Genomic DNA, 107,037 nt, shown 5'->3' with positions numbered 1-107,037 from the left:
AATAAATGCTTTTGCCATGCACTGGCGTAATAATCTGTTTATACCAGCCTGGTGTTCTCTTCCGTGATGATTTTAATAACCAATTTTTTCACGATAGCATGGGTAATGAATCGATATGCCTCGTCAGTATCAAAGATGAATACTTGTCCAGCACTGACCTGTACGGTTTGCCCCAAACCTTTCAGGTATTCACGGTCGGTGTCTTGCCGGTAGTAGTCAATTTCCTGTAGCTGGGTTTTCGGCGCGTATTCGATTTTTTGTGTGCCCTGTAAAAAGTAATGCACCTCAATGCAACGGCGATGGCCGATAAACAGGGCATCCGTTGTGCTGTCGATTCTGACGTCGTAGTTCAGCGTCTCTCCCTGCGAGTAAACCACACCGGGAGAGAGGCTATCGAGCTTTCCTATCACCTCTGCGCAACGCTGCCAGTGATTTTTCGTATGCGTATGTTGTTGCAACTGTTCTACGTTATCGATAATCCTCATTTTCTTTCCTTACGCATGAATCGACCGTTAACAGCCTGTGCTCAACGACATCACAGGTAATTATTTTAGTAAACTTTTTACTAAATAAAATAGAGGAATTCGATTTACTTTAACTCGATCACGAAATAGAGAAAATTGACGGGCTGTGAGGAAGGGAGGATTTGCCCGACGACACTATCGGGCAAAGCGAACACTAGCGGGTTGTACCGCGCAGTTTCAGCTGGCTCGGGACATAGACCTGAAGCGGCAACACGCGGCCATCGCGCGCTTTTTCAATCAGCAGGTTAACACCCTGAATGCCCATCATCTCAGAGTGGATACGCACGGTGGAGAGTGGGGGAAAGGTAAAACGCGCGGTAGGGATATCGTTGACGCTGATGAGCGAAATTTGCTCCGGAATCCGGACCCCATTTTCATGAATTGCCCGTAATACGCCGATAGCGATAGAGTCAGAAGCAACAAACAAGGCTGACGGATAATCTTGTTTTGCCAGCATTTTTTTGGCTAGCTCATAGCCAGATGCGCTGGAGAAACCGCCCCGGTAGATATCCATTTCTGAAACGACACCTTTCTGCTGCCCGTATTTCACAAAGGCAACTTCGCGGATATCCGCTTCTCCTGGCACGTCCTGACCACCAATGAAACCGATGCGTGTCGCACCCTGTTTGATGAAAAAGTCGACGATCTCCTGGCTAATGCGTACCAGATCGGTATCAACGAAATCGTAACCGCCGCCCGGAGGTTGAAAATCAATAAAACAGATATTGTCCGTTAGCGCTGTGGCGGTCTGGCGTATTGCATCGCTGGCCTTCCCAACCACAAGGACACCCGTCAGTTTTTTGATGCTGGGTGGAACATGATGTTCATAGCAGTTGGTGAGCTCAATACCCAACTTTTCACACTGTGTTTCAATACCGTGGCGGATAGACAGATAGTAGGGATCGTTGATCTCCAGTTTCTGCTGGTAACTGTAAAGTGCGAGAATATGGTGCTGACTGGCAACACTCACCTGCATTTTGTGGGAAGAACTGCTCCTGTACTCCAGCTTTTCTGCAATCTCCAGAATACGATGCCGGGTTTCCTCTTTCACATTCAGGTTTGGATCGTCATTCAGAACGCGGGATACCGTTGCCAGAGAAACGCCAGCTTCCGCTGCTATATCTTTAAGTGTTGCCATATTTGCCTTTCATTCCACCATTCGACCGCATGGGCTGTTCATTGTAAATGAAGCCCCATGAGATGCATCTGTTTTTAGTAAATTCTTCGCGCTTTATCTTCCACGAAAATTCGGCTATTTTTTAGTAAAATTTTACCGTGGAGAGAGAAATGGATACCGTTGCCTTTGCCGATTTTGCCCGGATGGAAATACGTGTTGGAAAAGTAGCGCAAGTGAAGCGCCACGAAAATGCCGATAAACTCTATATCGTGCAGGTTGATGTCGGCGACAAAACGCTGCAAACGGTAACCAGTCTGGTGCCGTATTACCGCGAAGAGGAGTTGATGGGGAAAACGGTGGTGGTGTTGTGCAATCTGCAAAAGGCCAAAATGCGCGGTGAAACCTCAGAATGCATGTTGCTGTGTGCCGAAACTGATGATGGCAGTGAAAGCGTGCTGTTGGCGCCTGAACGCGTCATGCCGGCGGGGGTAAGGATTGTTTAAGTTAGGCTAATTGCCGGATGGCGGCTACGCCTTATCCGGCCTACAAAAGGGTGTCTTTTATAGGCCGGGTAAGGTTGTTACACCTGCTCCACGCTCACCCGTAATGCGGCCAGGGCTTTGCGGGTTGATCGTAATACCAGTTCGCATTGCTCGATCGTTAACGTCAACGGCGGTTCGATACGGATCGTCTTCGCGTTATTCAGTGTTCCGGCGACCAGCACTCGCTGACGGAACATTTCACTGGCAAAGCTGTAGCCAATCTCATTATCGACAAACTCAATCGCCATCAGCATGCCTTTACCGCGAACGTCGTGTACCAGATCCGGATATTCCCGCGCCAGATGACGGAAACCATCCAGCAACATATCGCCTTTCTGCTCTGCCTGAGCGGGTAAATTTTGCTCCAGCAGGACGTTAATGGTCGCCAGCGCTGCCGCGCATGAGAGCGGGTTGCCACCGAACGTGGTGGTATGCAGGAAAGGGTTGTCGAACAGGACGGAGAACACTTCTTCGGTGGCAATGGTCGCGCCAATTGGCATCACGCCACCTCCGAGCGCCTTGGCCAGACACAGAATGTCAGGTTGCACGTTTTCATGTTCGCAGGCGAACATCTTGCCGGTGCGCCCCATGCCAGTTTGCACTTCGTCGAGGATCATCAGCGCGCCAAACTCATCGCAAAGTTTACGTACCGCAGTTAAATACCCTTGCGGCGGCAGGATCACGCCTCCTTCCCCCTGGATTGGCTCCAGAATCACGGCGGCAACATCGTCGCCGGTCTTTTTACATTCGCTCAGGACGGTGCGCATGGCATCAATATCGCCAAAAGGAACATGGCGGAAGCCCGGCAGCAGCGGCATAAACGGTTTGCGGAAGGTTGATTTAGCTGTAGCGGATAGCGACCCCAGCGATTTACCGTGGAAGGCTCCGCTGGTGGCAATAAATGTAAATTTACCGCGCGGCGATTGATACGCTTTCGCCAGTTTTAGCGCCGCTTCAACCGACTCGGTCCCGCTGTTACTGAAGAAACTGTATTTCAGCTTTCCGGGAGCCAGTGCAGCAAGCGTTTTTGCCAGCATGGCCCGTAATGGGTCAAGTAATTCCTGGCTGTGCAGAGGTTGTTTCGCGAGTTGATTCTGTACGGCGGAGACCACTACTGGATTACGGTGCCCCACGTTGAAAATTCCAAAACCTCCCAGGCAATCGACAAACTCCTGTCCCTGGGTGTCGACAAGCGTATTCAGGCTTCCCGCTTGCCACTCTACGGCTCCGTAATCCCCGCCGGCAGTTACAGATTTTCGATACTCTAAGAACCCCGGATTGACATGCTCTTTGAAGTAATCAATCACCTCTCGGTTTAGTGCTTTCATTTCCTCATGATCAAGCGTTCGCTTCTCGATGAGATTCAGTGCGTGTGCGCTGCAGGCCAGAGCCGATGCGCTGGAAGGTAACCTGTTCAAAATATGCTCCCGGAGCTCGCGTATCACATGATACTGAATTAAGTATTGCAGGGATTGCGCCATCCCGACGCGCTTAACGAAAATCGGGATAAACACCAGGGAAGATCTTGCTTGTGCAACATTTAATCTCAAACATTAACATTTGCTGGCATTTTGCCCAGGTTTACGCGCGTAAAACCGACGGGAAAAACGCGTCATTGCGCTAAAAGTGGGCGAAAATTGCACTGTTGCGGTGCGCAGAGTGAAGGTGTGCTGAATAGTTACGTAATGAAAGTATTTTAAATCAATGAATTAGAAAACATACAAATTTTGAGGTTTAATCGCAAATTGCGATCTAAATCAAATTTAACAACTAAAGTTAAAAAGATTAGCGCCGAAATAACATAAGCCGAAAGAGTTAACAACCAGATAACCTGCACAGGACGCAACCATGTCTTCTCATCCCTACGTTAGTCAGCAAAATACACCGCTGGATGATGATATCACCCTCATGTCGACCACCGATTTACAAAGCTATATCACCCATGCGAACGATACCTTTGTCCAGGTCAGCGGCTATCAGCTGAATGAATTGCTTGCTCAGCCGCACAACCTGGTTCGTCACCCGGACATGCCGAAAGCGGCGTTTGCGGATATGTGGTACACCCTGAAACAAGGGGAACCGTGGAGCGGTATTGTGAAAAACCGGCGGAAGAATGGCGATCACTACTGGGTGAGGGCCAATGCGGTGCCGATGGTGCGGGAAGGGCGCGTAACCGGGTATATGTCGATCCGTACCCGGGCGACGGAAGCGGAAATTGCGGCGGTCGAACCTTTATATAAAGCACTCAATGAAGGCCGTTGTCATCGGCGCGTCCATAAGGGGCTGGTGGTACGTAAAGGCTGGTTGGGTAAACTCCCGTCGCTTCCGGTTCGCTGGCGGGTACGCAGTGTCATGGCTTTCATGTTTGTCATCCTGGCAACTGCGCTACAGCAGATGGGGGCTGAATGGCCGCAACTGTTGGTGAGCGCACTGGTGATGCTGCTGGCGACGGTTATTTTCGAATGGCAGATTGTGCGCCCAATCGAGAATGTTGCCCAGCAGGCACTGAAAGTAGCGACTGGCGAGCGCAACAGCGTGACCCATCTTAACCGTAGCGATGAACTGGGTCTGATGCTACGGGCGGTGGGGCAGTTAGGGTTAATGTGCCGCTGGCTTATTCATGACGTGTCGAGTCAGGTCAGCTGTGTGCGTAACGACAGTGAAACGCTGGCGAAAGGCAGTGATGATTTAAACAAGCATACACAGCAGACGGTAGAGAATGTGCAGGAAACGGTCACCACCATGAATCAGATGGCGGCATCGGTGAAGCAAAACTCTGCGACGGCAGCGGCGGCTGACAAGCTGTCTATTGCTGCCAGCAGCGCGGCGACACAGGGCGGTGAGGCGATGGATACGGTCATTAAAACAATGGACGATATTGCCAACAGCACCCAACGGATCGGCACTATCACGACCCTGATTAACGATATCGCTTTCCAGACAAATATTCTGGCGCTGAATGCGGCGGTTGAAGCGGCCAGGGCGGGCGAACAAGGAAAAGGATTTGCGGTAGTGGCTGGAGAGGTACGTCATCTTGCCAGTCGTAGTGCAAGCGCAGCAAATGACATCCGTAAACTGATTGATGCCAGCGCCGACAAGGTGCAGTCCGGCTCCGATCAGGTTCATGCCGCAGGGCGGACAATGGATGATATTGTGGCGCAGGTCCAGAATGTGACGCAGTTGATTGCGCAAATCAGCCATTCAACGCTGGAGCAGTCAGATGGGCTTTCCAGCCTGACCCGTGCCGTAAATGAGTTGAGCAATATTACGCAGAAAAATGCCGAACTGGTCGAAGAGAGCGCGCAGATTTCAGCAATGGTAAAACATCGTGCCGGTCGCCTGGAAGATGCGGTGACCGTGCTGCATTAATTCTCACCCCATCCCATTTTCCCGCCAAACGCTTATCGTCCCCGGTAGGCGTTTTTTGTAATAATTTTGTTAATTATATATTAAATAATACCACTTTGGTATTACGGTCCTATTTTCATTATTCCATTTTGACGGCGAGCGCCCTGTTTTTAAATATTGTTAAATATCGCTTATATAACGATCGGTCTTGCTTGATTCATCGTCAAAAACTATTTAGCAACATTGGTGTAAATTAAAAAACGATCAATATCATAAAGTTAGGTGATTGCTGACCGATAAGGATATCTGTCTGAAGAAAACCGTCTCCAGGGAGAAAATATGTTCTTGCATAACGTAAAGATTCGCTCGAAGTTATTTATCGCGTTTGGTTTGTTTATTGTACTGATGATGGTGAGTTCGGGCCTTTCGCTGTTGAGTCTGGATCGTAGTAACAGTGGGATGCAGAACATCATTACCAATGACTATCCGATTACGGTAAAAGCCAATCTGCTCATTGATAATTTTCAGGAGTTTGTCAGTACTCAACAATTGATGTTATTGGATGAGGAAGGTAAATGGACCCAGGCGTCCCAGAAAAAGCTCGATACCATCAGCCAGCAAATTTCTGCTCTGCTGGATGCGCTGAGTGCAGCGCCTCTCAATGATGCATCCAAAAAAATTATTGCGGATATCCGCGATGTGCGTGAGCAGTATCTGGCTTCCCGATTCCGCATTCTGCAGGCGCTGCAGAATCACGATCGCTCCGGTGCAATGCACGAGATGATGACCCGCACGGTGAATGTGCAGCAGGCGTATAAAGCAAAAGTGCAGGAGTTGATCGCCATTGAAGATGCCCAGATGCAGAAGGCGGGCGCTCAGGTGGAATATGATTTCCACACCAATCGCGCACTGTTGATTACTCTGGCGCTGATCAGCATTGCTGCCGGTTGTGTGATGGGTTGGTATATTGTGCGCTCAATTACCCGACCCCTTAATGAAGCCGTGCAGTTTGCCGAGGCGATTGCGCAGGGCGATCTCACTCGCAACATCAGTATGGAACAGAAGGATGAGACCGGTGTGCTGCTGCAAGCGCTGATGGCAATGAAAACCCGACTGTTAGAGATTGTCGAGGAAGTGCAAAACGGCTCCGAGAATATCTCTGCGGCGGCGGCGCAGATTGTCGCGGGTAATCAGGATTTGGCTGCGCGTACCGAAGAACAGGCAAGCTCGGTAGAACAGACCGCGGCGTCGATGGAACAAATTACCGCGACGGTCAAAACGACGGCAGACCATACCCATGAAGCGACGAAGCTGTCTACGGGAGCGGCGACGGTCGTGAAAAACAACGGTGAGATGATGAATCAGGTGACGCAGAAAATACGCGTGATTAATGAAACCTCTAACCGTATGTCAGAAATTATCAACCTGATCGATTCGATTGCTTTTCAAACTAATATTTTGGCGCTGAATGCGGCTGTCGAAGCGGCGCGCGCCGGTGAGCACGGGCGTGGTTTCGCGGTAGTTGCCGGAGAAGTGCGTCAACTGGCGCAAAAAAGCGCATCGTCTGCCAGTGAGATCCGCAATCTGATTGAAGACTCCACCAGTCAAACCCGGGAAGGACTGGCGCTGGTTGAAAAAGCCAACGCGTTGATCACTGGAATGGTCACTAACGTTGAAGAAATGGATGTGATATTGCGGGAAATCGGTCAGGCCAGCCGCGAGCAGACGGAAGGTATTTCGCAGATTAACAGTGCGATTGGCCTGATCGACACCACCACGCAACAGAACTCCTGTCTGGTAGAGGAGTCCGTTGCGGCAGCGGCGTCATTAAACGAACAGGCATTACACTTAAAAGAGATGATTAAAGTGTTCCGCGTGCGTAAAGAGGACGCGCAGCCTGCTTAATCAAGCTGGGTGATGTCCAGCGATGCGCGATCGATAATTCCGATGATCTTCTTGATTTGCGCTTCGCTGGTGTCACCGTGATTGACCCGCAGATCCAGCACGGCTTTAAAATTCTCCAGTGCTCTTTTCATCTGTGGATTCTTGCGTAATTCAAAGCCGACACAGCGTGCTTTAATACGTTCGTGGATATGTTCCAGATGTTCCTGGTTCTCTTCCAGCCATTGCAGGCCTTGCTCCGTGATTGTGATTTGCTTACGTCCACCTTCCTCGTCACGGATGGCGATAAGCGACTGATCCTGCAAGAAATCCAGTGTCGGGTAAATCACGCCCGGGCTTGGGGTGTAATTACCCTGCGTCAATGTTTCAATGGCTTTGATTAGCTCATAACCGTGACTGGCATCGCGGGTCAAAATATCCAGAATCACCAGACGTAATTCGCCGTGACCGAAGAAGCGCTGACGTCGACCGCCACCACCACCGCGACCGTGGCGGTGTCCGCAGCCATGCTCATGGTGGTGCTCTTTGTTACAGCCTTCGTGACGACGTTCTTCACCTTTGCAGCAACCTTCGTGGTGTTCGCTGTGGTGACCTTCGTGGCGATGTCCTTCGCCTTTACAGCAGCCTTCGTGCTGGTGTTCTGCATGTTTGCAGCACCCTTCATGATGATCTTGCATCATTCATCTCCTGATGTTGTTTAGATATATCTAATTTATATCTAAACTTTTTCTGTTTGCAAGTCTGTGCAGAAATATTAATTTAATTTATTGATTTGTATGTATTTATTTTTTATTGCGGCGTTTTGGAGGCTCTGTCCAGACCCTATCAAAAAAGTTCTTGCAATATTCTCAATTAGCAATCATTATCATTTGGAATTTATTTAGATATATCTAATCTCTGTCACGAAGGCGAAAAAATGACAAATAACACTTCACGCTATCCACAGCGCGTTCGCAATGAGCTGCGCTTCCGTGAACTGACTGTCCTGCGGGTTGAACGTATCAGCGCGGGTTTTCAGCGCATTGTACTGGGCGGTGACGCACTGGATGGTTTTAGCTCACAGGGTTTTGACGACCATACCAAGGTCTTTTTCCCGGAACCGGGAAGTCACTTTGTGCCACCCGTCGTGACGGATGAGGGGATTGTCTGGCCAGAGGGTGTACGCCCGGTATCCCGTGATTACACGCCGTTGTATGACCCGGCACGCCATGAACTGGCGCTGGATTTTTATATCCACGATGGCGGCGTGGCGAGTACGTGGGCGATGAATGCGCGTGAAGGTGACAAATTGACGATTGGCGGACCGCGTGGCTCGCTGGTGATACCAGAAGACTATGCGTACCAGGTTTACTTGTGTGATGAATCTGGAATGCCAGCGCTACGTCGCCGGCTGGAGGCGATCGGTCGTTTAGCGGTACGTCCAAATGTGACGGCGCTGGTCAGCGTACGCGATGCAGCGTATCAGGATTATTTCGCTCATCTCGACGGTTTTACAATTCAGTGGTTTGTCGGCCATGACGAACAGGCAGTGAATGAGCAGCTTTCACAGTTGACCGTGCCTGCACAGGATTATTTCATCTGGATAACTGGCGAAGGAAAAGTGGTGAAAAACCTGAGCGCCCGCTTTGCTACTGAGGCTTTCGATCAGCAGTTGGTACGCGCCGCGGCTTACTGGCATCAACGTCGGAACGTTAATTAATAATGTGACGGTGAAACGCCAAACGCCTGGCGGAATGCATAACTAAACGCTGCGGTGCTTGAATATCCTACATCGAGCGCCACGGCGGTTACGCTTTTATTTTTCTTCAGCATGAGTACTGACTCCAGAATTCGCATTTTTTGCTTCCAGACGCTGAAGGGTAATCCGGTTTCTTTTTTGAAATGACGCGAAAAGGTGCGGGCAGACATACCCAAATGTTGTGCCCAATACTCTACTGAATGTTCCAGCGCCGGAGACGCTTGTATTGTTCGGCATACATTGGTTAATTCGCGATCCTGCGGCCAGGGTAATACAAAGGCGACCTCTGGTAATTGCAGAATAATGTCCACCAGCACACTGACCAGTTTGCCTTCTTTTGACTGGCTATCATAATGGCCTGAAATTGAATTCGTGGCGTAATGAATAAACTCTCTGGCGAAATCACTGATCGCCACGACTTTACACTCATGGATACTTTCTTCGAGAAAGCCCGGTTTAATATCCAGATTCTCTAAATGCACATCATCCAGCGCCCAAACGGCATGCTCAGTATTATTGGGGATCCAGATGCCGTAATGCGCGGGGATTATCCAGCACTTGCCGGCGACATCAATGCGCATACTGCCTTTGCGGGCAAAATGAAACTGCATAAAAGCATGTGAGTGCTGCGGAACATGGTGGTTGGCTTCAAGGACATAAGAGCGAAAGTAAACGTCCTGCGGCAACTCGGTCATGGAGTCGTCGGGGAAGGAGTTCCACTGTTTTGGGGGGAAAGTATCCATACTCAAAGAAGTGATTCTCCCGGTTAGGTGGCCGCTGCTCGATAGATCTTGTCCGCAAATCATAATACATACATTCTTTTTTCCATAATAATCTTGCGTAAGAATTAATAGCCCACCTTTGGTAAATACCATGAACACGCTTTGTTCAGACGCTGTCATCGTCAATGAAACAAATGATAACTGGACCCGAATGGGAAAAGAGCTGCTCCAGCAAGCAGATATTCAGATTAATGGTTCCCGCCCCTGGGATATTCAACTTCATCATGCCGGTTTCTTTAAACGGGTGCTGCAACAAGGCTCCTTAGGGCTTGGCGAAAGCTATATGGAAGGCTGGTGGGACTGCGAACGCCTCGATGTTCTGTTCTGTAAAATCCTGAAAGCAAAACTCGACCAGCAAATGCCGGGAAATCTGAAGGATATATTGCGTATTGCCAGCGCCCGCCTGTTTAATTTGCAGTCTCGCAGTCGTGCGTGGATTGTCGGTAAAGAACACTACGATATTGGCAACGATCTCTTTGCGCTCATGTTGGATCCCCACATGCAATATTCCTGTGGCTACTGGAAAGAGGCTACCACTTTAGAAGATGCGCAAAACGCCAAATTAAAAATGATTTGCGAGAAGCTGCAACTGAAACCGGGCATGCGTTTACTGGACATTGGTTGCGGTTGGGGCGGACTGGCCGAATATGCGGCGCGCCATTATGGCGTGGCGGTAGAAGGCGTCACTATCTCGAAAGAGCAGCAAAAAATGGCGCAGCAGCGCTGTGAAGGCCTGGATGTGACCATCCTGCTTCAGGATTATCGTGACCTCGACAAGCACTACGATCGTATTGTCTCCGTGGGGATGTTCGAGCATGTGGGGCCAAAAAATTACGATACCTATTTCAGTATTGCTGACCGCTGTTTGAAGTCGGACGGATTGTTCCTGCTGCATACCATTGGCAGCAATAAAAAAGGGATGAGCGTTGATCCGTGGATCAATAAATATATTTTCCCGAATGGCTGCTTACCGGCGATTTCGCATATTGCTGAAGCGAGCGAGTCGCGATTCGTGATGGAAGACTGGCATAACTTTGGCAGTGACTATGATAAAACGCTGATGGCCTGGCATGCACGGTTTAATCAGGCGTGGCCAGAGCTGTCATCGCGTTATTCCGCGACCTTCAGAAGGATGTTCAATTATTACCTGTGCGCTTGTGCCGGTGCGTTCCGCGCCAGAGATATTGAGCTGTGGCAAGTATTGTTTAGTCGGGGCGTAGAAGGCGGTATTCGCGTCTATCGCTAATATGCAGCCGGATGGCGGCGTAAACGCCTTATCAGGCCTACAAAGGTTTGCACTCGTAGGCCTGATAAGCGCAGTGCATCAGGCAGTTCTTTGCCGGATGGCGGCGCAAACGCCTTATCCGGCCTACAAAGGTTTGCACTCGTAGGCCTGATAAGCGCAGCGCATCAGGCATTTCTTCGCCGGATGGCGGCGTAAACGCCTTATCCGGCCTACAAAGGTTTGCATTCGTAGGCCTGATAAGCGCAGCGCATCAGGCATTTCTTCGCCGGATGGCGGCCTACAAAGGTTTGCACTCGTAGGCCTGATAAGCGAAGCGCATCAGGCATTTCTTTGCCGGATGGCGGCGTGAACGCCTTATCCGGCCTACAAAGGTTTGCACTCGTAGGCCTGATAAACGCAGTGCATCAGGCATTTCTTTGCCGAATGGCGGCGTACAAAGGCTTGCACTCGTAGGCCTGATAAGCGAAGCGCATCAGGCACTTATGGCTTATCCCAACTCACTCTCTGCCAGTGCTTTAAATACCATTGCGACGGCGTGTGCACCGGGGTCCATATTGCCCAGCAGGCTTTCACCGCTGAGATACGATGCGCGACCCGCGTTGGCTTTGCTCGACAGACAGGTACGCTCTGCGCCTGCCTGTGCGGCGTCAAAAGCGGCTTGCAGGTTTTGCGGTTGTGCCAGCAGAGATGTCAGCGCGGGTTGCAGCGCATCAATCATCGTACGGTCACCCTCGTCTGCACCGCCGTAGAACTTCATCTGCGCCAGCCCTGTGTTCAGGGCTTCGGCAACATCAGCCCCTTGCTCCAGCTTCTGCCCGGCGGCGGTAAAGAAGATGGACATCAGTACGCCGCTGGACCCGCCCATCACCACGGTCAGGCGTTCGCCGATCAGGGCGAACAGCGTGGCGAGGTTATTCAGTGGAAGCTGCTCACGATGCAGCAGGTCAGCGATTTCACGTGCACCAGCGGCAAAAGTTGAACCTGTATCACCATCACCTACTTTGGCATCCAGCGCGTTGAGGTGTGCTTCCAGATCGGAAAGCGTTCCGGTGACCTGCTCAATAATCCCGGCGACCAGCGTGTTGGCTGAAGGCTGGAATTCGACACGCGCGCTGCGCTGCGATGATGGCACACAGTTGATTTCGCGTGGTGGGACAGGCGTCGGCCAACTGCTGGTTTCTACTTCGGTTAACAGCGCTTTTTCGATGCTCTCTTCCAGTACGATGGCGGTCAGCGAGAAACCTTTCATATCCAGGGCGGTGACCAGCGAGGCCGGGCCAATCAGCCAGTCGATACGCGGATGCAGTGGGCTGTTTGCCAGTTCCCGAGTGATGATAGCCATTTCAGCAACGGACACGCCGCCCAGATTATTAATCATCACCGCCAGACGGCCAGTTTCAGGCAGTGCCGCCATCAGTTTATCGACCATCAGAGTCACCACCTGCGCACTGTTTTGGGTAGCAATAACCGAGGCGCCAGGCTCGCCGTGAATGCCCATGCCCAGTTCGGCATGGCCCGCATGATGGCGTGGTGCGGCGTCGGTTTCCTGCGGCAAATGGCAACTGGAAATGGCGACGCCCAGGCTGAAGGTGTTACTTGCTGCATACTGCGCTTCACGCAGGACGGTAGCGAGGTTGTAGCCGCGTTCAGCGAAATAGCCTGCCACTTTATGAACCAGGATAGTGCCCGCAATCCCGCGAGGATGCTTGTTATCTGGCAGGGAGATATCGTCGCCGACAATCAGCATTTCGACGTTATAGCCAAGGCGGCGTGCTTTTTCGGCGGCGAGGCCGAAGTTAAGACGATCACCGGTGTAATTTTTAACGATCAACAGACAGCCTGCATCGCCAGTTACCGCCTGGATTGCGGTCAGCACTGCATCTACGCTCGGGGACGCAAACACGTCGCCACAGACTGCCGCGGTCAACATCCCTTTGCCGATAAAGCCAACGTGGGCGGGTTCGTGTCCTGAGCCACCACCGGAGATCACTGCCACGTTATCTTTGTTGAGATCGCGACGAACCACGATGCGAATAGCCGGATCGCTTTCCAGACGCGCCAGATTGTTCCACGGACTGGTGATAATCGTACCGTCGATGACGTCGTTAACGAGTTGGGTACGCTGATTAAAAAAGAATTGAGACATAACGGCTCCTCGAGGTTGAGTGTAAGACAAACCCCCGAATGCATTGTCATGGTGCGGAGGCGATGGGGAGATTCTGGCGGAGTCAGCGTGGAAAAAAACAGCGGCAAAATGAGTTTCATTACGGAACGTAATTGTTATTTTTTGTTCCGTAATGGAACGTATTTGTGAGAGGAATGATCACAATGCGAGCCCGCTCGACTTTTTTATCGCCTTTTCAATGTTGGCCACACGGCACAGTAAACGTTTTTTTACTGCTTTTAACGGTGTCAGAGAGAGGCAAAGGGAATTCGATTTTCGCGTTCTGCAAGGATTTGCCGGCAAATGAACGGATCGGGATCGCAAACCTTAGTATTTTTATGGTTAATCGTTTCAATATGGAACGCATGTCATTTTTATCTGTTTCATATCAGAACAAAAAGACGAATGATTTTTTTGTTCCCGCCTCGCCATACAGTTATTGCATCGCTCCGGTACCTCCCGTTTTTGCCGTTCGCAACAGGCTAAACAGGTTAACGCCAGGGCTCACCATGTAAAAACATGTACTTATTTGAGGATGAAAGGAATGCTAAAAGTTATTCAATCTCCAGCCAAATATCTCCAGGGTCCTGACGCTTCTACCTTATTTGGTCAATACGCTAAAAATCTGGCAGACAGCTTTTTCGTGATTGCAGATGACTTCGTCATGAAACTGGCGGGAGACAAAGTACTCAATGGCCTGCACAGCCACGGTATTAGCTGCCACGCGGAACGCTTCAATGGCGAATGCAGCCATGTTGAAATTAATCGCCTGATTGCCATTCTGAAGCAGCACGGTTGCCGTGGTGTGGTTGGGATTGGCGGTGGGAAAACGCTGGATACCGCCAAAGCGATTGGCTACTACCAGAAACTGCCGGTGGTGGTGATTCCAACTATCGCCTCAACGGATGCGCCAACCAGTGCGCTGTCTGTTATCTACACCGAAGCCGGTGAGTTCGAAGAATATCTGATCTACCCGAAAAACCCGGATATGGTTGTCATGGATACAGCAATTATCGCCAAAGCGCCGGTACGTCTGCTGGTGGCCGGGATGGGCGATGCGCTCTCGACCTGGTTTGAAGCAAAAGCGTGTTTTGATGCCAGAGCGACCAGCATGGCGGGGGGGCAGTCCACGGCGGCGGCCCTGAGCCTGGCACGCTTGTGCTATGATACGCTGCTGGCAGAAGGTGAAAAGGCTCGCCTGGCTGCACAGGCTGGCGTGGTGACCGATGCTTTGGAGCGTATCGTGGAAGCGAACACCTATCTCAGCGGCATTGGCTTTGAAAGCAGTGGCCTCGCGGGGGCACACGCCATCCATAACGGCTTCACCATTCTGGAAGAGTGTCACCATTTGTACCACGGTGAAAAAGTGGCGTTTGGTACGCTGGCGCAACTGGTGCTGCAGAACAGCCCGATGGAAGAGATCGAAACGGTGCTGAATTTCTGCCAGAAAGTGGATCTGCCGGTAACGCTGGCGCAAATGGGCGTGAAAGACGGCATCGACGCTAAGATTATGGCTGTTGCGAAAGCCACCTGCGCGGAAGGTGAAACCATTCACAATATGCCGTTCCCGGTGACGCCTGAAAGCGTCCATGCCGCTATTCTGACGGCAGACCTGCTGGGACAGCAGTGGCTGGCGCGTTAATCAGACGTCGGTAAGCCTTTTATTCAGTATCTTCTCCCCCTCTGACAGTCTCTGCCGGAGGGGTTGTCTATGGTAAAACAGCGGAAATGGATATGACGGCGCACACTCATGGCATCGGGAAGGAAGTTTCTTCGGTCATTGCTCAGTCATGGCATCGTTGCAGCAAGTTTATGCAGCGGGAAACCTGGCAGGCACCGCATCAGGCGCAGGGACTGACTTTTGCGTCGATTTGCCGCCGCAAGACTGCACTGCTGACGATTGGACAGGCCGCACTGGAAGATGCCTGGGAGTTTATGGATGGACGTCCCTGTGCGCTGCTGATTCTGGATGAATCGGCTTGTATTCTCAGCCGGTGCGGCGATCCGCAGACGGTGGAACAACTGGCGGAACTTGGCTTTCGTGACGGTAGCTACTGTGCGGAGAGCATTATCGGCAGTTGTGCGCTATCGCTGGCGACGATGCCAGGGCAGCCAACAAAAACCTCAGGCGATCAGCATTTTAAGCAGGCGCTGCATCCGTGGTCGTTCTGCTCTACCCCGGTCTTTGATAACCATGGGCGGCTGTTTGGCTCCATTTCCCTGTGCTGCCTGGTGGAGCATGAGTCCGTTTCCGATCTCTCCCTGACGCTGGCGATTGCCAGAGAAGTCGGCAACTCTTTGCTGACCGACAGCCTGTTGGCCGAATCTAACCGCCATCTTAATCAGATGTATGGGCTGTTAGAGAGCATGGATGATGGCGTAATGGCATGGAACGAGCAGGGCGTTCTGCAGTTTCTTAATGCCCGTGCCGCTTTGCTTTTACATCTGGATGCACAGGCCAGCCAGGGTAAAAACATTAATGACCTGGTTAATCTGCCCACCTTGCTGCGCCGGGCGATCAAACATGCTCGCGGCCTGAATCACGTCGAAGTGACTTTCGAAAGCCAGCACCAGTTTGTTGATGCTGTTATTACTCTGAAACCTATCGTTGAAGAACAGGGCAACAGCTTTATTCTGCTGCTTCATCCCGTTGAACAAATGCGTCAGTTGATGACCAGCCAGCTCGGGAAAGTCAGCCACACCTTTGAACAGATGTCGACGGATGACCCGGAAACCCGTCGACTGATCCATTTTGGTCGCCAGGCGGCGAGAGGGAGTTTCCCTATTCTGTTGTGCGGTGAAGAGGGGGTGGGTAAAGAGCTATTGAGTCAGGCTATTCACAATGAAAGTGAACGTGCCAGCGGGCCTTATATCGCCGTTAACTGCCAACTGTATGCCAACAGCGTGCTGGGGCAGGATTTTATGGGCAGTGCGCCAACCGATGATGAAAACGGTCGGCTGAGCCGCCTTGAGCTGGCGAACGGCGGTACGCTGTTTCTGGAAAAAATTGAGTATCTGGCACCCGAGTTGCAATCCGCGTTGTTGCAGGTTATCAAGCAGGGCGTATTGACTCGCCTTGATGCCCGCCGCCTGATCCCAGTTGATGTGAAAGTGATTGCCACTACTACGGTTGATCTCGCCAACCTGGTGGAGCAAAACCGCTTTAGCCGCCAACTGTATTACGCGTTACACTCCTTTGAAATTGTTATTCCACCGCTGCGGGCACGGCGTAACAGCATTCCGGCGCTGATTCATACACGCTTAAATAGCCTGAAAAAACGCTTTTCATCCAGTCTGAAGCTGGACGATGACGCGCTGGCACAACTGGTTGCCTATTCGTGGCCGGGCAATGATTTTGAGCTCAACAGCATTATCGAAAATATCGCTATCAGTAGCGACAATGGCCATATTCGCCTGAGTAATCTGCCGGATTATCTGTTTGCGGAACGCCCAGGCCTGGAGACTGCATCATCGCTGCTGCCAGCCAGCCTGACGTTTACCGCCATCGAAAAAGAAGCAATTATCCATGCCGCCCGCGTCACCAGCGGACGTGTGCAGGAAATGTCGCAACTGCTGAATATTGGCCGCACCACCTTGTGGCGCAAGATGAAACAGTACGACATCGATGCCAGCCAGTTTAAGCGCAAACATCTGGAGTAGTTTCTTCGATCCTCGCCATCGAGAAGAGGGCGTCGGACAGACGATTGATGTAACGCTTAAGCTCATCACGCAGCGTCAACGTTCTGTCCATGGCGATGAGGAGTCGCTCCAGCCGACGCGCCAGCGTGCGCGCAATATGCAACTGTGCCGATGCGAGGTTTTTCCCCGGAACAACAAACGCTTTTAGCGGACCGCTTTGCGTCATATTGCGATCAATAAGCTGCTCCAACGCCTGAATATCCTCGGGGCTAATCGTCTGTGTTAAGCGAGCAAGTCCCTTCTCATCACTGGCAAGTTCCGCGCCAAGCACAAACAGCGTCTTCTGGATGGTATGTAAATCCTGGCGAAGCGCTGTCAGGCGCGTGCTGGCGTAGCAGACGCCAAGCTGGGAAATCAGTTCGTCCACGGTGCCATAGGCATTCACGCGGATATCGTCTTTGTCGATACGGCTGCCGCCAAACAGCGCGGTCGTGCCCTTATCACCAGTGCGGGTATAGATACGGTACATTTATTTTATCTCGCTGAAAGGAAGCACTTTGACCAGTTGACCAGCATTGGCGCCAAGCGTGCGGATCTGCGCCATTCCGGCGGTGATATGACCACGAACCAGCGCTCGATCCTCGGGCAACTGGGCGTGGGTTAACGCAATATCACCCGTGGCGTTGAGACCAAGACCGACACGCAGCGTTGAGCTTTTGGCCGCAAGTTTGCTCAAGGCCAGCGCACAGTCATTCTCGTCGCAACAGACAGTCCGGCATGGGACGCCTTGCTCTTCCAGCCCCCAGCACAGCTCATCAAGCGCGCGGGTATCCTGCCAGCGTGGGTGATAAAACAGATGTACGCTCGGTGATGAAAGTGACATTGCGCCCCCTTTGGATTAGAAAGCCTGACGAAAGATTTCAGCGATCTCTTTCTCGTTCCCTTTACGCGGGTTCGAGAACGCGTTGCCATCTTTCAGCGCCATTTCCGCCATGTAAGGGAAATCGGCTTCTTTGACGCCCAGCTCCTGCAAATGCTGTGGAATACCAATATCGGCGGAAAGACGGGCGATGGCGCGAATGGCCAGCTCAGCGGCATCCATGGTTGACAGCCCGTCGGTGTTCTCGCCCATGAACTCAGCGATATCAGCAAATTTCTCCGGGTTGGCGATGAGGTTATAACGGGCTACGTGTGGCAGCAGTACCGCATTTGCCACGCCGTGTGGCATGTCGTACAGACCACCGAGCTGGTGTGCCATCGCATGAACATAGCCGAGGTTGGCGTTGTTGAAAGCCATACCGGCCAGCAGAGAGGCATAGGCCATATTTTCACGGGCTTTCAGGTTGCTGCCCAGCGCGACGGCCTGGCGCAAGTTACGGGCAATCAGACGGATCGCCTGGATAGCGGCGGCATCGGTGACCGGGTTAGCATCTTTGGAAATGTAAGCTTCCACGGCGTGAGTCAGGGCGTCCATCCCGGTCGCGGCGGTAAGTGGTGCTGGTTTACCGAGCATCAGCAGCGGGTCATTAATGGAAACCGACGGCAGGTTACGCCAGCTGACAATCACAAACTTCACTTTGGTTTTGGTATTGGTCAGCACGCAGTGGCGGGTGACTTCGCTGGCGGTACCCGCGGTGGTATTGACCGCAACGATTGGCGGCAGCGGATTGGTCAGCGTTTCAATTCCGGCGTAACTGTAGAGATCGCCTTCGTGCGTGGCCGCGATACCGATACCTTTACCGCAGTCATGCGGGCTACCGCCGCCAACGGTAACGATGATATCGCACTGCTCTTTACGAAATACCTCCAGACCGTCGCGCACGTTGGTGTCTTTAGGGTTCGGCTCTACGCCGTCAAATACGACCACCTCAATCCCGGCTTCACGCAGATGTACCAGCGTTTTATCTACTGCACCGTCTTTTATCGCCCGCAGACCTTTATCGGTGACCAGCAGCGCTTTTTTACCGCCTAACAGTTTGCAACGTTCGCCGACAACGGAAATAGCATTTGGGCCAAAAAAGTTAACATTCGGCACAAGGTAATCAAACATACGATAGCTCATAATATACCTTCTTAGATTTAAATTATAATTCAGAGAAACAATTCAGTGCGGTCTCGGCCAATAATCTATCTTGTTCTACAGTGCCGCCACTAACACCTACGGCACCGATTAATTGTCCGTCGAATATAACAGGTAAACCGCCACCGAAAATAACGATTCGCTGCTGATTGGTGAGCTGTAAACCATATAGAGAAGCACCAGGTTGTACTGCATCGGTAATTTCATGTGTGCCCTGCCGCAGACAGCAGGCGGTCCAGGCTTTATTGATAGAAATATCACAACTGGTGACAAACGCCTCGTCCATACGCTGCATCAGTAGCGTGTTTCCGCCGCGGTCAACCACGGAAAAGACTACTGGAACGTTGATTTTAAGCGCTTTTTCCTCGACGGCAGTCGCCATTTTCTTTGCGGCCGCCAGCGTAATGGTGGCGATTTGTTGGCTCTTATTCACAGTATCTCCTGACAAGGTTGTAGGGCTGAGGTCGCAAAAAATATCGCGCTACAGCTATTTTTTCTCATTGGGTTTTCTGTATTTTCTCGCGGCGCGTTATTAAGTCAATAGTGTGGATTTTTCTAAAATATTAATTTTATTTCCTGTGTTTGGCATTTATTGATAATGATCATTTAAGCGCGTCACAATTCTTCGTGGATATTCCCGCGGACCGTTTCAATATGAAACGCTGACATTTAAATATGTATCAAATTGGAACGTAATTAATTTTATTTTTTTATCGGCCTGCTCATTTAAAGTTCGGCTATTGCTGATAAAGGCGATTGCTGGGGTGGTAGAGCACCAGCGATACAGCCTGGCGTCCCTATTCTTTATCTTTTGAGTCCATAAACTATGAGAAGATCAAAACGATTCGAAGTCCTTGCAAAGCGTCCTGTAAATCAGGATGGGCTTATTGGCGAATGGCCGGAAGAAGGGCTGATCGCCATGGAAAGTCCCTACGATCCGGCCTCTTCTGTGAAGGTGGAGAAGGGTCGTATTGTTGAACTGGACGGCAAGAGCCGCGCACAGTTCGACATGATTGACCGCTTTATTGCCGACTACGCGATAAACGTGGCTGAAACCGAGCGCGCCATGCAGCTCGACGCTTTGGCGATCGCCAGAATGCTGGTAGATATCCACGTCAGTCGCGAAGAGATCATTGCCATTACCACCGCTATCACCCCGGCGAAAGCAGTGGAGGTGATGGCGAAAATGAACGTGGTAGAGATGATGATGGCGCTGCAAAAAATGCGCGCCCGACGCACGCCCTCCAACCAGTGTCACGTGACCAACCTGAAAGATAATCCGGTGCAGATTGCCGCCGATGCCGCTGAAGCGGGGATTCGTGGTTTTTCAGAACAGGAAACGACGGTCGGGATTGCCCGCTATGCGCCGTTTAACGCCCTGGCGCTGTTGGTCGGTTCTCAGTGCGGTCGTCCTGGCGTGCTGACACAATGTTCCGTTGAAGAGGCTACTGAGCTGGAGCTGGGAATGCGCGGGTTAACCAGCTACGCCGAAACGGTGTCGGTCTACGGAACGGAATCGGTATTCACTGACGGCGACGATACGCCGTGGTCAAAAGCGTTTCTCGCCTCGGCCTATGCGTCCCGCGGGCTGAAGATGCGCTATACCTCCGGTACCGGTTCGGAAGCCTTGATGGGCTATTCCGAGAGTAAATCGATGTTGTACCTGGAATCCCGCTGCATTTTCATTACCAAGGGCGCGGGTGTGCAGGGGCTGCAAAACGGGGCGGTCAGTTGTATCGGGATGACGGGCGCAGTGCCGTCGGGTATTCGCGCGGTGCTGGCGGAAAACCTGATTGCGTCGATGCTCGACCTTGAAGTGGCCTCGGCCAATGACCAGACCTTCTCACACTCCGATATTCGCCGTACCGCCCGCACCCTGATGCAGATGCTGCCCGGCACCGACTTTATCTTCTCTGGCTATAGCGCCGTCCCCAACTACGACAACATGTTTGCCGGTTCTAACTTCGATGCTGAAGACTTCGATGATTACAACATACTGCAACGTGACCTGATGGTTGACGGTGGCCTGCGCCCGGTAACCGAAGAAGAAACCATCGCCATCCGTAACAAAGCGGCGCGGGCTATTCAGGCGGTATTCCGCGAACTGGGGCTGCCGACAATCAGTGATGAGGAAGTGGAGGCTGCCACCTATGCTCACGGCAGCAAAGACATGCCTGCGCGCAATGTGGTGGAAGATCTGGCGGCAGTGGAAGAGATGATGAAGCGCAACATTACCGGGCTGGATATCGTCGGGGCGCTAAGCGGTAGCGGATTCGAAGATATCGCCAGCAATATTCTCAATATGTTGAGACAGCGTGTGACCGGTGATTACCTGCAAACATCGGCCATTCTGGATCGCCAGTTCGACGTGGTCAGCGCCGTGAACGACATCAATGATTATCAGGGACCCGGCACCGGCTATCGCATCAGTGCCGAACGCTGGGCGGAAATTAAAAATATTGCGGGCGTGGTTCAGCCCAGCTCGATTGAATAAGGCGGTACACCGTGGAATGCACAACTGAACGTAAGCCCGTTTTTACCTTGCAGGTCAGTGAAGGCGAGGCGGCAAAAGCAGACGCTCGCGCTGACGAAGTGGTGATTGGCGTCGGACCGGCCTTTGGCAAGCACCAGCATAAAACCCTGATTGATATGCCGCACAACGCGATTCTGAAAGAGCTGGTGGCGGGGATTGAAGAAGAGGGACTGCATGCGCGAGTGGTGAGAATTCTGCGCACCTCGGATGTCTCTTTTATGGCGTGGGATGCGGCGAACCTCAGTGGCTCCGGCATCGGGATTGGTATTCAGTCAAAGGGAACCACGGTTATCCATCAGCGTGATTTGCTGCCCCTGAGTAACCTTGAACTCTTCTCTCAGGCCCCGCTGCTGACGCTGGAAACGTATCGTCAGATTGGAAAGAACGCTGCGCGCTATGCACGCAAAGAGTCGCCCTCGCCGGTTCCGGTGGTCAATGACCAGATGGTGCGCCCCAAATTTATGGCCAAAGCCGCGTTGTTTCACATTAAAGAAACCAAGCATGTGGTGCAGGATGCTGCGCCTGTCACGCTGCATATTGCACTAGTAAGGGAATGACCATGAACGACAACATCATGACCGCGCAGGATTATCCTTTAGCTACCCGCTGCCCGGAGAAAATCCTGACCCCCACCGGGAAACCGTTAACCGATATCACCCTTGAGAATGTGCTGGCGGGACATGTAGGGCCGCAGGATGTGCGTATTTCCCAGCAAACGCTGGAGTATCAGGCGCAGATTGCCGAACAGATGCACCGTCACGCCGTGGCGCGCAACTTCCGTCGGGCGGCGGAACTGATTGCTATCCCGGATACCCGCATTCTGGAAATCTACAACGCACTACGTCCGTTTCGCTCTTCATTCGCGGAGCTACAGGCGATCGCTGATGAGCTGGAACATACCTGGCACGCGACGGTAAACGCCGGATTTGTGCGCGAGTCGGCAGAGGTGTATCAGCAGAGAAATAAGCTGCGTAAAGGCAGCCAGTGACGGAGGGAATATGCCGTTAATTGCAGGGATTGATATCGGCAACGCCACCACGGAAGTGGCGTTGGCGCAGCATGGCCGGTTTATCGCCAGCGGGATTGTCGCGACCACGGGCATGAAAGGAACGCGGGACAATATTGCCGGGGTGGTCGCCTCCCTGCAGCAGGCGCTGGAAAAAACGCCATGGTCGCTTAAAGATGTGGCGAAAATCTGTATCAATGAGGCCGCACCGGTCATTGGTGATGTGGCGATGGAAACGATCACGGAAACCATCATTACTGAATCGACGATGATTGGTCATAACCCGCAAACCCCTGGCGGGGTCGGTGTGGGGATGGGGACTACGATCGCCGTGGAGCAACTGGCATCGCTGAACGAGCCACAGTTTGCACAGGGCTGGATCCCATTGGTGGGAGAGGAAATGGATTTCCTCGAAGCCGTTTGGCTCATCAACAAAGCGTTGGATCGCGGCGTAAACGTGGTGGCGGCGATCCTGAAAAAAGATGATGGCGTGCTGGTGAACAATCGTCTGCGGCGAACTATGCCGGTGGTTGATGAAGTCACGCTGCTGGAAAAAGTGCCGGAGGGGGTGTTGGCGGCGGTCGAAGTCGCGGCCGCGGGCCAGGTTGTTCGTGCGCTGTCTAACCCCTACGGCATCGCCACGTTCTTTGCCCTGACGCCGGAGGAAACGCAAACCATCGTCCCTATTGCCAGGGCGCTGATTGGTAACCGCTCCGCCGTGGTGCTGAAAACGCCGCAGGGTGATGTGCGCTCAAGGGTGATCCCGGCGGGTAAGATTTTTATCCGCGGAGAAAGGCGCGACGGCGAGGCTGACGTGGCGCAAGGGGCGCAGGCTATTATGCAGGCGATGAGCGCCTGTGCGCCTGTACGTGACATTCGCGGTGAAGCGGGGACACATGCAGGCGGTATGCTGGAACGCGTGCGTAAGGTGATGGCTTCGCTGTCCGGGCATGATATGAACGCGGTGCATATTCAGGATTTGCTGGCAGTTGATACGTTTATTCCTCGTAAGGTGCAGGGCGGCATCGCCGGGGAGTGTTCGATGGAAAATGCTGTCGGTATTGCGGCGATGGTGAAATCCGATCGTTTACAAATGCAGGCCATTGCCAGCGAGCTGAGCGCGCGATTAAACACCGCTGTTGAAGTGGGGGGGGTAGAGGCCAATATGGCCGTGACTGGCGCGTTAACGACGCCTGGATGTGCTGCGCCGCTGGCGATCCTCGATTTAGGCGCTGGTTCCACTGATGCAGCCATCATCAATAGCGAAGGTGCAGTAAAGGCGGTACATCTGGCCGGCGCGGGGAATATGGTCAGCCTGTTGATTCAGACGGAGCTGGGTCTGAGCGATCCGTTTCTGGCCGAGGAAATAAAAAAATACCCGCTGGCGAAAGTAGAGAGCCTGTTCAGTATTCGTCATGAGAACGGTGCGGTGGAGTTTTTCCGCGAACCACTCAGCCCGTCGGTGTTTGCCAAAGTGGTGTATCTGAAAGACGGCGAGCTGATCCCCGTGGATAACCAGACTTCGCTGGAAAAAATTCGTCTGGTGCGACGTCAAGCTAAGGAGAAGGTCTTCGTGACCAACTGCCTGCGTGCATTGCGCCAGGTGTCACCTGGCGGCTCCATCCGTGATATCACTTTTGTCGTGCTGGTGGGGGGCTCATCGCTGGATTTTGAAATTCCGCAGATGATCACCGACGCGTTGGCGCATTACGGTGTCGTCGCGGGACAGGGCAATATCCGGGGGACCGAAGGGCCGCGTAATGCGGTGGCTACTGGCCTGGTTTTAGCCGGGGAAGCAAAAAAATAGCGCAGAAAACAGTCGCCGCAAGCGTTTAGCTGAGGGGTAAATCAAATAAAGGCAACGTTCTCTTTGATATCCCGACTGAGTTGGGTACATAGTATAAATGTGTCTCTCACGTGGTTAATTTTAAGGATAAGAGCATGCCAACAGCAATTGAGAAAGCATTGGATTTTATTGGTGGTATGAACACCTCAGTGTCAGTACCCCATTCAATGGACGAAAGTACCGCTAAGGGAATCTTAAAGTATTTGCATGACTTAGGTGTGCCAGCGAGTCCGGAAGTTGTGATGGCACGGGGTGAGCAGGAGGGATGGAATCCCGAGTTCACGAAAAAAGTGGCCGGATGGGCAGAAAAAGTTGCCTCCGGTAACCGTATCCTTATCAAGAATCCAGAGTATTTTTCGACCTATATGCAGGAGCAGCTCAAAGAACTCGTGTGAGCTGACTATCGAATAAAACGCTAACGGACGTTTCCATCTTCGGGATGGCAGCGTCCAAAAGCGCTGCCCCGACTCTGATTAATCCCGATAGCCAACCTGGTGCGTTTAAAACGCGTGGCTAACTCTATATCTTAAGAATAACCACGTTTTTATTATCTGGTTCACCTCTGACGATCTCCATTTCATTAAATACGCCATTTCGTTTTGTCTTTCTGGGCACAATAAAAATATGAACATAGTCAGGCCAGCGGTGCCTGGGAAATCGTTGTGATCGCAGCGCAACCTACTCTGGGCGCGTCTGCTCACCAACACGAAGTGTGTTTTTATACTTTCCCGACTGGAATCATCGTTTTTTTATGAATGTGTCACTATAGCTAAAAGCCTCAATGACGAATATCTCATTATTCAGCCATTCGTTACCCCAGGAATATATCTATGTCTGCTAAAACGCTGTATGAAAAATTAGTTGAATCGCATACCGTTCGGGAACTTGATAACGAAGGACATGTTTTACTTTATATCGATCGTTCGATACTCAATGAATATACCAGTCCACAAGCATTTAGCGGGTTAAGGGAACAGGGACGGCCGGTGCGGCATCCGGAAGCCTTTCTGCTGAATGTTGATCATGTTAATCCCACCCGACCACAGCGCGATATGCTGATGACGGATCCCGGCGGCCAGCTGCAGGTTGATTATTTTCGGGAAAATGCCGCTGATTTTGGTATCACGTTATTTGATGTGCTGGACCCACGACAAGGGATAGAACATGTCGTTGCCCACGAGCAAGGGCTGGTCATGCCCGGAATGGTGATTGCGGCTGGCGACAGCCATACCACCACTTACGGTGCGTTCGGCGCTCTGGGATTTGGTATCGGTACGTCGGAAATCGAACACCTGCTGGCTACTCAGACGCTGGTGTATCGTAAGCTGAAAACCTTGCGTGTCAGCGTTAAGGGTGAATTACCTTTTGGTTGTTCTGCAAAAGATATCGTTCTTGCATTACTCGAACGTACTGGCGCAGATGGTGCGACAGGATATGCCATCGAATTCGACGGTGAAACAATCAGTGCCCTGAGTGTTGAGGGGCGAATGACGCTTTGCAATATGGCTGTGGAGGCAGGGGCTCGCGGTGCGATTATTGCGCCGGATGCAAAGGTTTTTGACTATATCTACGGGAAGCCGCAAATGCCCGCAGGTGAACTCTGGCAACTGGCATTGCTGGAGTGGTCGCAGTTGAAAAGTGATGCAGATGCGGTTTTTGATAAGACCGTGACGATCGACTGTCTCGATCTTGAGCCTAAAGTGACCTGGGGGATCAGCCCGGATCAAACCTGTGCGATCACCGGCTATGTTCCATCCCCGGAACATGAAACGCATCCACTTAAACGTCTCGCGCTTGAGAAAGCTCTCCAGTATATGGATCTGCTGCCCGGTACGCCGGTGAGTGACATTCGTATTTCGCACGCTTTTATTGGCTCATGCACGAATGGCCGCATTGAAGATCTGCGGGCCGTCGCGAAAGTCGTGGCAGGACGCAAAATTGCCAGCCATGTGCGCGGGATTATTGTGCCCGGTTCAACGCAGGTCCGGTGCCAGGCGGAAGACGAGGGGCTGGCGAAAATCTTCATTGACGCTGGTTTTGAATGGCGTCAGTCGGGTTGCTCAATGTGCCTTGCGATGAACGAGGACGTGCTGGCAGCAGGCGATCGCTGCGCATCGGGTACGAACCGTAATTTCCCTGGGCGGCAGGGTGCAGGGGCAAGAACGCATTTAATGAGCCCGGCGATGGTCGCGGCAGCAGCGGTAGCAGGGCATCTGGTCGATGTTCGGACATTACTTCAGGCGGGGGAATGAGATGGATACGTTTAAGCAAATTAGCGGGCGAATTGCGCCAATGCTGGAACCGAACATCGACACCGATGTGATTATGCCGAAGCAGTTCCTGAAAGGGATCGATCGTCAGGGGTTGAATAAAGGGGTGTTTTTCGATCGTCGTTTCCTGGGCAATGGTCAGCCTAATCCTGATTTTATTCTCAATATGCCGGGCTGGCAGGACGCGACGTTTTTGCTGGTCGGCCCCAACTTTGGCTGCGGATCGAGCCGCGAACATGCCGTTTGGGGATTAAAACAGTTGGGCATCCGGGCGCTGTTAGGTTCCACTTTCGCCGGGATTTTTGATGATAACTGCCAGCGCAACGGGATCCTGACAATCTCTTTGGATGACGCGTCTCTGGCTCGTCTGGCACGGTTAGCTGCGAAGGCTGACAGCAATCTGATCACGGTTTCTCTTGAACGCTGCGAGATTGTGACAGCAGATGAAACACTTCCTTTTGTCATTAGTGAACTCAAACGAGAGATGTTGGCCGCTGGCGAAGATGCGATTGCCTGGACACTGCAATATCTGCCAGAGATCGAAAATTTTGAGGCGCAGCATTATGCGCGGCGCCCATGGTTAAAGCGTCCGGTATCCGCACGTGGCTAAGAAAAGAGATGGCGATGAGACGGGGCAAAGTCGGGCAAGCAAAGAAGGCAGGAGACAGTGATGAGTACAGTTATTGAATGCGGCGCTTCTCCGTTCATTCCTGGGTTTGCATTAAAGGATGTACGGCTGCCAAATGGTTTAACCATCCGGGTCGCCATCGGAGGAAACGGTTCACCGTTGGTGCTCTTACATGGCCATCCGCAGAACCACATCACATGGCGTAAAGTCGCGCCGGAATTGGCGAAAAGCCACACGGTGATTTTGCCGGATTTGCGGGGCTATGGAGACAGCGACAAACCAGTGAGTGATCCGGCGCATCGTACTTATTCAAAGCGTATGATGGCGCAGGATATTGTCATGCTGATGGAGATTCTGGGTTATCCGCGGTTCGCTTTTGTCGGGCATGATCGTGGAGGACGGGTTGGACATCGGCTGGCCCTTGATTATCCTGACAGTGTGACGTGTTGCACGTTCATCGACATAGCCCCGACAGCTACAATGTACGCATTAACCAATAAGGCGTTTGCCACGCGCTATTTTTGGTGGTTTTTCCTGATCCAACCTTTTCCATTACCGGAAACAATGATCGCGCACGATCCGGCATTTTTTCTGCGTAAGCATATTGCAGGTCAGTTGAAAACTGCGGGGGCGACATCAGAAGATGCGTTCAATGAATACCTGCGCTGTTACCAAAATCCAGAGATGATCCATGCGGTCTGCGAAGATTATCGTGCCGCGGCATCGATTGATCTTGAAGACGATGCTGTGGATGCGTCTGCGCGTATTGAGTGTCCGCTACTGTTGCTATGGGGGGCTCAGGGTACGGTAGGGCAGTTGTATGATGTGGTGGACACCTGGAGAGAAAAAGCGATGCGCGTGCAGGGAGAAGCATTGCCTTGCGGGCATTCTCCGCAAGAGGAGATCCCAGAGATCTTCATGCAGAAACTGCAGTCATTTTTGCGATCGGTGTTATAACATTGTCATTTTCCGTCATCTCGCTGCGATGTTATGAAAACGACGCCTGTAGGTAAAAAGCATCGCCAGCCCCTTGAGGGCTGGCCTTCTGTTGAAGATCTTTTCGTTTTTGTCACCGTTGCCCGCAACGGTGGATTTGCCCGGGCTGCGCTGGAGCTGGGGCTATCCCCCTCCTATATCAGCAAACGCATCGCTATCCTTGAAAAATGCCTCAACGTCCGGCTTTTTTTCCGTAATAACAGAGTGATGCGTCTCACACCGGAAGGCGAAAATGCGCTGGATGGGGCGATGCAGGTCGTCAGTGAAATGGATGGCTTTGTCAGTCGTCTGGATAATCAACGTGGCGTGCTGGCAGGTAATATCACCCTCAACTGCTCATTTGGTTTTGGGCATAAATATGTCGCAGAGGCGCTGTCGTCATTTATGATCGCCTACCCTGATATCACGGTAAAACTCACGCTAACGGATCGTGAAGTGGATCTTGTGGAGGAGGGCGTCGATATTGAGATTCGTGTTGGGGATGACATCAATGAATTGTATATCGCACGGCAGTTGGCCACTAATCGCCGGATCCTTTGTGCTTCCCCTGAGTATCTCGAACGCCACGGTAAACCGGAGTCTGTGAGTGCACTTGTGCAACATGATTGCCTGATAATTCAGGAAAAAAACTCGGCATTTGGCAACTGGATATTAACGGATGGCGGGCAGCAGACACATTGCCGGCTAAACGGTTTTCATTCTTCCAACAGTGGCAGCGTGGTGCTCATTTGGGCACTGAAAGGTCATGGCATTACATTGCGGTCGGAATGGGATGTTGCGCAGTATCTTGAACGCGGTGAACTGGTTCACGTGTTGCCCCAGTGGTATCAGGAAGCGAATATCTGGGCTGTATATACCCGGCGTTCATCAAGCTCTGATCGTATCAAAACCTGCATCGATTTCCTCACTGAACATCTTGCGCAATGCTTGCCAGGCGGCAAAGCACCGGACGTGTTGTGAGCAGTAGGCGCCAACTGTAGTGGCGCCGATTGCTCTTACTTACGTTTACTGTTGGGTGTTCTTTTTGCCAGCACCCAGTGGCTTTTAGGACTTTGCGTTGGTGGCGCGGTTTTGTTGTCCGCGATAGTGGCAAAGTTATCTTTTACCCCACCACGTGGCCCGACCTCCACATAGATACCTCCGTTGTTACCGGAGTTCTCACCTGGTTTTAGCGTCATATTTTACCTCCTGATTTTTGGGCGACGATTATCGGAGGTTGAGGGGAAGATTAATATCGGCCAGATGGCATTAGCTGAAATGCATAAACACTGGGAGGGTAACTTATGAGAGGAATAATCGGTACTAAAAAGGACCTGCAATTTCTCGCAAGCCCTTGAAATTTGGTGGCCCCTGCTGGACTTGAACCAGCGACCAAGCGATTATGAGTCGCCTGCTCTAACCACTGAGCTAAGGGGCCGTGGCGGTGGATTATAAAGTAACTCCGCGTTGCAATCCAGACATAAGCGTACGGATGCTGTTTTTATAAACAATGTATTTTCAGTCCGTTATACTTGTTCCCTGATGTATTGTGTGGAGTGAATATGGTTAAGGACATACTGGCGCCGGGGCTGCGGGTGGTTTTCTGCGGCATCAATCCGGGGCTGTCTTCTGCGGGGACCGGCTTCCCATTCGCGCATCCGGCTAACCGCTTCTGGAAGGTTATCCATCAGGCGGGATTTACCGAACGCCAGCTAAAGCCGGAAGAGGCGCAACACCTACTGGATTTCCGCTGTGGCGTCACCAAATTCGTCGACAGGCCAACGGTGCAAGCCAATGAGGTAAAGCTACAGGAGATGCGTAGCGGTGGCCGTAAGCTCATCGAGAAGATGGAAGAGTTCCAACCCGCAGCGCTCGCAATCCTCGGGAAACAGGCATTTGAGCAGGGGTTCAGTCAACGTGGCGCGCAGTGGGGGAAACAGACACTGACGATTGGTGCGACGCAGATTTGGGTATTGCCGAACCCCAGTGGGTTAAGCCGTATTACGCTGGATAAGTTAGTGGAGGCGTATCGGGAAGTGGATGTGGCGTTAAAGGCGCGCGGCTTGTAGGGTGGATAAGTGAAGCTGCCATCCGGAAGAACCCGCGCAAATTGCCGGATGGCGGCGTAAACGCCTTATCCGGCCTACGGGTAGCCCGGCCAAGCGTAGCGCCGCCGGGAATGCTTAGATTGACAGGCGAAAAAAAAGCTCCCATGAGGGAGCTTTTTCACGTTTTAAACCTTGAGATTAATCGTCGAGGAAGCTGCGCAGTACTTCAGAACGGCTCGGGTGACGCAGTTTACGCAACGCCTTCGCTTCGATCTGACGGATACGTTCGCGGGTAACGTCGAACTGTTTACCGACTTCTTCCAGCGTGTGGTCGGTGTTCATATCGATACCGAAACGCATACGCAGAACTTTCGCTTCACGCGCTGTAAGTCCAGCCAGAACGTCGTGCGTTGCAGCACGCAGGCTCTCGGTGGTGGCAGAGTCCAGCGGCAGCTCGAGGGTGGTATCCTCGATGAAATCACCCAGATGCGAATCTTCATCGTCGCCGATCGGCGTTTCCATGGAGATAGGCTCTTTCGCGATCTTCAGCACTTTACGGATCTTGTCTTCCGGCATCAGCATACGTTCAGCCAGTTCTTCCGGCGTTGGTTCGCGACCCATCTCTTGCAGCATCTGGCGGGAGATACGGTTGAGCTTGTTGATGGTCTCAATCATATGTACCGGGATACGGATGGTACGCGCCTGATCCGCGATCGAACGGGTGATCGCCTGACGGATCCACCAGGTTGCATAGGTGGAGAACTTGTAACCACGACGGTATTCAAACTTATCAACCGCTTTCATCAGACCGATGTTGCCTTCCTGAATCAGATCCAGGAACTGCAGACCACGGTTGGTGTATTTCTTCGCGATGGAGATAACCAGACGTAAGTTTGCTTCAACCATCTCTTTTTTCGCACGGCGGGCTTTCGCTTCACCGATGGACATACGACGGTTGATGTCTTTAACCTGCTCGATGGTCAGGCCGGTTTCTTCTTCAATTTGCTGCAGTTTCTGCAGGCCGCGGTGAACATCATCTGCCACATCGTGCAGTTTTTCAGACCACGGTTTGTTCATCGCGATTGCCGCGTTGAACCAGGTTTCGCTGGTTTCGTTGCCAGTGAACAGAGTGATGAAGTTCTTCTTCGGCATTTTGCACTGCTCAACGCAGAGCTTCATGATCAGACGTTCCTGAGTACGCACGCGGTCCATCATGACGCGCATGCTGTTGACCAGGTAGTCGAACTGTTTTGGCACCAGGCGGAACTGCTTGAATACTTCAGAAAGCTTCTGAATTTCTTCCTGCGCGGCTGCATGGCTGCGGCCTTTCGCTTTGATAGTGTCGCGGGTGATTTCGTACTGAGTACGCAGTTCACCGAATTTCTCGCGCGCTAATTCAGGGTCGATGCTGTTGTCGTCGTCGCTGCTGTCGTCGTCGCCGTCTTCTTCATCTTCGTCTTCGTCATCATCCATCTCTTCCTGAGAAAGTTCAGAGCCGACGTGGGTCGCGGTTGGCGCCATGTCTTCTTCTGCGTTCGGATCGACAAAGCCGGTTATCAGATCGGAAAGGCGTGCTTCTTCAGCTTCTACGCGATCGTATTGCTCAAGCAGATAGGTGATGGCTTCCGGGTATTCGGCAACGGAGCATTGAACCTGGTTAATCCCGTCTTCGATGCGCTTAGCGATGTCAATTTCGCCTTCACGGGTTAACAGTTCAACGGTACCCATTTCACGCATGTACATGCGGACCGGGTCAGTTGTACGACCGATTTCGGACTCAACGCTGGACAGAACCTGGGCAGCCGCTTCTTCCGCGTCTTCATCGGTGCTGTTGGAGGTTTCAGCAAGCAGCAGATCATCGGCATCCGGTGCTTCTTCCATCACCTGAATACCCATGTCATTGATCATTTGGATGATGTCTTCGATTTGATCTGAATCGACGATATCTTCCGGCAGATGGTCATTGACCTCGGCATAGGTCAGATAGCCTTGCTCCTTACCACGTTGGACAAGAAGCTTCAGCTGTGACTGCGGGTTTTGCTCCATAAGACGGTATCCACACTTAATTCGTTTGATTGGTGTTGGGCGGTAAAACCGCCAACGGCAAAACGAGGGCATACTTATATTTTGCCGCTGCCTCTCCGTGCGGCTGTCGGGGGCTTCCCGATCGATATTCGGCAGTTAAGCCGTTAAATACTTTTGTCTTTCAGCTATTTCTTGGCCAGTTCCTGGTTCAGCGTCCAGAGTTCCCGGCGTTCTTCGCTGCTTAAACCGTGTGTGCGCTCACGAGCTATCAACTCTTCCTGGCGCAGTTCAAGCATCGAATCAAACATATGGTTGAGTGAGTCGGTGAAGGTTTTTTCTGCGATATCTTTATCTGCTATATCGTCCCACATCGACAGTTTTTCAAGGGTCGCAGCATCATTTGTACCGCGATAGTGCTCTAAAAGTTGTCCGGTGGTCAGACCTGGCTGAGACAGACAAGTGTTGACCAGTTCTCTGAATAAGCCAAGTCCAGGTAGCTTATTTTGATCCAGAGCGCCTAACGACGGAACCAGCGGGGCCAAATCCGGGTTTTGCACCAGTAACCCTATAAGTATACGCATGGTCGTACGTTTTAGCTGTGGAACAGGGCGGGAAGCCCCATTTTCTGCCAGTTTTGGCATTAAACGTTCAAGCTGGCTGTCATCCAGGATGCCGAGCTTGTTCCCTAACTCCTGTCGCAGATAAATGCGTAACGTTTCGCCCGGTACCTGAGTAATCAGCGGCAATGCTAGCGTGCTGAGCTGTGCGCGTCCGTCCGGGGTACTCAAATCGACCTGCGGTAACAGGCTGTTAAATAAAAACGCGGAGAGCGGCAGCGCCTGCTCCATCCGGGCTTCAAAGGCCTCTTTCCCTTCTTTACGCACCAGCGTATCGGGGTCTTCACCGTCAGGTAAAAACATAAAACGTAGCTGGCGGCCGTCTGTCATATAAGGCAGTGCGGTTTCCAGCGCGCGCCATGCTGCATCGCGCCCGGCGCGGTCGCCGTCGTAGCAGCAGATGACGTTGTTCGTTGCACGGAACAACAGCTGAATGTGATCGGCGGTGGTTGACGTCCCAAGGGATGCCACGGCGTAGTTAATGCCGTACTGTGCCAGGGCGACCACATCCATATAGCCTTCGACCACTAACAGACGCTGCGGATCGGCGTTATCCTGTTGGGCTTCATAAAGGCCATACAACTGACGGCCTTTATGGAAAATATCGGTTTCCGGGGAGTTCAGGTACTTCGGCAGGGCATCGCCCAGCACACGTCCACCAAAACCAATGACCCGACCACGTTTATCACGAATGGGGAACATCACCCGTTCGCGGAAGCGATCGTAACTGCGTCCCTGATCGTTGGTGACCAACATCCCCGCATCGACCAGCGATTTGCGATTCTCAGCATTGCCGCCAAACCGTTTCAGGACGTTGTCCCAACCAGGGGGCGCAAAACCAATGGCAAAACGGGTGATAACGTCGCTACTTAATCCTCGCTTTTCCAGGTACTGGCGCGCAGGGGTAGCGGCGGGTTGCATCAAAGACTGTTGATAAAAAGTGTTCAGGCCGTCCATCAATTGATAAAGACTTTGCCGTTGATGGCGCTCTATCTGACTGGGGCCACTGCCTGCTTCATAGGGCACTTCTAAGTTGTGCATTGCGGCCAGTTCTTCGACGGTTTCCACGAACTCGAGCTTGTCGTAGTTCATGAGAAAGTCGACGGCGTTGCCGTGTGCACCACACCCAAAGCAGTGATAAAACTGTTTTTCACCGTTTACGGTGAAAGAGGGGGTTTTTTCGTTATGGAACGGACAGCACGCGTGATAATTTTTGCCCTGCTTTTTCAGCTTTACCCGCGCGTCGATGAGATCGACGATGTCGGTTCTTGCCAGCAGGTCATTGATAAAAACGCGAGGAATTCGTCCAGCCATAAGCCCCTGTTTTTTGATGACTCATATACACAAAATCATTCAGGATGCATCAAGGCGGCAAGGAAGCGAATCCTCAGGAGCGTACAGCAGTACGTGACTGGGGTGAGCGACTGCAGCCAACACTGAGGCAGCTTGAATGATGACGTGTATAAACGAAAATAAGCCGCGCATTCCTTCCGGAAGCACGGCCTTACAACTACAACTCGGTCTGAATTGAGAGCGTTGGCTCTCAATGGATTAGTACAGACGAGTACGGCGTGCGTTTTCGCGAGCCAGTTTCTTCGCGTGACGTTTCACAGCAGAAGCTTTAGCGCGCTTACGTTCGGTAGTCGGTTTTTCATAGAACTCACGACGACGAACTTCCGCCAGAACACCTGCTTTTTCGCATGAACGCTTGAAGCGACGCAGTGCTACGTCGAACGGCTCGTTTTCACGTACTTTAATTACCGGCATGTAACTCTCACCTTTAATAAATTCGGTTTGCCGCTGGCATCAACGCCAGCTTATTTCAAAATGGTGCGGAATTTTACTGCAATTGCTGCTGCTTTGTAAAGCACCGACGCGATTTTGAAAGGGACTTTTATAAGGACAAGGAGTATACACGAGCGGAACTCCTGGGGCGAACAAAGTTTTACATCAACCCGCATTGGTCCTACACTGCGCGGTAATAGAGCGAGGTAAAACAAGTCATGCGTGTATTGGGCATTGAAACATCCTGCGATGAAACCGGCATCGCCATTTACGACGATGAAAAAGGTCTTTTAGCCAACCAATTGTATAGTCAGGTGAAATTACATGCTGACTACGGCGGCGTGGTGCCAGAACTGGCTTCGCGCGATCATGTGCGTAAGACCGTACCGCTGATCCAGGCCGCGCTGAAAGAGGCGGGACTGACGGCCAAAGAGATTGACGCGGTAGCCTATACCGCAGGTCCTGGTCTGGTTGGTGCGCTGTTGGTCGGCGCAACTGTGGGGCGTTCGCTGGCATTTGCCTGGGGCGTTCCAGCAATTCCAGTACACCACATGGAAGGCCATCTGTTAGCCCCAATGCTGGAAGAAAATCCGCCTGCATTCCCGTTTGTCGCGCTGCTGGTCTCCGGCGGTCATACACAGCTGATTAGCGTCACCGGAATTGGCCAGTATGAACTGCTGGGCGAATCGATTGATGATGCGGCAGGTGAAGCATTCGATAAAACAGCCAAGCTGCTGGGGCTGGATTATCCTGGCGGTCCAATGCTGTCAAAATTGGCATCACAGGGCGTCGAAAAGCGTTTTGTCTTCCCGCGTCCAATGACTGACCGCCCGGGGCTGGATTTCAGCTTCTCTGGTCTGAAAACGTTTGCTGCAAATACCATTCGTAATAACGAAAATGACGATCAGACCCGCGCAGATATCGCCCGAGCCTTTGAAGATGCGGTGGTCGATACGCTGATGATCAAGTGCAAGCGCGCACTGGATCAAACCGGTTTTAAACGTCTGGTGATGGCGGGGGGCGTCAGTGCGAACCGTACGCTGCGTGCAAAACTGGCCGAGATGATGCAAAAACGCCGTGGCGAAGTGTTCTACGCGCGTCCGGAATTTTGCACCGACAACGGGGCAATGATCGCCTATGCCGGCATGGTGCGTTTTAAAGCGGGCGCGACAGCCGATCTTGGCGTGACGGTGCGTCCACGCTGGCCGCTGGCGGAATTACCGGCAGCATAAGCACACAATAATCGTAGGCCCGGTAAGCATAGCGCCACCGGGCAATACGCTACATCCGCAGCATTCCCTTCTCTTCCAGAAACGCGATAATTGTTTCCAGACCCTCTCCGGATTTTAAGTTGCTGAACGTCCATGGCCGCTCGCCGCGCATGCGCAGGGTATCGCGTTCCATAACCTCCAGCGAGGCACCGACGTAGGGCGCCAGATCGGTTTTGTTGATCACCAGAAAATCAGACTTTGTGATCCCCGGACCACCTTTGCGCGGGATCTTTTCGCCCTCGGCAACGTCGATCACGTAGATCGTCAGATCGGCCAGTTCCGGACTAAAGGTGGCGCTCAGGTTATCGCCGCCGCTTTCCACGAAGATCAGATCCAGATTACCGAATTTGTCGCTCAGTGCTTCTACTGCCGCCAGGTTCATTGACGCATCTTCACGTATTGCGGTATGTGGACAGCCGCCGGTTTCCACGCCGACAATCCGTTCAGGCTCCAGTGCGCCAGCCTCGGTGAGAATGCGCTGATCTTCTTTGGTGTAGATATCGTTGGTCACGACGGCAAGTTGCCAGGTGTGGCGCATGGCTTTGCATAGTGCCTCCAGTAGCGCGGTTTTTCCGGAACCCACCGGGCCGCCTACGCCCACGCGCAGGGGATGTTTGTGTGTATTCATGTTTTCTCCTCAGGAGCGGAATAGTCGGGAATATTGCGTTTCGTGCCGGGCAGAGGCGATGGCGGCCAGTGGCGTAGAGGAGCCGAGACCAATGTCTGGGCAAGCCAGTGCCTGTGCCAGACCCTGCGCATAGCGATCGCAAAGCGAGATAATCAAGCGCTGCGCCGCCTGCTGACCAAAGGGAACCAGTTTGACGCCGGCCATCACCGCACTTTCAATCCAGCTGTAGCCGAAGCTTAACGCCAGCTCTGTCAGCGGGATTTTCCAGCGTACGCCCAGCCAGGCCATGCCGCAGAGCTGGCTTTCACTAAAGAGCGCACGCCATTGCGGGGAACAATCGGGCTCCCAGTCGGTGACCAGGCGCGTAAAAGCGGCGCCCCGACTGCGTTCTTCATCCCGCAGTTCGCGGGTTTCCCGGCAGGCCAATAACCATGCCGTCCAGCGATGTGCCGCCGTACGATCGTCCTGCTCGCAGGCACGATAAAGTCTCGCCAGTAGCGGCAGGTCGACGGTAAAAAAGTTCTGTTCCATCTGCTGGATTTGCCAGTCAGAGAAGTCATCGACGCTTGTCACCCAGCCGATTTCGACCGCCCACTCCAGGCCCTGGGACCAGGTAAACGCCCCGACCGGTAAACTGCCGCTGGCGAGTTGCATCAGGCGCAGTTGTTGGGTGTTATGCATCAGTGCGCATGACCGTGATGATGGCCGTGTGACTCGCTGGCATAAGCGCCTGCTTCCGGTTCAAACGGCAACTGGGCGAACGTGACCTCAAGGTTTAACTGGCGCAGCATATCGTCCAGCACATGATCGTGGTGGTAGCGCAATTCAGTGGGCAGGATTTGCAGAGGAACGTGGCGGTTGCCGAGGTGATAACAGGCTTTAGCGAGCAGGAAAGGATCGGCGCAGCGCACGACAGAAAGCGACTCCGGCGCGGCGATGACTTCGATGACTTCGCTGCCTTCGTCGTTGGTCAGCAGATCGCCGCCGCGCAACAGTAAGCCTCGCGGTAGCATCAGCCCGGCTTCGCGGCCGTCGTTCAACGCGACTCTGGCGCGACTTTTTACCCGAATATCAATGGGCAGCGTGACGCTTGCAGTGACAGGATGGGCGTGGTTAAGGCGTTGGGTCAGGTAGATCATCATCACTCCTTAAAACAGGAAATAGCGTTGCGCCATCGGCAACACATCTGCCGGTTCGCTGGTGATAAGTTCGCCATCAATACGCACCTCGTAGGTTTGGGCATCGACGGTGATATTGGGCTGTAGGCTGTTGTGGATCATGTCGGCTTTTTTCACCGTCCGGCACCCCTTAACGACAGCGATGGCACTTTGCAGATTGAGCTGTAGCGGGAGGCTTAGCGCATCAGCAGCCTGAGAGATAAATGTCAGACGACTGTGATGCCGCGCCGCGCCAAGCGCGCCAAACATCATGCGGTAATGCACCGGCTGCGGAGTCGGGATCGAGGCGTTGATATCGCCCATCGGCGCGCAGGCAATCATCCCGCCCTTAACGATCGTTGCCGGTTTTACGCCAAAGAATGCCGGTGACCACAGCACCAGGTCAGCCAGTTTGCCAACCTCAATGGAACCGACTTCGTGGGCGATACCGTGGGTTAGCGCCGGATTGATGGTGTATTTGGCGATATAGCGTTTAACGCGTTGGTTATCGTTATCGCCGGTTTCTTCCGCCAACGGACCGCGCTGGACCTTCATGCGATGCGCCACTTGCCAGGTACGCAGGATCACTTCACCCACACGCCCCATGGCCTGAGAATCAGATGAGGTCAGGGAAAATGCGCCAATATCGTGCAGCACATCTTCGGCGGCGATTGTTTCCCGACGAATACGCGATTCGGCAAAAGCCACGTCCTCAGCGATATCCGGGTCGAGGTGGTGGCAGACCATTAACATATCGAGGTGCTCGTCGATGGTGTTGACGGTGTAAGGCAGCGTTGGGTTGGTAGAAGAGGGCAGTATATTAGCGTGTGCGCAGGCGGTGATGATGTCTGGCGCATGGCCACCCCCCGCCCCTTCGGTGTGGAAGGTATGAATAGTGCGATCGCCAATTGCCGCCAGCGTATCTTCGACGAAGCCAGACTCATTCAACGTGTCACTGTGCAACGCGACCTGAATGTCCATTTCATCAGCGACGGTCAGTGCGCAGTCGATAGCTGCCGGGGTGGCACCCCAGTCTTCGTGGATCTTCAGGCCAATTGCACCCGCAGCGACTTGTTCGCGTAACGTGTCGGGATTCGATCCATTGCCCTTGCCCAACAGACCGATATTGACCGGCAGCGCATCAGCCGCCTGGAGCATACGGGCGATATACCATGGACCTGGCGTACAGGTGGTGGCATGGGTTCCTGCCGCCGGTCCCGTGCCGCCGCCGATCATTGTCGTCACGCCAGATACCAGTGCTTCTTGCGCCTGCTGCGGGCAGATCCAGTGAATATGGGTGTCCACACCGCCAGCGGTGACGATCTTACCTTCTCCGGCGATCGCTTCTGTGCCAACGCCGACAGGGATCGTGACGTCAGGTTGAATGTCCGGGTTACCTGCTTTACCAATGGCGAAGATCCTGCCGTTCTTGATGCCAATATCCGCTTTAACGATCCCCCAGTGATCGACGATCAGCGCGTTGGTTATCACCAGATCCACACACGCTTGCGCGCGCATTTGACCCTGACCCATACCGTCGCGGATCACTTTTCCGCCGCCGAATTTGATCTCTTCGCCGTAGGTGGTGAAGTCTTTTTCTACTTCGATCCACAGTTCCGTATCTGCCAGCCGTACTTTATCGCCGGTTGTCGGGCCAAACATGTCAACGTAAGCCTGCCGGGACAGTTCACTCATTGTCTGCCTCCAGTGCACCCATGACTTCACCGCGAAAGCCCACGATCCGCTGTGCACCGGCCACACGCACCAGTTCGACTTCCCGCTTTTGTCCGGGTTCGAAACGTACTGCGGTACCCGCAGCAATATTCAGGCGAAAACCACGTGCGGACTGACGGTTAAAATGTAGCGCCGGATTGACTTCGTAAAAGTGATAGTGCGATCCCACCTGGATGGGGCGGTCGCCATGATTTTCCACTACGATCGTGCGGGTTGTCCGGCCCGGATTGATCGCGATAGTTCCCGTTGAGATCTGATATTCACCAGGGATCATTGCTGCTCCTTAAACGATCGGGGTATGGACGGTGACCAGTTTAGAACCGTCCGGAAACGTGGCTTCTACCTGAATATCCGGGATCATCTCCGGAACGCCTTCCATCACTTGATCGCGGGTGAGAACGTGGCGACCATCTTCCATCAGCGAGGCAACAGTTTTGCCATCGCGCGCCCCTTCCATGATGAAAGCGCTAATCAGCGCCACCGATTCCGGGTAGTTCAGCTTTAGCCCGCGGGCCAGGCGACGCTCTGCCACCAACGCAGCGGTGAACAGCAACAGCTTGTCTTTTTCTCGGGGGGTCAGTTCCATAATGGTTCTCTTAGGTTTGCCAGATTCGCGGGAGTACGGGAGATTTCTGCGTAAGCAGTGGGCGTAGGAATTGCCAGATATCGCGCATCACGCGCTGAACGACCAGGTTGTCATCTGCCAGAAAACGTAGCGTAAGCAACGCGTCGTTAAGCGTGGCACCGGCGTAATTTCCCAATGGTGTGAGCCGTTCGCGTACACCTTCCAGCATATTTTCGTTCGCCGGGTAGCACAGCAGCGTGCCGACCCAGGGATGCCGGGCAATGCTGCTCAAGTCTCCACCTTGCAACTTCAGGCGTTCTATCAGGAGCGGTTGTCCGTCCCGCCATACTTCCAGACGGTTCTGTAGCGTGCCGTGACCGAACGTTTCCTGCAGTACCGGTCGTCCGAGACACAAGAGATCCCAGGCAAACAGATGACTTTCATGTGTCAGGTGAAAGACTGACTGGAGAGTGGCATTGGCGCCGGGAAAAAGGATTGTGTCCTGCGGTAGCCACTCCAGCGTGGCGTGTGGGGCGAGGGTAAAATGCTGGCGTAGCTGCGCCTGCGGTCCACGGCTACGATAGAACTTGCCCGCACCGGGCATGGTTATTAAGGCATGGCTGTGTTCGCTGAGTGAAACGGAAATATGCAACTCGTCACCGCCGACAATGCCGCCGGGAGGATGAAGTAAATAGAGATGACAGACGTCGTTTTCCGGGTAAAACGGGCGCTGGACCGTTAACGGGCCGTGATGACGCGACGAGGCAAGCACCGTTTTGTGTGTGGTGCGGGTGAACTGCAGATCCAGTTCGGCCTGCCAGCCTCGTGTATGTGTCTCGTGCGCAACCGTATCCAGAGCGTTTCCCTTATCGGCATGAGGGTATTTGCATACAAAAAAGTATGCCTCAGCGCAGTGGGAAAAGGGTCATATGAGAAGCTTATGGAAAAAAGGGGCGACAATACGCCGCCCCAATGGGGTTTACAGTAAAACGAGGGGCATCCAGACCAGGCCGGTTATCACCAGCAGCACGAGGAAGATCAGGCCGAAAATGGCACCTAATCGCCAGTAATCTACAGTCGGTAAATAGCCGCTACCGTAGTAGATAGGGCTTGGGCCGGTTGCATAGGGGGTCAGAATGCTGCCCAGGCCAATCGCCGCCCCCACCATCAGGCAAAAGACTGGTAGTGGGATAGCGGGCATCGCCAGCGCGGCGGCAATCATCATCGGTGCCAGTGCCGAGGTGTATGCCGTGGCGCTGGCAAAGAAGTAGCGCAGCAGATAAAACACCACGATCAGTGCCACCATCACCATCATTGGCGAGTAACCGCTTAGCCCGTTTGCCAGCAGTTTGCCAAACCAGGTGATAAAGCCTGTGTTATTGAGTCCAGTGGCGAGCGTTATCAGCGAGGCCAGCCAGAAAAAGACGTTCCACGCGGCTTTATTACTGACGATGTCATCCCAGCTGATGATGCGCAGCACCAGCATGAGTGCCACCACGCTGTAACCGACCATTGCAGCATCGATATAGTCACCACCGAAGATCCACAGCACCAGCGCGCCAACCATCAGCGCCAGCATCTTTTTCTCACGTGCGCACAGCGGTCCCATTGTTTTTAGCTCGGTGTCTGCCCAGCGCGGTACCTGGTCGCCGGATTTCAGCACCGGTGGGTACAACACGTACGCCAGCCAGGGCACGATCAATACCAGCAAAATGCTTAGCGGCAGCATCCCTAAGAACCAGTCGCCCCAGCTTAGCGCCGTGTGAGATGCGCCTTTCATCAGACCGATTAGCAGCAGGTTTGGTGCCATCGCCGTTAAGAAAATAGCGCTGGTAACGCAATCAGCGACAATCCCCATCCACATAATGTAAGAGCCGATAGAGCGGGCGCTGGGATCATTGGGCTGTGAGTTATATAGCGGCGGCAGGTTGCGGATGATTGGATAGATAATCCCGGCACCACGCGCAGAGTTAGAGGGCGTGACAGGAGCAAGGATCAGCTCAGAGAACATCACCGCGTAGCCGAGAAACAACGTACGGTGCCCCATCTTTTTCACTAACATCAGCGCAATACGTCGACCCAGTCCGGTTTTCTCATAGCCGGTGCCAAACATAAAGGCCGCGAAAATCAGCCAGATAACCGAGTTAGAAAAACCCGATACCGCCCATGACAGCGATTTGGCAGTAAATTTAAAACCGTCCTGCGCGAGTTGTTCAGGGCTGAACAGGATCCACGGCGACAGTACCGCGATAATCGAAATACCTATCATCGCGACTACCGCACCCGGTACAGGTTCCAGAATGAGCCCGACAATCGCACCGGTAAAGACGGCAAAATAGAGCCAGGTGTGGCTCTCAAGACCGGTGGGAACGGGCAGAACAGCAATAATGGCGATAACCACCAGCGGAGCCAGGTATCGCCACCAACCAGCTAAAGGTGCCATTGTTGTATCCCTGCGAAAGGGGGAGGGGCGCAGCGCCCCTCCGGAAGGGTTATTTGATGTAGTGCACGTGCTCGCAGATTTCTTCCACGATCGGGTCGCGGCGTTCAGCGAACAACTTTTTGTTTTCAGCGATCAGGTTATTGCCGTGGGTGTCGATGGAAACAATCAGCGGGCCGAACTCTTTTACCCGGCATACCCACAGGGATTCCGGCATGCCTAACTCCGTCCAGTGCACTTCTTCGATCTCTTCAACCTGGGTTGCCGCGACGACTGCGCAGCCAGCCGGGAAGATCACGTGCAGCGCTTTGAACTGCTTGCAGCCTTCTTCCGTCAACGGCCCCATACCGCCCTTACCGACCACCAGTTTCACACCTGTTTGCTCAATGAACTCTTTCTCAAAGGCTTCCATACGCATGCTGGTGGTTGGGCCAACGGAAACCATCTCCCATTTTTCACCGTTCTTACGTACGATTGGACCTGCATGGAAAATGGCTTTGCCGCTCAGGTCATACGGTATCGGGCGCTTAAGTTCGATCAGGCGGCGGTGGCACACGTCGCGACAAGTCACCAGCGTACCGGTCAGGTAAATCACATCGCCAACGCGGATGTCTTCCAGATCTTCGGCTTTGATCGGGGTTGTCAGGATCTTTTTCATAACGCGCTCCGGGTGTGAGACAGATTTTCGAAGGAGAGGTCAGCATGAACCAGCAGCGTGCCGCGACGGTGCGCCCAGCAGCCAGTGGAGACGGCAACGCCGATGGTGGAGGGATGGCGCGCGGCAGATTCGATATGTACGCCCATGACGGAGCTATTCCCGGTCAACCCTTGTGGGCCAATGCCCAGGCGGTTAAGTCCTTCTTCCAGGCGCAGTTCCAGTTCTGCCGCTTTCGGGTTCGGATGACGTGACCCGATAGGACGCAGTACCGCTTTTCGTGACAGCACGGCCGCGGTTTCTACAGAGGTAGCAATACCGACACCGACCAGCACCGGCGGGCAGGCGTTGACCGCCAGCGTTGAGATATTTTCGAAGACAAATTTCACTACGCCTTCGTAGCCTTCAGAAGGCATTAACACTTTGGAGCGTCCCGGTAGCGTGCAGCCGCCGCCCGCCATGTAGACTTCGATTTCTGCATCGTCGCCGTCAGGGATGATATCCCAGGTGACCCACGGCACACCGGTACCGGTATTTTTACCGGTATTCACTTCGTCAAAAATCTCGACCGCGTTATGACGCAGCGGCGCTTTGACGGTCGCGTCTTCAACGGCTTGTTTCAAAATGCTTTGCAGTTCGCCTAGTAGCGGAAAGCGGGATCCGACTTTTACAAAGAACATGATTTCGCCGGTGTCCTGACAGGCCGGGCGATTCAGGTCGATAGCCTTCTGCATGTTGTCAAACATGGTGTGGTAAATGATTTTACCCATCGGCGAGGTTTCGCCTTCGCGTAGCTGTTTTAATTTATCTACGACGTCGTCAGGCATGCGGGTAGAAATCATGGCGGTAAAATTCGCGACAATGTTTGTCAGCGTGTTTATCGCATTTTGGTTATTTTGCTTGCTCATTATGCTAACTCCAGTTCTTTTATTTATCTGGAAATAAATTCTCCGGCACAAACTACCACTAAAAATGTGGTTTTATATTATTTGCCACTGTGAATATCCAATTAACAGTTCGTGAATGATGTCCCGATAAGGCAATAAAAATTGCGCAAAGGCAGGGTTTAATTCGCATCAGAGAATTACACTGCGGTTAACAACATCACGGATATACTGAACATGCTGAACACTTATCCCCTGGCGAAAGACCTGCAGGTGCTGGTTGAGATTGTTCATAGTGGCAGCTTTAGCGCAGCAGCCGCGACGCTTGGACAAACGCCTGCGTTTGTGACAAAACGCATTCAGATCCTCGAATCTACGCTGAACACGACACTGCTTAGCCGCTCTGCGCGCGGCGTGGCACTCACGGAAAGCGGGCAACGCTGTTATGAACATGCGCTGGAGATCCTTGCCCGTTATCAGCATCTGGTGGATGACGTCACACAAATCAAAACGCGTCCGGAAGGGATGATTCGTATCGGCTGTAGCTTTGGATTTGGGCGTAGTTATATTGCCCCGGCAATTACCGAATTGATGCACAGCTATCCTGAATTACAGGTGCATTTTGAGCTTTACGATCGGCAAATTGATTTAGCTCAGGATAATATCGATCTGGATATTCGAATTAATGATGACATTCCTGATTATTATATTGCACATTTGTTAACGAAAAATAAAAGAATATTGTGTGCCGCGCCGATATATTTACAAAAATATGGCCAGCCGATGACGTTACAGGAATTAAGTCATCACGATTGCCTGGTAACGAAAGAGCGCGATATGACCCACGGGGTATGGGAGCTCGACAACGGTCAGGAGAAAAAAACGGTTAAGGTGGCAGGGCACCTTTCGTCCAACAGCGGTGAGATCGTGCTGCAGTGGGCGCTGCAAGGAAAGGGGATTATGTTACGCTCCGAATGGGATGTGCAGCCGTTCCTGCGCAGCGGCGAGCTGGTTCGCGTACTGCCAGGCTACGCGCAGAGCGCCAACATTTGGGCGGTTTATAAGGAGCCGCTGTATCGCAGCGTGAAGTTGCGTGTGTGCGTGGAGTTTCTGGCAACGTGGTGTCAGCACAGATTGGGTAAGCCTGTTGAGGGGTATCAGATTCCACAAGCCGGATAAGACGCGTTCGCGTCGCCATCCGGCAAGAAAATCACTCAGGGTCTTTTTCGCGCTTTTTCTTTAGTTTGGTCCAGATTTTTGTCTCCTGACGACGCCACAGACGCTGGATATTGTCATGGTGACGCAGCAGAATTAAGCATGACAGCATGGAGACCGGAAAGGTGAACTGAGGGTTGAACCACCAGACGTAGAACGGCGCAATCAGTGCGCTGACGATAGCGCCTAATGATGAGTAGCCGCTCAGTAGGACGGTTAGCAGCCAGGTACCAGCCATTACGCCAGTAAGATCCCAACCAATCGGCGCAATCGCGCCAAAGGCGGTGGCTACGCCTTTTCCACCTTTAAAACCGAAAAATATCGGCCAAATATGCCCCAGGCAGGCCGCGATGGCGATCAATCCTAACCAGAAGGGGCTGACGCCTAGCGCGTATGCCCCCCAGACGGGTAACATACCTTTCAGGACGTCGAAAATCAGCACGGCGACGGCGGCTCCTTTGCCTCCAATTCGCAGCACGTTTGTCGCGCCCGGATTCCCAGAGCCGCTTGTACGCGGGTCCGGCAATCCAGCGAGGCGGCATACCAGAATGGCACTGGAAATTGAGCCGCAGAGGTACGCGAAGATGATCATTCCAGGCGCGATTGCACTCATAAGCTGTTCCGTTTTGAAAATGTCGTGTAAAACGCTACTTCTGTGGATAATACGCATATTTCGCCGGAAGTGGTATCCGGGTTAGCCAAAAAGCAGGCAGGTCGTGATGGATATTGTATTTATAGAGCAACTTTCAGTAATCACCACTATCGGTGTTTATGACTGGGAACAAACTATCGAACAAAAACTGGTGTTCGATATCGAAATGGCATGGGATAACCGTAAATCTGCCAAAAGTGATGATGTCGCTGATTGCCTGAGCTATGCTGATATTGCTCAAACAGTTGTTAATCATGTGGAAGGTGGGCGTTTTGCGCTGGTAGAACGTGTGGCGGAAGAGGTGGCGGATCTCCTGCTCAGCCGCTTTAATTCTCCATGGGTGCGCATCAAGCTGAGCAAACCTGGTGCGGTGGCCCGTGCGGCAAACGTCGGGGTTATCATCGAACGTAGCAATAATCTGAAAGAAAATAATTAACTTAATAATATCTAAACCAAACAGGTATAAAAGAGTCCTGACGTCGGCTCTTTTTTGCCGTGCTTTTTCTCTTTCGTTAGGGGTTTATTGATGAGTGATATGCACTCGCTGCTGGTAGCGGCAATTTTGGGTGTGGTCGAAGGGCTGACGGAGTTCCTCCCCGTTTCCAGTACCGGCCATATGATAATTGTCGGCCACCTGTTAGGTTTTGAGGGCGATACCGCAAAAACGTTTGAAGTCGTGATCCAACTGGGTTCCATTCTGGCTGTAGTGGTGATGTTCTGGCGACGTCTGTTTGGTTTAATTGGCATTCACTTTGGCAAGACCCCGCATGAAGGCTCTGGTAAGGGGCGACTGACCCTCGGACATATCTTGTTGGGGATGGTTCCTGCTGTTGTTCTGGGTCTGGTCTTCCACGACACCATCAAGTCACTGTTTAACCCGATCAACGTGATGTATGCGCTGGTGGTGGGGGGCGTGCTGCTGATTGTCGCAGAGTGTCTCAAACCAAAAGAACCGCGTGCGCCGGGTCTGGATGATATGACTTACCGCCAGGCGTTTATGATTGGCTGTTTCCAGTGTTTGGCGTTGTGGCCCGGCTTTTCCCGTTCCGGAGCGACTATCTCTGGCGGTATGCTGATGGGGGTGAGCCGTTATGCAGCATCTGAATTTTCATTCCTGCTGGCGGTACCGATGATGATGGGCGCGACGGCGCTGGATCTCTACAAAAGTTGGTCGTTCCTGACCGCATCAGATATTCCGATGTTTGCTGTCGGCTTCGTGACGGCATTTGTTGTGGCGTTGGTGGCGATCAAAACCTTCCTGCAACTGATTAAACGGATCTCGTTTATTCCGTTTGCGATTTATCGTTTTGTGGTCGCCGCCGCCGTTTACGTGGTGTTCTTCTGATGACTTTCCGTGGTGCCGGATGGCGGCGTTCCGCCTTATCCGGCCTACGGGTTATATCCGTTTCGAACCTGTAGGCCGGATAAGCGCAGCGCATCCGGCAATGCATTTCCTACGCTTTTGGGCAACGCTGTTCCTTCCAACTGGCCACTGCTGCAATGCGACGTCGGGTCAGTTCCTCGCGAATTGCCGGACCTTTAAAACCTGCCTCGACAACCTCTTTTGTGGGTACCGCTTGTGCAACCTGCCAGGCCTCGCGCAGCAATCTGCCCTGCGGATAATCTGTTGCTTCAAAACCAGTTCGACCACGAACGTCGGCCTCGCTGGTCAGAGCGATTTGTTCCACTCGTTGTGGTTTACGCCAGGCGTCAATGGAATCAAACAGCTTCACGATGGTTTTGGGCTGCAGGATCGGGAAGGTATGAATCAGATCGTGAAATTCGGCTACCAGTTTGGCTAAGTCGCGGATGTCATTGGGCACGCGCATGCGTTGGCACAGTTGTTCTACCAACTTAACGCCTGCCGGACCGTGACCATGGTGGCGCGGCCAGAGTGCTTTGGGTGTCAATCCTTTACCGAGATCGTGACACAGCGTGGCGAAACGCACGTCGACCTCCGGGCTTAACATAGCCGCCATCGACAGCGTCATTAGTGTGTGAATGCCGGTGTCGATTTCCGGATGCCATTGTGCGGGGGCTGGAACGCCAAACAGGGCATCTACTTCCGGGAACAGCACGCGCAGGGCATCGCAATCGCGCAGGACCTGGAAAAATACCTGCGGATTGCGGGTGGTTAAGGCGCTTTCTGTCTCTTTCCACACACGTTCTGGCGTCAGGTGTTCCAGCTCTCCAGCGGCGGCCATGTTGCGCATCAGCATCATGGTTTCATCAGCAACACGAAAGCCAAGGTGTGCATAGCGGGCAGCAAAACGCGCCACGCGCAGGACGCGCAGCGGATCTTCACTAAAAGCAGGGGATACATGGCGCAACAAACGATTTTCCAGATCGCCACGGCCGTTATACGGATCGATAATCTCTCCGTCGTCGTCACGGGCTAACGCGTTGATCGTCAGGTCGCGGCGCTGAAGATCGGCTTCCAGCGAAACGTCCGGCGCGGCATAACAGGTGAACCCGGTGTAACCTGAGCCCGATTTTCGTTCGGTGCGTGCCAGCGCATACTCTTCCCGGGTGCGTGGGTGGAGAAACACGGGGAAATCGCGACCTACCTGCTGATAGCCCGCGTCAAGCATCTCCTGCGGCGTGGCGCCGACAACGACCCAATCTTTATCTTTAATCGGTAGCCCTAATAACGCATCCCGAACAGCACCACCGACCAGATAAATCTTCACACCACGTTCCTTTTGAAAAACAGTATTCCTTAATCATATGTCAGTGTGAGGGAGAAGGCGATTCAGTTCATCCAGCGATCTTTGCGCTTCCGGCTCGGGATCATGTGTGGCAGAACCAAACCGAGAAGCAGGCCGAGTCCGAGCACGCCGCCACCATACATGAACCATTGCATGATGATAGTACGTTGCTTGTCATCAAGCTGAAGGTTAGCGGCGCTGACTTTCTTTTGCGCCACAATAAGCTCGTTCTTCAGCTTCTGGTTTTCTTCCTTCAACCCGTCGATCACGCTGTCGCTTTGCGATACTTTTTGCTGCATATCGGCGGTGCGTTGATTCCAGGTGGTATCGATATTATTGAGCTTATCGGTCAGTGTCTTAACCTGGTTTTCAAGATCGGGTACGCGGGTACGCAGGCTTGGCGTACTGTTCAGTTCTTTAAGTGGGATCCACGCGGTACGTCCAGTGCTGTCTTTCACCTGGGCGTAGTTGGTGTTGGCGTCAGTCTGTAAAAGCGTGACTTCCTCGCCGGCGTTAACCGTGCCCACGAGGCGATAATTATCTCCCGGACCGCTGCGGACCCAGGTGTTCAGTTCATCAGAGACATAGCGCTTCTCTTCGGCATGAGAGACTGCAGTGGCGCTAAGTGCGAGTAAAGTTAATCCAATCAGGCGTAATTTTGGCATCAGGCTGTCGTTATTGTCATAGAAAGTGGAACGATAGTAGTGGCATCAGTGTCTCTACGCAAAGCATTCGACATCAATCGGAATCATCTGTGTCCTTTTTGCCACCACTCGAAACTTTTACGCCCGTCAAATTGCACGTTGCATGGCAATTTGGCGCAAAATACTATCTACTGACAATAAAGAATGCACTTAGTTCGCAGTCTGTTTTCTCAACTGTGACATAACCCATAAGTACAAGACCATGGCCCAGGAAATCGAATTAAAGTTTATCGTCAATAGTGATGCTGTAGATGCGCTACGTGAACGTCTGAATACATTGGGGGGAGAGCATCACGCCCCCAGCCAGTTGCTGAATATTTACTACGAAACCCCGGATGCCTGGTTGCGAGGCCATGATATGGGGCTGCGTATTCGCGGGGAGAATGGTCGTTATGAAATGACCATGAAAATTGCCGGACGGGTAACGGGCGGTCTGCATCAGCGACCAGAATATAATGTCGCCTTGAGCGCGCCGGAACTGGATCTCACCCAGTTTCCTGCTGAGGTTTGGCCCAATGGTGAACTCCCAGCCGATCTTGCCTCTCAGGTGCAACCGTTGTTCAGCACCGACTTTTACCGCGAGAAATGGTTGGTTGATGTCGACGGCAGCCGGATTGAAATCGCTCTCGATCTGGGGGAGGTGAAGGCCGGCGAGTTTGCAGAACCCCTCTGTGAGCTTGAACTTGAGTTGTTGAGCGGCGATACCCGTGCGGTACTGAAGCTGGCAAGTCAGTTGGTGTCGCAAACCGGTTTACGCCAGGGCAGTCTGAGCAAGGCGGCTCGTGGTTATCATCTGGCGCAGGGGAACGCACCGCGTGAAATCAAACCGACGGGTATTCTGAAAGTCCCTGCGAAAGCGAACATTGAACAAGGGCTGGAAGCGGCGCTGGAACAGGCATTGTCACAATGGCAGTATCACGAAGAGTTGTGGGTGCGCGGCGTCAAAGGTGCGAAAGCTGGCGTGTTGGCTGCAATAGGGTTGGTTCGCCACGTCCTGATGCTCTTTGGTGGTCATGTTCCACGTAAAGCGAGCGCTCACTTACGTGATTTGCTCACTCAGTCGGAAGCGACTATTGCTGCGGATGTTTCTGCCGTTTCGGCGGTTTATAGTACGCAAACGGCAATGGCTAAACTGGCACTGACCGAATGGCTGGTAACCAAAGGGTGGCAAACGTTCCTTGATGCAAAAGCACAGGCTAAAATTACCGACTCCTTTAAGCGTTTTTCTGACACCCATCTTTCACGCCATGCCGCTGAACTGAAAACGGCTTTTGCTCAACCGCTGGGCGATCAGTACACCGATCAACTCCCTCGTCTGACGCGAAATATTGATAGCATTCTGATGCTGGCGGGTTACTACGATGAGAATGTCGCATCAGAATGGATTGCCAACTGGCAGGGGCTGCGTCATGCCATCGAAACCCGCCAACATATTGAAATTGAACACTTCCGCAACGAAGCGATCTCTCAGGAACCGTTCTGGCTACACAGCGGTAAACGATAACCAGGATCGAGGCCGGGATGCCTGATGGCGCTGCGCTTATCAGGCCTACGCGATGGGTGTAAGTGTCATGTAGGCCGGATAAAGCGAAACGCCGCCATCCGGCACCATTCAAAGGATAACCCGTAGATGAAGCAGCTCTCTTCACCGTTACAGCAGTACTGGCCGACCGTTGTTGAGCGGCTGCCAGCAGCAATATCTGAGTCCTCACTTAGTGTGCAGGCGAAGTCAGTGCTTACATTCAGTGATTTTGTTCGCGACAGTGTGATTGCCCATCCTGAGTGGCTGGTGGAGCTGGAAAGCGCCGCGCCACAGGCTGATGAATGGCAACACTATGTCACCTGGTTACAGCAAGCGTTGAACGACGTCAGTGATGAAGCGACGTTGATGCGTGAACTTCGCCTGTTCCGCCGTCGCATCATGGTGCGCATTGCCTGGGCGCAGACGCTGTCGCTGGTGGCTGAAGAGAGTATTTTGCAACAGCTAAGTCACCTGGCGGAGACGCTGATCATTGCCGCACGTGATTGGCTGTATGACGCCTGTTGCCGTGAGTGGGGAACGCCCTGTAATCAGGATGGCACCCCACAACCGCTGCTGATTTTAGGGATGGGAAAACTCGGTGGCGGCGAGCTGAATTTTTCTTCCGATATCGATCTGATTTTCGCCTGGCCGGAACATGGTTCTACGCAGGGTGGGCGGCGTGAACTGGATAACGCGCAGTTCTTTACCCGTATGGGGCAGCGACTCATCAAGGTGTTGGATCAGCCAACCATGGACGGGTTTGTTTATCGGGTAGACATGCGCTTACGTCCGTTTGGCGACAGCGGTCCGTTGGTGCTGAGCTTCTCCGCGCTGGAGGATTATTATCAGGAGCAAGGGCGCGACTGGGAACGCTATGCAATGGTGAAAGCACGTATTATGGGCGATGCCGACGGTACTTATGTCAGCGAGCTTCGCGCCATGCTACGACCGTTTGTCTTCCGTCGCTACATCGATTTCAGTGTGATCCAGTCCCTGCGTAATATGAAAGGAATGATTGCCCGTGAAGTTCGCCGTCGTGGTCTGAAGGACAACATTAAGCTCGGCGCGGGCGGTATTCGTGAAATTGAATTTATCGTTCAGGTATTCCAGCTGATCCGCGGCGGGCGTGAGCCTTCTCTGCAATCCCGTTCGCTTTTACCCACACTAAGCGCCATCAATGCGCTGCATTTGCTGTCTGATACCGATGCGGAACAACTACGGACGGCCTATCTCTATTTACGCCGCCTGGAAAATCTGCTGCAGAGTATCAATGACGAACAGACCCAAACGCTGCCGGGCGATGAGCTGAACCGGGCAAGACTGGCGTGGGGGATGCGTGTCGATGACTGGCAGCAACTGACTGATGTGCTGGCGGCGCACATGAGTAATGTGCGCCGGGTGTTTAATGAGTTAATTGGTGATGACGACAGTGAAACTCAGGAAGAGTCGCTGTCGGAACAGTGGCGCGAGCTGTGGCAGGATGCGTTGCAGGAAGATGATACTACGCCAGTGCTGATGCATCTGGCGGATGATGATCGCCGCCGTGTGCTGACACTGATCGCTGATTTCCGTAAAGAGCTGGATAAGCGCACGATAGGCCCGCGGGGGCGTCAGGTGCTGGATCATTTGATGCCGCATCTGCTGAGCGATGTCTGTTCCCGCGATGATGCCTCCGTGCCGTTGTCGCGTATTACTCCGCTGCTGGTGGGCATTGTCACCCGCACGACTTATCTGGAACTGCTGAGCGAATTCCCAGGGGCGCTTAAACACCTGATTTCGCTGTGCGCTGCCTCACCCATGGTGGCCAGCCAACTGGCACGCTATCCGCTGTTGCTCGATGAACTGCTGGACCCCAACACGTTGTACCAACCCACGGCGACTGACGCCTATCGTGATGAGTTGCGCCAGTATTTGCTACGCGTACCGGAAGATGACGAAGAGCAGCAACTGGAAGCCCTGCGTCAGTTTAAGCAAACGCAGTTGCTGCGTATTGCGGCGGCTGATATCGCCGGGACGCTGCCGGTGATGAAGGTAAGCGATCATCTGACCTGGCTGGCGGAAGCCATTATTGATGCCGTAGTTCAGCAGGCGTGGACGCAAATGGTCGCCCGCTACGGGCAGCCAACGCATCTTGGCGATCGCGAAGGCCGCGGTTTTGCCGTTGTTGGCTACGGCAAACTGGGCGGTTGGGAGCTGGGCTATAGCTCCGATCTCGACTTGATCTTCCTGCATGATTGCCCGATGGATGTGATGACGGACGGCGAACGTGAGATTGACGGGCGGCAGTTCTATCTGCGCCTGTCGCAGCGCATTATGCATCTTTTCAGTACCCGCACCTCATCTGGCATTTTGTATGAAGTGGATGCACGGCTGCGTCCGTCCGGTGCGGCGGGAATGCTGGTGACCTCAACAGATGCTTTCGCTGACTACCAGCGTAACGAAGCCTGGACGTGGGAGCATCAGGCGCTGGTGCGGGCTCGTGTGGTGTACGGCGACCCGCAACTGACCTCTCAGTTTGATGTGGTGCGGCGCGATATCATGACGCTCGCCCGTGATGGAAAAACATTGCAGACAGACGTGCGCGAAATGCGTGAGAAAATGCGTGCCCATCTGGGCAATAAGCATCGCGATCGTTTTGATATCAAAGCAGATGAAGGCGGTATCACCGACATTGAGTTTATTACGCAATATCTGGTGCTGCGCTATGCCCACGAAAAACCCAAGCTGACGCGCTGGTCGGATAACGTGCGCATTCTGGAATTACTGGCGCAAAACGACATTATGGACGAACAGGAAGCGCTGGCGCTTACCCGCGCTTACACAACGCTGCGCGATGAACTTCACCATCTTGCCCTGCAGGAACTTCCGGGCCATGTCGCGCCGGAGAGCTTCAGTGCTGAACGTACGCTGGTGCGTGACAGCTGGCAGAAGTGGCTGGTTGCCGAGTGAAGTGTGCTATTATCGCGCGCAAATTTTAAGACCCTCAGAGAATCTCTCAGGAGACAGGAATGAAAGTAACGCTGCCAGAGTTTGAACGTGCAGGAGTCATGGTTGTCGGTGATGTGATGCTGGATCGCTACTGGTACGGCCCTACCAGCCGTATCTCCCCGGAAGCGCCGGTCCCGGTGGTAAAAGTGGATACCATTGAAGAACGTCCTGGTGGCGCAGCAAACGTGGCGATGAACATTGCCTCTCTGGGAGCGAATTCGCGTCTGGTGGGGCTGACGGGCATTGACGATGCGGCGCGTGCACTCAGTAAAACGCTGGCGGACGTAAACGTAAAATGTGACTTCGTTTCCGTGCCGACGCATCCGACGATAACCAAGCTGCGCGTGCTTTCCCGCAACCAGCAGCTGATTCGCCTGGATTTCGAAGAAGGCTTTGAAGGTGTGGATCCGCAGCCACTGCATGAGCGTATCAATCAGGCGCTGGGATCTATCGGCGCGCTGGTGCTGTCGGACTACGCCAAAGGTGCGCTGGCAAGCGTTCAGCAAATGATTGCACTGGCACGTAAAGCAGGGGTTCCGGTACTTATCGATCCGAAAGGGACCGATTTTGAACGCTACCGCGGCGCAACGCTGCTGACGCCGAACCTGTCTGAGTTTGAAGCGGTTGCGGGTAAGTGCAAGAGCGAAGATGAGCTGGTTGAACGCGGCATGAAGGTGATTGCGGATTTCGGCCTTTCTGCACTGTTAATCACGCGCTCCGAACAGGGCATGACGCTGCTGCAACCGGGCAAAGCGCCATTGCACATGCCGACCCAGGCGCAGGAAGTGTATGACGTGACCGGTGCGGGCGATACGGTTATCGGCGTACTGGCAGCGACGCTTGCCGCGGGTAATTCGCTGGAAGAGGCGTGCTATTTTGCTAACGCGGCAGCAGGTGTTGTTGTCGGTAAGCTGGGGACCTCTACGGTTTCACCGATCGAGCTGGAAAATGCCGTGCGCGGTCGCGCTGATACCGGCTTTGGCGTGATGAGTGAAGATGAGCTGAAGCAGGCTGTCGCCAGCGCCCGCAAACGTGGTGAGAAAGTGGTGATGACCAACGGCGTGTTCGACATCCTGCATGCGGGTCATGTCTCCTATCTGGCAAATGCGCGCAAGCTGGGTGACCGTCTGATCGTCGCGGTTAACAGCGATGCGTCCACCAAACGTCTGAAAGGTGAAACGCGCCCGGTCAACCCGCTTGAACAGCGTATGATCGTGCTGGGGGCGCTGGAGTCTGTCGACTGGGTCGTCTCTTTTGAAGAGGATACGCCGCAGCGTCTGATTGCCGGTGTTCTGCCGGATCTGCTGGTCAAAGGTGGCGATTACAAGCCGGACGAGATTGCCGGCAGCAAAGAGGTGTGGGCCAACGGCGGAGAAGTATTGGTACTCAACTTCGAAGATGGTTGTTCAACGACCAATATCATCAAAAAGATCCAGAAAGACAGCGATAAATAACAATTACCGGAAACGCGTCGAACCTTCCGTTTAGCGCGCTTTCCTTGCTTGACGATGCTGTTTGCTCGACCCGGAGTACCGGAAGAAAGATCAGAGGAGGAGGTGTATTCCTCCTCTGATAGACCTCATTTGACTCTCTCACAGATTTCGTAGAAAAGTGTGAAGCAGGGCCCTTATTTTGCGCACATAATGTACAGAACAGCTTCGCGTATAGGGAAATACTGAAATCAGAAAAAGCATATGGCCTTAACAGATATTCAATAACTGGAGGGTATGCTCATGAACAGCAATATGTATTCACTGAACAATTTCGATTTCCTGGCCCGGAGTTTTGCCAGAATGCAGGCTGAGGGCCGACCCGTTGATATCCAGGCTGTCACTGGAAATATGGATGAGGAACATCGCAGCTGGTTTTGCAAACGCTATGCACTTTACTGCCAGCAGGCAACAGAGGCGAAAAAATTAGAACTGGAACACTAACATATTAACGGGCCTTACGGCCCGTTGTCGTTTTTATACTTGTGGATCGACTGGCGGGATTGCGGGCGCAGGCTTAACTTCAACCGTTTTTTCACGCGCTTCAAGCTCCGTCAGGCGTTGCTCAAGCAGCGCCAGTTTTTCACGGGTACGCAGTAAAACCTGGGTTTGTACGTCAAACTCTTCGCGGCTTACCAGATCCAGACGTGTCAGCTGCGATTGCAGCGTTTGGCGAATTTTCTTCTCAACGTCTTCGCCAAACTCCCGGATCCCTTTCGGCATCGACTCGTGAACCTGACGAGCAATCTGCTCAATTTTTTTCGGGTCAATCATTATGGTTTCCCTGAACTGGTACGTGTTGCTGCCTATTGTAGTGCGAACTGCCCCAGGCATAAACCAGAATTGTGTGAAGCTAAGTCGAGTAAAGGCGTTGATGAAGGTAATCAATAGCGTTATAGTTAACCCGCTTATTCTCAGGGCGGGGCGAAATTCCCCACCGGCGGTAAATCAACGAATGTTGAAAGCCCGCGAGCGCTTTTTGTTACGGCAAAAAGGTCAGCAGATCCGGTGTAATTCCGGGGCCGACGGTTAGAGTCCGGATGGGAGAGAGTAACGATCCAGTCGGGCATGGACCCGCTCACGTTATTTTTTTGCCGCTTTGACGGCACTCCTAAGACTGCCCTGATTCTGGTAACCATAATTTTAGTGAGGTTTTTTTACCATGAATCAGACGCTACTTTCCTCTTTTGGTACGCCTTTCGAACGTGTTGAACATGCGCTTGCTGCGCTGCGTGAAGGACGCGGTGTGATGGTGCTTGACGATGAAGACCGTGAAAACGAAGGTGATATGATTTTCCCGGCAGAAACCATGACTGTTGAACAGATGGCGCTGACCATCCGTCACGGTAGCGGTATTGTTTGCCTGTGCATCACTGAAGACCGACGCAAACAGCTCGATCTGCCGATGATGGTGGAAAATAACACCAGCGCTTACGGTACGGGTTTTACCGTGACCATTGAAGCGGCAGAAGGTGTGACTACCGGTGTTTCCGCAGCAGACCGTGTCACTACCGTTCGCGCGGCGATTAAAGATGGCGCTAAACCTTCCGATCTGAACCGCCCGGGCCACGTTTTCCCGCTGCGTGCTCAGGCTGGTGGTGTGTTAACTCGCGGTGGCCACACCGAAGCCACCATCGATCTGGTGACGCTGGCGGGTTTTAAACCGGCTGGTGTGCTGTGCGAATTGACTAATGATGATGGCACCATGGCGCGCGCGCCGGAGTGCATTGCATTTGCCGGCAAGCACAATATGGCTGTAGTCACTATCGAAGATTTAGTGGCTTATCGTCAGGCGCACGAGCGCAAAGCCAGCTAATAGCGTATTCCCACGCTTGTTGTGGTAGAAAAAAACCGAAGTCAGTTTTCTGGCTTCGGTTTTTTGTTGTTATGGCCGGAGAATTTAGCTTTAGTTAGATAGGATGCTCTGGTACTACGTATCAACACTAAATAATAGTTCTTAATATATTTTTCTTATACTAATACGTTGTCATAATTAAATGGTATAGCCCGTGAATGTCTAAATAAATATCACGTTCCGTGAGAAAATTATTAATTATCAGTGGGTAACATTTTTATTATTATGTGAATGACAATGAGGAACGTTGTTCTGGATAATGAGTTTTTATTTGGCCGTATGAATCTGATGATATTGTTTCCTTTTTAATGCAGGTTTTTTGATTAGCTTTATCCGTTACGTTATATGATCGAAATCATATATTTGTTTTCATGTTATGCCACTATAGAGGTAGGTCAGAATATAGTTATGTAAAATTTTAACGTTAAATGTTTAATGATGTTAAATTTTAAGGGTAAAAGAATGTTTATTGCCTGGTATTGGATTGTATTAATTGCACTCGTTGCTATCGGTTATTATTGCCATATGAAACGTTATTGCAGAGCGTTCCGGCAAGACAGAGATGCATTACTTGAGGCGCGCAACAAACTGTTTCGCCATACGGGCGAAGGTGGTACCACCGTCAAGGACCACGAATAGCAGCCCTGCCACCATGAATGAGGCGGATGTTCTGAGTCACAGAGCAGCATCCGCCATCGGCTTCACCCGATGCCCATAGATTGCAGGATAACCAGGCTGAGGCCCATTACCGACATTCCACACAGTACGCCATAACTGGGATTATTATTGGGGTCGATCTCTTTTGCCAGCGGCATCAGTTCATCAACGGATAATGCGACCATAATTCCGGCGACCGCGGCCATAATTGCCGCCATTACCACGGGCGAAATCAAACTGCCCAGAATTAACCATGCCAGTACCCCACCTAATATTTCTGCCATTCCTGAGATCCCTGCCCAGAATATAGCGGTACGTTTGGAACCTGTGGCAGCATAAACGGGCCCGGCAACGGCTAAACCTTCAGGTATATTATGTAATGCAACGGCCAGTGCGATACCAAAACCCAACTCCAGGTTGCTGCTGGCAGTAACAAAAGTCGCGATCCCTTCCGGAAAGTTGTGCAGGCTGATACCCAGCGTTAATAAAATCGCAGTACGTTTAATGGAACCGGGTAACGGCTGTGTGGTTTTTTGGACTAAATCCTGAGGGTGAGCGTGCGGCAGCAAACGATCCAGGCCAAAGTAGCCCAACAAACCAACGATAAACATCCCGTAACCCAGCACCGGCGACATTCCCTCTGCTGCCAGTGCGGCTGGCAACATTTCCATCAGGGAAATCAGCAGCATGATACCTGCGGCAAAACCCAGAGAAAACGCGAGAACGCGGTTAGAGGGTTTTTGTCCCAGCACGCCAATAAATGCACCGATAAATGTGGCGGCGCCTGCCAGTAAGGTCAGAAGTAAAGGTACTGACATCGACAAATAAAACTCCTTATCAATCTGCTGTTCGGGGCGGATCGTCAAAATAACTGATGATCTTCATCATGGTTATCTGAGTTCTTCATCAACCGAAAAAGCGTATTGTGGTGATATCAAAATGACTCCCTCAGTAAGGATATCATCATGTCTTCAACTCGTATGCCAGCATTGTTTTTGGGACACGGCAGCCCAATGAATGTTCTGGAAGATAACGTTTATACCCGCGCCTGGCAGCAACTGGGGGAAACGTTGCCACGCCCGAAAGCGATTGTTGTGGTCTCGGCACATTGGTTCACTCGTGGGACAGGTGTGACGGCGATGGAAGCACCAAAAACGATCCACGATTTTGGTGGTTTCCCGCAAGCACTGTATGACACGCATTATCCGGCCCCTGGGTCTCCTGAACTGGCTCAGCATCTGGTGGATCTGCTTTCTCCAGTGCCAGTCACGTTGGATAAAGAGGCGTGGGGATTTGACCACGGCTCATGGGGCGTGCTGATCAAGATGTACCCGAACGCGGATATCCCGATGGTGCAGTTGAGTGTCGATAGCACTAAACCTGCGGCCTGGCATTTTGAAATAGGCCGTAAGCTGGCAGCATTGCGCGATGAAGGCATTATGCTGGTGGCCAGTGGCAACGTGGTACATAACCTGCGTACAGCACGCTGGCACGGTGAAAATACACCATACCCGTGGGCGACCTCATTCAATGATTATGTGAAAGCCAACCTGACCTGGCAGGGACCGGTTGAACAGCATCCGCTGGTGAATTATCTCGAGCATGAAGGCGGATCGTTGTCGAACCCAACACCGGATCACTTCCTGCCGCTGCTGTATGTTTTAGGCGCATGGGATGGTAAAGAACCTGTAACAATCCCGGTCGATGGCATTGAGATGGGTAGCCTGAGTATGTTGTCGGTGCAGGTGGGGTAGTATTTTACCGGATGGTATCGAACGTAGGCCCGGTCAGCGTGAGCGCCACCGGGCACAACAGATTTATTCGACAAAAATATGCGGATAGAAGCGTGAGAGATCCTGGGTGATCAACGCTCTGTCTTCACGAATGCCGATCCCGGCCGGTTGATCGTTAATCAGCCAGCTGCCGATCAGCATATAGCTGTCGCCAAATTTTGGTAGCTGATGGAACTGCTGTACGATCATACCTTCTTCACCGTATGGCCCTTCCACGGCTTCGATCGTTTTACCGTTTTCAATGATGGAAACGTTAGCCCCTTCACGCGAGAAGATCGGTTTCACGACAAATTTATCCATCTGCGGATAGTCGTCTTCGGCGAAATATGCCGGTAGCAGATTCGGGTGATCCGGGAACATTTCCCACAGCAGCGGCAGCAGTGCTTTGTTGGAGATAATGCTCTTCCATGCCGGTTCCAGCCAGCGAACGCCAGCGTCTTCCAGCTTGGTGGAGAACATTTCACGCAGCATAAACTCCCACGGATACAGCTTGAACAGGTTGGCGATCACCTGGTCCTGCATGTCCGTGAACTGACCTTTTTCACCGAGCCCGATATCTTCGACATAGAGAAATTCAGTGGCAATTTCAGCCTCAGCCGCGCAATCCTGCAAATACTGGATCGTTCCACGATCTTCGACCGTATCGCGACAGCAGGTCAGGTGCAGCAACTGAAAACCGTACTGCTCGCGCAGCTCAGTGAAACGTTCGATCAGTTTTTCCTGCAGGCTGTTGAACTGATCGCTGCCTTCCGGCAGGTTGCCCGCATTAAGCTGATCTTCCAGCCAGATCCACTGGAAAAAAGCAGCTTCATACAATGAGGTTGGCGTATCTGCGTTGTTTTCCAGCAGCTTGGGTTCACCCGTGCCATCCCACGCCAGATCGAGACGGGAATAAAGCGACGGTTGCTGTGTCTGCCAGGACTGGCGAACAAAGCCCCAGGTATGCTTTGGAATGCGAAACTTGGTCATCAGCTCATCGCTGTTGATGACCCTTTCAACCACTTTAAGGCACATCTGATGCAGCTCTGCGGTGACCTCTTCCAGTTTTTCAACCTGGGCCAGCGTGAGCTTGTAGTAGGCATCTTCACACCAGTACGGCTCGCCGTACATGGTGTGAAAGTTGAAACCGTATTCGGTAGCTTTGTCGCGCCAGTCCGGGCGCTCAACAATACTGACTCTTTCCATAGGGATCAGCCACCCATCGAACGTGTCGTGGTGCCGCTGGCGCTACGTTGCATGGTGCTCTGTTTTGCCACCGACTCACCAAATCCACCGCGCGTAACGGTAGACGTTGTGGCAGGTTTTGGTGCCATCGCGGTTTTCGGAACGGTCATGGTGCGGCCCGGTGTGGCGGCACCGTAGTTTTTACCGCCGGCATCCGTGTATTTGCCATATGCCGGGCTTGCCGGATTTTTCGAGCTGAACAGCGGTTGTTGCGCGCCCATGCCGCCGCCCATCATCCGACCCATCATGTAACCCGCCATCAGCGGCATCCAGAAGCTGCCACTGCTTTGATTCTGCGCTTGAGCCTGGCCTTCGCCCGTAGGTGCCATTCCTGCCTGGGCAGGTGCCTGCTGGCACTGACCTTCACCGAACTCGGCAATACAGTCTTCGCGCGTGGCGTATTTTGGCGCCGTGCGTTCAGCTTCTTTCAGTGCGTTGTTGAATGCGGTAGTACATTCAGCGCTTTTACCTGGATTCGCCGCAGAGCAGTCGTCCGCATTCTGGTAAAGCGAAACTGTTTCGTCACTTTTTTCACAGCCTGCCAGCATAAAAACAGCGGTCACAGCCAGTGCGACAGGAGTCAGATGGCGTGCGCTCCAGCTTTTGCGGAACGACGCGTGATGTATAGATTTTGTCCGTTTCATTTATGTCTTCCAGGACCCAGTGGTAAATACTGCTCAGAATAGAGGATGGCTGGTCGAAATTGAAGCGGGAAGAGGCGAGAATGCGGAAGAAGGGGCGGATCTTTACGTTGTCTTACGTTCAGACGGGGCCGAAGCCCCGTCATCAACATCAATTACGGAACGGGTTGTTGCCGTTACTGCTGCTGGTTGTATGTGCTGCTGCCGGTTTGACCGCCGGTGCCGCACTGTTCGCGGTATATCCGTCTGCCGCGGCGTCTTGCTGGGTGTTTTCCGGCGCAACGGCGTCAGGTGCGGTGGAAATAGGTTTGCCCAGCGTATTGTTCAGCGCCACCAGATCCTGCTCGTTAAGCGTACCGAGCGCAGACTTGATGTTTAACTGGTTGATAAGATAAGTATAACGCGCATTTGCCAACTGCTGCTTAGCGTTGTACAGCGTGGTGGTGGCATCCAACACGTCTACGATGGTACGTGTACCGACAGAATAACCCGCTTCCATCGCGTCCAGGGAGCTTTGCGCAGAGACAACGGCTTGTTTGTACGCATTAATGCTACTGATAGACGCATTAATGTTGTTGAATGACGAACGAACGGTCTGCACTACGCTGCGGTGCGCGCTTTCCAGTTGCTCGCTGGCACCAACAAAGTTGTACTGCGCTTGTTTAACCTGCGAGTTAACCATCCCGCCCTGGTACAGCGGCAGCGAGAAGTTCAGACCAATTTTGTTCTGGCCCTGGTTGCTGTCGTCATACTGAGAGTTGTTAGTTTTAGAACCACTGTAAGAGGTATCAGATACACCGGTAGAGGCGGTTAAACCCAGCGTCGGCAGATGACCATCCTGCGCCAGACGAATTTGCTCACGCGCCAGATCCTGACTTAAACGTGCCTGCAATAACGTCAGGTTGCGGTTTTCTGCTTCTTTCAGCAGTGAATTCACCGCCTGCGGTTTGTTGGTTTTAAAACCATCAACATTTAGCGAGGCCAGTTCCGGGTAGTAATTGCCGGTGACCTGACGCAGCTGTTCAACGGCGTTGTCCAGGTTGTTACGCGCGGTAACTTCGTTCGCCAACACGGTATCGTACTGTGAACGGGCGTTCTGTACGTCAGTAATGGCAACCAGGCCAACGTTAAAACGCTGGGTCGTCTGATCTAACTGACGATAAACGGCGTCTTTTTGTGCCTGGGTATAAGAGAGCACGTCAATCGCGTTCAATACGTTAAAATAGGCCGTGGCGGTATTCAGGATCAGCGTTTGCTGATCGGTCTGATAAGTCACATCCTGGATGCCTGCTGATTTTTCTTGCAGCGTCAGGGCACGCCATTTTGACATATCGAACAGAGTCTGAGTCAGGCTTAACGAAGCACTGGTCGCGTTGGAGTTGACGCCATTGGCATCACGAAAACCATTGCTGTAGGTGTAATCGGCACCTAAGCCCAGTTGCGGCAGTAAAGGACTACGCGCTTCGTTAATTTTTTCGAATGCAGCATCGCGATCGGCGGCGGATTTACGCAATTCCGGGTTGCTCAGGCGTGCTTGCTGATAAACCTGCATCAGGTTTTCTGCCTGGCTCAGAGTACTGAACCCCGACAGGCTCAGGCCGATAAGGATGGGGAGCAATTTCTTCATTTGCATTCCTTGTTGTGAAGCAGTATTTAGCGCTGATCAAATTGTAAAAATAATTGCTGATTCTAGCAGAATCCGCCACTTCAAAAAGTTGGCGTTACGTGCCATACGGCGTTAATTTGCATCAATTTAACACAAGGGCGCTCAAACAGCAGTCAAACGACCTTGAAATTCACACTTTAATCACTATTGGTACCAGGACAGCACAATGCGTAAACCAGACAACTTGCCAATGACATTCACTAAAAATGATGTAGAAATTATTGCACGAGAAACACTATACCGCGGTTTTTTTTCACTGGATCTTTATCGCTTCCGTCATCGCCTGTTTAACGGTGGTATGAGCGGTGAAGTGAAGCGTGAAATTTTTGAGCGCGGACACGCGGCAGTCTTGCTACCCTTTGACCCTGAGCGGGATGAAGTTGTGCTGGTTGAACAGATCCGTATCGCGGCCTATGACACCAGCGAAACGCCGTATCTGCTGGAAATGGTAGCTGGAATGATCGAAGAAGGTGAAACCGTTGAAGATGTGGCCCGCCGTGAAGCAATGGAAGAAGCCGGATTGGATGTGAAGCGGACTAAGCCCGTGCTGAGCTATCTGGCAAGCCCGGGCGGCACCAGTGAACGCCTGTCGATTTTGGTAGGTGAAGTGGACGCTTCGACCGCAAATGGTATCCATGGTCTGGCGGATGAAAACGAAGATATTCGTGTTCATGTGGTGAGTCGGGAACAGGCTTATCAATGGGTAGAAGAGGGGATAATCGACAACGCGGCTTCTGTCATCGCCTTGCAATGGTTACAGCTGCACTATCAAGAGTTAAAAACTGAGTGGAAAAAATGAAGCGTTATACACCTGACTTCCCTGAAATGATGCGCCTGTGCGAAACCAATTTTTCGCAGTTGCGCCGCCTGTTGCCACGCAATGATGCAGCCGGTGAAACAGTGAGCTATCAGGTTGCAAACGCACAATATCGATTAACGATTGTTGAATCGACCCGATACACTACGCTTGTCGCGATCGAACAGACGGCACCAGCGGTTACCTACTGGAGTCTGCCGTCGCTGACTGTGCGCCTGTATCATGATGCGAGGGTGGCTGAAGTGTGTTCAAGTCAGCAGATCTTTCGCTTCAAAGCGCGGTATGATTATCCAAATAAAAAGTTGCATCAACGCGACGAAAAGCATCAAATTAATCAGTTTTTGGCCGACTGGTTACGGTACTGTTTAGCACATGGAGCGATGGCGATTCCGGTTTATTAGCGTCGTGAAACCTAAGGACACCATTTGGAAAGCCTGTTAACCCTTCCTTTGGCTGGTGAGGCCAGAGTCAGGATCTTACAAATTACAGACACTCACCTGTTTGCCGAAAAGCATGAAACCTTGCTGGGTGTGAACACCTGGGATAGCTACCAGTGCGTACTGGATGCAATACATGCAGAGTCGCCAGAGTACGATCTCATCGTCGCGACTGGGGATTTGGCGCAGGATCAATCCGCTGCGGCTTATCAGCATTTTGCTGAGGGCATCGCAAGTTTTCGTGCGCCCTGCGTTTGGTTACCCGGTAATCACGATTTTCAGCCAGCGATGTACAGCGCGCTTCAGGATGCGGGTATTTCCCCCGCCAAACGCATCTTCATCGGTGAACAGTGGCAAATTTTGTTGCTGGACAGCCAGGTTTTTGGCGTCCCTCACGGTGAGTTAAGCGAATTTCAGCTTGAATGGCTGGAGCGTAAACTTGCTGATGCGCCTGAACGTAATACGTTGCTGCTTCTGCATCATCATCCTTTGCCTGCGGGCTGCAGTTGGCTCGATCAACACAGTCTGCGTAATGCGGCTGAGCTCGACAACGTGCTGGTGAACTATCCGCGCGTGAAGTATCTGCTCTGTGGGCATATTCACCAGGAGCTGGATCTCGACTGGAACGGCCGCCGACTGCTGGCGACGCCATCAACATGCGTGCAATTTAAGCCGCATTGCGCCAATTTCACGTTAGATACGATAAGCCCCGGCTGGCGTACGCTGGAACTCTTTGCAGACGGTACGTTACAGACCCAGGTGTGTCGTCTACAGGGAAATCGGTTTCACCCTGATACCGCTTCAGAAGGCTACTGATGTCTACGCTTCTCTATCTTCATGGATTCAATAGTTCTCCTCGTTCGGCGAAGGCATGTCTGCTAAAAAACTGGCTGGCGGATCACCATCCGCACGTTGAGATGATTGTGCCGCAGTTACCTCCGTATCCAGCCCAGGCGGCAGAGATGCTGGAGTCTATTATCCTTGAGCATGGCGGCGAGTCGCTGGGGATTGTCGGCTCCTCATTAGGAGGCTACTACGCCACCTGGCTGTCGCAATGTTTTATGCTGCCAGCGGTGGTCGTGAACCCTGCCGTGCGGCCTTACGAACTGCTGGTCGACTATCTCGGTCAAAACGAGAACCCCTACACGGGGCAGCAATATGTGCTAGAGTCACGCCATATTTACGATCTTAAAGTCATGCAGATTGACCCGCTGGAAGCGCCGGATTTGATTTGGCTGCTTCAACAAACGGGCGATGAAGTGTTGGACTACCGCCAGGCGGTGGCGTATTACGCCTCCTGCCGTCAGACAGTTATTGAGGGCGGAAACCACGCATTCACGGGCTTCGAAGATTATTTCAACCCGATTGTCGATTTCCTTGGACTGCACAGTTTCTGACGATCAATTCGAATTGCTAATTTAAACCATGACGCAAACTTATAACGCTGATGCCATTGAGGTACTCACTGGGCTTGAGCCGGTACGCCGTCGCCCTGGGATGTACACTGACACGACCCGTCCTAATCACCTTGGACAGGAAGTGATTGATAACAGTGTGGATGAAGCACTGGCTGGCCACGCGAAACGCGTGGATGTGATCTTACATGCCGATCAATCGCTGGAAGTCATTGACGACGGACGCGGTATGCCGGTGGATATTCACCCAGAAGAAGGCGTTCCGGCGGTCGAGCTGATCCTCTGTCGCCTGCATGCAGGCGGTAAGTTTTCTAATAAGAACTACCAGTTTTCAGGCGGTTTACACGGGGTGGGTATCTCCGTGGTCAACGCGCTTTCAAAACGTGTAGAAGTGAACGTGCGTCGCGATGGTCAGGTGTACAACATCGCGTTTGAAAACGGTGACAAAGTGCAGGATCTGCAGGTGGTCGGTAGTTGCGGTAAACGCAATACCGGTACCAGCGTGCACTTTTGGCCGGATGAAACCTTCTTTGACAGCCCACGTTTCTCTATTTCTCGCTTAACGCACGTACTGAAAGCGAAAGCGGTACTGTGCCCGGGCGTCGAAATCACCTTTAAAGATGAAGTTAACAATAGCGAGCAGCGCTGGTGCTATCAGGACGGTCTGAATGACTACCTGAGCGAAGCCGTCAACGGCCTGCCAACGCTGCCGGAAAAACCGTTTATCGGTAACTTCAGTGGTGAGACTGAGACTGTAGACTGGGCATTGCTGTGGCTGCCGGAAGGCGGTGAGTTGCTGACTGAAAGTTATGTCAACCTGATCCCTACTATGCAGGGCGGTACGCATGTTAACGGCCTGCGTCAGGGACTGCTGGACGCGATGCGCGAATTCTGCGAGTACCGTAATATTCTGCCGCGCGGCGTGAAGCTGTCAGCAGAAGATATCTGGGATCGTTGCGCCTATGTGCTGTCGGTAAAAATGCAGGATCCACAGTTTGCCGGACAGACCAAAGAGCGTCTTTCTTCACGTCAGTGTGCGGCATTCGTTTCTGGCGTAGTGAAAGATGCCTTCAGCCTGTGGCTGAACCAGAACGTGCAGTCAGCCGAGCAACTGGCGGAAATGGCGATTTCCAGCGCGCAGCGTCGTTTGCGTGCGGCGAAAAAAGTAGTACGCAAAAAGCTGACCAGCGGTCCGGCGCTACCGGGGAAACTGGCGGACTGTACCGCACAGGATCTCAACCGCACCGAACTGTTCCTCGTTGAAGGTGACTCGGCGGGCGGGTCGGCCAAGCAGGCGCGCGATCGTGAATTCCAGGCGATCATGCCGCTGAAAGGTAAGATCCTCAATACCTGGGAAGTCTCTTCTGATGAAGTGTTGGCCTCGCAGGAAGTTCACGATATTTCGGTAGCGATCGGTATCGATCCAGACAGCGATGATCTGAGCCAACTGCGCTATGGCAAGATCTGTATTCTGGCGGATGCGGACTCCGATGGTCTGCACATCGCGACGCTGTTGTGTGCGCTGTTTGTGAAACACTTCCGTACGCTGGTGAAACACGGTCACGTCTATGTGGCGCTGCCTCCGTTGTACCGTATCGATCTCGGTAAAGAGGTGTATTACGCACTGACAGAAGAAGAAAAAGCGGGCGTGCTGGAGCAGTTAAAGCGCAAGAAAGGGAAACCGAACGTACAACGCTTTAAAGGTCTGGGTGAAATGAACCCGATGCAACTACGTGAAACGACGCTGGACCCTAATACGCGTCGTCTGGTACAGCTCATCATTGATGATGAGGACGATCAGCGTACGAATGCGGTGATGGATATGCTGCTGGCCAAGAAACGTTCAGAGGATCGTCGCAACTGGTTGCAGGAGAAAGGTGACCTGGCGGATCTCGAAGGGTAATTGCATGTAGAAAAGCCGGAAAGGGGCGTAAAATGCCTTATCCGGCTCTCATCTGACGAAGCGATTATATGCCGGATAGCAAAGCGTCACCCGGCAAATCGACAATCTTAAATGCCCGATTCCAGAATACGAATATTCATGTCCAGCACGTCACCTTTAACGGCTTCGCTGTAGGCTTTCATATGCGGGGTCTGCAAATGCGCTTCAAGATGCGCGATGCTTTCCCACTGTTCAACCATCACGATTGAGTCTGGTGCTGTGGTCTGAAAACTCACACCCGCAGCATGATCCACCATCGGCGCATAGCCGTGGCAGCCTTCTTCCTTCAGTACGGTCGGAACGATTTTAGCAAACTGATCCAGTACCGCCTGGCGGTGATGTTGACCTGGACGTGTACGGATTTCTGCAATAACAGTAAGCATGATTAACTCCTTCTAATTCCAGGTACCTAGTTAACCAAAAATCTCGGTCAGATGCTTGCGATATTCTGCGATATAACGCGGAACATCTGGCATTTTAATCACGTCATTGGTGATAAACGTCGGCAGTGCTTCCATTCCCAGGAACTGATTTGCTTTATGGAACGGCAGATACACACCATCAACGCCAACACCATGGAAGAATTGGTCTTTTTCAGTGAAGGCTTCCATTGGCGCGTTCCAGGTCAGGGACAGCATGTATTTTTTGCCCTGAATCAGCCCGCCGGAACCGTATTTTTTAGAGGCATCTGAACGCGTACGACCATCGCTGGCATACAGCGTACCGTGACCTTCGGTAAACACATCATCGATATATTTTTTCACCGTCCACGGTGCACCCATCCACCAGCCCGGCATTTGCCAGATAACCACATCAGCCCAGACGAAGTTCTGCACTTCAGTTTTAATGTCGTAATCGCCATCTGCACGCACGATTTTAACATCATGCCCGAGGTCGCGCAGGAGGCCATCCGCGACCTCGGTCAGGGTGTCGTTTAACTGACCGTTGGAGTGAGCGAATTTTTTCGCACCATTGATAATCAGAATGTTGCTCATTTTGTGTCCTCAAGGAAATACGTTTGAGGACGATTTTACCCCCACGGGCGGTGCGGTGAAATTAGCAAAATGTGCAAAGTCTTTTGCATTATTAGCAATAATGAGGTCTTTACCAGCTGATTTTTGCCTCAAAACCGCCTTCCGGAGCATTACCAAAGGAGGCAGACATCCCGTGTAAGGTCGCGATACGACGAACGATCGACAGGCCCAGACCACTGCCGGTAACGCTTTGTCCCGGTGGACGATAAAAGCGTTCACCAATGTGTGTCAGGACTTCCGGTGCAACGCCCGGGCCGTTGTCTTTGACGCTAAAATTACGGGCGTTGAGCGTCACTTCCACAATGCTGCCCTGCGGACTGTAGCGAATCGCATTATCCAGCAGATTCCGCACCATCAGGCTAAGTAACAAGGGTTGTCCCATACGCTTGATATCGTGGGCGTTAATCTGCAAACGCACATCAATATGCGCCTGTCGGGCCGAATGGTAGATATCCATCACCGAAGATTGCAGCAACTCCTCCAGCGAGATTTCCGCTACATCCTGAAGGTTGTCGAGGGAGTCAAGGCGCGAAAGCGTCAGTAACTGATCGACCAGACGTGTAGCGCGATCGATCCCGGCCTGCATCTGCATTAAGGCTTTTTGCCTTGCCTGAGGATCATCGTCAGACAGTTGCGCCACTTCGGTTTGCACTTTCAGCGCCGTCAGCGGACTACGCAGCTCGTGAGCAGCATCTGAAGTAAAGCGCCGTTCACGCACCATGGTGGTATGAATACGAGTGAAAAGTTGATTGAGTGATTCAACCAACGGGCGGACCTCGCCAGGAATGCCTTTCAAACTGAGCGGTTCTTCTGATTCCGGGTCGCGTAAACGTAGCGCCTTCGCCAGTTTTTTCAGTGGTTTAAGTTCAAGACTTAACAACACAATCAGGATTAACAGCATCAGCGGCAAAGCGACCAACCACGGCACTAATTGTGCTGTCACAATCGCTAAAGCCATATCTTCACGATATTCCCATTCCTGGCCGACAACGATTCGATACTTTTTATCTGCGGAAGTCAGCCAGACAAAACGCCATTTATCGTTGTCGCCATTCAGATAGCCATCGTCAAAACCTTCCCGGCGATAGCTATAGGGAATGTACTGACCATTGTCGCCATCGTGAAGAACCATTTTCCCTTCTGGCGTGTAGGCCGCAAAGGTTAGAACATCGTCGTCAATATGACCATGTTTGAATTTTTTCGGGGTATGCGCTATGCGTTCAGAGGCTTTTAGTTCATCGAGATCCAGCGTGATAAGGCGTTTGGCGAACAGCATCTGTTGCGTGTCGAACATCTCATTCACGTTATCGGTCGTTTGCTTCCAGGCGACAAAGCTGGAAATCAGCCAGGTCACTAAAACCAAAATCATGAATATAAGCGTTAGCCTGACGCGCAGGCTGAGGCGTTGTGTGAGTTTCATGCGTCACCCAGGGTGTAGCCAATGCCATGTACAGTGCGGATAAAGTCGCTGCCGAGCTTACGGCGTAAGTGGTGGACGTGCACTTCAACAGCGTTGCTGGAGACGTTTTCATCCCAGTTATACAGTTTTTCTTCGATCAGTTTGCGGGGCAGCACGCGGCCTTTATTACGCATCAGTAGTTCCAGTAGGGCGAACTCTTTGGGTTTGAGTGACAAAGGTTCACCTGCGACTGTCGCGACCAGCGCGCCGGGATCAAGTGAGACCTGACCATGGCTCAGAATATTGCTGGCCTGACCGCTGGCGCGGCGTACCAATGCTTCCAGTCTGGCGGCAACCTCGATGAGTGCAAAGGGTTTGCACAGATAGTCATCCGCGCCCAGGCGCAGGCCTTCAACGCGTTCTGTCAGCGCATCCCGAGCCGTCAGAATCAGCACAGGCTCTTGCTTACCTTTTGCCCGCCATTCGCGCAGGATATCGCGCCCGTCGATGCCTGGTAGCGTCAGGTCAAGGATCACCGCATCATAAGGGGCGCTGTACAGCGCTTCTTTTCCCTGACGACCTTCGGTAAACCAGTCAATGCTGAAACCCATTTTACTCAGACCTGTTTTAAGGCCATCGCCAATCAACGTGTCATCTTCGATCAGTAAAATACGCATATGTTCTTCCCTGCGGTAACGCTCTTTGCCGACAGTAAACCTTGTGACAACGGTCTCTGTACAGCAAAAAAAGTATCTTTTTTTGCCTTAAGAACTTGTTAAGGATTAACTTATTAAATAGTCGTAAACCAACATGAAAGGGAGACATGAAGATGAAAAAATTAGCTGCAATGGTTGCCGTGATGGCATTGTGTTCCGCACCTGTTTTTGCTGCACAGCAGGGCGGTTTCTCTGGACCTACGACGACGACGCAAAGTCAAAATGGCGGGTTTACTGGCCCGAACGGCAGCAGCACCACTGTTGAAAGTGCAAAGTCACTGCGTGATGACACCTGGGTCACGTTGCGCGGGAATATCGTTGAACGTATTTCTGACGATCTGTACCTGTTTAAGGATGCCACTGGCACGGTTAATGTGGATATCGACCATAAACGCTGGAACGGCGTAACCGTCGGCCCGCAGGATACGGTTGAAATTCAGGGTGAAGTAGATAAAGACTGGAACTCCGTTGAAATCGACGTGAAACAAATCCGCAAAGTAAATCCGTAATCCTACGAAGAGTGCGCAAGATCGGTCAGGATTCAATGCGGCCAGGTGGACAGAATAAGCCACAAGGAGGCAGTGATGAATGACCGATTCAGCGCGGCTTATGCCAGACGATTGCGGTGTGTTTGTGAGCACATTGAGCGTCATCTGGATGAGCCCCTTACACTTGAGGCGTTAAGCCGAATGGCGCACAGTTCGCCATTTCATTTTCACCGGCAGTTTACTGCCTGGAGTGGCCAACCGCTTTATCGCTATATCCAGTGGCTTCGTCTGCGCCGTGCTTCATGGCGGCTGGCGTTTAACCCGCAGGATAAAGTCATTGATATTGCGCTGGATGCCGGGTTTCAGAATCCGGAGTCGTTCACACGTGCTTTCAAAACTGCGTTTGGTAAAAGCCCTCGCCAGTTCCGGCAAACCCCGGACTGGCTGGACTGGCACCAGCGTATTCCTAAGCAGGTATTTCAGGAGCAGCACGTAATGGACGTAAAAATTGTCGATGTCCCTCGTATTCAGGTGGCGATGTTAACGCATCGGGGCCATCCGGATTTGGTTAACGCCAGCGCCGCAAAGTTTATCGAATGGCGACGCACGACGGGCTTGTCACCGGTTGCTGGCAGCCAGACATTTGGAATTGCCTGGCATGACCCACAGAGCACGCCGCCGGCAGAGTTTCGTTTTGATATTTGCGGGAGCGTCAGCCAGGCGGTCCCCGAAAATGCGTTTGGCGTCGTGAACAGTGAAATTCCCGCCGGACGCTGTGCAGTAGTGCGCCACCAGGGGGCATTGGACACGCTTTCTGACAGCGTGTGGTTTCTTTTCCGGGAATGGCTACCGGGTAGCGGTGAAACACCGCGTGATTTCCCGGTCTATTTCCAGTATCTCAATTTCGTGCATGAGGTTGCCGAACACGAGTTACTCACGGATATTTATTTGCCGTTGGTATAGCGTTGTTCACAATCAATGCCTGGCGATGCATTGTTATTTCTGCGTCGCCAAATCCACTGAACTTTGTGACTCAACACGCCAGATAGGGTAGTATCTGCGGCAATATTGCCCTTCAATAGACGGGTATAAGTTGAGGAACCACGATTAATGAGCGATATGGCAGAGCGCCTTGCGCTGCATGAATTCACGGAAAACGCCTATCTGAACTACTCCATGTACGTCATCATGGACAGGGCGTTGCCGTTTATTGGTGATGGTCTGAAACCTGTTCAGCGTCGCATCGTTTACGCGATGTCCGAACTGGGGCTGAACGCCAGCGCCAAGTTTAAAAAATCAGCCCGTACCGTCGGTGACGTGTTGGGTAAATACCATCCGCACGGCGACAGCGCCTGCTATGAAGCGATGGTGCTGATGGCCCAGCCGTTCTCTTACCGTTATCCGCTGGTTGACGGGCAGGGGAACTGGGGGGCACCGGATGATCCGAAATCCTTCGCCGCGATGCGTTACACGGAATCCCGTCTGTCGAAATATGCGGAAGTCCTGCTGGGTGAACTTGGTCAGGGAACGTCGGATTGGGTGCCAAACTTCGACGGCACCATGCAGGAGCCGAAAATGCTGCCTGCGCGTCTGCCGAATATTCTGCTGAACGGCACGACCGGAATTGCTGTGGGTATGGCGACGGATATTCCACCGCATAACCTGCGTGAAGTGGCCAAAGCGGCAATTACGCTGATTGAACAGCCGAAAACGACGCTGGATCAGCTGCTGGATATCGTACAGGGGCCGGATTACCCGACCGAAGCAGAGATCATTACTTCGCGTGCGGAGATTCGTAAAATATACGAAAACGGACGCGGTTCCGTCCGCATGCGTGCGGTATGGACGAAAGAAGATGGCGCGGTGGTGATTTCCGCGCTGCCGCACCAGGTTTCCGGCGCAAAGGTGCTGGAGCAGATTGCGGCTCAAATGCGCAATAAAAAGCTGCCAATGGTCGACGACCTGCGCGATGAATCGGATCACGAAAACCCGACTCGTCTGGTGATTGTCCCGCGGTCGAATCGCGTGGATATGGAACAGGTGATGAACCATCTGTTTGCCACTACCGATCTGGAAAAAAGCTATCGCATTAACCTGAACATGATTGGCCTCGACGGTCGTCCGGCAGTTAAAAACCTACTGGAGATCCTCACCGAGTGGCTGACGTTCCGTCGCGATACTGTGCGCCGCCGCCTGAACTATCGCCTGGAGAAAGTACTCAAGCGTCTGCACATTCTTGAAGGTTTACTGATAGCGTTCCTCAACATTGACGAAGTCATTGAAATTATTCGTCATGAAGATGAACCTAAACCCGAGCTGATGTCGCGGTTTGGTATTTCAGAAACTCAGGCGGAAGCCATTCTTGAGCTGAAATTACGTCACCTTGCCAAACTGGAAGAGATGAAAATCCGCGGTGAGCAGGATGAACTGGCTAAAGAGCGCGATCAACTGCAGGGCATTCTGGCCTCTGAACGCAAAATGAGTAACCTGCTGAAGAAAGAACTGCAGGCTGATGCGGATGCCTATGGTGACGATCGCCGTTCTCCATTGCAGGAGCGCGAAGAAGCGAAGGCGATGAGTGAGCACGACATGTTGCCGTCTGAGCCGGTGACCATTGTGCTGTCTCAGAGTGGCTGGGTGCGAAGTGCGAAAGGCCACGATATAGACGCTCCGGGCTTAAGCTATAAAGCGGGTGATAGCTTTAAATCGGCGGTGAAAGGGAAGAGTAATCAGCCGGTCGTCTTCGTTGACTCAACCGGGCGTAGCTATGCTATCGACCCGATTACGCTGCCGTCAGCACGGGGTCAGGGGGAGCCGTTGACCGGTAAGCTCACGCTACCACCGGGTGCGACGGTTGAACATATGCTGATGGAAGGCGACGATCAGAAACTGCTTATGGCATCTGATGCCGGTTACGGTTTTGTCTGCACCTTCAATGACCTCGTCGCGCGTAACCGTGCGGGCAAGGCATTGATTACGCTGCCTGAAAACGCGCATGTTATGCCGCCGGTGGTGATTGAAGATGAAACCGATATGCTGCTGGCTATTACCCATGCGGGCCGCATGTTGATGTTCCCGGTGAGCGATTTGCCGCAGTTGTCGAAAGGCAAAGGGAACAAGATTATCAATATCCCTTCAGCGGAAGCGGCGAAAGGCGAAGATGGTCTGGCACAACTCTACGTGCTGCCGCCGCAAAGCACGCTGACTATCCACGTCGGGAAACGCAAAATTAAACTGCGCCCTGAAGAGCTACAGAAGGTAACCGGCGAGCGTGGTCGTCGCGGTACGCTCATGCGCGGTCTGCAACGCATCGACCGTGTTGAGATTGACTCGCCTCGACGCGCCAGTCACGGCGACAGCGAAGAATAACGCCAGCGTCTGGCTCTCCCTGTTTTCGCACAGGGAGAGCTTGTTTTAAAAATTCCCGTGAAACCGTTGTTTATTCGTGCGTTGCGATTAACAATACGCTTTTCCAGAGAGCCGCTCTTAACAATGCCCTAACCTGATGTAGTGTTCGGAATCAGGTGACGTAGAATGCCAGGCTCTTAGGCCTTTAGAGGTTGTTATGCTATATATTTTTCGTTTAATTATTACTGTTATTTACTGCATTTTGGTCTGTATTTTCGGTTGCATATACTGTCTGTTCAGCCCAAGAAATCCAAAACACGTTGCGACGTTCGGCCATATGTTTGGTCGCCTGGCTCCCCTGTATGGCCTGAAGGTCGAGTGCCGCATGCCGCCTGACGCGAAGAACTATGGTAATGCTATCTATATTTGTAACCACCAGAATAACTATGACATGGTTACCGCAGCGAATATCGTTCAGCCACCGACGGTTACAGTAGGTAAAAAAAGCCTGTTGTGGATCCCTTTCTTCGGACAGCTATACTGGCTCACCGGTAATCTGTTGATCGACAGAAATAACCGCGCCAAAGCGCACAGCACCATTGCGGCAGTTGTGAATCACTTTAAAAAGCGTCGTATCTCTATCTGGATGTTCCCTGAAGGAACGCGTAGCCGTGGCCGTGGTCTGTTACCGTTTAAAACAGGGGCGTTCCATGCAGCAATTGCTGCGGGTGTCCCGGTTATCCCTGTTTGCGTTTCAACGACTTCTAATAAGATCAAATTGAACCGGCTGAATAATGGGCTGGCGATTGTAGAGATGCTGCCGCCAGTGGATATCAGTCATTTTGGTAAAGATCAGGTTCGTGAACTGGCAGCGCATTGCCGCACGCTGATGGAACAAAAAATCGCAGAACTCGATAAAGAAGTTGCTGAGCGGGAAGCTGCCGGTAAGGTTTAATTCGCTCATTTCGGGTTTGTTACAGGAAATGATTTCCTGCGTGTTAATCGCCAGTTTTTCATGGAGCTTATATGTCATTCAGTCGGCGTCAGTTCATTCAGGCATCGGGGATCGCACTGTGTGCAGGTGCTGTTCCGCTGAAGGCTAATGCTGCCGGTCAGCAACAACCGCTACCTGTTCCCCCCCTGCTGGAGTCCCGTCGGGGACAGCCGCTATTTATGACGCTGCAACGTGCGCACTGGTCGTTTACGCCTGGCACGCGCGCACCCGTCTGGGGTGTTAACGGGCGCTACCTGGGGCCGACAATCCGCGTCTGGAAAGGCGATGACGTCAAGCTTATCTACAGCAACCGTCTGACAGAAAATGTCTCAATGACCGTTGCCGGATTACAGGTACCAGGTCCTCTTATGGGGGGGCCGGCGCGTATGATGTCGCCTAATGCGGACTGGGCACCCGTGCTGCCGATCCGCCAGAGCGCTGCGACCTTGTGGTATCACGCCAATACGCCAAATCGCACTGCCCAGCAGGTTTATAACGGCCTTGCCGGGATGTGGCTGGTTGAAGATGAAGTGAGTAAATCACTGCCAATCCCTAACCACTATGGCGTGGATGATTTTCCAGTCATTATTCAGGATAAGCGCCTGGATAACTTCGGTACGCCAGAATATAGCGAGCCGGGCAGCGGTGGTTTTGTGGGGGATACTCTTCTGGTCAACGGGGCGCAAAGTCCGTATGTCGAAGTGTCCCGTGGCTGGGTGCGTTTGCGTTTGCTGAATGCCTCAAACTCGCGTCGTTATCTGCTGAAAATGAGCGATGGTCGTGCGCTGCATGTTATCTCAGGCGATCAGGGGTTTTTACCCGCGCCGGTTTCGGTGAAGCAGCTATCGCTGGCGCCGGGTGAGCGTCGTGAGATTCTGGTCGATATGACCAACGGTGATGAAGTTTCGATTACCTGCGGCGAGGCGGCCAGTATTGTTGACAGGATCCGTGGTTTCTTTGAACCTTCCAGTATCCTGATCTCCACGCTGGTACTGACTCTGCGACCAACCGGCCTTCTGCCGCTGGTAACGGATAGCCTGCCAATGCGTCTGTTACCCACCGAAATTTTAAGCGGCTCGCCGATTCGCAGCCGTGATATTAGCCTTGATGACGATCCCGGAATCAATGGCCAACTATGGGATGTCAATCGCATGGATATCACGGCGCAGCAGGGCTCCTGGGAGCGCTGGACGGTGCGCGCGGATATGCCGCAGTCGTTCCATATTGAAGGCGTCTCTTTCCTGATCCGTAATGTGAATGGTGCGATGCCGTTCCCGGAAGACCGTGGCTGGAAAGATACCGTCTGGGTTGATGGACAAGTGGAGTTGCTGGTCTATTATGGACAGCCTTCCTGGGCGCATTTCCCGTTCTACTTCAACAGCCAGACGCTGGAAATGGCAGACCGTGGTTCTATTGGACAGATGCTGGTGAATCCGGCTCCGTAACGGATATTCCTGTGCCGGGTGGCGGTTTCGCCTAACCCGGCCTGGGCCGTGCGAAAGCACAGGCACGGTCAGCGTAGCACCAGCAGAGATGAAATTTAACATCCTTACAATACTCCTTCATTTCCCCTGTTGATCCAGCGTATAATCCCCGGCCTTTGATTATTTTTTTACCATTTTTTTGGAAGCATTATGAGCGCAATATCCCTGATCCAACCGGACAGAGACCTTTTCTCCTGGCCGCAGTACTGGGCCGCCTGCTTTGGGCCGGCACCATTTTTGCCGATGTCACGCGACGAAATGGATCAACTTGGCTGGGATAGCTGCGACATCATTCTGGTTACCGGCGATGCATACGTCGATCACCCGAGCTTCGGCATGGCTATTTGCGGTCGTATGCTGGAAGCACAGGGCTTTCGCGTGGGGATCATCGCCCAACCGGAATGGAACAGCAAAGATGACTTTATGCGTCTGGGCAAACCGAACCTGTTCTTCGGCGTAACCGCCGGCAACATGGACTCGATGATCAACCGTTATACCGCCGATCGCCGACTGCGCCATGACGATGCCTATACGCCGGACAACGTAGCGGGTAAACGCCCGGACCGCGCGACGCTGGTTTATACCCAGCGCTGTAAAGAAGCCTGGAAAGATGTGCCGGTTATTCTCGGCGGTATTGAAGCCAGCCTGCGCCGTACTGCACATTACGATTACTGGTCAGATACCGTGCGTCGTTCCGTGCTGGTGGATTCAAAAGCGGACATGCTGATGTTTGGCAACGGCGAACGCCCATTGGTGGAAGTCGCACACCGTCTGGCGATGGGCGAAACCATTGATCAGATCCGCGACGTGCGGAATACCGCGATTATGGTCAAAGAAGCGCTGCCGGGCTGGAGCGGGGTGGATTCCACGCGTCTGGATATGCCAGGAAAAATTGACCCCATCCCCCATCCGTATGGCGAAGACTTGCCGTGTGCTGACAACAAACCGGTGGCACCGAAAAAACAAGAAGCGAAAGCGGTAACCGTACAGCCGCCGCGTCCGAAGCCGTGGGAAAAAACCTACGTACTGTTGCCGTCTTTCGAGAAAGTGAAGAGCGACAAAGTACTGTACGCCCATGCGTCGCGCATTCTGCACCACGAAACGAACCCAGGATGTGCGCGTGCACTGATGCAAAAGCATGGCGATCGCTATATTTGGGTTAACCCGCCAGCGATCCCGTTGTCGACTGAAGAAATGGACAGCGTCTTTGCACTGCCGTACAAGCGCGTACCGCATCCGGCATACGGTAACAGCCGTATTCCTGCCTATGAGATGATCCGTTTTTCGATCAATATCATGCGTGGCTGTTTTGGTGGTTGTTCGTTCTGTTCGATAACCGAGCACGAAGGGCGCATTATCCAGAGCCGTTCTGAAGATTCGATCATCAATGAGATCGAAGCCATTCGCGATACCGTTCCGGGCTTTACCGGCGTGATTTCCGATCTCGGCGGCCCAACGGCAAACATGTATATGCTGCGCTGTAAGTCTCCGCGTGCAGAACAGACCTGTCGTCGTCTGTCCTGTGTTTATCCGGATATCTGCCCGCATATGGATACTAACCACGAACCGACGATTAATCTTTACCGCCGCGCGCGTGATCTGAAAGGCATTAAAAAGATCCTTATCGCATCCGGGGTGCGTTATGACATCGCCGTTGAGGACCCTCGCTATATTAAAGAGCTGGCAACTCACCATGTGGGTGGCTACCTGAAGATTGCGCCGGAGCATACCGAAGAAGGCCCATTGTCGAAGATGATGAAGCCGGGGATGGGCAGCTACGACCGCTTTAAAGAGTTGTTCGATACCTATTCTAAACAGGCCGGTAAAGAACAGTACCTGATCCCCTATTTTATCTCTGCGCACCCGGGTACGCGTGATGAGGATATGGTGAATCTGGCTCTGTGGCTGAAACAGCGTCGTTTCCGTTTGGATCAAGTGCAGAACTTCTACCCATCACCGCTGGCAAACTCTACAACCATGTATTACACCGGGAAAAACCCGTTGGGCAAAATTGGTTATAAGAGTGAAGATGTGGTGGTGCCAAGAGGTGATAAGCAGCGTCGTCTGCATAAAGCGCTGCTGCGTTACCATGATCCTGCTAACTGGCCGTTAATCCGTCAGGCGCTGGAAGATATGGGGAAAAAGCATCTGATTGGCGGTCGTCGCGAATGTCTGGTTCCGGCCCCGACGCTGGAAGAGATGCGTGAAGCACGTCGTCAGAACCGCCATACCCGTCCGGCGCTGACTAAGCATACGCCGGTCGCGCACCAGCGTCAGACACCTGCGGCGAATAAAAAACGCGGCAAGGTTGCAGGACGTTAAACGGTCTTAACTGGTGGTGAAGTGTGGACCAGGCCTACGAACTGCACAGTTTTGTAGGCCGGATAAGGTGCTTGCACCGCCATCCGGCAGACGTGCTCCGTATTTATGCTTCGCGAATTCTGGCCGCTAATGCGGCCAGTTTTTCATCGTCAGCCCGTTCGTGGTCATGTGACGACAGATACCCTTCATATCGCTCGAAAAATTTAGTCTGCCGGGACTCAATCGGTTTCCAGTGCGTCAAATCACCTGTGCCATGCATAGGACTGAGCTTACTGTGCACATGATCCACGCCAAACCCTTCGAAAAACATCCCTGTACGGCTGACGTCCGGGAAAGCGTTATCCAGTTTTTTCGCCACCTTTTGGGTCGCCAGCATCAGGTCTGCCAGCGCCTGCGGCGGCATATCAAATGCATAGCTGGGGTAGTGCTTTTTCGGGATCACCACGGTAAACCCCTCGGTGTTCGGGAAAATCGACAGAAAGGCCAGGTGATGCTCGTCTTCCCAGACTTTATGGCAGGGCGCTTTACCTTCAACAATTTGACAGAAAATACAGGTCATTCCTTTTCTCCGTAGATAAGACGTTTCGTCAGGACGCAGTGAGTTTAGTACAGACCCAGCATCTTCCACCACATCAGCCCTACGGTGATAAAGACGGCTTGATTAAACAGGCTGATGATGAATCCTGTGCGCCACCAGACGCCCGTTGGAACGTACCCGGCACCAAACAGAATCGGGCCGCGAGCGTGGGTGTACTGAGTGAGGGAACAGTACAGGCTGCTGGTGAAGGCCAGCATCAACGCCGTAGGGGCTGCTGGAATATTCAAATGCAGGCCGACGCCAAGGAAAACGGCGTACAGCGCCGCAATCTGCGCATTACCGCTGGCAAAAAAGTAGTGAGTATAAAAGTACGCGGCGTTCAGCAGCAGCAGGACAACCACCCAACTGGTTCCATGCATGGTACTGCTCAGGCTATCGCCAATCAGGTTGCCAAACCAGGTGGTAAAGCCCAGTTTTTTCAACTGATTTGCCATCATCAATAGTGCGGCAAACCAGATCAGCGTATCCCATGCACCTTTCTCGCTTTTGACATCTTCCCAGCTCAGAACGCCGCTGAGCAGCAAGATGGATAAGCCAACAAATGAGGCGGTGGTGGCGTCGACGCCCAGCGTATCACCAAAAATCCACAGCACCAGCAGGACGCCGACAGTAGCCAGCATCAGCCATTCACCGCGTGACATACGGCCCATTTCCGCCAGCTCTTTACGCGCCAGATTAGGGGCATCCGGCGTGTGTTTAATTTCCGGACGCACAATCCAGTAGACCAGTAATGGAACCAGCAGTAAGGAAACCAGGCAAGGCAGCAGCGCCGCCATAAACCAACTGCCCCAGGTGAGCGTGACCCCCGCGTTGGCTGCCAGTTTCACCGCCAACAGGTTGCCGGTATAGCCGGTCATAAAGAGCGCGGCGGTGACGTCGTTGACGTTGCCAATACAGGTGATAAGAAAGGTGCCGATCTTACTGCGGGATTCATCTTCCGGGTTCGAATGGAAACTGCGCGCCAGAGAGTCGGCAATCGGATAGATGACGCCGCCGCAGCGTGCCGTATTGCTTGGCATTGCTGGGGAAAGTATCAGGTCCGCAAACGCCAGTCCGTAGGCGAGTCCCAGGGTACGTTTTCCGAGCAGGCGGATCATCTGCAGTGCAATACGTCGACCGAGGCCGGTTTTGATAAATCCGCGGGCAATCATAAAGGCGACGACAATCAGCCAGATTAGCGAACTGTTCAGTTCGCTCAGTGCGGTGGTAATAGCACCACTGGCGGTTTTATCCCCGGCAGCATAAGCGAGGGCAAAAACGGTAATACCGATAATGCCGACTGCGCCAATAGGCAGAACTTTTGCCACGATAGAAGCAATGGTAGCAACGAAGATAATGGCTGAATGCCAGGCTGGCGCACTTAACCCACTGGGTGGGGTAAGCTGCCAGAGCCCGGCAGAAATAAATAGTATAAGAATCAATGGGAACCATTTGACGCCTTGCTGTGTTTTTCCCGCCATGGTCACGCACCTATAGATATTTGTGATGTATTCATGAGATCAATATTATTACTGAATAATTAGTAAGTTATATTGCGTAATGCTGCACGTGGATGTGCCATAAATACATCTATAGTTGTGCGTTTATTGTTTCTTAATATTTCGGCAAGGGAAAAGCCCGACGGGAATGCCGGGCTGGAGAGGAGAGATTAACCGCCGAACTGATCCGGGTCAGGGCCCAGTCGTTTACCCTGATCGAGTTTTGCAATTTCACCGAGTTCATCTTTATCCAGGCGGAAGTCCCAGACGTTGAAGTTCTCGGCAATGCGGGCAGGGGTGACGGATTTCGGGATGACAACCAGACCGCTATCCAGATGCCAGCGAATGACGACCTGCGCCGGTGATTTGCCATATTTTTCAGCGAGGTCACGGATGATCTTTTGATCAAATACATCTTTACCGCCTTGCGCCAGTGGGCTCCAGGACTCAGTCTGGATCTTATGTGTCGCGTTCCAGGCGTGAAGCTGGCGTTGCTGCATAAGCGGGTGAAGTTCTATCTGGTTAATCACCGGAGGTACGCCGGTTTCATCCATCAGGCGCTGGAGATGATTGATCTGAAAGTTGCACACACCGATGCTCTTGATCAGCCCCTCTTTTTGCAGGTCGATCATGTTTTCCCACGCTTCAACGTAGTGATCGATCGCCGGGACAGGCCAGTGCATCAGGTAGAGATCGAGGTAATCGAGCTGGAGTTTCTCCATGCTTTCGAGCAATGCTTCCCGTGGGCGCTTCTGGTCATCATTCCACAACTTGGTGGTAATGAATAACTCTTCGCGTGGCACGCCCGCATTGCGTAATGCTTTGCCGACACCTTCTTCGTTTTTGTACGCCGCAGCGGTATCAATTGAGCGATACCCTACTTCCAGCGCTTTATGAATGGCGGTGATGACTTCTTCGTTGCTTGCCTTCCAGACCCCCAGGCCCAGTTGCGGCATGACGTTACCATCCTGTAGCTTGATAATGGTTGGACCGGTCATAATTCCCCCCCACACTTAATCCTTCAGGCTGCCTCTTTGTTGGCTGCTTGCGTTTACCCCGGTCACGTACTTATGTACGCTCCCGGGGATTCACTCAATTGCCGCCTCGATGCATCATGAATGATTGGGTGTAAATTGAGTACACCGGAGCAAGCCCCGGTGAGGTTTATGTGACTTAAGCCTGGTATAAATAGCCAAAAACGAAAGCCGGAGGTTAAAAAAAACTTAGCGGGCAGCTTCGTAAATCCGGCGGCTGACGTCCAGCGTAATGTCCTGATGTTCACCCAGTTTCGTGCCGCCATGCGCTTCCAGTTTTTCCAGCAGTGCCGGGATGGAGCTGCCATCCAGACCGTAGTCAGACAGGCGAGTCGGTACACCCATTTGTTCGAAGAACTGACGGGTGGCGGCAATCGCGGCATCAATGCGCTGGTCTTCGGAGCCTTCGGTGATATTCCAGATGCGCTCTGCGTATTGCAGCAGTTTGGCACGCTTGGTATCGCGTTTTTCATTCCACAATGCAGGCAGGACGATTGCCAGCGTCTGAGCGTGGTCAAGCCCGTGCATTGCCGTCAGTTCGTGACCCAGCATATGGGTTGCCCAGTCCTGCGGTACGCCTGCGCCGATCAGACCGTTCAGTGCCTGAGTGGCTGCCCACATGACGTTAGCACGCACATTGTAGTTTTCCGGCTCCTGCAACGCTTTCGGACCGTCTTCTATCAGCGTCAGCAGAATGCCTTCGGCGAAGCGATCCTGAATTTTCCCGTCTACCGGATAAGTCACGTATTGTTCTACGGTATGAACAAAAGCATCTACCACGCCGTTGGCAACCTGACGCGGTGGCAGGGTATAGGTGTAAACCGGATCGAGTACAGCAAATACCGGCTGGACAAACGGGGTCATGAAGGCCAGTTTGTCGCCAGTCGTTTTACGCGAAATTACCGCACCAGAGTTAGATTCTGAGCCGGTTGCTGGTAGGGTCAGTACCGACCCCATCGGGACGGCGCTTTGTACGTCGTTACCGCGTGTTTCCAGAATGCGCCACGGGTCAACACCGTCTGCATAATGTGCCGCTGCGGCGATGAATTTTGTGCCATCCAGCACAGAACCGCCGCCTACCGCCAGCAGGAATGTCACCTTCTCATCACGGACAATTTTTACCGCGTTCATCAGCGTTTCATAAGATGGGTTCGGCTCAATACCGCCAAACTCGAGTACATCCAGACCTTTCAATGCGTCCTGAACTTGTGCCAGAACGCCTGTTTTTTTCACGCTACCGCCGCCGTAGGTAATCAGTACGCGAGCATCCTGTGGGATTTGGTCGCGCAGTTCTGCAATCGCGCCTTTACCAAACAGAATGCGGGTTGGGGTATGGAGATTAAAGTTGTTCATTGCTCGTTACCTTGTGTGGGTAAAAAAGAGGGTAGGCGAGTGTCTGCCTGATGGTGAACATTGTGGTCGTCAGAAGCGTTCCTCTCAATGCTCATTTCTGCCGATGTCTTGCCCATTTCTACAGACTACTGGAGAAAAGAGATAAAAGTGCGCACTATATCAAGGTTGCAAATCAATGATGAAATGGTGCCCTATGAACCGTGATGAGATCTGTCTCCTGCTGACAGGTAAAATTAAGCAGCTGAAAAACAATGAAAATAAATTGAATGATCTGCTGCCTGATATTCGCTTACTGTATGGCTCTGAACCAGGGGTGCGCACACCAGTGATGTATCAGCCTGGCATCATATTTCTCTTTTCAGGACATAAAATTGGTTATATCAACGAGCGTGTCTTTCGCTATGACGCCAACGAATATTTACTGCTAACAGTACCTTTACCCTTTGAATGTGAAACTTATGCGACACCGGACGTTCCGTTGGCTGGTATCCGCCTGAACGTCGATATCCTGCAATTGCAGGAATTGCTGATGGATATTGGGGAGGATGAGCTGTTCCAGCCCGCAATGGCGGCAAGCGGGATCAATTCGGCGACGTTATCCGATGAAATTCTCTGTGCAGCGGAACGCCTGCTGGATGTGATGGAGCGGCCACTGGATGCACGTATTCTGGGAAAACAGATTATTCGTGAGATCCTCTACCATGTGCTGACCGGGCCACGCGGAGGAGCCTTACTGGCGCTGGTCAGTCGCCAGACACATTTCAGTTTGATAAGCCGTGTGCTGAAGCGAATTGAAACCAAGTACACCGAAAATCTCAATGTTGAGCAATTGGCGGCAGAGGCCAATATGAGCGTGTCGGCGTTCCATCATAATTTTAAATCGGTGACCAGTACTTCACCGTTGCAGTATCTGAAGAGCTATCGATTGCATAAAGCGCGGATGATGATGATTCATGATGGGATGAAAGCCAGTGCGGCGGCAATGCGCGTGGGTTATGAGAGTGCATCGCAGTTTAGTCGGGAGTTCAAACGTTACTTTGGCGTCACGCCAGGGGAAGATGCAGCCAGAATTAGGATGATGCAGGGGAGTTGATCTCTTGTCGAACAGACTGATTCTCCGTAGGCCTTAACGCTGTGCGCTATAAAGCGAAATGCCGGGGTTTACCCGGCCTACGGACGCAGCTCAGGCGCTACAGTATTTTTTTTTAATCACCACAAACAGCGTTCCCAGCAGACCTGCGGTTAGCAGGGCGATTGGCAGGATCATTAAAAATGTCATTACCTGATCTTCGTGGCGTTTAACAAACGGGATCATGCTGAGCGCATAGCCGAAACTGGTGACCACAGTGACCCACAGCAGGCCGCTCAGCCAATTAAAAAACTGGAAGCGACGGTTAGGCAGCCCTGAAATCCCCGCCATGGTCGGCAGCAAGGTGCGTACAAACGCCAGGAAACGTCCGGCGAGTAGAGCCATCAACCCGTGCTGGTCAAACATACAGGTAGCACGCTGATGATATTTTTCAGGTAATTGTGCCAGCCAGCCTTTCACTGTTCGTGTATTGCCCAGCCAGCGCCCCTGAATGTAGCTCAGCCAGCAACCGAGGCTGGCAGCGGCAGTCAGAATCGCTATGGTAGGTAAAAAACTCATCACGTCCTGAGCGATCAGCGCTCCTGCCAGTAATAGCAGGCTGTCACCGGGCAAAAAGGAAGCGGGCAGTAGGCCATTTTCTAAAAACAACGTGGCGAACATCACAAAGTACACCACGCTCACGACGTGTGGGTCCGCCAGCGCGGCAAAATCGTGTTGCCAGAGCGCGGAGATAATATCTTGAATGACTACCATGGACTTTCCTGTGGAACAGCGTTTATAAGTGGATTGTACTCCTGAATTGTCCGGGATGCCTTGATCCCGGACGCAACAATTGCAGACTTTTCCACCAGAAGTGTCTGCATATATGTCCATCTGCGGCAATGTTACTCGATTCGGGTAAATCCTGCGGCTAAATCGGCAATCAGATCGTCAACATTTTCTAAACCGATGTGTAAACGGATGAGCGTGCCGCTGAAATCCACTTTGCCTTGTGGACGGATTGCTGCGATATGTTCCGGTTGGTTCGCCAGAATCAGTGATTCAAAACCGCCCCAGGAATAGGCCATGCTGAACAGGCTGAAGTGATCCAGGTACGCAGACAGTTCTTCATTATTTAGCTTCTTATTCAGAACAAATGAGAACAGGCCGCTGCTACCGGTAAAGTCGCGTTTCCAGAACTCGTGTCCCTTGCTGCCGGGAAGTGCCGGGTGATTCACACGGGCAACCTGCGGATGGTCAGCCAGCCACTCAGCAACTTTCAAACTGCTTTCATGGTGTTGGCGCAGGCGAACGCTTAACGTCCGCAATCCGCGACTGGTCATATAGGCAGTATCGGCATCCAGCATTTGTCCCATCAGATAGGCGTTTTCACGCAGTTGATCCCAGCAACGGGCATTAGATACCGCTGTCCCAACCATGCCGTCAGAATGACCAATCAGATATTTCGTCCCTGCCTGAATTGAGATATCGATATCGAAATCCAGCGCGTTGAACAACACGCCCGCAGCCCAGGTGTTATCAATCATGATGACAGCGTCAGGCACTACGCTTCTGACTGCGGCAACAATGGCTGGAACATCATGAACTTCCATGGTGACAGAACCTGGAGACTCAAGAAAAACGACTTTAGTGTTCGGCTGTATATGCTTCACAATATCCGCACCGACCAGCGGATCGAACCAGCCGGTTGTCACGCCAAGCTTGCCCAGTACCTTAGTGCAGAAATCCTGGCTGGGTTCATAGGCGGTGTTTGTCATCAGCACATGATCGCCTTGTTCAACAAAGGCAAGGATGGTGTTGGCAACGGCTGCTGCCCCGCAAGGGAACAGGGCGCAGCCCGCGCCGCCTTCCAGTTCACACATCGCTTCCTGCAGTGAGAAATGCGTCAGCGTGCCGCGACGGCCATAGAAAAGGGCACCGTTTGCGCGGTTATGCGTCGCCTGTTTTTTCGCCTCAACGGTGTCGAATACCAGTGAAGACGCGCGCTGGATCACGCTATTTACCGAACCCAGCGTGTATTTTTTACTACGCCCGGCGTGAACGAGTTTGGTCTCAAGCTGCTTATCTGCCATGTTGTATTACCTGTTTTTATACGTCTGGATGTCTAAAATAGCATGAATCTCATCTGCCGCGTCCTGCAGAATAGCCATAAAGTACAAAATATTCTCAAATCGATTTCTGGTGACTTTTTTACTGCGTGAGCGCAAGGAAAAGAAACCAAAGGTGCGGCACTATGTAAATAGTAATGAGAACGACTATCAATTCGACGTCGTTTTGATATGATTACGCTCAGATTTTGTGATTTGCGTCCTGGAGATACAGAGTGGGTAATAATTTGATGCAGACGGACCTTTCCGTCTGGGGTATGTATCAGCACGCCGATATCGTGGTTAAGTGCGTGATGATTGGGCTGATTTTGGCGTCAGTGGTCACCTGGGCTATCTTCTTTAGTAAGAGCCTTGAGTTCTTTACGCAGAAGCGCCGTCTTAAGCGTGAACAGCAAATGCTGGCAGATGCCCGCTCTTTAGAAATGGCAAGTGAGATTGCCGCTGGATTCGATGCCAAAAGCCTGGGTTCTCTGCTGATTAATGAAGCGCAGAATGAACTTGAACTGTCAGAAGGCAGTGATGACAACGAAGGAATCAAAGAGCGTACCGGTTTTCGTCTGGAACGTCGCGTTGCCGCAGTTGGCCGTCAGATGGGGCGGGGTAATGGATACCTGGCAACCATCGGGGCTATCTCTCCATTTGTCGGGTTGTTCGGTACAGTATGGGGTATCATGAATAGCTTCATCGGTATCGCACAAACCCAAACCACCAACCTGGCTGTTGTTGCTCCAGGTATTGCAGAAGCACTGTTAGCGACCGCGATCGGTCTGGTTGCGGCAATCCCTGCGGTTGTTATCTACAACATTTTTGCTCGTCAGATTGGCAGCTATAAAGCGATGCTGGGCGATGTCGCGGCGCAGGTGCTGTTGCTGCAAAGCCGTGACCTGGACCTGAGTGCAAGCGCGTCTGCACACCCGGTACGTGCTGCGCAGAAATTACGTGTAGGGTAATGTTCCATGGCAATGAGCTTTAATGAAAACCTGGACGATAACGGTGAAATGCATGACATCAACGTGACGCCGTTTATCGACGTCATGTTGGTATTGTTGATTATCTTTATGGTGGCAGCGCCACTGGCAACCGTAGATGTGAAGGTGAATCTCCCTGCATCCACCAGTACGCCGCAACCGCGTCCGGAAAAACCGGTTTATCTGTCAGTAAAAGCCGATAACACCATGTTTATTGGTAACGATCAGGTTACCGATGAGACGATGATTAACGAGCTAAATGCGTTAACTGAAGGCAAGAAAGACACCACTATCTTCTTCCGGGCAGATAAAACCGTTGACTACGAAACCATGATGAAGGTTATGGATACGTTGCATCAGGCGGGCTACCTGAAGATTGGTTTGGTCGGTGAAGAGACCGTCAAAGCCAAATAATCGTTGTTGCCGGGTGCAGGTTTGACCGTACCCGGCAAGTTTCTCCTGATATCTCCCGTGCAAGTCTTTTACCTTATCTGTTCTCGTCCAACGCAACCGTAGTGATTTTTGTGGGCTCGTAGTTCCCTTCGGATAGCTTACGGGTCAGGCGCAGTGTGGCTGTTTCACGTGCAAGCAGATGCTGGTATGTGCTTTCCAGACGGGCCATGATTTTGTCCCGTAATTCTGGCTGCTGAGCGATGATGGCCTCGATAGTGGCACCGTAAATCTCTTCTTTGGCTTGCAGTGCGTAGATTTCATGACGATTTTGCCATTTCATCCGCACCAGCGCGGCGGGTATAGAAACCATCTCTTGAGCAAGGCTTTCCAGCGTCGCGTTTTTATTGGCTATCAACACAGACAGATTTTGTTTTAAGACAAACTCATCACTTTTGTGGTTATCTAAAGCCAAATAAACATTATTATCTTCAACATCTTTCATTTTATTTCTCTTCCAGAGAATAAAAAATAGGATCGTTGGTTTCGCGAGTAATTAAATTAAGCCAAATTTTGTTGCCTTGTTCATTTATCATGGCTGTATTTTTGGACAGAATTTTACTTAATTCCTGGGCGTTAATGTCGCCTTCCGCCTGTAATGAATTGAGCAGGCGAGTAAATGACTCGATTTTTGCGGCGCGGAAAAGACGCTCTTTTAAATGACGATCGCACTCTTCAAATAACATATTCCGGGATTGGCCGGTAGTTGTGGAGCTAATCAAAATTTCTGATTCGTAATCACTTAGCGTTATCTTTCCCTGAGTCAAATTTTCACTATTTTCTGTGGTATTTGTATTGTTCGGGGTTGCGGATAAATGAAAACGAGAGGGAACAAGATGCTCGGGAAGCATGTTGAAATATCCTTTGCTGCCAATAATATGATGTTTTTAATAAGGTAGGCCGCGTTGACAATAGCATGGGGTAATTTTAAAATCAAAAAAAATGGAGCCTGCTATGAACAGTATATTTTATTCTGTTATTACCCTGCTATTGCTTACCTGCGGGGTACTTTTGCTAATGCGTAGTGCAAATAAAAACCGTTATGCAGAAGATGTTAACGCTCAGCACCAGCCGGAAATGCTAAGTAAAGAAGAGGGAGAAGATCATTTTTCTGCCCTGATGAATTCGATTACTCCGGTATGGTATTGGCGAGTCAATCACGAATATATCGATTTTATCCACTCCACAGTCAAGCGGATGACGATGGTGGAGCTGAATGAAACGCCCGGGCTCTTTGACGCACAGCGGCGCTGTAGCGATCTTAACTCTGCGGTTTATAAATATTACGACAATATCAAAAAGCGCTGCCTCAGCGGGGAGAAAGTCCCGCACGCCGATCTGGATGTGCTTAACTTGCGACAGTGCTTCAGGGAGTTCAGCCTGGAAGCCTATCCTGCACTTGTCGCGCTGGTGTGGCCGGAATACCAGCGTCCATTGATCAAAGAGGACGAGGTGTGATGTGAGGCGAGATTGTCTTGCCCACCCTCATCAGCAGACCATGACGCCGGGTAGAACTATACCCGGCGTCATGGTCAGATCGTTACTTGTCTGATGAGGCTTGCCACAGATTAAGCTTGCCGTCAGCGACATGTTTATCGATCTGTGCCAGTTCTTCGGCACTGAATGTCAGGTTTGCCAGTGCCTGAACGTTCTCTTCTAACTGCTCAGGTCGGCTGGCGCCAATTAATACCGATGTGACCCGGTTATCTTTTAGTAGCCAGCTTAACGCCATTTGCGCCATCGACTGCCCACGCTGTTGTGCCATCTCATTGAGCAAACGCAGACTGCTGAGGTTTGCTTCCGTCAGCATATTTTCCGTCAGTCCGCGGACTTTTTTCCCTTCACGCTGCATGCGGGAACCATCAGGAATACCGTTGAGGTATTTCCCTGTCAGCAACCCCTGCGCCAACGGGGTGAAGGCTATACATCCCATCCCGTTGGATTCCAGCGTATCCAGCAAGCCGCTGCTGTCTACCCAGCGGTTAAGCAGGTTGTAGGATGGCTGGTGGATAAGCAGAGGAATTTTCCATTCCCGCAGCAGTTCGGCCATCTTCTGCGTGCGCTCTGGCGAATAAGATGAGATGCCGACATACAGCGCTTTGCCACTTTGCACGGCCTGGGCCAGCGCGGAAGCTGTCTCTTCCATTGGTGTGTTTTCATCAACGCGGTGCGAATAGAAGATATCGACGTAGTCGAGACCCATACGCTTGAGGCTCTGGTCGAGGCTGGCCAGCAGATACTTGCGTGAGCCGCCAGAACCGTACGGCCCCGGCCACATGTCGTAACCCGCTTTGGTCGAGATAATCAATTCATCACGATAGTGTGCAAAATCCTCGCGCAGTAAGCGACCAAAATTCTCTTCAGCACTGCCCGGAGGCGGCCCGTAGTTATTGGCTAAATCAAAATGCGTGATCCCTAAATCAAATGCTTTTCGCAGCAGTGCTCGTTGTGAATCCAGAGCTTGAACGTGTCCAAAACTGTGCCATAAACCCAGCGATAGCGCGGGCAAGCGCAAGCCGCTGCGACCACAGTAGCGATAGAGCATTTGCTCATAACGTTCAGGATTGGCAAACCAGGCCATGAGATCTCCTTAGTGCAGGTGAATTTCAAAACAACGTTTCTATTCTAGCGGGTTCGTGGTGAATATCCCGTTCCCCAGGTCACATTGGGATGAAAAACTGGGCAAAAACAGACCACTGTGCTTTGCTTAAAAAAACATCACTCAGGAGTGCAACCATGCCGCGTTTGACTGCTAAAGACTTTCCGCAGGAGTTACTCGATTACTATGACTATTACGCCCATGGCAAAATATCTAAACGAGCGTTTCTGAATCTGGCGGCGAAATATGCGGTAGGGGGCATGACGGCACTGGCGCTATTCAATTTGCTGAAACCGAATTATGCTCTGGCAACGCAGGTAGAATTTACCGATCCCGATATTCTGGCAGAATACATTACCTATCCATCGCCTGATGGGCATGGTGATGTGCGAGGTTATCTGGTGAAACCCGCGAAGGTGACGGGGAAGGTTCCGGCAGTGGTTGTGGTACATGAGAATCGCGGTTTGAATCCGTATATTGAGGATGTTGCACGGCGGGTGGCGAAGGCCGGCTATATTGCGCTGGCCCCCGATGGATTAAGTTCACTGGGCGGTTATCCCGGCAATGATGATAAAGGCCGGGAATTACAGCAGCAGGTTGATCCCGTTAAGCTGATGAATGATTTTTTTGCTGCTATTGAATTTATGCAGCATTATTCGATGACGACGGGAAAGGTGGGGATCACTGGATTTTGCTACGGTGGTGGTGTGGCGAATGCAGCGGCTGTTGCTTTCCCTGAACTGGCATGTGCGGTGCCCTTTTATGGGCGTCAGGTTCCGGCTTCCGATGTCCCTAAAATTAATGCGCCTTTATTATTACACTATGCAGAACTAGACACTCGAATTAATGAAGGCTGGCCCGCTTATGAAGCTGCACTCAAAGCGAATGAGAAAATCTATCAAGCATATATCTATCCTGGTGTTAATCATGGTTTTCATAACGATTCGACACCCCGTTATGATAAAGCAGCTGCTGATTTAGCCTGGGAACGCACTCTTGCCTGGTTTGATAAATATTTGTTATGAAAAACAACGCATTATTTACAGCTTTAGATTAATTATCTGAATAATAATGCTACCTAATTTCATTAACATTCATATTGATATGACCCGCAGGGATAATAGATAGACTTAAAAAAGTAAAAAAATAAAGAACGTATTATATCTTCTTCATTGCCTGCCGATAACAAGGGGAAGTATCGCCTGATGGCGAATTCCTCATCAATGGCAAGGAAATTATTATGTATTTGCTGAAAAACTTCACTATTCGTATTGTCATGCTGGCAATACTTGGACTTTTTTGCCTGCTCTGGTCGGGCGTGGGTTTATTCAGTCTTCATGCTTTATCAAAAATATCAGAAGGGAATGATATTGATCGCCATCTCGTCAAACAGATGACGGTGTTGAGTCAGGGTAACGATCAGTACTTTCGCTTTGTGACACGCCTGAGCCGTGCAGTGGATGTCAAAATTGGTGGTGGAACGCCGGATTTTACACCTGCCCAGCAATCGCTGGATAATCTGAGCCAAAAGCTCCAGGAGATGAAAACATTATCTCCGGGGCCGATGGACCCGGAAATTTCAGCAGCAGTGCTGGCCAAGTGGCAAGCTTTGCTGGATAAAGGCGTGATACCGCAAATGCAGCTGGCGCAGCAGGGCTCGCTGACGGCGTTTTCGGAACATGCCAGCACGATTACGCCCGCACTGAGCCGTGAATTTGGTGCCAGCGCTGAACGGTTTAATACCACAGCCGGAAAGAGACTTGATGCGACGCGCATTATGGTAGACGGTAAAACGTCGATCATTCGGACACTGATTATTACTGCCGTTATCCTCGGGATCGCCCTCCTTTTCTTCACCGATCGTTACCTCGTTACCATGATGGTGAAACCTCTCGGCCGTATTCGCCAGCAGTTCCGCCAGATTGCCCAGGGCGATCTCAGCCAGCCGATTGAAGAATTCGGCCGGAACTGTGTAGGCCAACTGGTTCCTTTATTGTGCGCAATGCAGGACAGCCTGCGTGAGGCCGTAAGTACGATTCGTTCAGGCAGTGACAACATCTGGCGAGGCGCTACGGAAATTTCTACCGGCAATAACGATCTCTCTTCCCGTACTGAAGAGCAGGCGGCAGCGCTGGAAGAGACAGCAGCCAGCATGGAAGAGCTAACCGCAACGGTAAAACTTAACGCCGAAAATGCGCGTGAGGCCAGCCAGCTTGCCGATACCGCAACAGAAACAGCAGGTAAAGGCAGCAAATTGGTTTCTGAAGTGGTCGACACCATGGACGGTATTGCTGCCAGTTCTAAACAGATCGCAGAAATTACCTCCGTCATTAATAGCATTGCTTTCCAGACCAACATTCTGGCGCTTAACGCCGCCGTTGAAGCGGCCAGGGCTGGTGAACAGGGACGTGGTTTTGCCGTGGTGGCGGGGGAGGTACGTAATCTCGCCAGTCGTAGCGCTGGCGCGGCAAAAGAGATTGAGACATTAATCGGTGAATCGTCGCGTCGTGTCGACCAGGGGGCTCGACTGGTCAAAGAGACCGGGTTAACGATGGAAGCGATTCTGCGCGGCGCGACCGAAGTGACCGTCATCATGAAACAAATTGCCTCTGCTTCTGAAGAACAGAATAAAGGTATCTCGCAGGTCAGCGTTGCGATCACTCAGATGGACAGCGTGACGCAACAGAATGCCGCATTGGTAGAACAAGTATCCGCTGCGGCAGTGGCACTGGAACGGCAAACGGAAGAGCTGCAACGCTCTGTACAGCAATTCCGGCTTTCAGCCAACGATGTGCAATATGCATCGACAAATACCGCTTCCCCCTCCGCAGAAAGCAGAACCTCTGCAGCGCCTAAAACGGACGAGTGGGTGTCCTTTTAATCTGGCACAAAAAAGTGCGTGATACCTCTGGCCTTTGCTTAAAAAATCGCTATATAATTTATTATATAGCGATTGGAGGTTATGCATGGACAACCATTTTGGTAAGGGCCTGATGGCCGGATTGAACGCTTCAAGTGCGGACAGTGCTCGTTCAGTGGCGAATTTTTGTTCAGATTATAAACGCGGTTTTGTTCTGGGTTTTTCACATCGAATGTTTGAAAAAACGGGCGACCGACAGCTCAGCGCGTGGGAAGCGGGGATCCTGACGCGTCGTTACGGGCTGGATAAAGAGATGGTGATGGATTTCTTCAAAGAGAACCAGTCGAGTACAACAATTCGGTTTTTCATGGCCGGCTATCGGCTCGAAGCTTGATCCAAAAGGGGTATTATCTTGCTTTAATTAATTACACTATTGACCTACGCCTTCGTTTTGTTGCTCCGCCGAAGTATTATAATGCACATAACCATATAAAAAGTGTGGTAATGGCGCGCCGATCGCAATAAGCAACATGCGAATGGTGCAAAATAAAAGCCAGGTCTTCGCAACGGAATAACAATAAAATGACTGGAGATAATTCTCTCATCAATTCGAACGGCATCAATCGCCGTGATTTCATGAAGCTTTGTGCAGCACTGGCCGCTACCATGGGGCTCAGTAGCAAAGCCGCCGCAGAAATGGCCGAATCAGTTTCTCGTCCTCAGCGCCCACCGGTTATCTGGATTGGTGCTCAGGAGTGTACGGGTTGTACTGAATCGCTGCTTCGTGCGACACACCCTACAGTGGAAAACCTCGTTCTGGAGACGATCTCTCTGGAATACCATGAGGTACTCTCTGCCGCCTTTGGCCACCAGGTCGAAGAGAACAAACATAACGCTCTGGAGAAGTACAAAGGGCAATATGTTCTGGTGGTAGATGGTTCTATACCACTAAAAGATAATGGTATTTACTGCATGGTTGCCGGTGAGCCAATTGTGGATCACATCCGCAGAGCGGCCGAAGGTGCAGCAGCGATCATCGCTATCGGCTCTTGTGCCGCATGGGGTGGTGTCGCTGCCGCTGGCGTGAACCCAACAGGTGCCGTCGGCTTGCAGGAAGTTCTGCCAGGCAAAACCATCATCAACATCCCAGGCTGTCCGCCTAACCCGCATAACTTCCTCGCCACGGTCGCGCATATCATCACTTACGGTAAGCCGCCGAAGCTGGATACCAAAAACCGTCCGACTTTTGCTTACGGTCGTTTGATTCACGAACACTGCGAACGTCGCCCGCACTTTGATGCCGGTCGTTTTGCTAAAGAGTTCGGCGATGAAGGTCACCGTGAAGGTTGGTGCCTCTATCATCTGGGCTGTAAAGGGCCAGAAACGTACGGCAACTGTTCAACATTGCAATTCTGCGATGTTGGCGGCGTGTGGCCGGTGGCGATCGGTCACCCTTGCTACGGCTGTAACGAAGAAGGTGTCGGTTTCCATAAAGGCATTCACCAACTCGCCCATGTGGAAAACCAAACCCCGCGTTCAGAGAAGCCTGATGTCAACATGAAAGAAGGCGGCAACATTTCAGCTGGGGCTATTGGGCTGCTTGGCGGCGTAGTAGGACTGGTTGCCGGCGTCAGCGTGATGGCGGTACGTGAATTGGGGCGTCAGCAGAAGAAAGATAACGCTGACTCACGGGGAGAATAACCGTGAACAGACGTAACTTTATTAAAGCAGCCTCCAGCGGGGCATTGCTGTTGGGCGCTGCGCCGTCCATCAGTCATGCGGCTGCAGAAAACCGTCCGCCGATCCCGGGTTCACTTGGGATGCTCTATGATTCGACGTTGTGCGTAGGCTGCCAGGCCTGCGTTACCAAGTGTCAGGATATCAACTTCCCGGCACGTAACCCGGAAGGCGAGCAGACCTGGTCGAACAACGACAAACTGTCACCGTACACCAACAACATCATCCAGGTGTGGCGTAGCGGAACAGGTGTTAACAAAGACCAGGAAGAGAACGGCTACGCATACATTAAGAAACAGTGCATGCACTGTGTCGATCCGAACTGCGTCTCCGTTTGCCCGGTTTCCGCGCTGAAGAAAGACCCGAAAACCGGCATCGTCCACTATGACAAAGATGTCTGTACTGGTTGCCGCTATTGCATGGTTGCCTGCCCGTACAACGTCCCTAAATACGACTACAACAACCCGTTTGGTGCGCTTCATAAATGTGAACTGTGTAACCAGAAAGGCGTTGAACGTCTGGACAAAGGCGGTTTACCGGGATGTGTTGAAGTGTGTCCTGCCGGTGCCGTGATTTTTGGTACGCGTGAAGAGCTGATGGCCGAGGCAAAAAAACGTCTCGCACTGAAGCCTGGCAGCGAATACCACTATCCGCGTCAGACAGTGAACGCTGGTGATACCTATTTGCATACGGTACCGAAGTACTATCCGCACCTGTACGGTGAAAAGGAAGGTGGTGGTACGCAAGTTATGGTGCTGACGGGTGTTCCTTACGAGGATTTGGATCTGCCAAAACTGGATGACCTTTCAACCGGTGCGCGTTCCGAACATGTTCAACATTCCCTGTATAAGGGCATGATTTTACCCCTGGCTGCGCTGGCGGGCTTAACCGTGCTGGTTCGTCGTAATACGAAAAACGACCATCACGATGGAGGAGACGATCATGAGTCATGATCCTAAACCGCTGGGCGGAAGAATAATCAGCAAACCGGTCATTATTTTTGGGCCGTTAATCGTCCTGTGTATGCTCCTGATCGTAAAACGTCTGGTCTTCGGATTGGGGTCAGTTTCCGATCTGAACGGCGGTTTCCCGTGGGGCGTATGGATCGCGTTTGACCTGTTGATCGGTACTGGTTTCGCGTGTGGTGGTTGGGCGCTGGCGTGGGCGGTGTATGTTTTCAACAGAGGACAATACCATCCGCTGGTACGTCCGGCGTTGCTGGCAAGCCTGTTTGGTTACTCGCTGGGTGGTTTGTCGATCACCATTGACGTCGGTCGTTACTGGAACCTGCCGTATTTCTACATTCCGGGTCACTTCAACGTGAACTCGGTACTGTTTGAAACGGCGGTCTGTATGACCATCTATATCGGTATCATGGCGCTGGAATTTGCTCCGGCCTTGTTTGAACGTCTGGGCTGGAAAGTATCGCTCAAACGTTTGAATAAAGTGATGTTCTTTATTATCGCTCTCGGCGCGCTGCTGCCGACCATGCACCAGTCTTCAATGGGTTCATTGATGATTTCTGCGGGCTATAAGGTACATCCGCTATGGCAAGCTTATGAAATGTTGCCACTTTTCTCTGTATTAACCGCCTTTATAATGGGTTTCTCGATCGTCATTTTTGAAGGCTCACTGGTACAAGCGGGTCTGAAAGGTAACGGTCCGGACGAGAAAAGTCTGTTCATCAAGCTGACGAATACCATCAGCATATTGCTGGCGATTTTCGTGGTCCTGCGCTTTGGCGAGTTGATCTACCGCGACAAGCTGTCGTATGCGTTTGCAGGCGATCTTTACTCCGTGATGTTCTGGATTGAAGTCGTGCTGATGGTCTTCCCGCTGGTGGTGCTGCGTGTCACGAAGCTGCGCAATGACTCGCGTATGCTGTATCTGTCCGCGTTGAGCGCATTGCTGGGTTGTGCAACATGGCGTCTGTCCTATTCGCTGGTGGCATTCAATCCTGGTGGTGGCTACCACTACTTCCCGACCTGGGAAGAGCTGTTGATTTCTATTGGTTTTGTGGCTATTGAGATTTGTGCATACATCGTACTCATTCGTCTACTGCCGATACTTCCTCCTTTAAAACAAAACGATCAAAATCGTCATGAGGCGAGCAAAGCATGAGCCAGAGAATTACTATTGATCCGGTAACCCGTATTGAGGGTCATTTACGCATCGACTGCGAAATCGAAAATGGCGTGGTATCTAAAGCATGGGCTTCCGGTACCATGTGGCGCGGCATGGAAGAGATCGTGAAGAATCGCGATCCGCGCGATGCCTGGATGATTGTTCAGCGTATTTGTGGTGTTTGCACCACAACTCACGCTATCTCTTCTGTTCGTGCAGCTGAAAGCGCGCTGAATATTGATGTTCCGGTGAACGCACAGTACATCCGTAACATCATTCTGGCCGCGCATACCACGCATGACCATATCGTGCACTTCTACCAGCTCTCTGCGCTGGACTGGGTGGATATTACTTCCGCATTGAAAGCCGACCCGGCGAAAGCCTCGGCGATGCTGAACGGCGTGTCTTCCTGGCATCTGAACAGTGCTGAAGAGTTCACCAAAGTACAGAACAAGATCAAAGACCTTGTTGCCAGCGGTCAGTTAGGCATTTTTGCCAACGGTTGTTGGGGTCACCCGGCAATGCAGTTGCCGCCTGAAGTGAACCTGATTGCGGTTGCACACTACCTGCAGGCGCTGGAATGCCAGCGTGATGCTAACCGCGTTGTGGCGCTGTTGGGTGGTAAAACACCGCACATCCAGAACCTGGCGGTAGGTGGGGTTGCTAACCCCATTAACCTTGACGGCCTCGGCGTACTGAACCTTGAACGTCTGATGTACATCAAGTCCTTCATCGATAAGCTGAGCGACTTTGTTGAGCAGGTTTACAAGGTGGATACCGCAGTTATTGCGGCGTTCTATCCTGAGTGGCTGGAACGTGGTCAGGGTGCGGTTAACTACCTGAGCGCGCCGGAATTCCCGACTGACGGTAAAAACGGTAGCTTCCTGTTCCCGGGCGGTTATATCACCGATGCTGATCTGTCGACTTATCGTCCGATCACCTCTCACTCCGATGAATACCTGATTAAAGGGATTCAGGAGAGTGCGAAACACGCGTGGTACAAAGACGAAGCACCGCAGGCACCGTGGGAAGGCACAACGGTTCCTGATTACACCGGCTGGTCAGATGATGGCAAATACTCCTGGGTTAAAGCACCGACCTTCTACGGTAAAACGGTTGAAGTGGGTCCGCTGGCCAACATGCTGTGTAAACTTGCTGCTAAGCGCGAGTCTACTCATGCCAAGCTGAATGAAATCATCGCGATTTACACCAAGCTGACGGGTAAAACCATCGAAGTTTCGCAGCTGCACTCTACGCTGGGTCGTATCATTGGTCGCACCGTTCACTGCTGTGAACTGCAGAATGTTCTGCAGGATCAGTACAACGCGCTGATCGTGAACATCGGTAAAGGTGACCACACCACCTTCGTGAAACCGGATATCCCGGCAACAGGCGAATTCAAAGGTGTAGGTTTCCTTGAAGCGCCGCGCGGTATGCTTTCTCACTGGATGGTGATTAAAGACGGCATTATCAGCAACTACCAGGCGGTTGTTCCGTCAACCTGGAACTCCGGCCCACGTAACTTTAATGATGAAGTGGGACCGTACGAGCGTTCGCTGGTCGGTACACCAATTGCCGATCCAAACAAACCGCTGGAAGTGGTTCGTACCATTCACTCCTTCGACCCTTGTATGTCATGTGCGGTGCATGTGGTGGACGTTGACGGGAACGAAGTGGTCTCAGTTAAGGTTCTGTAATGCGGATATTAGTCTTAGGGGTCGGCAATATTTTGCTGACCGATGAAGCCATCGGGGTACGTATCGTTGAGGCATTAGAACAACGATACATCCTGCCAGACTATGTTGATGTTCTGGACGGTGGTACGGCTGGGATGGAGCTTCTCGGCGATATGGCGAACAGAGATCATCTGATTATCGCTGACGCCATTGTGTCGAGAAAAAACACGCCGGGAACGATGATGGTCCTGCGGGACGAAGAGATTCCGGCGTTGTTTACCAACAAAATCTCACCGCACCAGCTTGGCCTGGCCGACGTTTTGTCGGCCCTGCGTTTTACCGGCGAGTTTCCGAAAAAACTGACCCTGGTGGGTATCATTCCGGAATCGCTGGAACCGCATATTGGGCTGACACCGACGGTTGAAGCGATGATTGAACCTGCGCTTGAGCAGGTTCTTGATGCGCTTCGCGAATCTGGCGTTGAAGCGATCCCTCGGGAGGCGGCTCATGTCTGAGGAGTTCTTAGGCTTTCAGACAGCCCCGAAGCAGCAAATTCAGGCGGCGTTTGAAGAGGTTTCCCGACGTTCGATGCACGATCTTTCTTTCCTGCATCCGAATATGCCGGTGTATGTCTCTGATTTTACGCTGTTTGAAGGGCAGTGGACGGGATGCGTTATCACGCCCTGGATGCTCAGTGCACTGATTTTCCCAGGGCCGGATCAGATCTGGCCCGTGCGTAAAGTCAGCGAAAAAATCGGATTGCGTCTGCCGTATGGCGAGATGACCTTTACCGTGGGTGAACTGGATGGTGTATCGCAATACCTCTCCTGCTCGCTGATGTCGCCGCTTTCGCATAGTCTGTCGGCGCAGGAAGGTGTTCGCCTGGCTGACGATTGTGCGCGGATGGTGTTATCGCTACCGGTAAGTGACCCGAATGCGCCGCAGATGGGGCGTCGTGCGCTACTGTTGGGCCGGCGGAACTGCGAAAATGCATGAGCTGTCTCTTTGTCAGGGCGCGGTTGAGATTATTCAGCAGCAGGCAGAGCAGCACGATGTAAAACGCGTTACCGGCGTTTGGCTGGAAATTGGCGCACTCTCGTGTGTTGAAGAGAGTGCCGTCCGTTTCAGTTTCGACATCGTCTGCCAGGGAACACTGGCGCAGGGATGTGAACTGCATATTGATTACAAACCCGCCCAGGCCTGGTGCTGGGATTGCAGTCAGGTCGTAGAGATCACCCAGCATGATGCACAGTGCCCTCTCTGTCAGGGCGATCGCCTGCGGGTAGATGCTGGCGATTCACTGAAAGTGAAAAGTATTGAAGTCGAATAGCCCATAGGTTGCTATGGGGCGGAGTCAGATATGTGTATTGGAGTCCCTGGTCAGGTTCTGGCCGTTGGTGAAGATATTCACCAGCTTGCGCAGGTTGAAGTGTGCGGCATCAAGCGTGATGTTAATATTGCCCTGATTTGTGAAGGCGAACCTGCCGAACTGGTTGGGCAATGGGTGCTGGTGCACGTAGGGTTCGCCATGAGCATCATTGACGAAGATGAAGCTAAATTCACGTTGGATGCACTTCGCCGCATGGAGTATGACGTCACCAGCGCGTGATTTTATGCCGGATGGCGGCGCAAACGCCTTATCCGGCCTACGGTATGGCGTCTTTGTTGGCCTGATGGCGACGCCGGGGCGTCGCCATCAGGCATTTTAACCCTGACGTTTATCTTCGGTATTGGTATCGAAGTCGCTGGCATCATGGCGTTCATGAAGCTGCTCATTCAGCGGTCCGTTAGTGCGGTTTACAATGCGACCACGCTTAACTGCCGGACGTGCTGCAATCTCTTTTGCCCAGCGCTGAACGTGCTTGTAACTACCCGCATCAAGGAATTCTGCCGCATCATAGACATTCCCCAATACCACATTGCCAAACCACGGCCAGACCGCCATATCGGCAATGGTGTACTCATCTCCCGCTACAAACTGATGATGTGCAAGTTGCTTATCCAGCACGTCGAGTAAACGCTTGGCTTCCATTGTGAAGCGATTGATTGCGTACTCAATTTTAACCGGCGCATAGTTGTAGAAGTGGCCGAAACCACCACCGAGGAAGGGGGCCGCGCCCTGTAACCAGAATAACCAGTTCAGCGTTTCGGTGCGTTTTGCCAAATCCTGCGGCAGGAAATAACCATATTTTTCTGCCAAATAGAGCAGGATCGAACCAGATTCAAATACACGTACCGGCGGATTTTGTGAATGGTCGCGTAGCGCCGGGATCTTAGAGTTTGGATTCACTTCAACAAAGCCGCTGGAGAACTGATCGCCATCGCCAATGCGAATGATCCAGGCATCGTATTCCGCACCCTTTACACCCTGCGCCAGCAACTCTTCCAACATAATCGTCACTTTCTGACCGTTTGGCGTACCCAGCGAGTACAGCTGCAACGGATGCTTGCCGACCGGTAGCGTTTTCTCATGCGTTGCACCGGAAACCGGGCGGTTGATATTGGCGAATGCACCGCCGTTTGATTTTTCCCACGTCCAGACTTTCGCGGGCTGATAAGTGTTGTCTGACATGTTGACCTGCCTTCTGAGTGGTTGTGTTGAAGCAGTGTAGCAGCTAGGTAGAACTCAATTTAACAGATTGGGACTTTATGTCGCTTTGTGCTGAAAGGGGAAGATAAAACTAACCCGTTCATTGTACCCAGACTGTACTCCATGAAGAGGAAATCAATATTGGACGGAAATTGCTACCGTACTCACCATCAATAATTGGCGGTCAGTAAGCAGTAACAATGAAAAATGGTGTTCCAGGAGTTAGCGGTTATCAGGGCCCGGCAGGTGGGTGGGGCGCGGTAAAAGCCGTCACTGCTTCGGTGTTTTCGCAAAAGGCTGTTGTACGCGACATTATCGCGATGTTCAAAATGAACCAGGTGAAAGGGTTCGATTGTCCGGGCTGTGCGTGGCCGGACCCGGGTCATCGTGCGCCAATGGAGCTGTGCGAAAACGGCGTTAAGGCCGTGTCCTGGGAAACAACCCGCAAGAAAGCGTCACCGGAATTTTTCAGCCGTCACCCGGTTTCCACACTCTGGCACTACAGCGATTATGAGCTGGAAAATATAGGTCGTCTGACGCATCCAATGAAATACGATGCAGCGTCGGATACCTGGCAGGCCGTGGATTGGAATATCGCGTTTCAGGAAATCGGCGAGCGTCTGCGCAGCTATGACTCAGCACAACAGGTTGAGTTTTACACCTCCGGCAGAACGTCAAATGAGGCGGCGTTCCTGTACCAACTTTTTGCCCGCGAATACGGCAGCAGCAACTTTCCGGATTGCTCAAACATGTGCCACGGTCCTACCAGTGCAGGGTTAACGCAGGCTATTGGCCTTGGGAAAGGGACCGTTGAACTCGATGATTTTGACCATTGCGAACTGGTGATTTGCATAGGACATAACCCCGGCACGAACCATCCGCGCATGCTCACCACGCTGCGCGATGTTGCCAGACGCGGGGCTAAGATTATCTCCATCAATCCGCTGACCGAACGAGGGCTTGAGCGCTTTAGCTTCCCGCAGAGTCCGAAAGAGATGTTCACCGGCCAGGCAACGGAACTCAGCAACGACTACTACCAGGTCAAAATGGGCGGTGATGCCTCATTGCTTAAAGGCATCATGAAGGCGCTGATCGAGATGGATGAAGCGCGGATCTTGTTGAACAGACAACCTTGTCTCGATCATGCCTTTATCGATGAACATACCGATGGCTATTCGGCGCTGTATGACGATTTACGCCAGTGTAGCTGGGCGACGCTGGAATTGGACTCTGGCCTGACGCGCAGCCAGATGGAAGACCTGGCACACAGTTACAACAAGTCCCGCGCGACTATCATCTGCTACGGTCTGGGGATCACCCAGCATAAAAACGGTACTGAGAACGTTCAGCAATTGATCAATCTGCTGTTGCTGAAAGGTAATATGGGCAAGCAGGGCGCAGGGATCTGCCCGCTGCGCGGCCACTCGAACGTGCAGGGTGACCGTTCTGTGGGGATTAACGAGGCAGCATCCGAAGACTTCTTGCAACGCCTGGAAGCGCATTTCTCTATCCGCGTTCCGCGCAAGCATGGCCGCTCCAGCGTGGAGAGTATTCGGGCAATTGAGCGGGGAGAGGCGAAAGCGCTTATCTGCATGGGGGGAAACCTGGCGGTGGCGATGCCGCAACCACAGCGTACCTTCGCCGCGATGAAAAAACTCGATATGCAGGTCCATATCGCAACCAAGCTTAATCGATCGCATTTGCTGTTGGCTAAACATAACTATCTGCTACCCGCATTGGGCAGAACGGAACGCGATCTGCAAGCGACAGGCATTCAGTCGGTGACCGTCGAGGATTCAATGTCGATGGTACACGCCTCCTGTGGTGGGCTGAAACCCGCTTCGCAATGGTTAAAGTCTGAACCGGCAATTGTGGCGGCAATGGCACGCGCCACGCTGCCTCACTCGCCGGTGAACTGGGAGACGTTAGCTGGAAACTACGCGCTGATCCGCGATGCCATTGAAGCTGTGATTCCGGCGTTCCACGATTACAATGCGCGTATTACTGCTCCTGGCGGATTTCGTATGGATACACCAGCCTCACGTCGTGAATGGCATACGGAGAATGGTAAAGCCAACTTTATCGTCAGCCGCCAACGGGCCGTGGTGCGGGAAAACCAACCTGCTGACGCGCTGGTTCTGGCTACGTTGCGCAGTCACGATCAATACAACACCACTATCTATGGCATGAACGATCGCTATCGAGGTATTACCGGTCGGCGCGATGTGGTGTTTTTGAGTGCCACTGAAGCAGCGGCTCGTGGGCTGAGTCAGGGGGATGTTGTCGACGTTCAGGCGCTGGACGATAAGGGGTTGCCCTGTGCCGATCGCGTGATGTACGGGCTAACGGTGGTGATTTACAACATGGCAGCGGGCTCTATTGGTGCTTATCTGCCGGAAGCGAATGTGTTGTTGTCGCTGGATGCGGTAGACACTGAAAGCTTAACTCCGGCGTATAAAAGCGTACCGGTGATGTTGAAGAAAGCGTAGTTCCTGCTGTGAATTTTTCGCCTCTGAGCGCCAGCCGCTGCGTTGAGGTGTATGATAGGTCGACCTCTGTCCGGTTAGTGTCGCAGAGCAGGCAATCAGAGCGAAAAATTCACGCCAACCTGCTCAGGCTGTATTGTTTTGAGGTAAGGTGCATGAGCAAAGGAACGACCACTCAGGATGCCCCATTCGGGACATTATTGGGCTACGCCCCAGGCGGCGTAGCAATCTACTCTTCAGATTACAGCTCCCTCGACCCACGGGACTACGACGATGATGCTGCTTTTCGTAGCTATATCGACGACGAATATATGGGCCACAAATGGCAGTGTGTAGAATTTGCACGCCGTTTTCTCTTCCTCAACTATGGCGTCGTTTTCACGGATGTGGGTATGGCCTGGGAGATCTTCTCCTTGCGCTTCCTGCGAGAAGTGGTGAATGACAACATCCTGCCGTTACAGGCATTCCCGAATGGTTCGCCTCGTGCGCCGGTTGCAGGTGCTCTGCTTATCTGGCAGAAAGGCGGCGAATTTAAAGACACCGGGCATGTGGCAGTCGTCACCCAATTGTTGGAAAACAAAATCCGTATTGCCGAGCAGAACGTGATTCATACGCCGCTGCCGCCAGGGCAGCAGTGGACACGCGAGCTGGAAATGGTCGTGGAAAATGGCTGCTACACGCTGCGTGACACTTTTGATGACACCACCATCCTTGGCTGGATGATCCAGACTGACGACACTCGTCACAGCCTGCCGCAGCCGGAGTTCGCCAATGACTCGCTGAAAATTGGCGGCGCACGACTGGAAGATAACGGGCAGTTTGACGGTAAGTGGCTCGATGAGCAGGACCCGCTGCAAAAAGCCTACGTGCTGGCGAACGGTCATGTGATCAATCAGGATCCGCATCAGTACTTTACGATTACCGAAAGTGCAGAGCAGGAGCTGATTAAAGCGACCAACGAACTGCACCTGATGTATCTGCACGCTACCGACAAGGTGCTGAAAGACGATAACCTGCTGGCGCTGTTTGATATCCCGAAAATCCTCTGGCCGCGTCTGCGCTTATCCTGGCAGCGGCGTCGTCATCATATGATTACGGGGCGCATGGATTTCTGTATGGATGAGCGTGGGTTGAAAGTGTACGAGTACAACGCCGATTCCGCATCCTGCCATACCGAAGCCGGTCTGATCCTCGAAAGATGGGCTGAGCGGGGTTATACCGGGCATGGGCACAACCCGGCAGAAGGACTGATTAATGAACTGGCAGGGGCATGGAAACACAGCCGTGCGCGTCCTTTCGTTCATATCATGCAGGATAAGGATATTGAGGAGAACTACCATGCGCAGTTTATGCAGCAGGCTCTGCACCAGGCTGGTTTCGAAAGTAAGATCCTGCGTGGTCTGGACGAATTGCGGTGGGATGATGCGGGCCAGTTGATTGATGGTGACGGTCGTCTGGTGAACTGTGTCTGGAAAACCTGGGCGTGGGAAACCGCGATTGAACAGGTGCGTGAGGTGAGTGAAACTGAATATGCGGCTGTGCCGATTCGTACCGGACATACTCAGCAGGAAGTGCGCTTGATAGACGTGTTGTTGCGCCCGGAAGTATTGGTATTTGAACCACTTTGGACAGTGATTCCAGGGAACAAAGCGATTCTGCCGATTCTGTGGCAGCTCTTCCCTCATCATCGCTATCTGCTGGATACGGATTTCACGGTGAATGATGAGCTGGCGAAAACGGGTTATGCGGTGAAACCGATAGCTGGGCGCTGCGGTAACAACATCGATTTGGTTAGCCACCAGGAAGAGTTGCTGGATAAAACCAGCGGTAAGTTTGCCGAGCAGAAAAACATTTATCAGCAACTTTGGTGTCTGCCAAAGGTTGCCGGTAAATATATTCAGGTCTGTACCTTCACCGTAGGTGGTAACTACGGCGGGACCTGCCTGCGCGGTGACGAGTCGCTGGTGATTAAAAAAGAGAGCGATATCGAGCCGTTGATTGTGGTGAAGGAGTAAGTTCGTGACCCCGTAGTGGTGGCATTGCCATTGCGGGGTATTCATATATGAGCGATCTTGAATATTCCAAAAACCATGTTTTAGCAGGCTCACTAATTGGATTGGTTTTTCTGCTGAAACCTATTACATAAAATCGTGGACCACGCGCTGGCGATTTTAAGATGTTTTATATATCCAATCTATTTTTTATTTCCCTTCTATTTACTAATTC

Annotated in this window: 101 protein-coding genes, 1 tRNA gene, 1 pseudogene and 1 riboswitch; of the genes and pseudogenes, 56 read left to right on the top strand and 47 right to left on the bottom strand. The window is 52.3% G+C overall.

The window, feature by feature from the left end:
- Nucleotides 1-38 precede the first annotated feature (38 nt).
- Together NNO08_RS10820 and ebgR are read right to left on the bottom strand one after the other, a co-directional pair.
- A complete protein-coding gene (locus tag NNO08_RS10820; protein WP_271456699.1) occupies nucleotides 39-485 on the bottom strand; it encodes a beta-galactosidase subunit beta in 447 nt (148 codons plus the stop codon).
- 193 nt (nucleotides 486-678) lie between these two features.
- Nucleotides 679-1,662, bottom strand: coding sequence for a transcriptional regulator EbgR (gene ebgR / locus NNO08_RS10815; protein ID WP_271456698.1), 984 nt, complete (start codon nucleotides 1,660-1,662; stop codon nucleotides 679-681).
- Nucleotides 1,663-1,811: 149 nt separating this feature from the next.
- On the opposite strand from ebgR, the gene NNO08_RS10810 reads away from it, so the two are divergent.
- The gene (locus tag NNO08_RS10810) at nucleotides 1,812-2,144 is read left to right on the top strand and encodes a tRNA-binding protein (RefSeq protein ID WP_271455728.1); all 333 of its coding nucleotides are present in this window, start codon (nucleotides 1,812-1,814) and stop codon (nucleotides 2,142-2,144) included.
- A gap of 77 nt (nucleotides 2,145-2,221) precedes the next feature.
- On the opposite strand, the gene ygjG is transcribed toward NNO08_RS10810, so the two are convergent.
- Nucleotides 2,222-3,601: a putrescine aminotransferase gene (gene ygjG / locus NNO08_RS10805; protein ID WP_167335587.1), complete on the bottom strand. Its 1,380-nt coding sequence runs from the start codon at nucleotides 3,599-3,601 to the stop codon at nucleotides 2,222-2,224.
- Nucleotides 3,602-4,031: 430 nt separating this feature from the next.
- Between ygjG and NNO08_RS10800 the strand changes: the two genes are divergently transcribed.
- Nucleotides 4,032-5,552 carry a methyl-accepting chemotaxis protein gene (locus NNO08_RS10800; RefSeq protein WP_271456697.1) on the top strand — a complete coding sequence of 507 codons (1,521 nt, stop codon included), beginning with the start codon at nucleotides 4,032-4,034 and terminating at the stop codon, nucleotides 5,550-5,552.
- Between the two features lie 318 nt (nucleotides 5,553-5,870).
- Nucleotides 5,871-7,436: a methyl-accepting chemotaxis protein gene (locus NNO08_RS10795; protein WP_271456696.1), complete on the top strand. Its 1,566-nt coding sequence runs from the start codon at nucleotides 5,871-5,873 to the stop codon at nucleotides 7,434-7,436.
- Here the strand turns inward: NNO08_RS10795 and NNO08_RS10790 are convergent.
- Nucleotides 7,433-8,110: a PadR family transcriptional regulator gene (locus NNO08_RS10790; RefSeq protein ID WP_271456703.1), complete on the bottom strand. Its 678-nt coding sequence runs from the start codon at nucleotides 8,108-8,110 to the stop codon at nucleotides 7,433-7,435. The two genes, NNO08_RS10795 and NNO08_RS10790, sit on opposite strands and share 4 nt — an antisense overlap.
- 239 nt (nucleotides 8,111-8,349) lie before the next feature.
- Here NNO08_RS10790 and NNO08_RS10785 point away from each other — a divergent pair, with 239 nt between their 5' ends.
- Entirely contained in the window at nucleotides 8,350-9,132 is a 783-nt protein-coding gene (locus tag NNO08_RS10785; protein ID WP_271456695.1) for a siderophore-interacting protein, read from the top strand.
- Here the strand turns inward: NNO08_RS10785 and NNO08_RS10780 are convergent.
- Nucleotides 9,129-9,977 (bottom strand): helix-turn-helix domain-containing protein, encoded by an 849-nt coding sequence (locus tag NNO08_RS10780; protein ID WP_333908953.1) that lies wholly within the window; start codon nucleotides 9,975-9,977, stop codon nucleotides 9,129-9,131. The genes NNO08_RS10785 and NNO08_RS10780 overlap by 4 nt on opposite strands.
- Nucleotides 9,978-10,044: 67 nt before the next feature.
- Here NNO08_RS10780 and cfa point away from each other — a divergent pair, with 67 nt between their 5' ends.
- Nucleotides 10,045-11,199: a cyclopropane fatty acyl phospholipid synthase gene (gene cfa, locus NNO08_RS10775; protein WP_137382521.1), complete on the top strand. Its 1,155-nt coding sequence runs from the start codon at nucleotides 10,045-10,047 to the stop codon at nucleotides 11,197-11,199.
- Nucleotides 11,200-11,686: 487 nt separating this feature from the next.
- Here cfa and NNO08_RS10770 read toward each other — a convergent pair whose 3' ends face one another.
- On the bottom strand, nucleotides 11,687-13,345 hold the full coding sequence (locus tag NNO08_RS10770) for a glycerone kinase (RefSeq protein ID WP_271455449.1): 1,659 nt from the start codon (nucleotides 13,343-13,345) through the stop codon (nucleotides 11,687-11,689).
- A gap of 562 nt (nucleotides 13,346-13,907) precedes the next feature.
- Here NNO08_RS10770 and NNO08_RS10765 point away from each other — a divergent pair.
- Entirely contained in the window at nucleotides 13,908-15,005 is a 1,098-nt protein-coding gene (locus tag NNO08_RS10765) for a glycerol dehydrogenase (RefSeq protein WP_005131422.1), read from the top strand.
- A gap of 92 nt (nucleotides 15,006-15,097) precedes the next feature.
- Complete coding sequence (gene dhaR / locus NNO08_RS10760) at nucleotides 15,098-17,023, top strand: dihydroxyacetone kinase operon transcriptional regulator DhaR (RefSeq protein ID WP_271442453.1); 1,926 nt, start codon at nucleotides 15,098-15,100, stop codon at nucleotides 17,021-17,023.
- Here the strand turns inward: dhaR and NNO08_RS10755 are convergent.
- From NNO08_RS10755 to NNO08_RS10740, 4 genes are read right to left on the bottom strand one after another with little or no spacing between them, the layout of a single operon-like run.
- On the bottom strand, nucleotides 17,001-17,531 hold the full coding sequence (locus NNO08_RS10755; protein ID WP_271456693.1) for a cob(I)yrinic acid a,c-diamide adenosyltransferase: 531 nt from the start codon (nucleotides 17,529-17,531) through the stop codon (nucleotides 17,001-17,003). The two genes, dhaR and NNO08_RS10755, sit on opposite strands and share 23 nt — an antisense overlap.
- Nucleotides 17,532-17,885 carry a glycerol dehydratase reactivase beta/small subunit family protein gene (locus NNO08_RS10750; RefSeq protein WP_271442455.1) on the bottom strand — a complete coding sequence of 118 codons (354 nt, stop codon included), beginning with the start codon at nucleotides 17,883-17,885 and terminating at the stop codon, nucleotides 17,532-17,534.
- 15 nt (nucleotides 17,886-17,900) lie between these two features.
- Nucleotides 17,901-19,064 carry a 1,3-propanediol dehydrogenase gene (gene dhaT / locus NNO08_RS10745; RefSeq protein WP_271455452.1) on the bottom strand — a complete coding sequence of 388 codons (1,164 nt, stop codon included), beginning with the start codon at nucleotides 19,062-19,064 and terminating at the stop codon, nucleotides 17,901-17,903.
- 22 nt (nucleotides 19,065-19,086) lie between these two features.
- Nucleotides 19,087-19,515 carry a GlcG/HbpS family heme-binding protein gene (locus tag NNO08_RS10740; RefSeq protein ID WP_271456692.1) on the bottom strand — a complete coding sequence of 143 codons (429 nt, stop codon included), beginning with the start codon at nucleotides 19,513-19,515 and terminating at the stop codon, nucleotides 19,087-19,089.
- A gap of 393 nt (nucleotides 19,516-19,908) precedes the next feature.
- Here NNO08_RS10740 and NNO08_RS10735 point away from each other — a divergent pair, with 393 nt between their 5' ends.
- The 9 genes from NNO08_RS10735 (at nucleotide 19,909) to NNO08_RS10695 (ending at nucleotide 29,321) form a co-directional block, all read left to right on the top strand.
- Complete coding sequence (locus tag NNO08_RS10735) at nucleotides 19,909-21,576, top strand: propanediol/glycerol family dehydratase large subunit (RefSeq protein WP_271442458.1); 1,668 nt, start codon at nucleotides 19,909-19,911, stop codon at nucleotides 21,574-21,576.
- Between the two features lie 11 nt (nucleotides 21,577-21,587).
- Nucleotides 21,588-22,172, top strand: coding sequence for a propanediol/glycerol family dehydratase medium subunit (locus tag NNO08_RS10730; protein WP_271449668.1), 585 nt, complete (start codon nucleotides 21,588-21,590; stop codon nucleotides 22,170-22,172).
- 2 nt (nucleotides 22,173-22,174) lie between these two features.
- On the top strand, nucleotides 22,175-22,603 hold the full coding sequence (locus tag NNO08_RS10725) for a diol dehydratase small subunit (protein ID WP_202037706.1): 429 nt from the start codon (nucleotides 22,175-22,177) through the stop codon (nucleotides 22,601-22,603).
- Nucleotides 22,604-22,613: 10 nt separating this feature from the next.
- Nucleotides 22,614-24,428 carry a diol dehydratase reactivase subunit alpha gene (locus NNO08_RS10720; RefSeq protein ID WP_271456691.1) on the top strand — a complete coding sequence of 605 codons (1,815 nt, stop codon included), beginning with the start codon at nucleotides 22,614-22,616 and terminating at the stop codon, nucleotides 24,426-24,428.
- A gap of 110 nt (nucleotides 24,429-24,538) precedes the next feature.
- On the top strand, nucleotides 24,539-24,862 hold the full coding sequence (locus NNO08_RS10715) for a DUF1889 family protein (RefSeq protein WP_071887391.1): 324 nt from the start codon (nucleotides 24,539-24,541) through the stop codon (nucleotides 24,860-24,862).
- A gap of 435 nt (nucleotides 24,863-25,297) precedes the next feature.
- Complete coding sequence (gene leuC / locus NNO08_RS10710) at nucleotides 25,298-26,719, top strand: 3-isopropylmalate dehydratase large subunit (RefSeq protein ID WP_271456690.1); 1,422 nt, start codon at nucleotides 25,298-25,300, stop codon at nucleotides 26,717-26,719.
- 1 nt (nucleotide 26,720) lies between these two features.
- A complete protein-coding gene (gene leuD / locus NNO08_RS10705; protein ID WP_271456689.1) occupies nucleotides 26,721-27,347 on the top strand; it encodes a 3-isopropylmalate dehydratase small subunit in 627 nt (208 codons plus the stop codon).
- A 60-nt stretch (nucleotides 27,348-27,407) separates the two neighbouring features.
- Nucleotides 27,408-28,322, top strand: coding sequence for an alpha/beta fold hydrolase (locus NNO08_RS10700; RefSeq protein WP_271456688.1), 915 nt, complete (start codon nucleotides 27,408-27,410; stop codon nucleotides 28,320-28,322).
- Between the two features lie 33 nt (nucleotides 28,323-28,355).
- Nucleotides 28,356-29,321 (top strand): LysR family transcriptional regulator, encoded by a 966-nt coding sequence (locus NNO08_RS10695; protein WP_271456687.1) that lies wholly within the window; start codon nucleotides 28,356-28,358, stop codon nucleotides 29,319-29,321.
- Here NNO08_RS10695 and NNO08_RS10690 read toward each other — a convergent pair.
- A pseudogene (locus NNO08_RS10690) lies at nucleotides 29,266-29,539 on the bottom strand (cytoplasmic protein). The gene NNO08_RS10695 and the pseudogene NNO08_RS10690 overlap by 56 nt on opposite strands.
- Before the next feature lie 163 nt (nucleotides 29,540-29,702).
- A tRNA-Ile gene (locus NNO08_RS10685) sits at nucleotides 29,703-29,778 on the bottom strand.
- Nucleotides 29,779-29,902: 124 nt separating this feature from the next.
- Here NNO08_RS10685 and mug point away from each other — a divergent pair.
- Nucleotides 29,903-30,409 (top strand): G/U mismatch-specific DNA glycosylase, encoded by a 507-nt coding sequence (gene mug / locus NNO08_RS10680; protein WP_271456686.1) that lies wholly within the window; start codon nucleotides 29,903-29,905, stop codon nucleotides 30,407-30,409.
- 177 nt (nucleotides 30,410-30,586) lie between these two features.
- Here the strand turns inward: mug and rpoD are convergent, their stop codons facing one another.
- From rpoD to rpsU, 3 genes are all read right to left on the bottom strand, one after another.
- Nucleotides 30,587-32,434 (bottom strand): RNA polymerase sigma factor RpoD, encoded by a 1,848-nt coding sequence (gene rpoD, locus NNO08_RS10675; RefSeq protein WP_003024699.1) that lies wholly within the window; start codon nucleotides 32,432-32,434, stop codon nucleotides 30,587-30,589.
- A 164-nt stretch (nucleotides 32,435-32,598) separates the two neighbouring features.
- Nucleotides 32,599-34,344 (bottom strand): DNA primase, encoded by a 1,746-nt coding sequence (gene dnaG / locus NNO08_RS10670; protein ID WP_271456685.1) that lies wholly within the window; start codon nucleotides 34,342-34,344, stop codon nucleotides 32,599-32,601.
- Nucleotides 34,345-34,581: 237 nt separating this feature from the next.
- Entirely contained in the window at nucleotides 34,582-34,797 is a 216-nt protein-coding gene (gene rpsU / locus NNO08_RS10665) for a 30S ribosomal protein S21 (RefSeq protein WP_001144069.1), read from the bottom strand.
- Nucleotides 34,798-35,033: 236 nt separating this feature from the next.
- Here rpsU and tsaD point away from each other — a divergent pair, with 236 nt between their 5' ends.
- Nucleotides 35,034-36,047, top strand: coding sequence for a tRNA (adenosine(37)-N6)-threonylcarbamoyltransferase complex transferase subunit TsaD (tsaD, locus tag NNO08_RS10660; protein WP_038633989.1), 1,014 nt, complete (start codon nucleotides 35,034-35,036; stop codon nucleotides 36,045-36,047).
- 49 nt (nucleotides 36,048-36,096) lie between these two features.
- On the opposite strand, the gene ureG is transcribed toward tsaD, so the two are convergent.
- The 10 genes from ureG to ttdA all read right to left on the bottom strand — a co-directional run bounded on the left by ureG (nucleotide 36,097) and on the right by ttdA (nucleotide 44,176).
- The gene (ureG, locus tag NNO08_RS10655) at nucleotides 36,097-36,714 is read right to left on the bottom strand and encodes an urease accessory protein UreG (protein ID WP_271456684.1); all 618 of its coding nucleotides are present in this window, start codon (nucleotides 36,712-36,714) and stop codon (nucleotides 36,097-36,099) included.
- Between the two features lie 9 nt (nucleotides 36,715-36,723).
- Entirely contained in the window at nucleotides 36,724-37,395 is a 672-nt protein-coding gene (locus tag NNO08_RS10650; protein WP_271456683.1) for an urease accessory protein UreF, read from the bottom strand.
- The gene (ureE, locus tag NNO08_RS10645; protein ID WP_271456702.1) at nucleotides 37,395-37,853 is read right to left on the bottom strand and encodes an urease accessory protein UreE; all 459 of its coding nucleotides are present in this window, start codon (nucleotides 37,851-37,853) and stop codon (nucleotides 37,395-37,397) included. Before ureE ends, NNO08_RS10650 begins: the two co-directional genes overlap by 1 nt.
- 9 nt (nucleotides 37,854-37,862) lie before the next feature.
- Entirely contained in the window at nucleotides 37,863-39,566 is a 1,704-nt protein-coding gene (ureC, locus tag NNO08_RS10640; RefSeq protein ID WP_271456682.1) for an urease subunit alpha, read from the bottom strand.
- A complete protein-coding gene (locus NNO08_RS10635; RefSeq protein WP_271441557.1) occupies nucleotides 39,559-39,879 on the bottom strand; it encodes an urease subunit beta in 321 nt (106 codons plus the stop codon). The genes ureC and NNO08_RS10635 overlap by 8 nt, the downstream gene beginning before the upstream one ends.
- Before the next feature lie 9 nt (nucleotides 39,880-39,888).
- Nucleotides 39,889-40,191 (bottom strand): urease subunit gamma, encoded by a 303-nt coding sequence (locus tag NNO08_RS10630; RefSeq protein WP_137382538.1) that lies wholly within the window; start codon nucleotides 40,189-40,191, stop codon nucleotides 39,889-39,891.
- 10 nt (nucleotides 40,192-40,201) lie between these two features.
- Complete coding sequence (locus NNO08_RS10625) at nucleotides 40,202-41,026, bottom strand: urease accessory protein UreD (protein WP_271456701.1); 825 nt, start codon at nucleotides 41,024-41,026, stop codon at nucleotides 40,202-40,204.
- Between the two features lie 123 nt (nucleotides 41,027-41,149).
- Complete coding sequence (locus NNO08_RS10620; RefSeq protein WP_271456681.1) at nucleotides 41,150-42,613, bottom strand: anion permease; 1,464 nt, start codon at nucleotides 42,611-42,613, stop codon at nucleotides 41,150-41,152.
- Between the two features lie 49 nt (nucleotides 42,614-42,662).
- Entirely contained in the window at nucleotides 42,663-43,268 is a 606-nt protein-coding gene (ttdB, locus tag NNO08_RS10615) for a L(+)-tartrate dehydratase subunit beta (protein WP_137382541.1), read from the bottom strand.
- Nucleotides 43,265-44,176 (bottom strand): L(+)-tartrate dehydratase subunit alpha, encoded by a 912-nt coding sequence (gene ttdA, locus NNO08_RS10610; RefSeq protein WP_271441567.1) that lies wholly within the window; start codon nucleotides 44,174-44,176, stop codon nucleotides 43,265-43,267. Before ttdA ends, ttdB begins: the two co-directional genes overlap by 4 nt.
- A gap of 210 nt (nucleotides 44,177-44,386) precedes the next feature.
- Here ttdA and ttdR point away from each other — a divergent pair, with 210 nt between their 5' ends.
- Nucleotides 44,387-45,328 carry an L-tartrate utilization transcriptional activator TtdR gene (ttdR, locus tag NNO08_RS10605; RefSeq protein ID WP_271441559.1) on the top strand — a complete coding sequence of 314 codons (942 nt, stop codon included), beginning with the start codon at nucleotides 44,387-44,389 and terminating at the stop codon, nucleotides 45,326-45,328.
- A gap of 31 nt (nucleotides 45,329-45,359) precedes the next feature.
- Here ttdR and plsY read toward each other — a convergent pair whose 3' ends face one another.
- Nucleotides 45,360-45,977, bottom strand: coding sequence for a glycerol-3-phosphate 1-O-acyltransferase PlsY (gene plsY, locus NNO08_RS10600; RefSeq protein ID WP_202037729.1), 618 nt, complete (start codon nucleotides 45,975-45,977; stop codon nucleotides 45,360-45,362).
- A gap of 106 nt (nucleotides 45,978-46,083) precedes the next feature.
- On the opposite strand from plsY, the gene folB reads away from it, so the two are divergent.
- Nucleotides 46,084-46,452 carry a bifunctional dihydroneopterin aldolase/7,8-dihydroneopterin epimerase gene (gene folB / locus NNO08_RS10595; RefSeq protein ID WP_137382544.1) on the top strand — a complete coding sequence of 123 codons (369 nt, stop codon included), beginning with the start codon at nucleotides 46,084-46,086 and terminating at the stop codon, nucleotides 46,450-46,452.
- Nucleotides 46,453-46,542: 90 nt separating this feature from the next.
- Nucleotides 46,543-47,361, top strand: coding sequence for an undecaprenyl-diphosphate phosphatase (gene bacA, locus NNO08_RS10590; protein ID WP_271441560.1), 819 nt, complete (start codon nucleotides 46,543-46,545; stop codon nucleotides 47,359-47,361).
- A 109-nt stretch (nucleotides 47,362-47,470) separates the two neighbouring features.
- Here bacA and NNO08_RS10585 read toward each other — a convergent pair whose 3' ends face one another.
- The gene (locus NNO08_RS10585; RefSeq protein WP_271441561.1) at nucleotides 47,471-48,706 is read right to left on the bottom strand and encodes a multifunctional CCA addition/repair protein; all 1,236 of its coding nucleotides are present in this window, start codon (nucleotides 48,704-48,706) and stop codon (nucleotides 47,471-47,473) included.
- Between the two features lie 62 nt (nucleotides 48,707-48,768).
- Nucleotides 48,769-49,389 (bottom strand): TIGR04211 family SH3 domain-containing protein, encoded by a 621-nt coding sequence (locus NNO08_RS10580; protein WP_048213254.1) that lies wholly within the window; start codon nucleotides 49,387-49,389, stop codon nucleotides 48,769-48,771.
- A 241-nt stretch (nucleotides 49,390-49,630) separates the two neighbouring features.
- Between NNO08_RS10580 and NNO08_RS10575 the strand changes: the two genes are divergently transcribed.
- The 4 genes from NNO08_RS10575 (at nucleotide 49,631) to glgS (ending at nucleotide 55,872) form a co-directional block, all read left to right on the top strand.
- Nucleotides 49,631-50,932 (top strand): CYTH domain-containing protein, encoded by a 1,302-nt coding sequence (locus NNO08_RS10575; protein ID WP_271456680.1) that lies wholly within the window; start codon nucleotides 49,631-49,633, stop codon nucleotides 50,930-50,932.
- 126 nt (nucleotides 50,933-51,058) lie between these two features.
- Nucleotides 51,059-53,899 (top strand): bifunctional [glutamate--ammonia ligase]-adenylyl-L-tyrosine phosphorylase/[glutamate--ammonia-ligase] adenylyltransferase, encoded by a 2,841-nt coding sequence (gene glnE / locus NNO08_RS10570; protein WP_271454304.1) that lies wholly within the window; start codon nucleotides 51,059-51,061, stop codon nucleotides 53,897-53,899.
- 59 nt (nucleotides 53,900-53,958) lie between these two features.
- Nucleotides 53,959-55,392 (top strand): bifunctional D-glycero-beta-D-manno-heptose-7-phosphate kinase/D-glycero-beta-D-manno-heptose 1-phosphate adenylyltransferase HldE, encoded by a 1,434-nt coding sequence (gene hldE, locus NNO08_RS10565; RefSeq protein WP_137382550.1) that lies wholly within the window; start codon nucleotides 53,959-53,961, stop codon nucleotides 55,390-55,392.
- A gap of 273 nt (nucleotides 55,393-55,665) precedes the next feature.
- Nucleotides 55,666-55,872: a cell surface composition regulator GlgS gene (glgS, locus tag NNO08_RS10560; RefSeq protein WP_137382553.1), complete on the top strand. Its 207-nt coding sequence runs from the start codon at nucleotides 55,666-55,668 to the stop codon at nucleotides 55,870-55,872.
- Nucleotides 55,873-55,905: 33 nt separating this feature from the next.
- Here the strand turns inward: glgS and ubiK are convergent, their stop codons facing one another.
- Nucleotides 55,906-56,202: a ubiquinone biosynthesis accessory factor UbiK gene (gene ubiK, locus NNO08_RS10555; RefSeq protein WP_271456679.1), complete on the bottom strand. Its 297-nt coding sequence runs from the start codon at nucleotides 56,200-56,202 to the stop codon at nucleotides 55,906-55,908.
- A 132-nt stretch (nucleotides 56,203-56,334) separates the two neighbouring features.
- Nucleotides 56,335-56,484: riboswitch (FMN riboswitch) on the top strand.
- A 106-nt stretch (nucleotides 56,485-56,590) separates the two neighbouring features.
- Between ubiK and ribB the strand changes: the two genes are divergently transcribed.
- Nucleotides 56,591-57,244 carry a 3,4-dihydroxy-2-butanone-4-phosphate synthase gene (gene ribB / locus NNO08_RS10550; protein ID WP_137382554.1) on the top strand — a complete coding sequence of 218 codons (654 nt, stop codon included), beginning with the start codon at nucleotides 56,591-56,593 and terminating at the stop codon, nucleotides 57,242-57,244.
- A gap of 501 nt (nucleotides 57,245-57,745) precedes the next feature.
- The gene (locus NNO08_RS10545; protein ID WP_271442242.1) at nucleotides 57,746-57,922 is read left to right on the top strand and encodes a hypothetical protein; all 177 of its coding nucleotides are present in this window, start codon (nucleotides 57,746-57,748) and stop codon (nucleotides 57,920-57,922) included.
- Between the two features lie 62 nt (nucleotides 57,923-57,984).
- Here the strand turns inward: NNO08_RS10545 and zupT are convergent, their stop codons facing one another.
- Nucleotides 57,985-58,758 (bottom strand): zinc transporter ZupT, encoded by a 774-nt coding sequence (gene zupT, locus NNO08_RS10540; protein ID WP_271456678.1) that lies wholly within the window; start codon nucleotides 58,756-58,758, stop codon nucleotides 57,985-57,987.
- 147 nt (nucleotides 58,759-58,905) lie between these two features.
- Between zupT and ygiD the strand changes: the two genes are divergently transcribed.
- Complete coding sequence (ygiD, locus tag NNO08_RS10535; protein WP_137382555.1) at nucleotides 58,906-59,694, top strand: 4,5-DOPA dioxygenase extradiol; 789 nt, start codon at nucleotides 58,906-58,908, stop codon at nucleotides 59,692-59,694.
- Between the two features lie 63 nt (nucleotides 59,695-59,757).
- Here the strand turns inward: ygiD and NNO08_RS10530 are convergent, their stop codons facing one another.
- The 3 genes from NNO08_RS10530 to tolC form a co-directional block, all read right to left on the bottom strand.
- Nucleotides 59,758-60,918 (bottom strand): glutathionylspermidine synthase family protein, encoded by a 1,161-nt coding sequence (locus NNO08_RS10530; RefSeq protein ID WP_271449653.1) that lies wholly within the window; start codon nucleotides 60,916-60,918, stop codon nucleotides 59,758-59,760.
- A gap of 5 nt (nucleotides 60,919-60,923) precedes the next feature.
- Nucleotides 60,924-61,601 carry a DUF1190 family protein gene (locus NNO08_RS10525; RefSeq protein ID WP_016154521.1) on the bottom strand — a complete coding sequence of 226 codons (678 nt, stop codon included), beginning with the start codon at nucleotides 61,599-61,601 and terminating at the stop codon, nucleotides 60,924-60,926.
- Between the two features lie 148 nt (nucleotides 61,602-61,749).
- Nucleotides 61,750-63,231, bottom strand: coding sequence for an outer membrane channel protein TolC (gene tolC / locus NNO08_RS10520; protein ID WP_271456677.1), 1,482 nt, complete (start codon nucleotides 63,229-63,231; stop codon nucleotides 61,750-61,752).
- Between the two features lie 199 nt (nucleotides 63,232-63,430).
- Here tolC and nudF point away from each other — a divergent pair, with 199 nt between their 5' ends.
- The 5 genes from nudF to parE are packed head-to-tail and all read left to right on the top strand — an operon-like array spanning nucleotide 63,431 to nucleotide 67,836.
- On the top strand, nucleotides 63,431-64,063 hold the full coding sequence (gene nudF, locus NNO08_RS10515; RefSeq protein ID WP_040233966.1) for an ADP-ribose diphosphatase: 633 nt from the start codon (nucleotides 63,431-63,433) through the stop codon (nucleotides 64,061-64,063).
- A complete protein-coding gene (locus NNO08_RS10510) occupies nucleotides 64,060-64,482 on the top strand; it encodes a DUF1249 family protein (protein WP_005123087.1) in 423 nt (140 codons plus the stop codon). Before nudF ends, NNO08_RS10510 begins: the two co-directional genes overlap by 4 nt.
- Before the next feature lie 24 nt (nucleotides 64,483-64,506).
- Nucleotides 64,507-65,334, top strand: a complete 828-nt coding sequence (gene cpdA / locus NNO08_RS10505; protein WP_271442239.1) for a 3',5'-cyclic-AMP phosphodiesterase — start codon at nucleotides 64,507-64,509, stop codon at nucleotides 65,332-65,334.
- Nucleotides 65,334-65,915 carry an esterase YqiA gene (gene yqiA, locus NNO08_RS10500; protein ID WP_271456676.1) on the top strand — a complete coding sequence of 194 codons (582 nt, stop codon included), beginning with the start codon at nucleotides 65,334-65,336 and terminating at the stop codon, nucleotides 65,913-65,915. Before cpdA ends, yqiA begins: the two co-directional genes overlap by 1 nt.
- Before the next feature lie 28 nt (nucleotides 65,916-65,943).
- A complete protein-coding gene (parE, locus tag NNO08_RS10495; RefSeq protein ID WP_271456675.1) occupies nucleotides 65,944-67,836 on the top strand; it encodes a DNA topoisomerase IV subunit B in 1,893 nt (630 codons plus the stop codon).
- A gap of 107 nt (nucleotides 67,837-67,943) precedes the next feature.
- On the opposite strand, the gene NNO08_RS10490 is transcribed toward parE, so the two are convergent.
- The 4 genes from NNO08_RS10490 to qseB form a co-directional block, all read right to left on the bottom strand.
- On the bottom strand, nucleotides 67,944-68,258 hold the full coding sequence (locus tag NNO08_RS10490; RefSeq protein WP_003024557.1) for a putative quinol monooxygenase: 315 nt from the start codon (nucleotides 68,256-68,258) through the stop codon (nucleotides 67,944-67,946).
- A 30-nt stretch (nucleotides 68,259-68,288) separates the two neighbouring features.
- On the bottom strand, nucleotides 68,289-68,870 hold the full coding sequence (locus tag NNO08_RS10485; protein WP_271442236.1) for an NAD(P)H-dependent oxidoreductase: 582 nt from the start codon (nucleotides 68,868-68,870) through the stop codon (nucleotides 68,289-68,291).
- Nucleotides 68,871-68,979: 109 nt separating this feature from the next.
- Nucleotides 68,980-70,329, bottom strand: a complete 1,350-nt coding sequence (gene qseC, locus NNO08_RS10480) for a quorum sensing histidine kinase QseC (protein ID WP_271442235.1) — start codon at nucleotides 70,327-70,329, stop codon at nucleotides 68,980-68,982.
- Nucleotides 70,326-70,985, bottom strand: a complete 660-nt coding sequence (gene qseB / locus NNO08_RS10475) for a quorum sensing response regulator transcription factor QseB (protein WP_137382562.1) — start codon at nucleotides 70,983-70,985, stop codon at nucleotides 70,326-70,328. The genes qseC and qseB overlap by 4 nt, the downstream gene beginning before the upstream one ends.
- Before the next feature lie 152 nt (nucleotides 70,986-71,137).
- Between qseB and NNO08_RS10470 the strand changes: the two genes are divergently transcribed.
- The 6 genes from NNO08_RS10470 (at nucleotide 71,138) to NNO08_RS10445 (ending at nucleotide 79,660) form a co-directional block, all read left to right on the top strand.
- Entirely contained in the window at nucleotides 71,138-71,533 is a 396-nt protein-coding gene (locus tag NNO08_RS10470; RefSeq protein ID WP_137382563.1) for a YgiW/YdeI family stress tolerance OB fold protein, read from the top strand.
- 75 nt (nucleotides 71,534-71,608) lie between these two features.
- The gene (locus NNO08_RS10465) at nucleotides 71,609-72,475 is read left to right on the top strand and encodes an AraC family transcriptional regulator (protein ID WP_271449650.1); all 867 of its coding nucleotides are present in this window, start codon (nucleotides 71,609-71,611) and stop codon (nucleotides 72,473-72,475) included.
- Between the two features lie 147 nt (nucleotides 72,476-72,622).
- Complete coding sequence (gene parC / locus NNO08_RS10460; protein WP_271454299.1) at nucleotides 72,623-74,881, top strand: DNA topoisomerase IV subunit A; 2,259 nt, start codon at nucleotides 72,623-72,625, stop codon at nucleotides 74,879-74,881.
- A gap of 196 nt (nucleotides 74,882-75,077) precedes the next feature.
- Nucleotides 75,078-75,815: a 1-acylglycerol-3-phosphate O-acyltransferase gene (gene plsC, locus NNO08_RS10455; protein ID WP_040233973.1), complete on the top strand. Its 738-nt coding sequence runs from the start codon at nucleotides 75,078-75,080 to the stop codon at nucleotides 75,813-75,815.
- A gap of 71 nt (nucleotides 75,816-75,886) precedes the next feature.
- A complete protein-coding gene (gene ftsP, locus NNO08_RS10450; RefSeq protein ID WP_005123112.1) occupies nucleotides 75,887-77,299 on the top strand; it encodes a cell division protein FtsP in 1,413 nt (470 codons plus the stop codon).
- Between the two features lie 189 nt (nucleotides 77,300-77,488).
- Nucleotides 77,489-79,660, top strand: coding sequence for a YgiQ family radical SAM protein (locus tag NNO08_RS10445; RefSeq protein ID WP_040233974.1), 2,172 nt, complete (start codon nucleotides 77,489-77,491; stop codon nucleotides 79,658-79,660).
- Nucleotides 79,661-79,763: 103 nt separating this feature from the next.
- On the opposite strand, the gene NNO08_RS10440 is transcribed toward NNO08_RS10445, so the two are convergent.
- The 4 genes from NNO08_RS10440 to yqhD form a co-directional block, all read right to left on the bottom strand.
- Nucleotides 79,764-80,219 (bottom strand): HIT family protein, encoded by a 456-nt coding sequence (locus NNO08_RS10440; RefSeq protein WP_271449648.1) that lies wholly within the window; start codon nucleotides 80,217-80,219, stop codon nucleotides 79,764-79,766.
- A 44-nt stretch (nucleotides 80,220-80,263) separates the two neighbouring features.
- Nucleotides 80,264-81,718 (bottom strand): DASS family sodium-coupled anion symporter, encoded by a 1,455-nt coding sequence (locus NNO08_RS10435; protein ID WP_137382568.1) that lies wholly within the window; start codon nucleotides 81,716-81,718, stop codon nucleotides 80,264-80,266.
- A 188-nt stretch (nucleotides 81,719-81,906) separates the two neighbouring features.
- Complete coding sequence (gene dkgA, locus NNO08_RS10430; RefSeq protein ID WP_271442229.1) at nucleotides 81,907-82,734, bottom strand: 2,5-didehydrogluconate reductase DkgA; 828 nt, start codon at nucleotides 82,732-82,734, stop codon at nucleotides 81,907-81,909.
- Nucleotides 82,735-82,959: 225 nt separating this feature from the next.
- On the bottom strand, nucleotides 82,960-84,123 hold the full coding sequence (gene yqhD, locus NNO08_RS10425) for an alcohol dehydrogenase (protein ID WP_271449646.1): 1,164 nt from the start codon (nucleotides 84,121-84,123) through the stop codon (nucleotides 82,960-82,962).
- A gap of 193 nt (nucleotides 84,124-84,316) precedes the next feature.
- On the opposite strand from yqhD, the gene NNO08_RS10420 reads away from it, so the two are divergent.
- Nucleotides 84,317-85,216 carry an AraC family transcriptional regulator gene (locus NNO08_RS10420; RefSeq protein WP_271456674.1) on the top strand — a complete coding sequence of 300 codons (900 nt, stop codon included), beginning with the start codon at nucleotides 84,317-84,319 and terminating at the stop codon, nucleotides 85,214-85,216.
- Between the two features lie 90 nt (nucleotides 85,217-85,306).
- On the opposite strand, the gene yghB is transcribed toward NNO08_RS10420, so the two are convergent.
- Nucleotides 85,307-85,966 (bottom strand): DedA family general envelope maintenance protein YghB, encoded by a 660-nt coding sequence (gene yghB / locus NNO08_RS10415; RefSeq protein ID WP_137382572.1) that lies wholly within the window; start codon nucleotides 85,964-85,966, stop codon nucleotides 85,307-85,309.
- A 131-nt stretch (nucleotides 85,967-86,097) separates the two neighbouring features.
- Complete coding sequence (gene metC, locus NNO08_RS10410) at nucleotides 86,098-87,285, bottom strand: cystathionine beta-lyase (RefSeq protein ID WP_271456673.1); 1,188 nt, start codon at nucleotides 87,283-87,285, stop codon at nucleotides 86,098-86,100.
- A 251-nt stretch (nucleotides 87,286-87,536) separates the two neighbouring features.
- Here metC and exbB point away from each other — a divergent pair, with 251 nt between their 5' ends.
- Both exbB and exbD read left to right on the top strand, forming a co-directional pair.
- A complete protein-coding gene (gene exbB, locus NNO08_RS10405; protein ID WP_271442225.1) occupies nucleotides 87,537-88,271 on the top strand; it encodes a tol-pal system-associated acyl-CoA thioesterase in 735 nt (244 codons plus the stop codon).
- Between the two features lie 6 nt (nucleotides 88,272-88,277).
- Nucleotides 88,278-88,703 carry a TonB system transport protein ExbD gene (gene exbD / locus NNO08_RS10400; RefSeq protein ID WP_048213224.1) on the top strand — a complete coding sequence of 142 codons (426 nt, stop codon included), beginning with the start codon at nucleotides 88,278-88,280 and terminating at the stop codon, nucleotides 88,701-88,703.
- Between the two features lie 73 nt (nucleotides 88,704-88,776).
- Here exbD and NNO08_RS10395 read toward each other — a convergent pair whose 3' ends face one another.
- Complete coding sequence (locus NNO08_RS10395; RefSeq protein ID WP_005123132.1) at nucleotides 88,777-89,184, bottom strand: hypothetical protein; 408 nt, start codon at nucleotides 89,182-89,184, stop codon at nucleotides 88,777-88,779.
- A 1-nt stretch (nucleotide 89,185) separates the two neighbouring features.
- On the bottom strand, nucleotides 89,186-89,590 hold the full coding sequence (locus NNO08_RS10390; protein ID WP_271442223.1) for a hypothetical protein: 405 nt from the start codon (nucleotides 89,588-89,590) through the stop codon (nucleotides 89,186-89,188).
- Between the two features lie 103 nt (nucleotides 89,591-89,693).
- Here NNO08_RS10390 and NNO08_RS10385 point away from each other — a divergent pair, with 103 nt between their 5' ends.
- Nucleotides 89,694-90,197 carry an ESA_00282 family adhesion-associated protein gene (locus NNO08_RS10385; protein WP_333908952.1) on the top strand — a complete coding sequence of 168 codons (504 nt, stop codon included), beginning with the start codon at nucleotides 89,694-89,696 and terminating at the stop codon, nucleotides 90,195-90,197.
- A gap of 82 nt (nucleotides 90,198-90,279) precedes the next feature.
- Here NNO08_RS10385 and NNO08_RS10380 read toward each other — a convergent pair whose 3' ends face one another.
- A complete protein-coding gene (locus NNO08_RS10380) occupies nucleotides 90,280-91,320 on the bottom strand; it encodes an aldo/keto reductase (RefSeq protein ID WP_271442221.1) in 1,041 nt (346 codons plus the stop codon).
- A gap of 155 nt (nucleotides 91,321-91,475) precedes the next feature.
- On the opposite strand from NNO08_RS10380, the gene yghX reads away from it, so the two are divergent.
- The 11 genes from yghX to hybG all read left to right on the top strand — a co-directional run bounded on the left by yghX (nucleotide 91,476) and on the right by hybG (nucleotide 101,344).
- Nucleotides 91,476-92,363: a YghX family hydrolase gene (gene yghX, locus NNO08_RS10375; RefSeq protein ID WP_271456700.1), complete on the top strand. Its 888-nt coding sequence runs from the start codon at nucleotides 91,476-91,478 to the stop codon at nucleotides 92,361-92,363.
- A 215-nt stretch (nucleotides 92,364-92,578) separates the two neighbouring features.
- Nucleotides 92,579-94,219 carry a methyl-accepting chemotaxis protein gene (locus NNO08_RS10370; RefSeq protein ID WP_271455560.1) on the top strand — a complete coding sequence of 547 codons (1,641 nt, stop codon included), beginning with the start codon at nucleotides 92,579-92,581 and terminating at the stop codon, nucleotides 94,217-94,219.
- Nucleotides 94,220-94,304: 85 nt separating this feature from the next.
- Entirely contained in the window at nucleotides 94,305-94,592 is a 288-nt protein-coding gene (locus NNO08_RS10365; protein ID WP_048213218.1) for a DUF2623 family protein, read from the top strand.
- Between the two features lie 188 nt (nucleotides 94,593-94,780).
- Nucleotides 94,781-95,899, top strand: a complete 1,119-nt coding sequence (hybO, locus tag NNO08_RS10360; protein WP_016154493.1) for a hydrogenase 2 small subunit — start codon at nucleotides 94,781-94,783, stop codon at nucleotides 95,897-95,899.
- Between the two features lie 2 nt (nucleotides 95,900-95,901).
- Nucleotides 95,902-96,888, top strand: coding sequence for a hydrogenase 2 operon protein HybA (hybA, locus tag NNO08_RS10355; protein ID WP_005123143.1), 987 nt, complete (start codon nucleotides 95,902-95,904; stop codon nucleotides 96,886-96,888).
- Nucleotides 96,878-98,056: a Ni/Fe-hydrogenase cytochrome b subunit gene (gene hybB / locus NNO08_RS10350; protein WP_137382580.1), complete on the top strand. Its 1,179-nt coding sequence runs from the start codon at nucleotides 96,878-96,880 to the stop codon at nucleotides 98,054-98,056. Before hybA ends, hybB begins: the two co-directional genes overlap by 11 nt.
- Complete coding sequence (hybC, locus tag NNO08_RS10345; protein ID WP_003828353.1) at nucleotides 98,053-99,756, top strand: hydrogenase 2 large subunit; 1,704 nt, start codon at nucleotides 98,053-98,055, stop codon at nucleotides 99,754-99,756. Before hybB ends, hybC begins: the two co-directional genes overlap by 4 nt.
- A complete protein-coding gene (locus NNO08_RS10340; RefSeq protein WP_271456671.1) occupies nucleotides 99,756-100,250 on the top strand; it encodes a HyaD/HybD family hydrogenase maturation endopeptidase in 495 nt (164 codons plus the stop codon). Before hybC ends, NNO08_RS10340 begins: the two co-directional genes overlap by 1 nt.
- The gene (hybE, locus tag NNO08_RS10335) at nucleotides 100,243-100,731 is read left to right on the top strand and encodes a hydrogenase-2 assembly chaperone (protein ID WP_271442646.1); all 489 of its coding nucleotides are present in this window, start codon (nucleotides 100,243-100,245) and stop codon (nucleotides 100,729-100,731) included. Before NNO08_RS10340 ends, hybE begins: the two co-directional genes overlap by 8 nt.
- On the top strand, nucleotides 100,724-101,065 hold the full coding sequence (gene hypA / locus NNO08_RS10330; protein WP_271456670.1) for a hydrogenase maturation nickel metallochaperone HypA: 342 nt from the start codon (nucleotides 100,724-100,726) through the stop codon (nucleotides 101,063-101,065). Before hybE ends, hypA begins: the two co-directional genes overlap by 8 nt.
- Before the next feature lie 30 nt (nucleotides 101,066-101,095).
- Nucleotides 101,096-101,344 carry a hydrogenase maturation factor HybG gene (gene hybG, locus NNO08_RS10325; protein ID WP_048213216.1) on the top strand — a complete coding sequence of 83 codons (249 nt, stop codon included), beginning with the start codon at nucleotides 101,096-101,098 and terminating at the stop codon, nucleotides 101,342-101,344.
- A gap of 96 nt (nucleotides 101,345-101,440) precedes the next feature.
- Here the strand turns inward: hybG and yghU are convergent, their stop codons facing one another.
- A complete protein-coding gene (yghU, locus tag NNO08_RS10320; RefSeq protein ID WP_137382583.1) occupies nucleotides 101,441-102,307 on the bottom strand; it encodes a glutathione-dependent disulfide-bond oxidoreductase in 867 nt (288 codons plus the stop codon).
- 218 nt (nucleotides 102,308-102,525) lie between these two features.
- Here yghU and NNO08_RS10315 point away from each other — a divergent pair, with 218 nt between their 5' ends.
- Together NNO08_RS10315 and gss are read left to right on the top strand one after the other, a co-directional pair.
- Nucleotides 102,526-104,814: an FdhF/YdeP family oxidoreductase gene (locus tag NNO08_RS10315; RefSeq protein ID WP_271456669.1), complete on the top strand. Its 2,289-nt coding sequence runs from the start codon at nucleotides 102,526-102,528 to the stop codon at nucleotides 104,812-104,814.
- Nucleotides 104,815-104,966: 152 nt separating this feature from the next.
- Entirely contained in the window at nucleotides 104,967-106,826 is a 1,860-nt protein-coding gene (gss, locus tag NNO08_RS10310) for a bifunctional glutathionylspermidine amidase/synthase (RefSeq protein WP_271442644.1), read from the top strand.
- The last annotated feature ends 211 nt before the right edge of the window (nucleotides 106,827-107,037 follow it).

Origin of the sequence: Citrobacter sp. Igbk 17 (assembly GCF_028069775.1) — a bacterium.
Lineage (GTDB): Bacteria > Pseudomonadota > Gammaproteobacteria > Enterobacterales > Enterobacteriaceae > Citrobacter.
Note: the sequence above shows the minus strand (reverse complement) of the source record. Positions and strands in the feature narration are given on the sequence as shown.

Coding starts and splice junctions, on each gene's coding strand:
- NNO08_RS10435 (WP_137382568.1), bottom strand. CDS start 81,718: ATGGCGGGAAAAACACAGCAAGGCGTCAAATGGTTCCCATTGATTCTT.
- hybC (WP_003828353.1), top strand. CDS start 98,053: ATGAGCCAGAGAATTACTATTGATCCGGTAACCCGTATTGAGGGTCAT.
- NNO08_RS10810 (WP_271455728.1), top strand. CDS start 1,812: ATGGATACCGTTGCCTTTGCCGATTTTGCCCGGATGGAAATACGTGTT.
- NNO08_RS10725 (WP_202037706.1), top strand. CDS start 22,175: ATGAACGACAACATCATGACCGCGCAGGATTATCCTTTAGCTACCCGC.
- NNO08_RS10650 (WP_271456683.1), bottom strand. CDS start 37,395: ATGCATAACACCCAACAACTGCGCCTGATGCAACTCGCCAGCGGCAGT.
- hldE (WP_137382550.1), top strand. CDS start 53,959: ATGAAAGTAACGCTGCCAGAGTTTGAACGTGCAGGAGTCATGGTTGTC.
- parC (WP_271454299.1), top strand. CDS start 72,623: ATGAGCGATATGGCAGAGCGCCTTGCGCTGCATGAATTCACGGAAAAC.
- qseB (WP_137382562.1), bottom strand. CDS start 70,985: ATGCGTATTTTACTGATCGAAGATGACACGTTGATTGGCGATGGCCTT.
- dnaG (WP_271456685.1), bottom strand. CDS start 34,344: ATGGCTGGACGAATTCCTCGCGTTTTTATCAATGACCTGCTGGCAAGA.
- ureG (WP_271456684.1), bottom strand. CDS start 36,714: ATGAATACACACAAACATCCCCTGCGCGTGGGCGTAGGCGGCCCGGTG.
- ribB (WP_137382554.1), top strand. CDS start 56,591: ATGAATCAGACGCTACTTTCCTCTTTTGGTACGCCTTTCGAACGTGTT.
- NNO08_RS10470 (WP_137382563.1), top strand. CDS start 71,138: ATGAAAAAATTAGCTGCAATGGTTGCCGTGATGGCATTGTGTTCCGCA.
- NNO08_RS10390 (WP_271442223.1), bottom strand. CDS start 89,590: ATGCTTCCCGAGCATCTTGTTCCCTCTCGTTTTCATTTATCCGCAACC.
- NNO08_RS10420 (WP_271456674.1), top strand. CDS start 84,317: ATGAACCGTGATGAGATCTGTCTCCTGCTGACAGGTAAAATTAAGCAG.
- cfa (WP_137382521.1), top strand. CDS start 10,045: ATGAACACGCTTTGTTCAGACGCTGTCATCGTCAATGAAACAAATGAT.
- NNO08_RS10720 (WP_271456691.1), top strand. CDS start 22,614: ATGCCGTTAATTGCAGGGATTGATATCGGCAACGCCACCACGGAAGTG.
- hybE (WP_271442646.1), top strand. CDS start 100,243: ATGTCTGAGGAGTTCTTAGGCTTTCAGACAGCCCCGAAGCAGCAAATT.
- yqhD (WP_271449646.1), bottom strand. CDS start 84,123: ATGAACAACTTTAATCTCCATACCCCAACCCGCATTCTGTTTGGTAAA.
- NNO08_RS10510 (WP_005123087.1), top strand. CDS start 64,060: ATGAAGCGTTATACACCTGACTTCCCTGAAATGATGCGCCTGTGCGAA.
- NNO08_RS10735 (WP_271442458.1), top strand. CDS start 19,909: ATGAGAAGATCAAAACGATTCGAAGTCCTTGCAAAGCGTCCTGTAAAT.
- NNO08_RS10545 (WP_271442242.1), top strand. CDS start 57,746: ATGTTTATTGCCTGGTATTGGATTGTATTAATTGCACTCGTTGCTATC.
- glgS (WP_137382553.1), top strand. CDS start 55,666: ATGCTCATGAACAGCAATATGTATTCACTGAACAATTTCGATTTCCTG.
- NNO08_RS10800 (WP_271456697.1), top strand. CDS start 4,032: ATGTCTTCTCATCCCTACGTTAGTCAGCAAAATACACCGCTGGATGAT.
- NNO08_RS10395 (WP_005123132.1), bottom strand. CDS start 89,184: ATGAAAGATGTTGAAGATAATAATGTTTATTTGGCTTTAGATAACCAC.
- NNO08_RS10750 (WP_271442455.1), bottom strand. CDS start 17,885: ATGTCACTTTCATCACCGAGCGTACATCTGTTTTATCACCCACGCTGG.
- NNO08_RS10370 (WP_271455560.1), top strand. CDS start 92,579: ATGTATTTGCTGAAAAACTTCACTATTCGTATTGTCATGCTGGCAATA.
- metC (WP_271456673.1), bottom strand. CDS start 87,285: ATGGCAGATAAGCAGCTTGAGACCAAACTCGTTCACGCCGGGCGTAGT.
- plsC (WP_040233973.1), top strand. CDS start 75,078: ATGCTATATATTTTTCGTTTAATTATTACTGTTATTTACTGCATTTTG.
- NNO08_RS10820 (WP_271456699.1), bottom strand. CDS start 485: ATGAGGATTATCGATAACGTAGAACAGTTGCAACAACATACGCATACG.
- dkgA (WP_271442229.1), bottom strand. CDS start 82,734: ATGACCGGTCCAACCATTATCAAGCTACAGGATGGTAACGTCATGCCG.
- NNO08_RS10780 (WP_333908953.1), bottom strand. CDS start 9,977: ATGATTTGCGGACAAGATCTATCGAGCAGCGGCCACCTAACCGGGAGA.
- yqiA (WP_271456676.1), top strand. CDS start 65,334: ATGTCTACGCTTCTCTATCTTCATGGATTCAATAGTTCTCCTCGTTCG.
- NNO08_RS10785 (WP_271456695.1), top strand. CDS start 8,350: ATGACAAATAACACTTCACGCTATCCACAGCGCGTTCGCAATGAGCTG.
- yghB (WP_137382572.1), bottom strand. CDS start 85,966: ATGGTAGTCATTCAAGATATTATCTCCGCGCTCTGGCAACACGATTTT.
- ttdR (WP_271441559.1), top strand. CDS start 44,387: ATGCTGAACACTTATCCCCTGGCGAAAGACCTGCAGGTGCTGGTTGAG.
- leuC (WP_271456690.1), top strand. CDS start 25,298: ATGTCTGCTAAAACGCTGTATGAAAAATTAGTTGAATCGCATACCGTT.
- NNO08_RS10755 (WP_271456693.1), bottom strand. CDS start 17,531: ATGTACCGTATCTATACCCGCACTGGTGATAAGGGCACGACCGCGCTG.
- NNO08_RS10630 (WP_137382538.1), bottom strand. CDS start 40,191: ATGGAACTGACCCCCCGAGAAAAAGACAAGCTGTTGCTGTTCACCGCT.
- plsY (WP_202037729.1), bottom strand. CDS start 45,977: ATGAGTGCAATCGCGCCTGGAATGATCATCTTCGCGTACCTCTGCGGC.
- tolC (WP_271456677.1), bottom strand. CDS start 63,231: ATGCAAATGAAGAAATTGCTCCCCATCCTTATCGGCCTGAGCCTGTCG.
- NNO08_RS10445 (WP_040233974.1), top strand. CDS start 77,489: ATGAGCGCAATATCCCTGATCCAACCGGACAGAGACCTTTTCTCCTGG.
- ubiK (WP_271456679.1), bottom strand. CDS start 56,202: ATGATTGACCCGAAAAAAATTGAGCAGATTGCTCGTCAGGTTCACGAG.
- zupT (WP_271456678.1), bottom strand. CDS start 58,758: ATGTCAGTACCTTTACTTCTGACCTTACTGGCAGGCGCCGCCACATTT.
- nudF (WP_040233966.1), top strand. CDS start 63,431: ATGCGTAAACCAGACAACTTGCCAATGACATTCACTAAAAATGATGTA.
- NNO08_RS10575 (WP_271456680.1), top strand. CDS start 49,631: ATGGCCCAGGAAATCGAATTAAAGTTTATCGTCAATAGTGATGCTGTA.
- rpoD (WP_003024699.1), bottom strand. CDS start 32,434: ATGGAGCAAAACCCGCAGTCACAGCTGAAGCTTCTTGTCCAACGTGGT.
- parE (WP_271456675.1), top strand. CDS start 65,944: ATGACGCAAACTTATAACGCTGATGCCATTGAGGTACTCACTGGGCTT.
- exbD (WP_048213224.1), top strand. CDS start 88,278: ATGGCAATGAGCTTTAATGAAAACCTGGACGATAACGGTGAAATGCAT.
- NNO08_RS10440 (WP_271449648.1), bottom strand. CDS start 80,219: ATGACCTGTATTTTCTGTCAAATTGTTGAAGGTAAAGCGCCCTGCCAT.
- ureC (WP_271456682.1), bottom strand. CDS start 39,566: ATGAGTGAACTGTCCCGGCAGGCTTACGTTGACATGTTTGGCCCGACA.
- tsaD (WP_038633989.1), top strand. CDS start 35,034: ATGCGTGTATTGGGCATTGAAACATCCTGCGATGAAACCGGCATCGCC.
- bacA (WP_271441560.1), top strand. CDS start 46,543: ATGAGTGATATGCACTCGCTGCTGGTAGCGGCAATTTTGGGTGTGGTC.
- ttdB (WP_137382541.1), bottom strand. CDS start 43,268: ATGAAAAAGATCCTGACAACCCCGATCAAAGCCGAAGATCTGGAAGAC.
- hypA (WP_271456670.1), top strand. CDS start 100,724: ATGCATGAGCTGTCTCTTTGTCAGGGCGCGGTTGAGATTATTCAGCAG.
- gss (WP_271442644.1), top strand. CDS start 104,967: ATGAGCAAAGGAACGACCACTCAGGATGCCCCATTCGGGACATTATTG.
- NNO08_RS10695 (WP_271456687.1), top strand. CDS start 28,356: ATGAAAACGACGCCTGTAGGTAAAAAGCATCGCCAGCCCCTTGAGGGC.
- NNO08_RS10380 (WP_271442221.1), bottom strand. CDS start 91,320: ATGGCCTGGTTTGCCAATCCTGAACGTTATGAGCAAATGCTCTATCGC.
- rpsU (WP_001144069.1), bottom strand. CDS start 34,797: ATGCCGGTAATTAAAGTACGTGAAAACGAGCCGTTCGACGTAGCACTG.
- hybG (WP_048213216.1), top strand. CDS start 101,096: ATGTGTATTGGAGTCCCTGGTCAGGTTCTGGCCGTTGGTGAAGATATT.
- NNO08_RS10790 (WP_271456703.1), bottom strand. CDS start 8,110: ATGCAAGATCATCATGAAGGGTGCTGCAAACATGCAGAACACCAGCAC.
- dhaT (WP_271455452.1), bottom strand. CDS start 19,064: ATGAGCTATCGTATGTTTGATTACCTTGTGCCGAATGTTAACTTTTTT.
- ebgR (WP_271456698.1), bottom strand. CDS start 1,662: ATGGCAACACTTAAAGATATAGCAGCGGAAGCTGGCGTTTCTCTGGCA.
- NNO08_RS10620 (WP_271456681.1), bottom strand. CDS start 42,613: ATGGCACCTTTAGCTGGTTGGTGGCGATACCTGGCTCCGCTGGTGGTT.
- qseC (WP_271442235.1), bottom strand. CDS start 70,329: ATGAAACTCACACAACGCCTCAGCCTGCGCGTCAGGCTAACGCTTATA.
- NNO08_RS10340 (WP_271456671.1), top strand. CDS start 99,756: ATGCGGATATTAGTCTTAGGGGTCGGCAATATTTTGCTGACCGATGAA.
- NNO08_RS10385 (WP_333908952.1), top strand. CDS start 89,694: ATGAACAGTATATTTTATTCTGTTATTACCCTGCTATTGCTTACCTGC.
- folB (WP_137382544.1), top strand. CDS start 46,084: ATGGATATTGTATTTATAGAGCAACTTTCAGTAATCACCACTATCGGT.
- leuD (WP_271456689.1), top strand. CDS start 26,721: ATGGATACGTTTAAGCAAATTAGCGGGCGAATTGCGCCAATGCTGGAA.
- dhaR (WP_271442453.1), top strand. CDS start 15,098: ATGACGGCGCACACTCATGGCATCGGGAAGGAAGTTTCTTCGGTCATT.
- hybB (WP_137382580.1), top strand. CDS start 96,878: ATGAGTCATGATCCTAAACCGCTGGGCGGAAGAATAATCAGCAAACCG.
- ftsP (WP_005123112.1), top strand. CDS start 75,887: ATGTCATTCAGTCGGCGTCAGTTCATTCAGGCATCGGGGATCGCACTG.
- NNO08_RS10795 (WP_271456696.1), top strand. CDS start 5,871: ATGTTCTTGCATAACGTAAAGATTCGCTCGAAGTTATTTATCGCGTTT.
- ureE (WP_271456702.1), bottom strand. CDS start 37,853: ATGATCTACCTGACCCAACGCCTTAACCACGCCCATCCTGTCACTGCA.
- NNO08_RS10525 (WP_016154521.1), bottom strand. CDS start 61,601: ATGAAACGGACAAAATCTATACATCACGCGTCGTTCCGCAAAAGCTGG.
- NNO08_RS10365 (WP_048213218.1), top strand. CDS start 94,305: ATGGACAACCATTTTGGTAAGGGCCTGATGGCCGGATTGAACGCTTCA.
- NNO08_RS10315 (WP_271456669.1), top strand. CDS start 102,526: ATGAAAAATGGTGTTCCAGGAGTTAGCGGTTATCAGGGCCCGGCAGGT.
- NNO08_RS10490 (WP_003024557.1), bottom strand. CDS start 68,258: ATGCTTACTGTTATTGCAGAAATCCGTACACGTCCAGGTCAACATCAC.
- NNO08_RS10465 (WP_271449650.1), top strand. CDS start 71,609: ATGAATGACCGATTCAGCGCGGCTTATGCCAGACGATTGCGGTGTGTT.
- ygiD (WP_137382555.1), top strand. CDS start 58,906: ATGTCTTCAACTCGTATGCCAGCATTGTTTTTGGGACACGGCAGCCCA.
- NNO08_RS10765 (WP_005131422.1), top strand. CDS start 13,908: ATGCTAAAAGTTATTCAATCTCCAGCCAAATATCTCCAGGGTCCTGAC.
- yghX (WP_271456700.1), top strand. CDS start 91,476: ATGCCGCGTTTGACTGCTAAAGACTTTCCGCAGGAGTTACTCGATTAC.
- NNO08_RS10700 (WP_271456688.1), top strand. CDS start 27,408: ATGAGTACAGTTATTGAATGCGGCGCTTCTCCGTTCATTCCTGGGTTT.
- mug (WP_271456686.1), top strand. CDS start 29,903: ATGGTTAAGGACATACTGGCGCCGGGGCTGCGGGTGGTTTTCTGCGGC.
- hybO (WP_016154493.1), top strand. CDS start 94,781: ATGACTGGAGATAATTCTCTCATCAATTCGAACGGCATCAATCGCCGT.
- NNO08_RS10580 (WP_048213254.1), bottom strand. CDS start 49,389: ATGCCAAAATTACGCCTGATTGGATTAACTTTACTCGCACTTAGCGCC.
- yghU (WP_137382583.1), bottom strand. CDS start 102,307: ATGTCAGACAACACTTATCAGCCCGCGAAAGTCTGGACGTGGGAAAAA.
- glnE (WP_271454304.1), top strand. CDS start 51,059: ATGAAGCAGCTCTCTTCACCGTTACAGCAGTACTGGCCGACCGTTGTT.
- NNO08_RS10770 (WP_271455449.1), bottom strand. CDS start 13,345: ATGTCTCAATTCTTTTTTAATCAGCGTACCCAACTCGTTAACGACGTC.
- NNO08_RS10635 (WP_271441557.1), bottom strand. CDS start 39,879: ATGATCCCTGGTGAATATCAGATCTCAACGGGAACTATCGCGATCAAT.
- NNO08_RS10530 (WP_271449653.1), bottom strand. CDS start 60,918: ATGGAAAGAGTCAGTATTGTTGAGCGCCCGGACTGGCGCGACAAAGCT.
- NNO08_RS10485 (WP_271442236.1), bottom strand. CDS start 68,870: ATGAGCAACATTCTGATTATCAATGGTGCGAAAAAATTCGCTCACTCC.